This is a genomic window from Rhodococcus jostii RHA1, from assembly GCF_000014565.1.
Taxonomy (GTDB): Bacteria; Actinomycetota; Actinomycetes; order Mycobacteriales; family Mycobacteriaceae; genus Rhodococcus_F; species Rhodococcus_F jostii_A.
Map to the genome: position 1 here is coordinate 6,418,386 of NC_008268.1, position 115,343 is coordinate 6,533,728.

Annotated in this window: 109 protein-coding genes (2 of these 109 cut by a window edge); 60 read left to right on the top strand and 49 right to left on the bottom strand. The window is 68.3% G+C overall.

All coding sequences use genetic code 11. From position 1 onward, the window contains the following. The 6 genes from folP to RHA1_RS29185 form a co-directional block, all read left to right on the top strand. Window positions 1–170, top strand: the 3' end of a protein-coding gene (gene folP / locus RHA1_RS29165) for a dihydropteroate synthase (protein WP_011598037.1). The gene continues 730 nt to the left of window position 1, outside the view; only the last 170 of its 900 coding nucleotides appear in the window; its start codon lies beyond the left edge, outside the window; its stop codon occupies window positions 168–170. Beyond that, on the top strand, window positions 167–1,126 hold the full coding sequence (locus RHA1_RS29170) for a glucosyl-3-phosphoglycerate synthase (RefSeq protein ID WP_011598038.1): 960 nt from the start codon (window positions 167–169) through the stop codon (window positions 1,124–1,126). The genes folP and RHA1_RS29170 overlap by 4 nt, the downstream gene beginning before the upstream one ends. 52 nt (window positions 1,127–1,178) lie before the next feature. Continuing rightward, window positions 1,179–1,490, top strand: coding sequence for a DivIVA domain-containing protein (locus RHA1_RS29175; RefSeq protein ID WP_011598039.1), 312 nt, complete (start codon window positions 1,179–1,181; stop codon window positions 1,488–1,490). Then, complete coding sequence (locus tag RHA1_RS29180; protein ID WP_009479214.1) at window positions 1,487–2,062, top strand: DNA-3-methyladenine glycosylase I; 576 nt, start codon at window positions 1,487–1,489, stop codon at window positions 2,060–2,062. The genes RHA1_RS29175 and RHA1_RS29180 overlap by 4 nt, the downstream gene beginning before the upstream one ends. 150 nt (window positions 2,063–2,212) lie before the next feature. After that, on the top strand, window positions 2,213–2,380 hold the full coding sequence (locus tag RHA1_RS46455; protein ID WP_003936084.1) for a DUF3117 domain-containing protein: 168 nt from the start codon (window positions 2,213–2,215) through the stop codon (window positions 2,378–2,380). Between the two features lie 90 nt (window positions 2,381–2,470). Next, window positions 2,471–3,313 carry a putative RNA methyltransferase gene (locus tag RHA1_RS29185; protein WP_016883308.1) on the top strand — a complete coding sequence of 281 codons (843 nt, stop codon included), beginning with the start codon at window positions 2,471–2,473 and terminating at the stop codon, window positions 3,311–3,313. A gap of 9 nt (window positions 3,314–3,322) precedes the next feature. Here the strand turns inward: RHA1_RS29185 and glgA are convergent, their stop codons facing one another. After that, window positions 3,323–4,492 (bottom strand): glycogen synthase, encoded by a 1,170-nt coding sequence (gene glgA / locus RHA1_RS29190; RefSeq protein WP_009479216.1) that lies wholly within the window; start codon window positions 4,490–4,492, stop codon window positions 3,323–3,325. Window positions 4,493–4,613: 121 nt separating this feature from the next. Between glgA and glgC the strand changes: the two genes are divergently transcribed. Beyond that, on the top strand, window positions 4,614–5,828 hold the full coding sequence (gene glgC, locus RHA1_RS29195) for a glucose-1-phosphate adenylyltransferase (protein WP_005239253.1): 1,215 nt from the start codon (window positions 4,614–4,616) through the stop codon (window positions 5,826–5,828). 28 nt (window positions 5,829–5,856) lie between these two features. Here the strand turns inward: glgC and RHA1_RS29200 are convergent, their stop codons facing one another. Then, the gene (locus tag RHA1_RS29200; RefSeq protein ID WP_005239255.1) at window positions 5,857–6,495 is read right to left on the bottom strand and encodes an O-methyltransferase; all 639 of its coding nucleotides are present in this window, start codon (window positions 6,493–6,495) and stop codon (window positions 5,857–5,859) included. Window positions 6,496–6,779: 284 nt separating this feature from the next. Between RHA1_RS29200 and sigE the strand changes: the two genes are divergently transcribed. From sigE to tatB, 4 genes are all read left to right on the top strand, one after another. Beyond that, window positions 6,780–7,412, top strand: coding sequence for an RNA polymerase sigma factor SigE (gene sigE, locus RHA1_RS29205; RefSeq protein ID WP_011598042.1), 633 nt, complete (start codon window positions 6,780–6,782; stop codon window positions 7,410–7,412). 16 nt (window positions 7,413–7,428) lie between these two features. After that, a complete protein-coding gene (locus tag RHA1_RS29210; RefSeq protein WP_011598043.1) occupies window positions 7,429–7,791 on the top strand; it encodes a DNA-directed RNA polymerase sigma-70 factor in 363 nt (120 codons plus the stop codon). 94 nt (window positions 7,792–7,885) lie between these two features. Next, window positions 7,886–9,409 (top strand): trypsin-like peptidase domain-containing protein, encoded by a 1,524-nt coding sequence (locus tag RHA1_RS29215; RefSeq protein WP_011598044.1) that lies wholly within the window; start codon window positions 7,886–7,888, stop codon window positions 9,407–9,409. Window positions 9,410–9,477: 68 nt separating this feature from the next. Next, window positions 9,478–9,903, top strand: a complete 426-nt coding sequence (tatB, locus tag RHA1_RS29220) for a Sec-independent protein translocase protein TatB (RefSeq protein WP_009479222.1) — start codon at window positions 9,478–9,480, stop codon at window positions 9,901–9,903. Between the two features lie 66 nt (window positions 9,904–9,969). Here the strand turns inward: tatB and RHA1_RS29225 are convergent, their stop codons facing one another. From RHA1_RS29225 to RHA1_RS29245, 5 genes are all read right to left on the bottom strand, one after another. After that, complete coding sequence (locus tag RHA1_RS29225) at window positions 9,970–11,106, bottom strand: Mrp/NBP35 family ATP-binding protein (RefSeq protein WP_009479223.1); 1,137 nt, start codon at window positions 11,104–11,106, stop codon at window positions 9,970–9,972. Between the two features lie 23 nt (window positions 11,107–11,129). Beyond that, the gene (locus RHA1_RS29230; protein WP_011598046.1) at window positions 11,130–12,008 is read right to left on the bottom strand and encodes a lytic transglycosylase domain-containing protein; all 879 of its coding nucleotides are present in this window, start codon (window positions 12,006–12,008) and stop codon (window positions 11,130–11,132) included. A gap of 293 nt (window positions 12,009–12,301) precedes the next feature. Next, on the bottom strand, window positions 12,302–13,465 hold the full coding sequence (locus RHA1_RS29235; protein WP_011598047.1) for a lytic transglycosylase domain-containing protein: 1,164 nt from the start codon (window positions 13,463–13,465) through the stop codon (window positions 12,302–12,304). Between the two features lie 116 nt (window positions 13,466–13,581). Next, a complete protein-coding gene (locus RHA1_RS29240) occupies window positions 13,582–14,103 on the bottom strand; it encodes a DUF1003 domain-containing protein (protein WP_005264640.1) in 522 nt (173 codons plus the stop codon). Beyond that, complete coding sequence (locus RHA1_RS29245) at window positions 14,100–15,371, bottom strand: magnesium transporter MgtE N-terminal domain-containing protein (protein WP_009479226.1); 1,272 nt, start codon at window positions 15,369–15,371, stop codon at window positions 14,100–14,102. The genes RHA1_RS29240 and RHA1_RS29245 overlap by 4 nt, the downstream gene beginning before the upstream one ends. 71 nt (window positions 15,372–15,442) lie before the next feature. Here RHA1_RS29245 and RHA1_RS29250 point away from each other — a divergent pair, with 71 nt between their 5' ends. The 6 genes from RHA1_RS29250 (at window position 15,443) to RHA1_RS29275 (ending at window position 21,569) form a co-directional block, all read left to right on the top strand. Further along, complete coding sequence (locus tag RHA1_RS29250) at window positions 15,443–16,405, top strand: HpcH/HpaI aldolase/citrate lyase family protein (RefSeq protein ID WP_011598048.1); 963 nt, start codon at window positions 15,443–15,445, stop codon at window positions 16,403–16,405. 67 nt (window positions 16,406–16,472) lie between these two features. Continuing rightward, window positions 16,473–16,964: a general stress protein gene (locus RHA1_RS29255; protein ID WP_005239275.1), complete on the top strand. Its 492-nt coding sequence runs from the start codon at window positions 16,473–16,475 to the stop codon at window positions 16,962–16,964. A 250-nt stretch (window positions 16,965–17,214) separates the two neighbouring features. After that, a complete protein-coding gene (locus tag RHA1_RS29260; RefSeq protein WP_192815080.1) occupies window positions 17,215–18,579 on the top strand; it encodes an ABC transporter substrate-binding protein in 1,365 nt (454 codons plus the stop codon). Further along, window positions 18,576–19,523, top strand: a complete 948-nt coding sequence (locus tag RHA1_RS29265; protein ID WP_005573473.1) for a carbohydrate ABC transporter permease — start codon at window positions 18,576–18,578, stop codon at window positions 19,521–19,523. The genes RHA1_RS29260 and RHA1_RS29265 overlap by 4 nt, the downstream gene beginning before the upstream one ends. A gap of 2 nt (window positions 19,524–19,525) precedes the next feature. Then, window positions 19,526–20,362, top strand: a complete 837-nt coding sequence (locus tag RHA1_RS29270) for a carbohydrate ABC transporter permease (RefSeq protein WP_005239292.1) — start codon at window positions 19,526–19,528, stop codon at window positions 20,360–20,362. A gap of 37 nt (window positions 20,363–20,399) precedes the next feature. Beyond that, on the top strand, window positions 20,400–21,569 hold the full coding sequence (locus tag RHA1_RS29275; RefSeq protein WP_009479229.1) for an ABC transporter ATP-binding protein: 1,170 nt from the start codon (window positions 20,400–20,402) through the stop codon (window positions 21,567–21,569). On the opposite strand, the gene RHA1_RS29280 is transcribed toward RHA1_RS29275, so the two are convergent. After that, window positions 21,539–23,074 (bottom strand): MFS transporter, encoded by a 1,536-nt coding sequence (locus tag RHA1_RS29280; RefSeq protein ID WP_011598050.1) that lies wholly within the window; start codon window positions 23,072–23,074, stop codon window positions 21,539–21,541. The two genes, RHA1_RS29275 and RHA1_RS29280, sit on opposite strands and share 31 nt — an antisense overlap. A 75-nt stretch (window positions 23,075–23,149) precedes the next feature. On the opposite strand from RHA1_RS29280, the gene RHA1_RS29285 reads away from it, so the two are divergent. After that, window positions 23,150–24,256, top strand: coding sequence for a winged helix DNA-binding domain-containing protein (locus RHA1_RS29285; RefSeq protein WP_081437480.1), 1,107 nt, complete (start codon window positions 23,150–23,152; stop codon window positions 24,254–24,256). Here RHA1_RS29285 and RHA1_RS29290 read toward each other — a convergent pair. After that, entirely contained in the window at window positions 24,246–25,112 is an 867-nt protein-coding gene (locus RHA1_RS29290; RefSeq protein ID WP_005264657.1) for a hypothetical protein, read from the bottom strand. The genes RHA1_RS29285 and RHA1_RS29290 overlap by 11 nt on opposite strands. Continuing rightward, on the bottom strand, window positions 25,102–25,797 hold the full coding sequence (locus RHA1_RS29295) for a metallophosphoesterase family protein (RefSeq protein ID WP_011598052.1): 696 nt from the start codon (window positions 25,795–25,797) through the stop codon (window positions 25,102–25,104). The genes RHA1_RS29290 and RHA1_RS29295 overlap by 11 nt, the downstream gene beginning before the upstream one ends. A gap of 65 nt (window positions 25,798–25,862) precedes the next feature. Here RHA1_RS29295 and RHA1_RS29300 point away from each other — a divergent pair, with 65 nt between their 5' ends. After that, window positions 25,863–26,450 (top strand): suppressor of fused domain protein, encoded by a 588-nt coding sequence (locus RHA1_RS29300; RefSeq protein ID WP_029539487.1) that lies wholly within the window; start codon window positions 25,863–25,865, stop codon window positions 26,448–26,450. On the opposite strand, the gene corA is transcribed toward RHA1_RS29300, so the two are convergent. Then, the gene (gene corA, locus RHA1_RS29305) at window positions 26,447–27,538 is read right to left on the bottom strand and encodes a magnesium/cobalt transporter CorA (RefSeq protein ID WP_011598053.1); all 1,092 of its coding nucleotides are present in this window, start codon (window positions 27,536–27,538) and stop codon (window positions 26,447–26,449) included. The genes RHA1_RS29300 and corA overlap by 4 nt on opposite strands. 147 nt (window positions 27,539–27,685) lie before the next feature. Here corA and RHA1_RS29310 point away from each other — a divergent pair, with 147 nt between their 5' ends. The 3 genes from RHA1_RS29310 (at window position 27,686) to RHA1_RS29320 (ending at window position 30,466) form a co-directional block, all read left to right on the top strand. Beyond that, window positions 27,686–28,540, top strand: coding sequence for a PHP domain-containing protein (locus tag RHA1_RS29310; RefSeq protein ID WP_009479236.1), 855 nt, complete (start codon window positions 27,686–27,688; stop codon window positions 28,538–28,540). Then, window positions 28,537–28,896, top strand: coding sequence for a hypothetical protein (locus tag RHA1_RS29315; protein WP_011598054.1), 360 nt, complete (start codon window positions 28,537–28,539; stop codon window positions 28,894–28,896). Before RHA1_RS29310 ends, RHA1_RS29315 begins: the two co-directional genes overlap by 4 nt. A gap of 376 nt (window positions 28,897–29,272) precedes the next feature. Then, window positions 29,273–30,466: an NAD(P)-dependent malic enzyme gene (locus tag RHA1_RS29320; protein WP_011598055.1), complete on the top strand. Its 1,194-nt coding sequence runs from the start codon at window positions 29,273–29,275 to the stop codon at window positions 30,464–30,466. An 82-nt stretch (window positions 30,467–30,548) separates the two neighbouring features. Here RHA1_RS29320 and RHA1_RS29325 read toward each other — a convergent pair whose 3' ends face one another. From RHA1_RS29325 to RHA1_RS29340, 4 genes are read right to left on the bottom strand one after another with little or no spacing between them, the layout of a single operon-like run. After that, window positions 30,549–31,241 carry an ABC transporter permease gene (locus tag RHA1_RS29325; RefSeq protein WP_011598056.1) on the bottom strand — a complete coding sequence of 231 codons (693 nt, stop codon included), beginning with the start codon at window positions 31,239–31,241 and terminating at the stop codon, window positions 30,549–30,551. Then, window positions 31,238–31,936, bottom strand: coding sequence for an ABC transporter permease (locus tag RHA1_RS29330; protein WP_005239327.1), 699 nt, complete (start codon window positions 31,934–31,936; stop codon window positions 31,238–31,240). The genes RHA1_RS29325 and RHA1_RS29330 overlap by 4 nt, the downstream gene beginning before the upstream one ends. A 4-nt stretch (window positions 31,937–31,940) precedes the next feature. After that, on the bottom strand, window positions 31,941–33,098 hold the full coding sequence (locus RHA1_RS29335; RefSeq protein ID WP_011598057.1) for an ABC transporter ATP-binding protein: 1,158 nt from the start codon (window positions 33,096–33,098) through the stop codon (window positions 31,941–31,943). Between the two features lie 10 nt (window positions 33,099–33,108). Beyond that, complete coding sequence (locus tag RHA1_RS29340; RefSeq protein WP_011598058.1) at window positions 33,109–34,083, bottom strand: ABC transporter substrate-binding protein; 975 nt, start codon at window positions 34,081–34,083, stop codon at window positions 33,109–33,111. Between the two features lie 143 nt (window positions 34,084–34,226). On the opposite strand from RHA1_RS29340, the gene RHA1_RS29345 reads away from it, so the two are divergent. After that, entirely contained in the window at window positions 34,227–35,168 is a 942-nt protein-coding gene (locus RHA1_RS29345) for an ABC transporter substrate-binding protein (RefSeq protein ID WP_050787413.1), read from the top strand. Here the strand turns inward: RHA1_RS29345 and RHA1_RS29350 are convergent. From RHA1_RS29350 to RHA1_RS29360, 3 genes are read right to left on the bottom strand one after another with little or no spacing between them, the layout of a single operon-like run. Beyond that, window positions 35,127–36,047, bottom strand: coding sequence for an alpha/beta hydrolase (locus tag RHA1_RS29350; RefSeq protein WP_009479242.1), 921 nt, complete (start codon window positions 36,045–36,047; stop codon window positions 35,127–35,129). The genes RHA1_RS29345 and RHA1_RS29350 overlap by 42 nt on opposite strands. Window positions 36,048–36,054: 7 nt before the next feature. Further along, window positions 36,055–36,885, bottom strand: a complete 831-nt coding sequence (locus tag RHA1_RS29355; RefSeq protein ID WP_011598060.1) for an SDR family NAD(P)-dependent oxidoreductase — start codon at window positions 36,883–36,885, stop codon at window positions 36,055–36,057. After that, window positions 36,882–38,483, bottom strand: coding sequence for a flavin-containing monooxygenase (locus tag RHA1_RS29360; protein ID WP_050787414.1), 1,602 nt, complete (start codon window positions 38,481–38,483; stop codon window positions 36,882–36,884). Before RHA1_RS29360 ends, RHA1_RS29355 begins: the two co-directional genes overlap by 4 nt. A gap of 70 nt (window positions 38,484–38,553) precedes the next feature. Between RHA1_RS29360 and RHA1_RS29365 the strand changes: the two genes are divergently transcribed. Both RHA1_RS29365 and RHA1_RS29370 read left to right on the top strand, forming a co-directional pair. Beyond that, entirely contained in the window at window positions 38,554–39,192 is a 639-nt protein-coding gene (locus tag RHA1_RS29365) for a TetR/AcrR family transcriptional regulator (protein ID WP_009479245.1), read from the top strand. Between the two features lie 175 nt (window positions 39,193–39,367). Continuing rightward, window positions 39,368–40,081, top strand: coding sequence for a hypothetical protein (locus RHA1_RS29370; RefSeq protein WP_011598062.1), 714 nt, complete (start codon window positions 39,368–39,370; stop codon window positions 40,079–40,081). Between the two features lie 12 nt (window positions 40,082–40,093). Here RHA1_RS29370 and RHA1_RS29375 read toward each other — a convergent pair whose 3' ends face one another. The 5 genes from RHA1_RS29375 to RHA1_RS29395 all read right to left on the bottom strand — a co-directional run bounded on the left by RHA1_RS29375 (window position 40,094) and on the right by RHA1_RS29395 (window position 50,540). Continuing rightward, the gene (locus RHA1_RS29375) at window positions 40,094–40,810 is read right to left on the bottom strand and encodes an AAA family ATPase (protein WP_011598063.1); all 717 of its coding nucleotides are present in this window, start codon (window positions 40,808–40,810) and stop codon (window positions 40,094–40,096) included. 21 nt (window positions 40,811–40,831) lie between these two features. Further along, entirely contained in the window at window positions 40,832–44,608 is a 3,777-nt protein-coding gene (locus tag RHA1_RS29380; protein WP_011598064.1) for a multifunctional oxoglutarate decarboxylase/oxoglutarate dehydrogenase thiamine pyrophosphate-binding subunit/dihydrolipoyllysine-residue succinyltransferase subunit, read from the bottom strand. 111 nt (window positions 44,609–44,719) lie between these two features. Then, window positions 44,720–48,601, bottom strand: coding sequence for an ABC transporter ATP-binding protein (locus RHA1_RS29385; protein ID WP_081437481.1), 3,882 nt, complete (start codon window positions 48,599–48,601; stop codon window positions 44,720–44,722). Window positions 48,602–48,651: 50 nt separating this feature from the next. After that, entirely contained in the window at window positions 48,652–49,431 is a 780-nt protein-coding gene (locus RHA1_RS29390; RefSeq protein WP_009479251.1) for an ABC transporter permease, read from the bottom strand. Beyond that, on the bottom strand, window positions 49,428–50,540 hold the full coding sequence (locus tag RHA1_RS29395) for an ABC transporter ATP-binding protein (RefSeq protein WP_011598066.1): 1,113 nt from the start codon (window positions 50,538–50,540) through the stop codon (window positions 49,428–49,430). The genes RHA1_RS29390 and RHA1_RS29395 overlap by 4 nt, the downstream gene beginning before the upstream one ends. A 128-nt stretch (window positions 50,541–50,668) precedes the next feature. Between RHA1_RS29395 and gad the strand changes: the two genes are divergently transcribed. Further along, a complete protein-coding gene (gad, locus tag RHA1_RS29400) occupies window positions 50,669–52,051 on the top strand; it encodes a glutamate decarboxylase (RefSeq protein ID WP_011598067.1) in 1,383 nt (460 codons plus the stop codon). Window positions 52,052–52,068: 17 nt separating this feature from the next. On the opposite strand, the gene RHA1_RS29405 is transcribed toward gad, so the two are convergent. Continuing rightward, window positions 52,069–52,755 (bottom strand): hypothetical protein, encoded by a 687-nt coding sequence (locus tag RHA1_RS29405; protein WP_011598068.1) that lies wholly within the window; start codon window positions 52,753–52,755, stop codon window positions 52,069–52,071. Between the two features lie 98 nt (window positions 52,756–52,853). On the opposite strand from RHA1_RS29405, the gene RHA1_RS29410 reads away from it, so the two are divergent. Then, the gene (locus tag RHA1_RS29410; RefSeq protein ID WP_009479255.1) at window positions 52,854–53,708 is read left to right on the top strand and encodes an AraC family transcriptional regulator; all 855 of its coding nucleotides are present in this window, start codon (window positions 52,854–52,856) and stop codon (window positions 53,706–53,708) included. Window positions 53,709–53,712: 4 nt separating this feature from the next. Further along, entirely contained in the window at window positions 53,713–54,108 is a 396-nt protein-coding gene (locus RHA1_RS29415) for a VOC family protein (RefSeq protein ID WP_011598069.1), read from the top strand. Between the two features lie 10 nt (window positions 54,109–54,118). On the opposite strand, the gene RHA1_RS29420 is transcribed toward RHA1_RS29415, so the two are convergent. Next, complete coding sequence (locus RHA1_RS29420; protein ID WP_011598070.1) at window positions 54,119–55,156, bottom strand: glutathione S-transferase family protein; 1,038 nt, start codon at window positions 55,154–55,156, stop codon at window positions 54,119–54,121. A gap of 30 nt (window positions 55,157–55,186) precedes the next feature. Beyond that, window positions 55,187–55,909 (bottom strand): GNAT family N-acetyltransferase, encoded by a 723-nt coding sequence (locus RHA1_RS29425; RefSeq protein WP_009479258.1) that lies wholly within the window; start codon window positions 55,907–55,909, stop codon window positions 55,187–55,189. A gap of 79 nt (window positions 55,910–55,988) precedes the next feature. On the opposite strand from RHA1_RS29425, the gene RHA1_RS29430 reads away from it, so the two are divergent. Together RHA1_RS29430 and RHA1_RS29435 are read left to right on the top strand one after the other, a co-directional pair. Further along, window positions 55,989–56,603 (top strand): PadR family transcriptional regulator, encoded by a 615-nt coding sequence (locus RHA1_RS29430; RefSeq protein WP_009479259.1) that lies wholly within the window; start codon window positions 55,989–55,991, stop codon window positions 56,601–56,603. A gap of 2 nt (window positions 56,604–56,605) precedes the next feature. Continuing rightward, window positions 56,606–58,117 (top strand): MFS transporter, encoded by a 1,512-nt coding sequence (locus RHA1_RS29435; protein WP_009479260.1) that lies wholly within the window; start codon window positions 56,606–56,608, stop codon window positions 58,115–58,117. On the opposite strand, the gene RHA1_RS29440 is transcribed toward RHA1_RS29435, so the two are convergent. Continuing rightward, the gene (locus RHA1_RS29440) at window positions 58,071–59,435 is read right to left on the bottom strand and encodes an FAD-binding oxidoreductase (RefSeq protein ID WP_009479261.1); all 1,365 of its coding nucleotides are present in this window, start codon (window positions 59,433–59,435) and stop codon (window positions 58,071–58,073) included. The genes RHA1_RS29435 and RHA1_RS29440 overlap by 47 nt on opposite strands. A gap of 40 nt (window positions 59,436–59,475) precedes the next feature. Here RHA1_RS29440 and RHA1_RS29445 point away from each other — a divergent pair, with 40 nt between their 5' ends. From RHA1_RS29445 to RHA1_RS29455, 3 genes are all read left to right on the top strand, one after another. Next, window positions 59,476–60,282: an enoyl-CoA hydratase/isomerase family protein gene (locus tag RHA1_RS29445; protein WP_011598075.1), complete on the top strand. Its 807-nt coding sequence runs from the start codon at window positions 59,476–59,478 to the stop codon at window positions 60,280–60,282. A 92-nt stretch (window positions 60,283–60,374) separates the two neighbouring features. After that, a complete protein-coding gene (locus RHA1_RS29450) occupies window positions 60,375–61,571 on the top strand; it encodes a class I adenylate-forming enzyme family protein (protein WP_009479263.1) in 1,197 nt (398 codons plus the stop codon). Between the two features lie 26 nt (window positions 61,572–61,597). Next, on the top strand, window positions 61,598–62,563 hold the full coding sequence (locus tag RHA1_RS29455; RefSeq protein WP_011598076.1) for an adenosine deaminase: 966 nt from the start codon (window positions 61,598–61,600) through the stop codon (window positions 62,561–62,563). A 12-nt stretch (window positions 62,564–62,575) separates the two neighbouring features. On the opposite strand, the gene RHA1_RS29460 is transcribed toward RHA1_RS29455, so the two are convergent. Next, a complete protein-coding gene (locus tag RHA1_RS29460) occupies window positions 62,576–63,940 on the bottom strand; it encodes an amidase family protein (RefSeq protein WP_011598077.1) in 1,365 nt (454 codons plus the stop codon). 10 nt (window positions 63,941–63,950) lie between these two features. Next, complete coding sequence (locus RHA1_RS29465) at window positions 63,951–65,267, bottom strand: D-arabinono-1,4-lactone oxidase (RefSeq protein WP_011598078.1); 1,317 nt, start codon at window positions 65,265–65,267, stop codon at window positions 63,951–63,953. Between the two features lie 101 nt (window positions 65,268–65,368). Here RHA1_RS29465 and RHA1_RS29470 point away from each other — a divergent pair, with 101 nt between their 5' ends. Then, the gene (locus RHA1_RS29470) at window positions 65,369–66,013 is read left to right on the top strand and encodes a TetR/AcrR family transcriptional regulator (RefSeq protein WP_009479267.1); all 645 of its coding nucleotides are present in this window, start codon (window positions 65,369–65,371) and stop codon (window positions 66,011–66,013) included. Between the two features lie 60 nt (window positions 66,014–66,073). Next, entirely contained in the window at window positions 66,074–67,273 is a 1,200-nt protein-coding gene (locus RHA1_RS29475; protein ID WP_011598080.1) for an amino acid deaminase/aldolase, read from the top strand. Here the strand turns inward: RHA1_RS29475 and RHA1_RS29480 are convergent. Continuing rightward, window positions 67,258–70,725: a TM0106 family RecB-like putative nuclease gene (locus RHA1_RS29480; RefSeq protein ID WP_011598081.1), complete on the bottom strand. Its 3,468-nt coding sequence runs from the start codon at window positions 70,723–70,725 to the stop codon at window positions 67,258–67,260. The genes RHA1_RS29475 and RHA1_RS29480 overlap by 16 nt on opposite strands. A 78-nt stretch (window positions 70,726–70,803) precedes the next feature. On the opposite strand from RHA1_RS29480, the gene RHA1_RS29485 reads away from it, so the two are divergent. Beyond that, window positions 70,804–71,427: an alpha/beta hydrolase gene (locus RHA1_RS29485; RefSeq protein WP_050787532.1), complete on the top strand. Its 624-nt coding sequence runs from the start codon at window positions 70,804–70,806 to the stop codon at window positions 71,425–71,427. A gap of 51 nt (window positions 71,428–71,478) precedes the next feature. Here RHA1_RS29485 and RHA1_RS29490 read toward each other — a convergent pair whose 3' ends face one another. The 4 genes from RHA1_RS29490 to RHA1_RS29505 all read right to left on the bottom strand — a co-directional run bounded on the left by RHA1_RS29490 (window position 71,479) and on the right by RHA1_RS29505 (window position 75,696). Beyond that, window positions 71,479–73,266, bottom strand: a complete 1,788-nt coding sequence (locus RHA1_RS29490; protein WP_011598083.1) for an AMP-dependent synthetase/ligase — start codon at window positions 73,264–73,266, stop codon at window positions 71,479–71,481. Window positions 73,267–73,405: 139 nt separating this feature from the next. After that, window positions 73,406–74,110 (bottom strand): DUF8548 family protein, encoded by a 705-nt coding sequence (locus RHA1_RS29495; RefSeq protein WP_011598084.1) that lies wholly within the window; start codon window positions 74,108–74,110, stop codon window positions 73,406–73,408. Between the two features lie 99 nt (window positions 74,111–74,209). Continuing rightward, window positions 74,210–74,839, bottom strand: coding sequence for a phosphoribosyltransferase (locus RHA1_RS29500; protein ID WP_009479273.1), 630 nt, complete (start codon window positions 74,837–74,839; stop codon window positions 74,210–74,212). Between the two features lie 59 nt (window positions 74,840–74,898). Next, on the bottom strand, window positions 74,899–75,696 hold the full coding sequence (locus tag RHA1_RS29505; protein ID WP_011598085.1) for a carbon-nitrogen hydrolase family protein: 798 nt from the start codon (window positions 75,694–75,696) through the stop codon (window positions 74,899–74,901). Between the two features lie 109 nt (window positions 75,697–75,805). Between RHA1_RS29505 and RHA1_RS29510 the strand changes: the two genes are divergently transcribed. Continuing rightward, window positions 75,806–77,566 carry a DEAD/DEAH box helicase gene (locus tag RHA1_RS29510; protein WP_009479275.1) on the top strand — a complete coding sequence of 587 codons (1,761 nt, stop codon included), beginning with the start codon at window positions 75,806–75,808 and terminating at the stop codon, window positions 77,564–77,566. Window positions 77,567–77,602: 36 nt separating this feature from the next. Here RHA1_RS29510 and RHA1_RS29515 read toward each other — a convergent pair whose 3' ends face one another. Both RHA1_RS29515 and RHA1_RS29520 read right to left on the bottom strand, forming a co-directional pair. Further along, window positions 77,603–78,235: a hypothetical protein gene (locus tag RHA1_RS29515; protein WP_011598086.1), complete on the bottom strand. Its 633-nt coding sequence runs from the start codon at window positions 78,233–78,235 to the stop codon at window positions 77,603–77,605. A gap of 87 nt (window positions 78,236–78,322) precedes the next feature. Continuing rightward, the gene (locus RHA1_RS29520) at window positions 78,323–78,874 is read right to left on the bottom strand and encodes a mycothiol transferase (RefSeq protein WP_009479277.1); all 552 of its coding nucleotides are present in this window, start codon (window positions 78,872–78,874) and stop codon (window positions 78,323–78,325) included. 151 nt (window positions 78,875–79,025) lie between these two features. Between RHA1_RS29520 and treS the strand changes: the two genes are divergently transcribed. Both treS and RHA1_RS29530 read left to right on the top strand, forming a co-directional pair. Then, window positions 79,026–80,882, top strand: a complete 1,857-nt coding sequence (treS, locus tag RHA1_RS29525) for a maltose alpha-D-glucosyltransferase (RefSeq protein ID WP_009479279.1) — start codon at window positions 79,026–79,028, stop codon at window positions 80,880–80,882. Further along, entirely contained in the window at window positions 80,879–82,282 is a 1,404-nt protein-coding gene (locus RHA1_RS29530; RefSeq protein ID WP_009479280.1) for a maltokinase N-terminal cap-like domain-containing protein, read from the top strand. The genes treS and RHA1_RS29530 overlap by 4 nt, the downstream gene beginning before the upstream one ends. Here RHA1_RS29530 and RHA1_RS29535 read toward each other — a convergent pair. From RHA1_RS29535 to RHA1_RS29555, 5 genes are all read right to left on the bottom strand, one after another. After that, window positions 82,263–84,161, bottom strand: coding sequence for an ABC transporter ATP-binding protein (locus tag RHA1_RS29535; RefSeq protein ID WP_011598087.1), 1,899 nt, complete (start codon window positions 84,159–84,161; stop codon window positions 82,263–82,265). The two genes, RHA1_RS29530 and RHA1_RS29535, sit on opposite strands and share 20 nt — an antisense overlap. Window positions 84,162–84,262: 101 nt before the next feature. After that, window positions 84,263–84,865, bottom strand: coding sequence for an AMIN-like domain-containing (lipo)protein (locus RHA1_RS29540; protein ID WP_011598088.1), 603 nt, complete (start codon window positions 84,863–84,865; stop codon window positions 84,263–84,265). A 24-nt stretch (window positions 84,866–84,889) separates the two neighbouring features. Continuing rightward, window positions 84,890–85,318 carry a YchJ family protein gene (locus RHA1_RS29545; RefSeq protein WP_011598089.1) on the bottom strand — a complete coding sequence of 143 codons (429 nt, stop codon included), beginning with the start codon at window positions 85,316–85,318 and terminating at the stop codon, window positions 84,890–84,892. Further along, window positions 85,315–86,877 (bottom strand): long-chain-fatty-acid--CoA ligase, encoded by a 1,563-nt coding sequence (locus RHA1_RS29550; RefSeq protein ID WP_011598090.1) that lies wholly within the window; start codon window positions 86,875–86,877, stop codon window positions 85,315–85,317. The genes RHA1_RS29545 and RHA1_RS29550 overlap by 4 nt, the downstream gene beginning before the upstream one ends. Window positions 86,878–86,949: 72 nt before the next feature. Beyond that, window positions 86,950–87,867 carry a DUF3159 domain-containing protein gene (locus RHA1_RS29555; protein ID WP_011598091.1) on the bottom strand — a complete coding sequence of 306 codons (918 nt, stop codon included), beginning with the start codon at window positions 87,865–87,867 and terminating at the stop codon, window positions 86,950–86,952. A 142-nt stretch (window positions 87,868–88,009) separates the two neighbouring features. Between RHA1_RS29555 and RHA1_RS29560 the strand changes: the two genes are divergently transcribed. From RHA1_RS29560 to RHA1_RS29575, 4 genes are all read left to right on the top strand, one after another. After that, on the top strand, window positions 88,010–88,783 hold the full coding sequence (locus tag RHA1_RS29560) for an ABC transporter ATP-binding protein (RefSeq protein WP_005239421.1): 774 nt from the start codon (window positions 88,010–88,012) through the stop codon (window positions 88,781–88,783). A 4-nt stretch (window positions 88,784–88,787) separates the two neighbouring features. Next, window positions 88,788–91,319 (top strand): ABC transporter permease, encoded by a 2,532-nt coding sequence (locus tag RHA1_RS29565; protein WP_011598092.1) that lies wholly within the window; start codon window positions 88,788–88,790, stop codon window positions 91,317–91,319. Between the two features lie 83 nt (window positions 91,320–91,402). After that, window positions 91,403–92,632, top strand: coding sequence for an NAD(P)/FAD-dependent oxidoreductase (locus RHA1_RS29570; protein ID WP_193384940.1), 1,230 nt, complete (start codon window positions 91,403–91,405; stop codon window positions 92,630–92,632). Between the two features lie 32 nt (window positions 92,633–92,664). Beyond that, window positions 92,665–93,438 carry a glutamate racemase gene (locus RHA1_RS29575; RefSeq protein WP_009479290.1) on the top strand — a complete coding sequence of 258 codons (774 nt, stop codon included), beginning with the start codon at window positions 92,665–92,667 and terminating at the stop codon, window positions 93,436–93,438. Here the strand turns inward: RHA1_RS29575 and RHA1_RS29580 are convergent. Beyond that, complete coding sequence (locus RHA1_RS29580; RefSeq protein WP_011598094.1) at window positions 93,426–94,079, bottom strand: TetR/AcrR family transcriptional regulator; 654 nt, start codon at window positions 94,077–94,079, stop codon at window positions 93,426–93,428. The genes RHA1_RS29575 and RHA1_RS29580 overlap by 13 nt on opposite strands. Before the next feature lie 86 nt (window positions 94,080–94,165). Continuing rightward, on the bottom strand, window positions 94,166–94,531 hold the full coding sequence (locus RHA1_RS29585; protein ID WP_029539480.1) for an SPW repeat domain-containing protein: 366 nt from the start codon (window positions 94,529–94,531) through the stop codon (window positions 94,166–94,168). A gap of 174 nt (window positions 94,532–94,705) precedes the next feature. Here RHA1_RS29585 and RHA1_RS29590 point away from each other — a divergent pair, with 174 nt between their 5' ends. Continuing rightward, entirely contained in the window at window positions 94,706–95,434 is a 729-nt protein-coding gene (locus tag RHA1_RS29590) for a DNA alkylation repair protein (protein ID WP_011598096.1), read from the top strand. A 26-nt stretch (window positions 95,435–95,460) separates the two neighbouring features. Continuing rightward, complete coding sequence (locus tag RHA1_RS29595) at window positions 95,461–96,057, top strand: CHAP domain-containing protein (protein WP_011598097.1); 597 nt, start codon at window positions 95,461–95,463, stop codon at window positions 96,055–96,057. A 6-nt stretch (window positions 96,058–96,063) separates the two neighbouring features. On the opposite strand, the gene RHA1_RS29600 is transcribed toward RHA1_RS29595, so the two are convergent. Next, entirely contained in the window at window positions 96,064–97,119 is a 1,056-nt protein-coding gene (locus RHA1_RS29600; protein ID WP_011598098.1) for a ferredoxin--NADP reductase, read from the bottom strand. Between the two features lie 322 nt (window positions 97,120–97,441). Here RHA1_RS29600 and mdo point away from each other — a divergent pair, with 322 nt between their 5' ends. The 8 genes from mdo (at window position 97,442) to RHA1_RS29640 (ending at window position 107,490) form a co-directional block, all read left to right on the top strand. Then, entirely contained in the window at window positions 97,442–98,713 is a 1,272-nt protein-coding gene (mdo, locus tag RHA1_RS29605; protein ID WP_005239439.1) for an NDMA-dependent methanol dehydrogenase, read from the top strand. Window positions 98,714–98,820: 107 nt separating this feature from the next. Further along, window positions 98,821–99,927: a MadB family AAA-type ATPase gene (locus tag RHA1_RS29610; RefSeq protein WP_009479296.1), complete on the top strand. Its 1,107-nt coding sequence runs from the start codon at window positions 98,821–98,823 to the stop codon at window positions 99,925–99,927. 2 nt (window positions 99,928–99,929) lie between these two features. Then, window positions 99,930–101,468, top strand: a complete 1,539-nt coding sequence (gene madC / locus RHA1_RS29615; RefSeq protein ID WP_011598100.1) for a MadC family VWA domain-containing protein — start codon at window positions 99,930–99,932, stop codon at window positions 101,466–101,468. A gap of 139 nt (window positions 101,469–101,607) precedes the next feature. Continuing rightward, window positions 101,608–102,795, top strand: a complete 1,188-nt coding sequence (locus RHA1_RS29620; RefSeq protein ID WP_317569181.1) for an iron-containing alcohol dehydrogenase — start codon at window positions 101,608–101,610, stop codon at window positions 102,793–102,795. 4 nt (window positions 102,796–102,799) lie between these two features. Next, window positions 102,800–104,140: a MadS family sensor histidine kinase gene (locus RHA1_RS29625; RefSeq protein ID WP_011598102.1), complete on the top strand. Its 1,341-nt coding sequence runs from the start codon at window positions 102,800–102,802 to the stop codon at window positions 104,138–104,140. Continuing rightward, window positions 104,137–104,823, top strand: coding sequence for a MadR family response regulator transcription factor (locus tag RHA1_RS29630; protein ID WP_009479300.1), 687 nt, complete (start codon window positions 104,137–104,139; stop codon window positions 104,821–104,823). Before RHA1_RS29625 ends, RHA1_RS29630 begins: the two co-directional genes overlap by 4 nt. A gap of 70 nt (window positions 104,824–104,893) precedes the next feature. Then, on the top strand, window positions 104,894–105,829 hold the full coding sequence (locus RHA1_RS29635; RefSeq protein WP_011598103.1) for an ABC transporter ATP-binding protein: 936 nt from the start codon (window positions 104,894–104,896) through the stop codon (window positions 105,827–105,829). Beyond that, the gene (locus RHA1_RS29640) at window positions 105,826–107,490 is read left to right on the top strand and encodes an ABC transporter permease (protein WP_011598104.1); all 1,665 of its coding nucleotides are present in this window, start codon (window positions 105,826–105,828) and stop codon (window positions 107,488–107,490) included. The genes RHA1_RS29635 and RHA1_RS29640 overlap by 4 nt, the downstream gene beginning before the upstream one ends. Here the strand turns inward: RHA1_RS29640 and RHA1_RS29645 are convergent. Then, a complete protein-coding gene (locus RHA1_RS29645) occupies window positions 107,477–108,049 on the bottom strand; it encodes a putative immunity protein (protein WP_050787416.1) in 573 nt (190 codons plus the stop codon). The genes RHA1_RS29640 and RHA1_RS29645 overlap by 14 nt on opposite strands. A gap of 44 nt (window positions 108,050–108,093) precedes the next feature. Next, window positions 108,094–108,396: a putative quinol monooxygenase gene (locus RHA1_RS29650; RefSeq protein ID WP_011598106.1), complete on the bottom strand. Its 303-nt coding sequence runs from the start codon at window positions 108,394–108,396 to the stop codon at window positions 108,094–108,096. A 42-nt stretch (window positions 108,397–108,438) separates the two neighbouring features. Between RHA1_RS29650 and RHA1_RS50660 the strand changes: the two genes are divergently transcribed. Beyond that, the gene (locus tag RHA1_RS50660; protein ID WP_009479305.1) at window positions 108,439–108,597 is read left to right on the top strand and encodes a hypothetical protein; all 159 of its coding nucleotides are present in this window, start codon (window positions 108,439–108,441) and stop codon (window positions 108,595–108,597) included. A 20-nt stretch (window positions 108,598–108,617) separates the two neighbouring features. Here RHA1_RS50660 and RHA1_RS29655 read toward each other — a convergent pair whose 3' ends face one another. Continuing rightward, complete coding sequence (locus RHA1_RS29655; RefSeq protein WP_011598107.1) at window positions 108,618–109,073, bottom strand: hypothetical protein; 456 nt, start codon at window positions 109,071–109,073, stop codon at window positions 108,618–108,620. Between the two features lie 294 nt (window positions 109,074–109,367). Between RHA1_RS29655 and RHA1_RS29660 the strand changes: the two genes are divergently transcribed. After that, window positions 109,368–110,657 carry an HNH endonuclease gene (locus RHA1_RS29660; protein ID WP_011598108.1) on the top strand — a complete coding sequence of 430 codons (1,290 nt, stop codon included), beginning with the start codon at window positions 109,368–109,370 and terminating at the stop codon, window positions 110,655–110,657. A 5-nt stretch (window positions 110,658–110,662) separates the two neighbouring features. Here RHA1_RS29660 and mftM read toward each other — a convergent pair whose 3' ends face one another. Both mftM and mftR read right to left on the bottom strand, forming a co-directional pair. Next, on the bottom strand, window positions 110,663–111,487 hold the full coding sequence (gene mftM, locus RHA1_RS29665; RefSeq protein WP_011598109.1) for a mycofactocin oligosaccharide methyltransferase MftM: 825 nt from the start codon (window positions 111,485–111,487) through the stop codon (window positions 110,663–110,665). A 38-nt stretch (window positions 111,488–111,525) separates the two neighbouring features. Then, complete coding sequence (gene mftR / locus RHA1_RS29670; protein WP_005239471.1) at window positions 111,526–112,149, bottom strand: mycofactocin system transcriptional regulator MftR; 624 nt, start codon at window positions 112,147–112,149, stop codon at window positions 111,526–111,528. 133 nt (window positions 112,150–112,282) lie between these two features. On the opposite strand from mftR, the gene mftA reads away from it, so the two are divergent. The 5 genes in view from mftA to RHA1_RS29690 are tightly spaced (at most 35 nt apart) and all read left to right on the top strand, a layout consistent with a single transcriptional unit that may run on beyond the window. After that, window positions 112,283–112,378 carry a mycofactocin precursor MftA gene (gene mftA, locus RHA1_RS45350; protein WP_005573048.1) on the top strand — a complete coding sequence of 32 codons (96 nt, stop codon included), beginning with the start codon at window positions 112,283–112,285 and terminating at the stop codon, window positions 112,376–112,378. 2 nt (window positions 112,379–112,380) lie between these two features. After that, window positions 112,381–112,683 (top strand): mycofactocin biosynthesis chaperone MftB, encoded by a 303-nt coding sequence (mftB, locus tag RHA1_RS29675; protein ID WP_081437482.1) that lies wholly within the window; start codon window positions 112,381–112,383, stop codon window positions 112,681–112,683. A gap of 35 nt (window positions 112,684–112,718) precedes the next feature. Beyond that, on the top strand, window positions 112,719–113,936 hold the full coding sequence (mftC, locus tag RHA1_RS29680) for a mycofactocin radical SAM maturase (protein ID WP_007295767.1): 1,218 nt from the start codon (window positions 112,719–112,721) through the stop codon (window positions 113,934–113,936). A 29-nt stretch (window positions 113,937–113,965) separates the two neighbouring features. Beyond that, entirely contained in the window at window positions 113,966–115,147 is a 1,182-nt protein-coding gene (gene mftD / locus RHA1_RS29685) for a pre-mycofactocin synthase MftD (RefSeq protein WP_009479311.1), read from the top strand. 16 nt (window positions 115,148–115,163) lie between these two features. Further along, a protein-coding gene (locus tag RHA1_RS29690) for a mycofactocin system FadH/OYE family oxidoreductase 1 (protein ID WP_011598111.1) crosses the window boundary here: on the top strand, window positions 115,164–115,343 show its 5' end (the start). 1,785 nt of this gene lie beyond the right edge of the window; the window shows 180 of its 1,965 coding nt (coding positions 1–180); it begins with the start codon at window positions 115,164–115,166; its stop codon lies off the right edge, out of view.

Here is a 115,343-nt window from a genome sequence, read left to right on the forward strand (position 1 = left end):
ATCTCGTCGAGCGGTTGGAGGGAACATTGGCAGCGACAGCGATGGCCGCCGCAGGAGGCGCCCGTGTCTTCCGTGTCCACGAAGTTGCCCCCACGCGTCGAGTGGTGGACATGGTGGCCGCGATTCAAGGCCGGCGCGCACCATCCCGCACCGTGCGGGGGCTGGCATGAGTGCCGTGGGGGCCCGGGCGGCCCGGACGATGGTGGCCGAGGAGCGCACCCCACGCAGCTGGGCCGAGGCGAACAGCTGGGACCAGCCGTCGTGGAGCATCGCCGAACTCGAACGGGCGAAGGCAGGGCGCACCGTGTCGGTGGTCCTGCCCGCGCTCAACGAGGAGGAGACCGTCGCCGCGGTGGTGGACACGATCCACCCCCTGCTCGGTGGTCTGGTGGACGAGTTGATCGTGCTCGATTCCGGATCGACGGACCTGACGGCGGAACGCGCACGCGCGGCGGGCGCCACCGTCATCAGCCGGGAGGAAGCGGTGCCCGCGTTCCCGCCCGTGGCGGGCAAGGGCGAGGTGCTGTGGCGTTCCGTCGCCGCGAGCACCGGCGACCTCATCGCCTTCGTCGACTCGGATCTCATCAACCCCGATCCGGCGTTCGTCCCGAAACTGCTGGGACCGCTGCTGACCGCCGACGGCATCCATCTCGTGAAGGGCTACTACCGCCGGCCGCTCCGCCTCAGCGGCACGGAGGACGCCAACGGAGGAGGCCGGGTCACCGAGCTGGTGGCGCGCCCCATGCTGGCCTCGCTCCGGCCGGAACTGACGTGCGTGCTGCAGCCGCTGGGCGGCGAGTACGCGGGCACCCGGGAGTTGCTGTCGGCGGTCCCGTTCGCCCCCGGCTACGGCGTCGAGATCGGTCTGCTGCTCGACACGTACGACCGTCTCGGACTCGGGGCGATCGGCCAGGTCAATCTGGGGGTGCGCAAGCACCGTAACCGCCCGCTGTCCGAACTCGGGGTGATGAGCAGGCAGATCATCGGCACGATGATGCGGCGCTGCGGGGTGCCCGACTCCGGGGCGGGTCTGACCCAGTTCCTGGTGGACGGCGACTCCTTCGTCCCGACGACGACGGACGTCGCGCTCGCCGATCGCCCGCCGATGAACACGGTGTGCCCCTGACCGCGCGCCCCTGAGGAAGGTTGCTGTCGGACGTCCGTGACAGGATCGGGGCATGGTGACAGCCCTGCTCTATCTGCTCGTCATGGCGTTCGTCGGCGCGATGCTGTTCCTCGCCGCCAGTGCGGTGTTCGGCCGTTCCGAGGAACTCGCGCCCCTGCCGCCCGGCACCACACTCACGGCCCTGCCCGCCGAGGGTGTGACGGGTGCCGACGTGGAGGCGCTGCGCTTCCAGCAGACGCTACGGGGGTACAAGGCGAGCGAAGTCGACTGGGCGCTGTCCCGGCTGGGACGTGAAATCGATTCGCTGCGTGAGCAGTTGGCGGCGGTTGAAGCCGCGTCCGAACGCCCGGGTGATCCCTCGTGACAGCCCCCGACGACCGGGTGCGGTGCGCGTGGGCGGTCGACACGGACGGGTCCCGGCTGTACCGCGACTACCACGACCTCGAGTGGGGTCGTCCGCTGCACGGCCGCGACGAGTTGTACGAGAGGCTGTGCCTCGAAGCGTTCCAGTCGGGATTGTCGTGGATCACGATTCTCCGCAAACGCGAGGCCTTCCGGGCCGCGTTCGCCGGGTTCGATCCGGAGGCGGTGGCCCGCTACACCGAACGGGACGTGGCGCGCCTGCTCGCGGACGCGTCGATCGTGCGGAACCGGGCCAAGATCGAGGCGTCGGTGAGCAATGCACGGGCCCTGCTGGAGTTGTCGGACACCGACCTGGACACCCTGCTGTGGTCGTTCGCCCCGCCGCCGCGCCCGAGCCGCCTCGCCACCGTGAACGACGTCCCGGCCGTCACTCCGGAGTCCACCGCGATGGCGAAGGAATTGAAGCGCCGCGGGTTCAAGTTTGTGGGCCCTACCACTGCTTATGCACTCATGCAGGCCACCGGGATGGTGGACGACCACGTGGCCGCCTGCTGGGTTCCGATCACCGCCTGAACTGCCGGTGGACCTGCCTATTTGTGACTCAGGTTCCCGGTACTCGTGTCCATAGGGAAGAATGGATGTCACAAGCCTCGCCGAGTGTTGGCGGGGTGCCAAAATTTGTCGAGGCGCAAGCAGGCAGCGCAGATCTGGAGGGAGCAGAGGATGGCGGCCATGAAGCCCCGGACCGGGGACGGTCCCCTCGAAGCAACCAAAGAGGGACGAGGAATCGTCATGCGGGTTCCGCTCGAGGGTGGTGGACGTCTGGTTGTCGAGCTCACCCCGGAGGAAGCTGCCGCACTCGGTGAAGAGCTCAAGGGCGTCACCAGTTAGTCGAGTGCGGAGAGAACCTCACAGGGCAGGCCCCGTCGCCGTTCTCGGTGCGGGGCCTGTTCCGTGTCCGGAACCGGGAGGCGAACGTTCGTGCTGGCCGATGTGACCGACCTGCTGGCGTGCCCGCAGTGCCGGTCCCGCGTGGAACTCGACGAAGGCACGATCCTGTGCGACCAGGGGCACGCCTTCGATGTGGCGCGGCAGGGCTACGTGAGCCTGATGACCGGGGCCGGCGGCAAGTTCGACGGCGACAGCCCCGAAATGATCGCCGCACGTGCGGACTTCCTCGGCGGCGGCAGCTTCGACCGGCTGATGGATGCCGTCGCCGACGCCGTCGTGGCGGGCACCGGGCCCGGCGACGATCCCCGGATCCTCGAGATCGGCGCGGGCACAGGCCACTACCTGGCGCGCGTCCTCGACGCCGTCCCGACCGGCCGGGGAATCGGCCTCGACGTGTCCAAGTACGCGGCCCGGCGCATCGCCAAGGCCCACCGACGCGCCGGAGCAGTGGTTGCCGACGTGTGGCAACACCTTCCGGTGCGGGACCACGTGCTCAGCCACGTCCTGTGCGTGTTCGCGCCGCGCAACGCCGACGAGGCGCACCGGGTGCTCGCCGACCGCGGGTCCCTGGTGGTCCTCACCCCCACGGAGCGGCACCTGGGGGAACTCGTGGACTTGCTCGGCATGGTCCGGGTGGACGACCGGAAGGTCGAACGTCTCGGGGCCGCGATGTCCGGGCGATTCGAGCGCACCGACCACATGGCCGTGGAGTACCCTATGTCGTTGTCGCACCTCGATGTGGCCCGGCTCGTCGGGATGGGGCCGTCGGCGCGGCACCTCACCCCCGACCGGCTGGCGTCCTCGATCGCGGCGCTGCCGCAGGAATATCCGGTGACGGCGTCGGTGACGGTGTCCACCTACACCCGCCTCTGAGCTCGTCGCTCAGCGCCGGGACAGTGCGTCCTGGTAGACGTCGAGGGTCTGCTGCGCGATGGCCGCCCAGGAGAACTCGGCGATCGCCCGCGCCCGTCCCGCCTTGCCCATCGCCTGGGCGGTGCCGACGTCGGCCGCGATTGTGTTGACCGCCTCGGCCAGCGCCTGTTCGAACGCCTCGGGCTCGTACGAGTTGTAGTGCACCAGACGGCCGGTGACCCCGTCCTCCACCACCTCGGGGATACCGCCGACGTCGGACGCGACGACCGCGGTCTCGCAGGCCATGGCCTCGAGGTTCACGATCCCCAGCGGCTCGTACACGGACGGGCACACGAAGACGGTTGCGGCCGACAGGATCTCCCGCACCTGGTCGGTGGGGAGCATTTCCCGGACCCAGAACACGTTGCCCCGATGCGCCGCGAGCGCGGCGACGGCCTGCTCGGTCTCGGCGGCGATCTCCGGGGTGTCGGGGGCTCCCGCGCACAGCACCAACTGGATCTCGGGCGCGAACTGGTGTGCCGCGGCGATCAGGTGACCGACGCCCTTCTGGCGGGTGATACGGCCGACGAACGCCACCATCGGCTGGTCCGGGTCGACGCCGATCTTCGCGAGGGCGGAGTCTCTCGGACCTGCCGGCCCGGCGTGCCAGACGGACGTGTCGATCCCGTTGCGCACCACGTGGACCCGGTGCGGGTCGACGAACGGATACGCGTCGAGGACGTCGAGTCGCATCCCGGCGCTCACGGCGATCACCGCGTCGGCGTGCTCCACGGCGTTGCGCTCGGACCACGAGGAGATGCGGTAGCCGCCGCCCAGCTGCTCCGCCTTCCACGGCCTCCGCGGCTCGAGGGAGTGGGCGGTGAGGATGTGGGGCACGTCGTACAACGCGGACGCCAGATGGCCCGCCAGGCCGGTGTACCAGGTGTGCGAATGCACGACGTCGGCACCGGTCGCGGCGTCCGCCATGCGCAATTCGGCGGACAGCGTCGCGAGTGCCGGATTGGCTCCGGCCAGCGCGGGATCGGGCGTGTGTACGACCGCTCCGATGCGCGGAGCGCCCATACAGTGCACGTCCACCTCACACAGCTGCTTCAACTGAGCAACCAGTTCGGTGACGTGTACACCCGCACCGCCATAGATCTCCGGTGGGTATTCCTTGGTCATCATCGCCACCCGCACCGGCCTAACGTAACCGTCCGGGCCGCTTCGGGCCACCGCTCTCGGACACATTCAGGTATCGGAGAAACCATGACTCGGCGCTTCGCTGGCGGGGGGAGTGGCCGCCCGATAGGTTGACAGGGTGAGGAGCCAGCCACATGTGCTTGGAATCGTGCTCGCCGGCGGCGAGGGCAAACGTCTCTATCCGCTCACCGCGGATCGGGCGAAGCCCGCTGTGCCTTTCGGAGGCGCCTACCGGTTGATCGATTTCGTGCTCAGCAATTTGGTCAATGCGGGATACCTCCGCCTGTGTGTTCTGACGCAGTACAAGTCGCACTCGTTGGACCGCCACATCTCTCAGACGTGGCGACTGTCCGGGTTCGCGGGTGAATACATCACTCCCGTTCCCGCGCAGCAACGTCTGGGCCCGCGCTGGTACACCGGTAGTGCGGACGCGATCCTGCAGTCGCTGAACCTCGTCTACGACGAGGATCCCGAGTACATCGTGGTGTTCGGTGCCGACCACGTGTACCGGATGGATCCCGAGCAGATGGTGCAGCACCACATCGAGTCGGGTGCCGGGGTGACGGTGGCCGGGATCCGGGTGCCGCGCAGCGAGGCGTTCGCGTTCGGCTGTATCGACAGCGACGAGTCGGGCCGCATCGTCCAGTTCCTCGAGAAGCCGGCGCATCCACCGGGAACCCCGGACGACCCCAACATGACGTTCGCATCGATGGGTAACTACGTGTTCACCACCAAGGTGCTCGTCGACGCCATCCGGGCCGACTCCGAGAACTCCGACTCCGACCACGACATGGGCGGCGACATCATCCCCGCCCTGGTCGAGGCGGGCGAGGCGTCCGTGTACGACTTCAAGGACAACATCGTTCCCGGCGCCACCGACCGCGACCGGGGCTACTGGCGCGACGTGGGAACGCTCGACGCGTTCTACGACGCCCACATGGATCTCGTGTCGGTCCACCCGATCTTCAACCTCTACAACCGTCGGTGGCCGATCCGCGGTGAGACGGAGAACCTGGCGCCGGCCAAGTTCGTGCAGGGCGGCCTCGCGCAGGAGTCCGTGGTCGGGGCCGGGTGCATCCTGTCGGCGGCCACCGTGCGCAACTCCGTACTCAGCTCCAACGTGATGGTCGACAGCGGCGCGACCGTGGAGGGCAGCGTCCTCATGCCCGGTGTGCGCATCGGCAAGGGTGCCGTCGTGCGCCGCGCGATCCTCGACAAGAACGTGGTCGTCGGCGACGGCGAGATCATCGGCGTCGACCTCGAGCGCGACAAGCAACGCTTCGCCGTCAGCAACGGCGGCGTCGTCGCCATCGGCAAGGGCGTCTGGATCTAGCGTGAGGGCCCCGGAACGAACGGGGCTCTCAGAGCTTGGACGCGCAGAGCAGACCGTCGCCGATCGGCAGGAACACACGGATCAGCTGGTCGTCCTCGGCGAGCGCCTTCGCAGCCTCGCGGACGGCGACGGTGGCCGCGTCACGCTGGCTCGGGTCGACGACCCGTCCGCCGTGCAGCGCGTTGTGCAGCACGATCGCGCCGCCCGGACGCAGCAGACGAACCCCTTCGCGGACGTAGTGCGGGTGATCGACCGGTGCGCTGTCGACGAACACCAGGTCGTACGCCCCGTCGGCGAGCCGCGGCAGAACGTCCAGCGCCCGGCCGTTGATCAGCCTCGTCCGGGCCGGTGCGATGTCGTTCGTCCGGAACGACAGCTTGGCGGCCCGCTGGTGCTCGGGTTCACTGTCGATCGTGGTGAGGACGCCGTCCTCGCGCATGCCCCGGAGCAGCCACAAACTGCTCACACCCGCGCCGGTTCCGACCTCGACGACCGTCTTGGCGTCCAGCATGCGGGCAAACAGGGCTAGGGCAGCACCGACCGCGGGAGGTACCGGTCCGGCACCGAGGTCGTCCGCCCGCTCCCTGGCCGCACCGAGGGCCTCGTCTTCACGGACAGCCCCTTCTGCGTGGGTGAGTATCCGTTCGGCATTTGTCTGCACGCACATGAGGCTATCGGGGTCTCGTCATCGCCGCTGCGAGGCGCGCTCGACAACGATGCCGCGACCTGCCCGGCCGCGATTCTCAGGAATACCTCAGCTTGCTCACACCGCACACATATCGCGGTGGGAAAGAGTATGTCCAACGCCAGATCCGAAGACCGCCCGGCGGGGAGATCACGACGACGGAGGAAAAGTCCGAGAAACGGGGAACAAATCCCGGCCCTCGGGAGTTGACGCCAATACCACGTTCAGTGATCTGCGGTCCTGAGTAGGAGGATCCACTTAACTCGATGAGCAACCACACGATGGCTCCAGACGAGAGAAACGCCGACGAGCAGCTGTCGGACGCCGAGCTGACGGGCACCGCTGTGTTCGATGCCACAGGCGAGAAGTCCGCCATGCCGTCCTGGGACGAACTCGTCCGCGAGCACGGCGACCGAGTCTACCGACTGGCCTACCGGCTGTCGGGCGACGCGCAGGACGCCGAGGACCTCACTCAGGACACGTTCATCCGCGTGTTCCGCTCCCTGTCCGACTACCAGCCCGGCACGTTCGAGGGCTGGTTGCACCGCATCACCACCAACCTCTTCCTCGACATGGTCCGCCGTCGTAACCGCATCCGCATGGAGGCGCTCCCGGAGGACTACGATCGTGTCCCGGCCGACGGGCCGAACCCCGAGGAGATCTACCACGACGCCCGCCTGGACGCGGATCTGCAGGCAGCGCTCGATTCGTTGGCCCCGGAGTTTCGCGCCGCGGTCGTGTTGTGTGACATCGAAGGACTGTCCTACGAGGAGATCGGTGCCACACTGGGTGTGAAGCTCGGAACCGTGCGTAGCCGCATCCACCGCGGCAGGCAGGCTCTGCGTGAGCATCTGGCTGTGAACGGAAAGGTTGACTCCGATCAGATCGGCGTCGGGTAGTTACCAGGAGGGACGAATGACGCAGGGGCGTGTACCTCGCCAGTTTGGCTCCACCGAACACCTGGCGAGTGAGGCGATCGCCGCCTACGTCGACGGTGAACTCCGCATGTCCGCTTATCTGCGCGCCGCCCACCACCTGTCGATCTGCGCCGAGTGCGCGTTCGAGGTGGACTCCCAGCAGCAGGCCCGGCGTGCCCTGCGCCGCAGCGGCGACGTCGCCATGCCGTCCGGCCTCCTCGGTCTGCTGAGCCAGATCCCCAGTTGCAACCACGGCGATCCCGCCGACAAGCCCCCGTTCGACTCCCACACCCCGGATTCGCCGCTCACGAGCGCGTACTCGATCACGAGCCGGATCTGGTCCCGGCGCCGGCGCCGTTGAGCGCTCCCGGACCGACGACGGCGGTGTCCGCGCTCAGCGAGGCATCGGTGATACTGGGGCGCGTGATTGACGCACACGAGGGGGACACGACAGCGTGACGGCGGATTACAAGACTCCGGGTTCCGATACGACGGCACCCGACGGTCCCGTGGCGGACGAGTCGGGCACGCTCCGCCCGGCGGACGCCCCACGGCTCGATCCGAGGCCCGTCTACCGGCCGCAGATCGACGCAGCGTCCAGCCGCGCTTTCGGCCGGCCCGGTGGCGTCACCGGTTCCTTCGCCCCGTCGGACGCCCGGAGTGAGAGCGAACCCTCGGTGAAGGTCGGTGCCCCCGACCCCGTACTGGCGGAGGCGTTCGGCCGGCCGGACGGCGAGGTCGACACCATTCAGCGTGATCCCAACGAGAAGCCCGCGACCCCGGCAGTCGAGGCACCGCCCGCCGACCCCTGGCGTGATCCCGACGCGGGCGTCGAACTCGGCTCGCCGGCGTTGCACGCCGAAGAACGTTCCCGACCGCCCGCCCCCGCGCTCAGCGCCCGCGAAGTTCTGTTCGGCGGCAAGGTGGCGCCGAAGGCGCTCGTCGCGCTCGGCGGAATCGCACTCGCGATCGGTCTGGTCGGCGGCCTCCTCGCCGCCGTGATCACCGCCGATCGCAGCTCGCTCACCAGCCAGAGCGTCACCCTCGTCCAGGGCGGCGGCGAGGACGACCTCGGCCAGTCGCCCGTCGCGCAGGTCGCGGACGCCGTGCTGCCCGCCGTCGTGTCCATCCAGGTGGCGGTCGGCGACCAGGGCAGTACCGGTTCGGGTGTCGTCATCGACGGCGACGGCTACATCGTCACCAACAATCACGTCATCTCCGCCGCGGCCACCGCCCCCGACGGCGGCAAGATCCAGGTGATCTTCTCGGACGGAACCAAGGCCGAGGCGCAGATCGTCGGTCGCGACATCAAGACCGACCTGGCCGTGCTCAAGGTGTCCGCCGACAACCTGACGGTCGCGGAACTCGGCAAGTCCGGCGACGTGCAGGTCGGTGAGGACGTCGTCGCCGTCGGATCGCCCCTCGGCCTCAGCAAGACCGTCACCCGCGGAATCGTCAGCGCCCTGCACCGTCCGATGCGACTGTCCGGCGAGGGCTCCGACACGAACGCCGTCATCGACGCCGTCCAGACCGACGCCGCCATCAACCACGGCAACTCGGGCGGCGCGCTCGTCGACGACACCGGCCGGGTCATCGGCATCAACACCGCCATGCTCAGCGAGTCCGGCGGTTCGGTGGGTCTCGGCTTCGCGATTCCCATCGACGACGTCACGACGGTCGCTCAGACCCTCATCCGGGACGGCAAAATGCACCACCCGGACATCGGTGTCAACGCCCGCACCGTCGTCAACGACAACACCAGCGGCGCCCAGGTGGCCAATGTCCGCTCGGACAGCCCGGCCGCGCGGGCCGGGATCGTCGAGAACGATGTGATCGTCAAGGTCGGCGACCGCACGGTCACCAGCGCCGACGAACTGGTCGTTGCCGTCAACCTGCAGAAGATCGGCGAGCCCGTCCGGGTTCAGCTGATCCGCGAGGGCCGGCTCGTCGATGTCGACGTGACCCCGGCCTCCGACTGACTCGAGAGGTTGCTGTGAGATCGCTCCGTCACCTGGGCAACACCCTCACCGCACAGTAGGCTGACCACGTGTTCGGCAACATTGGTTGGGGCGAGTTCATGGTCCTCCTCGTCGCGGCTCTGGTTATCTTGGGACCTGAGCGGCTTCCGGGTGCGGTCAGCTGGGTAACGAAATCACTGAGGCAGGTACGTGAGTATGCGAGCGGCGCCAGCCAGCAGCTCAAGGACGAGCTCGGTCCTGAGTTCGAGGATCTGCGTAAGCCGCTGTCGGACCTCAATCAGCTGCGCGGCATGACACCGCGCGCGGTCATCACCAAGCATCTGCTCGACGGTGACGATTCGATTCTCACCGGCAACTTCGACAAGCCGAGTTCGGTGTCGTTCGACAAGTCGGGGACGAAGGCCGTGAGCGCCGATCCGTCGACGCCCACTCCGCCGCAGAACAAACCGCTCGCGGCGGGCGAGCGCCCCCCGATCGACCTCGACGCAACATAGGCCCTCCGGGCTGGTGCGCCTTTCCGGTTGCTCCGGCAACCAGAAAGGCGCACAGGCGCGTAGCGCCTAGAGGTGGCGGGTGGTGTCGATCCCCAGCGACATTCCGGCGAGTCCGCGCTTGCGGACGGCCAGCTTGTCCGCGATGTCGCGGAGTGCCGTCGCGGCCGGCGAATCCGGGTGGCCGAGGACGATGGGAACGCCGCCGTCGCCGCCTTCACGGACCGCCTGCTCGAGCGGGATCTGTCCCAGCAGCGGCACCTTCGCGCCCACAGCCTTCGTGAGACGGTCGGCGACGGCCTGTCCGCCGCCGGATCCGAAGATGTCCATCCGGCTGCCGTCGGGCATGTCCATCCAGGACATGTTCTCGACGACTCCGACGATGCGCTGACGGGTCTGCAGTGCGATGGCGCCCGCGCGCTCGGCCACCTCGGCTGCCGCCTGTTGCGGGGTGGTGACGACGAGGATCTCCGCACCGGGGATCAGCTGCGCGACGGAGATGGCGACGTCGCCGGTGCCGGGCGGCAGATCGAGCAGCAGTACGTCGAGGTCGCCCCAGAAGACGTCGGCGAGGAACTGCTGCAGCGCGCGGTGCAGCATCGGTCCACGCCACACGACCGGGGTGTTGCCCTGGGTGAACTGGGCGATGGAGATCATCTTCACGTCGTGCGCGACGGGCGGCATGATCATGCGTTCCACCTGCGTGGGCTTGGCGTCGGTGCCGAGCATGCGGGGAACGGAGTGTCCGTAGATGTCGGCGTCGAGAACTCCCACCGACAGTCCGCGGGCGGCGAGTGCGGCGGCCAGGTTGACGGTGACACTGGACTTGCCGACGCCGCCCTTACCGGACGCGACCGCGTAGACGCGGGTCAGGGAACCCGGCTGGGCGAACGGGATGACGGGCTCGGCCGAGTCTCCGCGCAGTGACTTGCGGAGTTCGGTGCGCTGCTCGTCGCTCATCACGTCGAGTTCGACGCGGATCGCACCGACACCGGGGACGTCCGCCACGGCCTTCGTGACACGGTCGCTGATCTCGGTCCGCATCGGGCAGCCTGCGGTGGTCAGGTAGATCGCGATGTCGACGCTGTCGTCGGACGCGATGTCGACGCTCTTGACCATCCCGAGTTCGGTGATCGGTTTCCGGATCTCGGGATCCTGGACGCGCGCCAGGGCGCTACGTACAGCGGACTCGCTCAGGACTGGCATGACTCAATGGTAAGGATGTGCGCTCAGTGGATGCGCGGCAGGTCCGCGGCCGCCGGGATGATTCCGCTGGAGTAGCCGGCGGACCAGGCGAGCACGTTGGCCACGTAGGCGGCGGAGTTGTTGTAGCGGTGCACGGCCTTGGCGGCCTGAATCGGATCCTTGACGTTCAATCCGCCGTCGCACAGGTACTTTCCGGTGGTCAGCGCGGAGTCGAAGAGGTTCTGCGGATCGGCGACGCCGTCGCCGTTGCCGTCGCCCGCGTAGCGATTCCACGTCTCGGGGAGGAACTGGGTCGGCCCGACTGCGCGGTCGTAGTTCGCGTCGCCGTCCAGCTTGCCGCCGTCGGTGTCGCGGATCACGGCGTTGCCGCCGAGGGTGCCGTCGAGGACGGGGCCGAGGACGGGCTTGAGCATGTTGCCCTTGTCGTCCGCCTTGCCGTCGTAGGCGTGGGTGGACTCGACGCGGCCGATTCCGGCGATGAGCGTCCAGTACATGCCGCACCCCGGCTGTTCGACGGCGAGCATGCGCTCGGCGTTCTGGTACGCCGCGACGCTGATGGCCGGGATGCCGAGCGCGCCCTGGGCGATGCTCGCCGGGAGGGGCGGGGTGGCCTGGACGGGTGCGAGCGCCGGAGCAGCGGGCGCCGCTTCGGCGGCCGGTGCGGCCTCGGCGGCGGTCTCGGCCACGGGGGTGACGGCTTCCGCGGCCTCCGGTGCGGTGTCGGTCGCCTCCTGGGCGAGGTCGGCGACCTCCGACGAGGAGCTCGTGGAAAGAAAAGGAACCTTGGGTGCGGCGCCGGCCGTGTTGGCTGCGGTGATCAGTCCGATGGGGACGAGTCCGGTAAGCGCGATGACCGAATTGCGGCGGATATGGGAGTCCGTCTTCTTGTTGTGCCGACCCACTCGATTGCCTCCTGCGACCCCCGTCTCGGGGTGTTCCGTTCAATTGACCGGATCGAGGCTACCTGATTCGATACGTTTCCGTTATCCAACCGTGATCAAACGGGCTTGTATCGCACGGTTCCGTTACTCCCAAGGCACGTGAGCGAGGGTAACCAACACGGCAAGGTCACGCCAGGACGCGGAGGTGCCGGGGGTGTCGGACGGATCGGGCCGGTCGCAGCGTCAGGACCCGGACACCGGAACGCCTCCGCCGCGCGCCCTGCAAGCAGAGCGCGCGGCGGAGGCGGGGGTGACTACCGGGGAACGGCGTCGGCCGGAGGGGCGCCCGGGGCGGGCTCGACCGGGCCGGGCGTGACGGATGCCGGGGCGCCGGGGTCGGCGGGTGGGCAGAAGATCAGACAGGGCAGTTGCGGCAGCGGCGGGAGTCCGGGAATCGGCGGGGCCGGAGCGGGCGTCGCGGGGGTGGCCGCGCCGTCGGTGGACGGCTGCGGGGTGGTCGCGAGATCGCGTGGAAGGTCCGATTCGGCCGCGGCGGCGTCGGCGAGACGTCCGGGCGACGGCGACGCCGATTCCGACAGCTGGCTCGGCGTCGGAGTTCCCCCGTTCCTGTAGGCGTTCGACCAGGTGATGACGTTGGCGGCGTACGCGGCAGAGTTGTTGTACCGCAGGACCGCGCGGGTTTCCTGGAGCGGATCGCGGAGGTCGAGACCGCCCGAGCAGAGGTACCGGGCGGCCGCCAGCGTCGCGTCGAACACGTTGTTGGGATCGGCCACACCGTCCGCGTTGCCGTCGGACGCGTACTTGGCCCACGTGGACGGAATGAACTGCATCGGTCCGACGGCACGATCGTGCCCGGGGTCGCCGTCCGTGGCGCCGCGGTCGGTGTCCCGGATGACCTCGTTGCCGGCCAGCCTGCCGTCGAGAACGGGACCCAGGATCGGGGTGATCGTGGTGCCGACCGAGTCGGTCCGGCCGCCGCCGGCGTGACCCGATTCGATGCGGCCGATACCGGCCAGCAGATGCCACGGCAGACCGCACTTCGGGGACTCCGCCATCATCTCGAGTTCCGCGGATCGGTACGCGTTGAGCACGATCTCCGGGATGCCCAGAGCGCTCAGGATCACCGGCGCGGCGATGAGCCCGGTGCCGGACGGCGACGCCGGGGATGTGGGATTTGTCACCGCGGGCAGCGGGGCGGGCGGCGGGGGAGCGGCCCTCTGCGACCGCGCGACCCGCGGTGTGGGTGCCAGGATTCCCGACGGCGGGAAGTACGCGGCCTGAGGGGTGGTTCCCGGCGTGATCGACGCTGCCGTGAGTGTCGTCGCTCCCGTCGTGGAACCGAAGGCCGAAGTGCCCACGGACGCGCCACTCACAGCAGAACCGCCGGTCGAGGACCCGAGGGTGGCAACTGCGCCCACTGTCAGGGCAGCGACCGTCAACAGTCCACGTATCCGCACTCGATCACCCCCTGCGGTGCTCTTCGCTTTCGCACACCGCATACATCCGAGAAGATGTGACTGACGTTACATATACGTGATCGAGCCTGCCGGAGTTTGCGGGGATTCGCCGACCCTCATTTGCGCCGGGTTCGGGTGTCTTCCTCGTCGCCCAGCAGCGACTTGATCTCGTCGAGCTCGCGCCGCAGGTAGTCGCGGGTGGCGACCTCGCCGATCGCGATGCGCAGCGCGGCCAGTTCCCGGGCGAGGAACTCGGTGTCCGCCTTCGTCTGCTCGGCGCGCGAGCGGTCCTCCTCGAGGGAGACGCGGTCGCGGTTCTCCTGGCGGTTCTGCGCCAGCAGGATCAGCGGCGCCGCGTACGCGGCCTGGGTGGAGAACGCCAGGTTGAGCAGGATGAACGGGTACGGGTCCCACTGCAATCGGACGGCGAAGACGTTGATGATGATCCAGACGATCACCACCACCGTCTGGATCATCAGGTATCGGCCCGTGCCGAGGAACCGGGCAAAGTTCTCGCTGGCCCGCCCGACGGCCTCCACGTCGTACGTGACCCGGAAGCGGCGGGTACCCCGCGGGGTGTCGAGGCGCTGCCGGTCGGACAGGCTCCGGGCGGCCGCGCTGGCTGACTTCTCGCTCATCCGTCGATCTCCTCTTCACGCCAGTCCTCGGGGAGGAGGTGGTCCAGGACATCGTCGACGGTGACCGCTCCGATCAGGTGGTCCTCGGCGTCGACCACCGGCCCGCACACCAGGTTGTAGGTTGCGAAGTAGCGGGTCACCGACGTCAGGGAATCCTCGGGTGCCAGCCGCGGCATGTCGGTGTCGAGCAGTCCACCGACCAGGCTCGCGGGGGGTTCCCGCAGTAACTTCTGCAGGTGCACGCAGCCGAGGTAGCGGCCTGTCGGCGTCGCGGTCGGCGGGCGGACGACGAACACCATGCTCGAGAGAGCGGGGGTGACATCCGAGATCCGGGCACGGGCCAGCGCCTCGGCGACCGTCGTCGACGCGGTGAGGACCACCGGCTCCGGAGTCATCAGACCACCCGCGGTGTCGGGGGAGTGCTCGAGCAGCCGTCGGACCGGCTCGGAGTCCTGCGGGTCCATCAGCTGCAGCAGGGATTCGGCCTCGGTCTCGGGAAGTTCACCGAGGAGGTCGGCGGCGTCGTCGGGGTCCATGGCCTCGAGGACGTCCGCGGCGCGCTCGACCTCGAGATGCATGAGCAGGTCCGTCTGGTCGTCGGAGGGCAGTTCCTGGACGACGTCGGCGAGGCGTTCGTCGTCGAGTGCGAGTGCGAGTTCGTGGCGGCGTTTCTCCGGCAGGAGCCGCATCGCGTTCGCGACGTCGGCCGCGCGCATGCCCTCGAACTGCGTGAGCAGCGCCGAGACACCCTGGCCGGGCATCGCCAGGTCGGTCTGTGTGAGGCCTTGGACGTGCTGCCACTCGACGACGTGCATGGCGGCGCGGCGACCGAGTCGGCCGCGGTGCCCGCGCACCGCGACTTTCGACACCACCCAGTCCCGGGTGCGGGTCTGCTCGATGCCCAGATCGACGACGATGATGTCGGCGTCCCGCAGCTCCTCGAGTTCCGGGTCGTCCACGCGCACGTGGGAATCCGCCACCTGGGCGAGGGCGAGTACCTCGCCGGGCCGCTGCTGGAATCGGCGCAGACTGACGTTGCCGGTGGTGAGTGTCACGGAGCTCGGTTCGATGGCGGTGACCCGGAGCATCGGGACGAAGATGCGTTTGCGCGTGAACAATTCGATGACCAGTCCGAGGACGCGCGGCTGCTGCCGGCCGACGCGCGCGGTGATCACCACGTCCCGGACGCGGCCGATCGACTCCCCATCGGGGCCGAGCACCACCAGGCCGGCCAGCCTGGCTGCAAAAACCTTGTTCGCAGCTGCCATGATTGCCAGGCTAGATCCTTGTACAGAAATACAGGGAATCGAACACCTGCGAAAGTGGAGGATCGTCCGTCATGAGTTCCGTCTACAGGCCACGGCGGTCGGTGCTCGCCGTTCCGGGCAGCAGCCGCAAGATGATCGACAAGGCGAAGGGGCTGCCCGCGGACGAGATCTTCCTCGACCTCGAGGACGCGGTGGCACCGCTCGCCAAGCAGGAAGCGCGCGGCACCATCGCCGAGGCGCTCGCCGAGGACGGGTGGGGCGACCAGATCAAGGTGGTGCGGGTCAACGACTGGACCACCGAATGGACGTACGCCGACGTCGTCGAGGTCGTGGGACGCGCGGGCGCCCACCTCGATGCGATCCTGCTGCCGAAAGTGCCGGACGCCAGTCATGTTCAGGCCCTCGACCTGCTGCTGACCCAGATAGAGAAGGCCAACGGGCTCGAGGTGGGCCGGATCGGTATCGAGCCGCAGATCGAGAATGCGATCGGGCTCACCAACATCGACGCCATCGCGACGGCCAGTCCCCGCGTGCAGACCCTGGTGTTCGGTCCCGCCGACTTCATGGCGAGCATCAACATGCGCACGCTGGTCGTCGGGGAGCAACCGGACGGCTACGACCGTGGCGACGCCTACCACCACATCCTGATGACCATCCTGATGGCCGCCCGCGCGCACGGGGTGCAGGCCATCGACGGTCCCTATCTCCAGATCCGCGACGTGGAGGCGTTCCGCCGGTCGGCGCAGCGCACGGCCGCGCTCGGCTTCGACGGCAAGTGGGTGCTGCATCCCACCCAGATCGAGGCGGCGAACGATGTGTTCAGCCCCCGTCAGGACGATTACGACCGGGCCGAACTGATACTGGACGCCTACGAGTTCCACACCTCCGCGGCCGGCGGCGGTCGCGGTGCCGTCATGCTCGGCGACGAGATGATCGACGAGGCGAGTCGCAAGATGGCGCTGGTGATCTCCGCCAAGGGCCGCGCCGCGGGTATGAAACGGACCACCGAGTTCGTGCGACCTGACGGGAAATAGCCTCAGCAGGCAGAATGGTTCTCACAGGACCGATCCTGAGAGAACCACACGAGGAGACCAGCTGACGATGACGAATCCACTCGGACAGTCCAATGGGGCGCGGCGTGGGGCTCTGCCGGAACCCCCCACGGGCTGGCCCATCGGTTCGTATCCCACCTACGCGGAGGCACAGCGCGCCGTCGACTACCTCTCCGATCAGGAATTCTCGGTGGAGGACGTCACCATCGTGGGTGTCAACCTCATGCAGGTCGAGCGGGTGCTGGGCCGTCTCACCTGGGCGAAAGTAATTGGCGGGGGCATTGTTTCGGGGGCATGGCTCGGCGTGTTCTTCGGGTTGCTGCTGGGCATCGTCACGGGCGGTTTCCTGGCGCCGCTCGTCGTCGGCATCGTCGGCGGCATCATCTTCGGGCTGATCTCCACGACGATCCCGTACGCAGCGACGCGGGGGACCCGGGACTTCGCGTCGACCATGCAGCTGGTCGCCGGGCGGTACGACGTGCTGTGCGAGCCGAAGTCGGCGGAGAAGGCCCGGGACATGCTGGCCAAACTGGCGCTCTGATCGGCGCTCCCACCGCGACCTGTGGGTTGCGGTCGGGTCACGGATTGCGTCCCATTCGCGACGTTCGCGGCGATTTCACCCAGTTCGCCGACAATGTCGGATAGGTTTACGGCGCAATGCGTGGGCTCCGGCCCACGCCGAAACCGTGACCTGTCGGTGGAGTGCACGTTCCGGCAGGAACAAATGTGCGGGCCCGCGTGCCCAGCCGTACCGCGACTGGATCCGTGAGGGGCCGCTCGAGGAGGCGGCTGTGCTGCATCGCACCAAGCCCGGACGCTCGCTGAAGTGGGGACTGATCGGTGCCGCCACCGTCCTCACCGTTCCCCTGCTGGCTGCGTGCGGGTCGTCCGAAGAGGGCATCGTCCTCAGCTTCTACACGGCTGCCGACGGCGCCGAACAATACGCGGAGGCCGCGGCCAACTGCACGGCCGCGGCCGGCGGCCGGTACACCGTGGAGCAGCGCACGCTGCCGAAGGGCGCAGACGATCAGCGGCTCCAGCTGGCCCGCCGGCTCACCGGAAACGACACGTCACTCGACATCATGACGCTCGACGTGGTGTGGACCGCCGAGTTCGCCGAGGCCGGCTGGGCGGTGCCGCTCCCGCCCGCCATCGCGGCGGAGGTCAGCGAGGGCACGCTCGAAGGCCCCCTCGAATCCGCGAAGTGGCAGGACCAGCTGTATGCCGCGCCGCTGAACACCAACACCCAGTTGCTCTGGTACCGCAAGGACCTCATGCCGGACGGGCAGCCCCCGCAGACGTGGGACCAGATGATCGACATCGCGGAGGGCCTCGCCGCGGAGGGCAGGCCCAGTTGGATCGGGGTGCAGGGCAAGCAGTACGAGGGCCTGATGGTGTGGTTCAACACCCTGCTCGCGAGCGCGGGCGGGTCCGTCGTCGCCGAGGACGGGACCACCGTGACGGTCGCGGACGGCGACGCCGCGCTGAAGGCGCTCGAGGTCATGAAGCGGGTGGCCACCGCAGAGGGTGCCGACCCGTCGGTTTCCCAGGGCGACGAGGCGTCGTCCCGGCTGGGGATGGAGAGCGGAAAGGCTGCGTTCGAGGTCAATTGGCCGTTCGTGCTGCCGGGCATGATCGAGAACGCAGAGAAGGGGGACCTGCCGTTCATCGACGAGAAGGGCAACCCGACGTCCGTGGACACGGGCAACACGGTGCTCACCGTCGACGGTCAGCAGAACTTCCTCCCGGCGCCGTACCCGTCGGTGATCCCCGGGCGACCGGCCGAGGTGACGATCGGCGGATTCAACATCGCGGTCGCGAAGACCAGCCAGCACCCGGACCTGGCGTTCGAGGCGGTGTCGTGCTTGCGGAACGAGGAGAACCAGCGCAACAACGCCGTCAACGGTGGTGTGCCGCCGACGTTGGCGAGCCTGTACGACGACCCGGCGTTCCAGGAGGCGTACCCGGCGTGGCGCGAGGTGCGGGAGAGCCTGGAGACGGCATCCGTCCGCCCGGTGTCACCGGCGTACCAGAGCATTTCGACCCTGATCACCGACACGCTGAATCCGGTCGGTGACATCGACCCGCCGCGCACCGTCGACGAACTCGCCGAACAGGTACGCAAGGCGGTCAACTCGGAAGGGCTGATCCCGTGACGACCGAAACCGTGCAGGCGGACCGGGCCGAAGAGCCGAAAGTCGCGTCGAAAAAGCAGATCTCGGAGGGGAAGAAGGCCGAACGCCGACTGGGACTGTGGTTGGTGGCTCCCGCCGCGATCCTCATGGTCGCGGTGACGGCCTACCCCGTCGTCTACGCGGTGTGGCTGAGCCTGCAGCGCTACGACCTCCGATTCCCCGACGACCGCAAATTCGTAGGCCTCGCGAACTACGTGTCGGTGCTGTCGGACGCGTACTGGTGGCAGGCCTTCGCGGTGACGGTGGGCATCACGGTCGTATCGGTGGTGATCGAGTTCGTCCTGGGCCTGATCCTGGCGCTCGTGATGCACCGGACGCTGGTCGGGAAGGGCATCGTGCGGACGGTGGTGCTGATCCCGTACGGCATCGTCACCGTGGCCGCCGCGTACAGCTGGTACTACGCGTGGACGCCGGGGACCGGGTATCTCGCCAACCTGCTGCCCGACGGCAGCGCCCCGCTGACGCAGCAGATTCCGTCGCTGGCGATCATCGTGCTCGCCGAGGTGTGGAAGACGACGCCGTTCATGGCGCTGCTGCTGCTCGCCGGACTGGCCCTCGTCCCCGACGACCTTCTCAAGGCCGCTCAGGTCGACGGCGCCGGGGCGTGGACGCGGCTGGTGCGGATCATCCTGCCGCTGATGAAACCGGCAATTCTGGTGGCGCTGCTGTTCCGCACGCTCGACGCGTTCCGGATCTTCGACAATATCTACGTCCTCACCAAGGGCGCCAACGACACCGGATCACTGTCGATCCTCGGCTACGACAACCTGTTCAAGGCATTCAACCTCGGAATCGGCTCCGCGATCAGCGTCCTCATCTTCCTCTGCGTCGCACTGCTCGCGTTCGTGTTCATCAAGCTGTTCGGCGCCTCGGCTCCCGGGTCCGACACGGAAGGAAACCGATAGCCATGGCCGTCGTCGACACACCTCGCCGCAAGATCAGCTGGTCCGTGGTCAACCTGCTCGTCCTGCTCTACGCACTGGTCCCGGTGCTGTGGATCGCCAGCCTGTCGTTCAAGCCCGCGGGAACGATCAAGGACGGCAAGTTCATTCCGCAGAAGTGGACACTCGACAACTACCGCGGGATCTTTCAGACCAACGCGTTCACCAGTGCGCTGATCAACTCCATCGGCATCGGGCTCATCTCCACGGTAATCGCCGTCGTCATCGGCACCATGGCCGCCTACGCTATTGCCCGGCTGGACTTCCCGGGCAAGAAGCTGCTGGTCGGCGTGGCCCTGCTGATCGCGATGTTCCCGCAGATCTCCCTCGTGAGCCCGTTGTTCGACATCGAGCGCAGGCTCGGGCTGTTCGACACCTGGGCGGGTCTGATCCTCCCGTACATCACGTTCGCGCTGCCACTGGCCATCTACACGTTGTCCGCCTTCTTCAAGGAGATCCCCTGGGAGCTCGAGAAGGCGGCCAAGATGGACGGCGCCACACCGGCTCAGGCGTTCCGGAAGGTCGTGGCCCCGCTGGCGGCGCCGGGCATCGTCACCGCCGCGATCCTGGTCTTCATCTTCTGCTGGAACGACCTGCTGTTCGCGATCTCGCTGACCTCGACGGAACGGTCCATCACCGCACCGGCCGCGATCGCGAACTTTACCGGCGCCTCCCAGTTCGAGGAGCCGACGGGCTCGATCGCCGCAGCCGCGATGGTGATCACGATCCCGATCATCATCTTCGTGCTGTTCTTCCAACGACGCATCGTGGCCGGTCTGACCTCCGGCGCAGTGAAGGGCTGAGACCTGCTTGCAGGGTCGAAACTATGAAGGAGTTTCTGTGGCCGAAATCGTGCTCGACAAGGTGACGAAGCTGTACCCGGACGGCGCCAAGGCGGTGAGCGACGTCGACATCACGATCGCCGACGGCGAATTCATCATTCTGGTCGGACCGTCCGGGTGCGGAAAGTCGACCACTCTCAACATGATCGCCGGCCTGGAGGACATCTCGTCCGGTGAACTGCGCATCGCGGGGGAGCGGGTCAACGAGAAGGCGCCGAAGGACCGCGACATCGCGATGGTGTTCCAGTCGTACGCGCTGTACCCGCACATGACGGTGCGGCAGAACATCGCGTTCCCGCTCACGCTGGCGAAGATGTCGAAGTCGGACATCGCGGCGAAGGTGGACGACGCCGCCAAGGTCCTCGACCTCACCCAGCACCTCGATCGCAAACCGGCCAATCTGTCGGGCGGACAGCGGCAGCGGGTCGCGATGGGACGGGCGATCGTCCGCAACCCCAAGGCGTTCCTGATGGACGAGCCGCTGTCGAACCTCGACGCCAAGCTCCGCGTCCAGATGCGCACCGAGATCGCCCGGCTGCAACAGCGACTCGGCACCACCACGGTGTACGTCACACACGATCAGACCGAGGCGATGACCCTCGGCGATCGGGTGGTGGTGCTGCGGGGCGGTGTGGTTCAGCAGATCGGGGCGCCGCAGGATCTGTACGACCACGCGAACAACCTGTTCGTTGCGGGTTTCATCGGCTCGCCGTCGATGAACTTCTTCCCGGGGCAGCTCACCGCCGACGGGGTGTCGACGCCGCTCGGCGAATTCACGCTGCCCGCGGAGACGCGCGACAAGATCGGGTCGTCGAACACGGCGAAGGACGTCGTGGTCGGGATCCGGCCCGAGCACTTCGAGGACGTGGCGCTCGTCGACGAGGGGCAGAGGGCGGCCGGTGCCACGTTCACGGCCAACGTCGAGGTGCTCGAGTCGATGGGTTCGGACAAGTACGCCTATTTCACGGCGGAGGGGCCGCAGGTGACCTCGCGGGAACTCGAGGAACTCGCTGCCGACTCGGGTACCGCGGTCGCGGGTGGTGGGCAGCTGGTCGCCCGGTTGTCGACCGAATCGTCCGCGGCGCACGGCAGGCCGGTGGAACTGTGGTTCGACCGGTCGAAGATCGCCCTGTTCGATCAGGATTCGGGAGCGAACCTCACCCGCTGAGCGGGGCGCTCACCCGAACCGCGGGTGTTCGCTCCGCCGAGGCCGCCGACAGTGCCCCACTCGGCCGCGAGGGCGGTCGCGTGGACCTCGTCCTCCTCCTCGTCGGACGGGGTGCGGGTGGTGCGCGTGATGCCGAAGAACGGCAGCAGCCCGGCGAGGGCGGCCGCGGTCGCGCCGACGACGAACGCGATCACGTACGCCGATTCGGTCGGGACGTCCGTTCCGTCGATGGTGATGCCGGCGAGTAGGGTCGCGAGCAGCGCACTGGCGACGGAACTGCCCACGGACCGGGCGATGGAGTTGATGCTGTTCGCGACGCCGGTCTCGTCCTGCCGGACCTCGGCCACGAGCAGCGACGGCAGCGACGCGTACGCGAGGCTGATGTACGTGTTGACCAGCAGTATGGCCGCGATGACCTCCCACGTGCGGTCGTGGGCGAAGACGAACACGACGAACCCGCTGACGCCGACGACGCTCGCGGCGATGAGGACGGCCCGGGAACCGAAGCGGTGGATCAGTTTTCCGCTCAGGATCGAGGCGAGGACACCGCTGATCGCGCCCGGCAGCAGGTATACGGTGCTGGCCTCGAGGACGGTGGCCCCGAAGCCGTATCCGGCCACCGCGCGCGGGGTCTGGACGAAGTACGAGCTGCCCAGGAACATCACGAACATCGACATGCCGACCACGAGCGCGGACAGGTGGGTGACGAGGACGGGCGGGTTGGTCAGCAGCCGGGGCGCGACGAGTGGGTCGGTGATCCTGCGTTCGTAGAGGAACCAGCCGATCAGGACCAGGATTCCGGCGATTCCGCTGACGATGGTGACGGGTGACGTCCAGCCCCAGGTGCCGCCCTCGGCGAGCGGCAGCAGGACGAGGACGAGGCCGGCGGCGAGACCGGCCGCGCCGATCCAGTCGATGGAACCCGTTCCGGTGCGCGGGCGGCGGGGGATGGCGATCCACGCGAGGACGAGTCCGGCGGCGGTGATGGCCGAGGACAGCCAGAAGATGCGGTGGAAGTCGGCGCCGTCGGAGACCAGCACACCGGTGAGGACGATGCCGAAACATCCGCCGAATCCGAGGGTGCCGGAGAAGATCCCCATCGCCCCGGTCAGCTTCTCGGCGGGAAGTTCGTCGCGCAGGACCGCGATGCCGATGGGGAACAGCGCGAACGACACGCCCTGGAGCACGCGGGCGAAGATCAGCACTCCCACCGACGTCGACAACGCACCGATCAGGGAGCCGAGCAGCACGACCACGAGCACCCCGAGCAGGACGGGCCGTTTGCCGCGGAGGTCGGCCAGGCGGCCGAGGACGGGTGTCGCGGTGGCGGCTGCGAGGAGGTTCGCGGTGAGGAGCCAGCCGACGGCGGTGGGGCCGACCTCGAGTTGCGCGCCGATGGTCCCGACGATCGGCACCACCAATGTCTGCAGAACGGCGACAATCATCACGACGAAGCACATGACGGGCAGGAGAGCCCTGGCTGCGGTTGTCGATCCGGCGGCCATGGGGTCCTCCTGTAGGGGTCGGTGAACGGGCGTAATCAAATACGGTACTGGGGCTAACTAACGAAGGGGTTCACGGTGGGGTCTGAACGCATGTCGAATCGAGCGCTGGGCCGGGCGACACTGGCCCGGCAATCGCTGCTGAGCCGCTCGGACACGTCCGCTCTCGACATGATCGAGCACCTCTGCGGGCTGCAGGCCCAGGCTCCGGCCCCGCCGTACTTCGCGTTGTGGGCGCGGCTGAGCCGATTCCGGGCCGAGTCGCTGTCGGACCTCATCGAGAACCGCGCGGTGGTGCGGATCGTCGCGATGCGCGGCACGGTCTTCGCCCTGTCGGCCTCGGACGCGCTCTCGTTCCGTCCGCTCACTCAACCGCTGCTCGACCGCGACCTGCACACCAACACGCAGCACCGGTCCGGTCTCGACGGGATCGACCTCGGCGCCCTCGCCGCCGCGGGACGCGAACTGGTGCGCGACGAACCCCGCACGCAATCCCAGATGCGGCCCCTGCTCGAGGAGCGATTCCCCGGCCGTGACGGGGCCGCGCTCGCCCACGGGGTGCGGGGACTGGTCCCGATGGTCCAGGTTCCACCGCGGGGGCTCTGGGGCAGGTCCGGGCAACCGGCGCTGTCGACGCTGGAGTCTTGGGTGGGTCGTCCACTGTCCGCCGCACCGTCCATCGACACGATGCTGTTGCGCTACCTCGCCGCGTTCGGCCCGGCGAGCGCGCGGGACGCCCAGGCCTGGTCGGGACTGACCCGGCTCGGGGAGGTATTCGACCGGCTGCGGCCGGAACTCCGGGTGTTCCAGGGCGAAGCGGGACCGGAACTCTTCGACCTTCCCGACGCACCCCGGCCGGACCCGGGCACCCCCGCCCCCGTCCGCATCCTCGCGCCGTTCGACAACGTGCTGCTCTCGCACGCGGACCGCGGACGCCTCCTCGACGACGACGTGCGGAAGAAGGTCTTCACCCAGAACGGCATCATCAAACCTGCCGTCCTGGTGAACGGCATGGTCGTGGCGTTCACCGCGACGGTGGTCGAGAAAGGCCGTGCGGTACTCGACGTGGAGCCGTTGGCGGCCATCGCGAAAGCGCACCGCACCGCGACCGAGGCGGAGGGCAGGCGTCTGCTGAAGTTCGCGCACCCCGAGGCGCTCGAGCGCGTCGTGCGGTTCACGGGCTAGCCGGTTTGTGCCTGCGCGGTGCGAGGTGGCTGAGCTCGGCGATGATCTCGTCGTTCCAGACATGCTGGCGCACAAGGCGGTACCGCTCGCGCGCCACCCACAGGTAGGCCTCGGCGTCGGTGTGGTCGGGAAGCATCTCCGCGGCCCGCAGCATCCGGACCACCGGCAGGAACTCCTCACCGAACCAGCGCCGGGCCACGGTCTCACGGCTGAGGAATTCGCCCACCTCCTGCATGAGCCGGAAACCCCAGGCCTCGACGCTCTGGCTGATCTCGGCGTACTCCCAGGGATCGGTGACGACCACTGCCGCCCGCTGGGGCCCGCTCAACGGAACCCGGGTGAGGAACAGGCGGCGGTGGTCCTTGATGACCAGGTCTCCGCGCTGCGCGATCCCGTCGGGGGAGATCTTGGTCTGGATTTCGGTGACGTAAGCGTCGATCGTGCTCCAGTGCATCGCGTACGCGATGGAGACGCGGTGGTGGCCGTCGCTGACGAAGTGCATGGACCCGATCCGATACACCTGGATCGGCGGCACCGACTCGCCCCGGCGCTGCGCGGCCGCCAGTCTTTGCCAGCGCTCGCGCACCCGGGTGGACGTGGGCCGGAAGAACCGGTCGAAGTCGCGGGTCCGGTCGACGCTCCCGACGATGGAGTTGACCGGGATCACCTGCAGTCCGAGCGACCGTTCCCCGACCCGGCCGACGGCCGCGACCACCTCGTCGAACGGCAGGATCTCGTTGACGTCGTCCGGTTCGCGGCGCAGCCAGCTGACCAGCCGCGACAACTCGGCGCGACGACGCTGGCGGGTGAAATCGTTCTCCGCATCGGCGGCGGGGAATCCGGTGTCACGTGCCATGCCGGCGCCTGACGATGGTGGGGTCGGCGCCCGGGGCCAGCTCCATCAGGGTGAATCCCACGGTGTTGATCACCGTCGTCGGGCCGAGTGTGCGGTCCTCGGCCGCCCGGCCGTACGGGTGGACGTGCCCGTGGATCATGACGCGGGCCTGCAACCTGCCCGCGAGGGTCTCGAAGCATTCGAAACCCCGGTGCGGTGGATCCTCCTGGTCGCCCACTCCGCGCGGCGGGCTGTGCGTGAGCAGTACGTCGACGCCGGACACACCCGAGCGGCGCGCGTGCCACGCACTCGTCAGCGCCAGGTTGCGCGCCCGCCGCCGCTGCTGTCGCTCGGTCCACTGATTAGGGCCGTCGTTGTAGCGGATCGATCCACCCAGACCGGCGATGCGCAGGCCCGCGATGCGCACGATCCGGCCGTCCGCGTTGACCGCGCCGCAGGGTCCCGGCCACGCCGAGGGTAGACCCGCCCGCATCCACCCGACCCGTCCCGCGGAGTAGCCGGACAGGTCGGCGTCGTGGTTGCCCGGCACGAAGACGCACGGCGCGTCGAGCGCGTCGATCAGATATTCCAGGTAGTCGAACGGGAGATCGCCCGCACCGAGGATCAGGTCGACATCCATGGCACGCACCTGCGAACTCCACAGCGACTCGATCGTCTCGTCGGACACTGCGAGTACCGAGACCATGCTCCGACGCTACCGGCTCGCGAGGCCGGAGGACGGGTGAGCGGCTTCGGTGGTTTGATTGCGGGGTGACTGACAGCGTTGTGGCCTCCGTTCGCGCGCACCTGCTGGGGCAGATCGGGGGCCCGGAGCCGACTGCGGCATCGGTGACGTTCCTGGGCGTCGAGCCGCTGGACGTGCTGCGGTTCGCGCCCGATGACGCGGGACTGGTGCGCTACGTGACCCTGGGGTGCTCCCGGCACCCGATGGGCGACCCCGGCGAACTGGTGGCCGACCCGCTCCGTGGCCCCCGCGCCGAACTGATCCTCACCCTGCGCGGCGGGGCCGGGGTGGCATCGGGAGTGGCGCGGACCCTCGCGGTCCTGGCGGCGGCGCCGTCGGTGGAAGGGGTGGTTCTCGTCGAGGACGCGCTGCTCGACCTGGGTGAGCCGCTGTGGAAGGACGCACCGTTCACCGCCGTGCTACTCGGTGAATCGACCGTCCCGGACCTCCCGCTGCCCGAGCCCGCGGAGGCCGTCCGGTTCCTCGCTGTCGTGCCGCTCACCGGCACCGAAGCGGCGTGGGTCCGGCTGCGCGGCGCCGGCGCACTGCGCGACGCCTGGACGGAGGCGGGCATCGACGTCCGCGATCCGAACCGCGGTGCCGCGTCCCTCTAGAGCCAGTGGTTCCGGCGGAACGTGACGAACAGGGCCACCGTCACCGACGCGATCACGAACACCACGCCGTGATAGCCGTACTGCCAATGCAATTCGGGCATGTTGTCGAAGTTCATGCCGTAGATGCCCGCGATCATCGTCGGCACGGCCGCGATGGCCACCCACGCCGAGATCTTGCGCATGTCGGTGTTCTGCTGCACGGCGATCTTGGCGAGGGCGGCGTCGACGAGTGAGCTGAGGACCTCGTCGTATTCGGCGATCCGCTCGGCGACGGTGGTGTGGTGGTCGAGGACGTCGCGGAAGTAGCGGCGGATCTCCTTCGGCACCGGATTGCCCGGTGCCCGCGTCAGCCGCAGCAGCGGATTGGACAGCGGGTTCACCGATTTGCGGAGTTCGACGATCTCGCGCTTGAGGAGGTAGATGTGTTCGACCGCCACGCTGCTGCGCGGGCTGAACACCGCCTCCTCCATGCCGTCGACGTCCTCTTCGATGGCCTGGGTGACTTCGAGGTAGGTGTCCACCACGTGGTCCGCGACCGCGTGCAGCACCGCGTACGGGCCCAGGGCGAGCCGCTCCTGGTTCGCCTCCAGCGCATGCCGGACGTTCGCGAGCGGGGAATGGTCACCGTGCCGGACGGTGATGACGAAGTCGGCGCCCACGAACACCATGATCTCGCCGGTCTCCACGATCTCGCTGGCCGTCGCCACCGATTCGTGAGGCACATAGTTGACCGTCCGCAGCACCAGGAACAACACGTCGTCGTAGCGTTCCAGCTTCGGCCGCTGGTGGGCGTGGACGGCGTCCTCGACCATCAACTCGTGCAGCCCGAACGTCTCGGCCACGCTCTCCATCTGCCCCTCGTCGGGGGCGAGCAACCCGACCCACACGAACCCTCGGCCCCGCTTGCGGACCTCGGCCATCGCGGCCTGGTGCGTGTACTTTCCGGGGAGCCTCGTGCCGTCGACGTACACGCCGCAGTCCACGATGGCGCGCGCGGTCGGGATGCGGATCCTGGGGCCCGGGTCCTTGCCTCCGCTGCGCTGATCCTTGTCGCTGCCACGCTTGGGGAGCGAGGGCACAGACGGCACGGGGCCCTCCCTTTCACCGTCGAGTCGGAAACGCTGCTGGTGAATCGTACGTCAGCACCCGCTCCGGACCGGCGGCGTCGCCCGACACGCCAGGCTTCCGGGCCGCACGCTCGGACCCCGTGCCGCGACACCTGACAGACTGGTCTGGTGCTCATCGATCTCCACACCCATTCGACGGCCTCCGACGGAACCGACAGCCCGGCGGACCTGGTGCGTGCCGCGGGGGCAGCAGGACTCGACATCGTGGCGATCACCGATCACGACACGACCGCGGGGTGGGCCGAAGCGGTCGCGGCGTTGCCTGCGGGGCTGGCGCTCGTGCGGGGCATGGAGATGTCCTGCGAGGGGCGAGGTGAGGACGGACGTCCGGTTGCGGTGCATCTCCTCGCCTACCTGTTCGATCCCGCGCACGCGGCGTTCGCACGCGAGCGGGAACGGTTGCGGACCGAGCGGATCGTGCGGATCCGCGCCATGGCGGAGTTGATGATGGAGGACGGTCTGCCCATCGACGCCGACGAGGTGCTCGCGGAAGCGGGACCCGCGGCGGGACGCCCGCACCTGGCGAGGGCCCTGATGCGCGCCGGAGTGGTCGGCAGCGTCGGTGAGGCGTTCGTGGATCTGCTGGCCCCCCGCGGCCGGTACTTCGTCGACAAGTCCGATACGCCCCTCGACGACGCCGTGCAACTGGTGGCGGAGGCCGGGGGAGTGAGCATCCTCGCCCACGGACGGGCCCGCACGAGGGGGCGGCTGCTGTCGCTCGATCATGTCCGCGACCTGGCGGGAGCGGGTTTGCACGGGCTCGAGGTGCACCACCCCGACCACTCGTCGGATGACGCTCGGGTACTGCAGGAACTGGCCGACGAGCTCGGTCTGGTCGTCACCGGCTCCTCCGACTACCACGGCACGAACAAGGCCATCCGGCTCGGCGAGTTCACGACGGACGCCGACGAATTCGACACCCTCGTCTCGAAAGCATCCGGCGTACAGGTGGTCTCGGCATGAACACGCACGAGTTCGAGCGGTACGACCCCTACGGTCCCACCCTCCCGAGGACGGTGACGGCCACCGAACCGCGTCGCAGCCCTCTCGTCGTCCGCGCGCTGCGCGCCCTTAGCGGTGCCGTCGCCGCCGGGGTGGTGATCCTCTGCCTCGTCGTGATCGGCTCCGCCTACGTGGGCGGCGGCCGGGGCTTCCCCGGCCCGGGGACGATCTCCATCACCGCGCACGTGGTCGCGTCCGTGTTCGTGATCGTGGCGCAGCGGATTGCGGACCGCCGCGACGGTCTCGTCGCCGTGGTCGCATCCGTCGCCGTCCTCGCGGCGGCGGCGCTTCTGCTGGCTACCCAGTGGTGGGGTTGACGGACGCTCGGCGCGTTATGTGAAACCGGCTCTCACAGTGACCCATCGGTAACTTATTCTCACAGGTAGAGGCCAGAAAACGTGAGACATCTGACTGTCGGGGCAATTTGATTGTGCATCGATATTCGTGCCAGACTTAGCACCACTCCGACGTCGGCGCCACCGCCCTTCGGCGGGGGTTTATGGCAGTGTTGCCAGGGCTCACCCGCCCGTGCCATGACGCTTCGGACGTTCTGCGGCCATCGTGATCGCGCACCCCGGAAGCTTCACCCTCAGTTGTCGTTCGTGGAGTAACTGTGAGGATCAGCGCCGATCCTCACGGTTACTTCTCAGTAACCCGGCCCCGAGTGAGCCTGGACTTAGCAGGAGTGTCATCGTGTCCATCGTGTCCGAACCCACCACACCGCAGAAGGTCGAGCTGACCGACGAGGAGATCTTCGCCGGCCACATCGGGGGAAAGCTCTCGGTTGAGACCACGACCGCCCTCGATACGCAGCGCGCCCTGTCCATCGCCTACACGCCCGGCGTCGCGCAGGTCTCCCGCGCCATCGCCGCCGACGAAACCCTCGCCGACCGCTACACCTGGACCAGCCGCCTGGTGGTCGTCGTCTCCGACGGCTCCGCGGTACTCGGCCTCGGCGACATCGGCCCCCGCGCCTCCCTTCCCGTGATGGAGGGCAAGTCCGCCCTGTTCAAGAACTTCGCGGGCCTGAACTCGATCCCGCTGGTCCTCGACACCAAGGACCCCGACGAGATCGTCGAAACCCTGATCCGGCTGCGCCCGAGCTTCGGTGCGGTCAACTTGGAGGACATCTCCGCGCCGCGCTGCTTCGAGATCGAAAAGCGGGTCATCGAGGCCCTGGACTGCCCGGTCATGCACGACGACCAGCACGGCACCGCCATCGTCGTCCTGGCCGCCCTCAAGGGTGCGGTCAAGGTCCAGGACCGCGACATCCACCAGCTGCGGGTGGTCATCTCCGGTGCCGGCGCCGCCGGTGTGGCCTGCGCGAACATCCTGCTCGCCGCCGGGATCGCCGATGTGACGGTGCTCGACTCGAAGGGCATCGTCTCCAAGGATCGGCAGGACCTGAACGAGGTCAAGGTGGATCTGGCCGCACGCACCAACCCGGCCGGCCGCCGCGGCGGCATCGTCGAAGCCCTCGACGGGGCGGATGTGTTCCTCGGGGTGTCCGCCGGCACGGTGCCGGAGGAGCTGATCGCGACGATGGCGGAGGGTTCGATCGTGTTCGCGTTGTCGAACCCGGACCCGGAGATCCACCCGGACGTCGCCCGTAAGCATGCGGCGATCGTGGCGACCGGACGCTCGGATTTCCCGAATCAGATCAACAATGTGCTGGCCTTCCCCGGTGTGTTCCGTGGTGCGCTCGATGCCGGTGCCCGCCGGATCACCGAAGGTATGAAGCTCGCCGCCGCCGAGGCAATCCTCTCGGTCGTCGGTGACGAGTTGGCTGTAGACAAGATCGTTCCCAGCCCGCTCGATCCTCGCGTCGCCCCCGCTGTCGCGGAGGCAGTCGCCGCCGCTGCCCGTGCAGAAGGCGTCACCGGCTAGCGAGAATCCGTCGAGCACCCCGATCCAGAACCCGCACCCACGGTTCCGGTGTCGGGGTGTTTGCCGTTGGGTGACGTGTTCGCTACGACGCGCGTTCGGCGCTCGGGTTGCGGCGCAGGCGGCCGGTTCCGGGAACGGACGCCCACACCGCCAGCGCGAGCAGGCCGTCCACGACCAGTGCGAGGATCGTCACGAGCAGCGCACCGACGAGCACCCTGTCGTACTGGCGCAGGGCCAATCCGTCGAAGATGTAGCGGCCCAGGCCGCCGAGGTTGACGTACGCAGCAACCGTTGCGGTCGCGATGATCTGCAGGGTGGCGTTGCGCAGCCCGCCGAGCATGAGCGGCAGCGCATTCGGGGCCTCGACACGTGTGAGGACCTGCCACTCGGTCATTCCCATCGCGCGGGCGGCGTCCACGACCGTCCGGTCGACGTTCGCGACACCCGCGTAGGTGCCCGCGAGTACCGGCGGGATTCCGAGGATCACCAGGGCGAGGATCGGCGGGATGAGACCCAGTCCGAGCAGCAGCACCAGGAACGTCAGCAGACCCAGTGTCGGCAGCGACCGGAGCGCGTTGACGAGACCGACCACGACCACGTCCCCCTTGCGCAGATGCCCGATGATCAGTCCGATCGGCACCGCGACCACGGCGGACAGTGCGACCGCCAGGAAGCTGTACCAGAGGTGTTCGAGGATGCGGGCGCCGATTCCGGTGCTGCCCGACCAGTTTCCCGGATCGACGATGTACTCCCATGCGCCGCCGAAGATGTTCACGAAGCCTCCCCTGCGGCCGGGGCCGCCGACTGTCCCGCGACCAGCGGCGTGCGCCGGACCTTCTGCTGCCGGGTCCACGGTGTCAGTGCCCGGCCGACCAGGAACAGCAGCAGGTCGAACGCGAGGGCCAGAACGACGATCGCGATGATCCCGGCGAGAATCTGGTCCGGATAGTCTCGCTGGTAGCCCTGGGTGAACAGCGTGCCGAGACCGCCGATCCCGATCAGCGAACCCACCGACACCAGTGAGATGTTGGTCACCGCCACCACTCGCACGTTCGCGACGAGAACGGGTAGCGCGAGGGGCAATTCGACGGTCAGGGCCCGGCGGAGCCGGGTGAAACCCATCGCGGTGGCGGAGTCGACGACGTCGGCGGGAACGGAGTCGAGGGCCTCGGGCACGGCGCGGATGAGCAGGGCAGTGGAGTAGATCGTCAGCGCGATCACCACATTGAGCGGGTCCAGGATCTGCAGTCCGACGACGGAGGGGATCGTCACGAACAACGCCAGCGACGGGATCGTGAACGCGATACCCGCGACGATCAGCGTGATCTTCCGCAGCCAGGACGCACCCCGGATCGCGGTCCCGACCGGGACCGCGATGAGTAACCCGATCAGCAGCGGAACCAGTGCGAGATAGAGATGGGTCTTCGTCAGGTCGACGACGACCGAGAAATTGTCGATGAGCCATCGCATGGGATCACGGCCCGTCCGGGGTTGCCGGTTGGGCAGTGAAGTAGTGCTCACCCCTCGCGCGATCCTCGGCTGCCCGCTGCTCGGCCAGCTTCGCGATCACCTCGGAGCCGAGGATACCGCCGGTGACCGCGCCGTCGGCGTCGACGGCCACTCCGATGCCCGACGGTGAGGAGATGGCCGCGTCCAGGGCCTGCCGCAGGTCGGCACCGGGGGAGAAGAGTGACCCGCCCGCCGCCGTGCACTCGGAGACGGGCCGTCCGGCCCGCGCCCCCTCGACGCCGGTGACATCGATCCACCCCCGCGGAACGCCCGCGTCCGTGACGACCAGGACCCATTCACCCTGTTCGAGCCGGAGCCCGGACAACTCCTTCTCGGTCGCCGTCCGGATGGTGTGCAGCGGAACCTGATCTGCCGTCCGGAACGACAGTCCGCGGTACCCGCGGTCGCGTCCCACGAACGAGGCGACGAAATCGGTGGCCGGCGCGGACAGCACCGTGTCGGGCGCGTCGTACTGCTGCAACCGGCCACCCGGCCCGAAGACGGCCACTCGGTCGCCGAGTTTGACGGCCTCGTCGATGTCGTGGGTGACGAACACGATCGTCTTGCGCATCTCGGCCTGCAGGCGCTGCATCTCGGCCTGCAGGTCTTCGCGGACAACGGGATCGACCGCGCTGAACGGCTCGTCCATCAGCAGGATCGGCGGGTCGGCGGCCAGCGCCCGCGCGACCCCGACGCGTTGCTGCTGCCCGCCGGACAGTTGCCCGGGATAGCGGGACGCCAGCGCCGGGTCGAGTCCGACGCGTTCGAGCACCGCCAACGCGGCCTTGCGGGCGTTGCGTCGTGAGTCGCCGCGCAGCACCGGCACGGTCGCGACGTTGTCGACCACCGTGCGGTGCGGCAGCAGTCCCGCGCTCTGGATGACGTAGCCGATGCCGAGTCGGAGCTTCACCGCGTCGGTCTGGGCGATGTCGCGGCCGTCGACCGTGATCGTTCCCGCGGTCGGGGTGATCATCCGGTTGATCATCCGCATCGACGTGGTCTTGCCGCAGCCGGACGGCCCGACGAAGACGGTGAACGATTCGGCTTCGATCTCCAGGTCGAGGTTGTCGACCGCCGTCGTGCCGTCCGGGTACTGCTTGGTGACTCCCGAGAATGTGATCACGGCAGGCTCCTCACGAGACCGGCTTGTCGAGCCCCTGGTCCGTCACCCACTGCTTGGCGGCCGCGGCCGGCTCGGTTTTCGCGTCACCCGACACGGAATCATTGAGCGCGACAAGCTCTTCGGTGGTCAGCTTCGCCGACAGTGCGTCGAGCGCCCGGGTCAGCTTGTCGGAGGACTTGGGGGCGCGCACCACCGGCACGACGTTCTGCGCCGCGAAGTTGTTCTGCGGATCCGCGAGCACCACGAAACCGTTCTGCGCGATCGCCGGGGACGTCGTGAAGATGTCGGCGGCCGTGATCTGTCCCGATGCGAGGGCGTCCACCGTGGCGGGACCGCCGCCGTCGGCGATCGGGACGAAGTTGTCGGCCGTGATGTCGAGGCCGTACTTGGCCTTCAGGCCGGGGAGGCCACCGGGACGTTCCTGGAATTCGGCCGGCGCACCGAACTTCACCTCGTTCGAGTGCGCCGCGAGATCCGCGATGGAGGTGAGATTCCAGCGCTGCGCCGTCTCCTTCGTGACGACGACGGCGTCCTTGTCCTCGGCCGGGGCCGGTGTGGTGATCGTCAGTTCCGAGCCCAGCGCGGTAGGCAGCGCGGCGTCCACGTCGGCAGCGCTCGTGGCGTTCGAATCCGGGTCGAGGTACTGCAGCAGGTTGCCCGTGTAATCGGGGATGACGTCGATCGACCCGTCCTTCAGCGCGGGAATGTAGGCCTCACGGCTGCCGATGTTGAACTTCGTCGTCACGTCGAACCCGTTGGCGCGGAGCACCTCGGTGTAGATGTTCGCGACCGTCTCCGATTCGGGGAAGTTCGCGGATCCCACGATGATCGTGTTGGGGTCGTCACCCGATCCCTCGCCGCCGGCGGACAGGGGGTCGGATCCGCCGCCACCGCATGCCGCGAGCGACACGACGGCGACCGTCGCGAGAGCGATGCTGCCAACGGAGCGGCGGGTGAAGCCCGACAGAATTCGTGAGGTGCGCATGAGCGTCCTTCCCGTTGTCACCGGCGCCGGGCCTGCCGACGGGAACCGGTGGACGCGTGTCCGCGCCATCGGTTGGCCAGTGTAACGATAGGGGCAGACAGAGCACGGTTTTCGACCAGCTCGAGGTAAACGAAAGGCGCGACGTGGCACATACACGCACAGACGGATCGGCCGGGCGCCCAGCGGCGTGGTCCCGGGCACTGATCGCCGCGTCCGCGCTGCTACTGGTCGCGGGGGCGGCGTCGGGATGCGCAGGCGGTGACACGACCCTCGACGGTTCCGCGGCGCAGGGGCCGGGCGAGATCGTGGTGGGTGCGGGTGACGGAGCGGAGAGCCGGATCCTGGCCGAAATCTACGCGGGTGCCCTGCGTTCGACCGGGGCGCCGGTCACCACCGACGGGGGACTCGGTGACCGGACCGCGTACCTCGGACAGCTCGATGCCGGAAACGTCACGCTGGTGCCGGAGTTCACGGGCCGGTTGCTGCGCTACTACGACCCCGAATCGACGGAGACGGAACAGGACGATGTGTTCGAGGCGTTGAGCAAGGCTCTGCCGCAGGGGCTTTCGATCTCCGACTACGCGGCCGCCGAGGACAGGTCGGCGCTGGCCGTGACCTCGCAGACGTCGGGGCAGCTGGATCTCACCACCCTGGACGAACTCGCTCCCTCGTGCAGCAGAAGCACGGCCGTGCTCGCCCCGGCGTTCGAGGCCGACGCGCTTCCCGACCTCACCGGCTGCACGTTCGCGCAGACCCGGACAGTGGCCGACGACGCGGCCGCCGTCGGCGAACTCGCCGCCCCGGCATCGACGGACGGAGCCGTGCGGGTGGCCGGGGTGACCACCGCGTCACCGGACGTCTCGGACGCAGATCTGGTGCTGCTGGCGGACGACGAGCACGTGTTCACCGCACAGAACGTGGTGCCGCTGTTCCGGATCGGAACTCTCACCGAAGCCCAGCTGAAGGCACTGAACGTCGTGGCGGGTGAGTTGACGACCGCGGACCTGGCCGACATGATCGGCCAGGTCCGCGGTGGTGCCGATTCAGCCGACGTGGCGCGGGTGTGGCTCGACGCTCATCTGTGAATCCAGGAACGCCCCGAGTTCGGCGACCGCATCCGCGGCCTCGCGGACCAGGGACGCCTGCAGGTGGGCGACGTGCCACAGCCGGGCGTACTCGGTGAGTGTGACGTCCACGTCCGACTCGTTCAGCTTGTCGACGAACTCCATGATCTGCGGGTAGAGCACCTCGTCCACCCCGACGTGGATCAGCGTCGGCGGCAGTCCCGCCAGATTTCCGTGCAGCGGTGCGTAACCCGGATCGTGCGCGTCCCCGTTGCCCAGGTACTTCTCGGCGGCGTCGAACGACCACGCCGTGTTGAGTACGAGATCCCGGTCGCGGGACGTGTCGCGCCTGCCGGGATCGACCCACGGAGCGATCAGCGCCAACGCGGCCGGAGTCACACCGTGCCGGTCGATCAGGCGGCGCGCCGTGGCGACCGCGAGGCCACCGCCCGCCGAATCGCCGGCGATGGCGAGTTGCTCTGTCTCGTAACCGTGTTCGGTGTTCAGCTCCATGTACGCCGCGACCGCGTCCTCGAGCCCGGCCGGGAACGGATGCTCCGGGGCCAGCCGGTAGTCGAGGGTGTAGACGACGCTGCCGGATTCCCTGGCGATGTGAGCGGCCAGCGAACGGTGCGTGGCGAGCGAACCGATCGTGTACGCCCCGCCGTGCAGATAGAGCACCGCGGTCCGGCGTTCGGTGGGTCCCAACGTGATTCGCTCCGCCGGCCGCCCGGCCAGCGAGGTCGGGCGGACGACGGCACCTGCGGGCACCCGCTGCAATGGAGCGCCGAGGTCGAGGAGCGCCCGCTGCACGGTGTACGGAAGCCGGGCATTGAGGCTGAGCCGGTAGAACGGCCGGAGGGCCGTCGCGACGACCGGCAGCGGCAGGTGGAAGCTCATCGGTACCTCAGTTCGACTTCGGGAGGACTCGTCCGGCGACGAGGGCGACCACACGCTGGTAGCTGGGTCCGACGAGCCGCACCCAGGCGTCGAGGAACTTGGCGTCGGCACCGATCAGGACGCGCGGCTTGCTCTTGCGGACACCGTTCACGATGGTCTCGGCAGCCGCCTCCGGCGTGGTGCGTGCAAGCTTCTGGTCGAAGAACTTCGCGAACGTGTCGAGGTCCTCACCCGGTCCCGCGGTGGCGTTGCGGGCAATGGCCGTCTTGATGCCACCGGGGTGCACACACGTCACCTTGACGGGGTGCTTGGCGATCAGCATCTCCTGGCGCAGGGACTCGGTGAAACCGCGCACCGCGAACTTCGCCGAGTTGTACGCGCTCTGACCCGGCATGGACAGTAGACCGAAGAGGCTCGAGACGTTCACGACGTGGCCGTCGCCCGACGCGATGAGATGCGGCAGGAAGGCCTTGGTGCCGTTGACGACTCCCCAGAAGTCCACGTCCATGATCCTCTCGATGTCCTTGAACTCGGACTTCTCGAACTCACCGTGGTAGGCGATGCCGGCGTTGTTGTACACCTGGTTGATCTTGCCGAAGTGCGCCCGCACGTCGTCGGCGTACGCGAGCACCGCCTCGCGCTGGGTGACGTCCAGGTGATCGGCCTTGACCTCGGCTCCCAGCGCCTCGGCCTGGCGTGCCGTCTCGGCGAGCCCGACCGTGTCCATGTCCGAGATCGCCAGCCTGGCACCCCGGCCCGCCAGGTTGAGGGCGAGTGCCCTGCCGATACCGGAACCGGCTCCGGTGATCACGACTACCTTGCCTGCGAACTCGCTCACTGTGCTGTCACCTTGTCGTCGTCGAGGTCGATCTGTGCCGGGATGGCGGCGGGGCCGGGGGTCTTGCCGTTCACGTGCACGGGTGCAGGTAGATCGGCGGTGGCCACGCTGTCGTACGCGGTGAGGTCGAAGCGCTTCGTCTCGTTCCGGAACTGGAACGTGAAGCCCGGCCACAGCGTGGTGTTGTTGCCGTGCTTGTCGAGGTACCAACTCGCGCACCCACCGTTGTTCCAGACGCTGTGCGACAGCTTCTCCTGGAGTTCGGCGTTGTAGCGGTCCTGGGCGTCCTGGCGGACCTCGATCTTGCCGATGTCGTACTTGTCGAGCGTCTGCAGGGCGTCGACGAGGTAGTTGAGCTGCGACTCGATCATGAAGACCATCGAGGTGTGGCCCAGACCCGTGTTCGGGCCCACCAGGAAGAACATGTTGGGGAAGTTCGCGATCGCGGCGCCCTTGTAGCCCTGCTGTCCGCCTTCGTCGAAGACGTCGGCGAGCGAGCGGCCGTCCTTGCCGAAGATGCCCTCGAACGTGGGGGAGTCGGTGACGTGGAAGCCGGTGGCGACGACGATGGCATCGACCTCGCGGACGGTGCCGTCCTTCGAGACCACCGAGTCGGCCGTGACCTCGGCGATGCCGTCGGTCACCAGGTCGACGTTGTCCTGCGCGAGGGTGGGGTAGTAGTTGTTCGAGATCAGCATCCGCTTGCAGCCGATCTGGAAGTTCGGCGTGACCTTCTTGCGTAGAGCCTTGTCCTTGATCTGGCGGCGCAGGTGGCGCTCGGCCGCGAACTGCAGCGGCTTCATGAAGACGGGGGCCTTCGCGAGTCCGACGACCTGGCTCTCGCGCATCCAGTAGATGCCGGTGCGGCACAGCTTCTGGAAGCCGGGGAGATACTTGAACGCGGTGTGCTCGAGCTTCGTGTACTCGCGGTCCGCCCGGGGCAGGATCCACGGCGCCGTGCGCTGGTACACGTCGAGGTGCGACACCTTCTTGCCGATGGCGGGCACGATCTGGATGGCCGAGGCGCCTGTGCCGATGACGGCGACGCGCTTGCCCGTCAGGTCGGCGTCGTGGTTCCAGCGGGCGGAGTGAAAGATCTCGCCCTCGAAGCCTTCGATGCCCTTGATGTCGGGGAGGGACGGCTCGCACAGTGCGCCGACCGCGGAGACGAGGACCTTGGCGACGAAGTTCCCCTTCGTGGTGGTGACCTCCCAGCGGGTGGTCGACTCGTTCCAGTGGGCGGACTGCACGTCACACCCGAAGAGGTGCTTGTTGCGCACCTTGTACTTGTCGGCCACCGACTGGATGTACTTCTGGATCTCGGGCTGCGTCGAGAACGACCGGGTCCACTCCGGGTTCAGCGCGAACGAGTAGGAGTACAGATGCGAGGGAACGTCGCACGCCGCGCCCGGGTACGTGTTGTCTCGCCAGGTACCGCCGACGTCGGACCCGCGTTCGAGCACGAGAAAATCGGTCTTGCCTGCCTGGGTCAGCTTGATCGCCGCGCCGAGGCCGGCGAACCCGCTGCCGATGATCAGCGTGTCGATGTGCCGGACACCTGCGGGTGGGGCGGAAGTATCTGTGACGGGGAGACTCATGTAAGAAACCATAGGGCGCTATTGAGGGGCAGTCAATAGCCTATTGACCTTCATTCAGTAGTCTTGTCTCATGGACGTCGTGAAGCGGACCCGTCTCAGCCCCGAACAACGGCGCGCGCAACTGATCGACCTCGGCGCGAAGATGCTGGCGCAGCGCCCGCTCGAGCAGATCTCCGTCGAGGACATCGCCGACCAGGCGGGCGTCTCCCGCGGACTGCTGTTCCACTACTTCGCGTCCAAGCACGACTTCCACCTCGAGATCGTGCGGCACACCAGCAGCGAGATGCTCGCCCGCACCGCCCCCGCCCCCTACATCGGGGATGCGCGGGATCCGATGCAGATCCTGCGCTCGGTCCTCGCGTCGTACGTCGACTACGTCAGCGAGAACCGTGGTACGTACGTGTCGCTCCTGCGGGGGACGGCGAGTGGCGACCCCGACATGCGCGCCGTCTTCGAGGAGACCCGGGCCGTGATGTCCGCACGGACCCTCGAACAACTGCCCGCGATCGGTGTCGAGCCCACCCGGGCGGTCGAACTCGCCGTCCGCGGCTGGATCGCCTACGTCGAGGAAGTCACCATCACCTGGCTGCGCGACCCACACCTGACCCGCGACGAACTGATCGAACTCAACGTCCAGGCCCTCCCCGCGCTCGCCATCGCCGCCGCACCCGAGATCGCCGCCGCGTTGATGTCGGCCACCACCACCTGACACCCCTAGTGCTCGGGGTACACCCGTAGTACCCGCGGGTTACACCGATTTCGTTCCCCGGCGTGACGTGACGACGCATGCGATGTTCCCAGCGTTCTCGTCATGACCACCCTCGATCTCCGCTCCCGCATCGTCGCGTCCCGCCAGGTGCCGCTGGCGGTGATGGTCGCGGGCCATGGCGACGGTGTTCGCCGTGACCGGCATCATCGACGTCGGATTCATCGCGTTGCAGGCCGCGCGCGGAACGTTCAGCCACTTCAACATGTCCGACGACGCCGTCAACAGGATCGGCCAATACGTGTTCATGACCGGTGTCCCCGGCCTGTTCGTCGCGAACCTCGTGATCGCCCTGATCCTGCTGTTCCAGCGGGTTGGGGATCGTGCCCTCACCCGCGCCATCCATGCGGGCATGTTCCTGGCGGTGGCCGGCATGGCACTCGGGTACCTCATGGGACTTCAGGGCCGGCAGACCACGACCGACGCGAGCGGCCGCGTCGTCGAACTCGCCGCACGGCACAGCGTCGGCGTCACCGACGAGAATCCAGGACTGCCGGTGACCAACTGGAGCACGTCCGGCGGCGACCTCCGCATCCCGCACTTCGTCGGACTGCACGGCCTGCAGGTGATGCTGATCGGCGCCCTCGTCCTGAGCGTCCTCTCGTCGCGGATTCCGTGGCTCCGCAGCGAGAAAACCCGAGCGTCCCTGACGGCCGTGCTGGCGTTCGCCGACGCCGGGCCACTCGCCGTGCTCACGTGGCAGGCGTTCCGCCGTCAGCCGCTGATCCACCCCGACGCGCTCACCCTCACCGCCCTCGGCGGACTCCTCGCCGCCACCGCCACCGCCCTCGCGGTCCAGGTCGTGAGGTCGCGGGCGGAGGTGGGGCGGTAGTGGTCGGCCGGCCTAGAGATGCCGCAGGAAGCGGTCGGGTCCGTCGAGGAACGACCGCCAGTTGCGGACGAGGTCGAGCTGATTCCACTCGGGGTAGTCGATGCCCTCGTCGGTGAGTTCCCAGATCTCGGCGCCGGGCGCGGCGGCGAGCAGGGGAGAGTGCGTCGCCATGATCACCTGCGAACCCTCCTCGGCGAGATCCGCGATGACCCCGAGCAGCGCCAGGCAGGACTGGAACGACAGCGCGGCCTCCGGCTCGTCCAGAATCCACAGGCCCACCCCGATCGGACGGTCGGCGACGTACCGCAGGAACGACTGACCGTGCGAGAGCTGGTTGAACGACGGATCGTCCTCGCGGGGACGTGACTCGTCGGCCGCACCGAACAGCGAATGCATCGACTCGGCACGCAGGAAACACCCGCCGTACGGCTGCGGCCGGGCGCCGACACACGTGAGGTGAGTGCCGAGGTCCGCGTCCTCGGGGCTGGAACCCGCCGACCACAACCGGTCCTGCGCCCCGTGGAACCCACCCTGCCAGGCCGCAGCGATCGACTCGACCAGCGTCGACTTCCCGACACCGTTCTCACCCACGATCACCGTGACCGGCCGCTCGAATGCCAGACCGTTGTCGCACAGTTCCGCCACCGCGGGCAGGTCCAGATACCACGAAGCCGGGTCGAATCCGCTCCGTGGAGTGAACTCGACCCGGCTCAGTGGCAGATCAGTCAATCAAACGCTCAGCTGAACGCTTCAGCCGAAGGCTTCATCGATGATCTCCTGCTGTTCCACAGCGTGCACCTTGCTCGAACCCGAGGACGGTGCCGACATCGAACGACGCGAGATGCGCTTGATCCCGGACAGCTTGTCGGGCAGCAACTCGGGCAGAGCGAGACCGAAGAACGGCCACGCACCCTGGTTGGCCGGCTCCTCCTGAACCCACCGGAACTCGGTGGCGTTCGGGTAGCGGTCCAGCGTCTCGCGGAGACGACGACTCGGAACCGGGTACAGCTGCTCGATGCGGACGATCGCGATGTCCTCGCGGTTGTCCTTCTGCTTCTTCGCCAGCAGCTCCCAGTACAGCTTGCCGCTGACGAGGAGGACACGACGCACCTTGTCGCGTTCGGCGTCGCCCGTCTCGTACGTGGGCTCCTCGAACACCGAGCGGAACTTGCCGGTGGTGAAGTCCTCGACGTCGGAGACCGCGGCCTTGTTCCGCAGCATCGACTTCGGTGTGAAGACGACCAGCGGGCGGCGGATTCCGTCGAGCGAATGACGACGCAGCAGGTGGAAGTAGCTGGCCGGGGTGGACGGCACGGCCACGGTCATCGAACCCTCGGCGCACAACTGCAGGAAGCGCTCGATACGACCGGACGTGTGGTCGGGACCCTGACCTTCGTGGCCGTGCGGCAGGAGCAGCACGACGTCGGACAGCTGACCCCACTTGGCCTCACCGGACGAGATGAACTCGTCGATGATCGACTGCGCGCCGTTGACGAAGTCACCGAACTGCGCCTCCCACAGCACGAGCGCGTCCGGGTTGCCCACGGAGTAGCCGTACTCGAAGCCGACGGCGGCGAACTCACTGAGTGCGGAGTCGTAGACCAGGAACTTGCCAGGGTTCTCGCTGCCCAGGTTCTGCAGCGGGGTGTACTCGGCGCCCGTCTTGCGGTCGATGAGGACCGAGTGACGCTGCGTGAACGTGCCGCGCTTGGAATCCTGGCCGGACAGGCGAACCATCTTGCCCTGGTCGACCAGCGAACCGAATGCGAGCAGCTCGGCGAACGCCCAGTCGATCTTGCCCTCGCGAGACATTTCGCGGCGCTTCTCGATGACCGGCTTGACGCGCGGGTGCACCGTGAAGCCCTCGGGCACGTTGACGAACGCGTCGCCGATCCGCTCGAGCACCGACTCGTCGACGGACGTCTTCAACTTCGTGGGCAGCACCTGGTCGAGTTCGACCGACTCACTGGGCTCCGGCGTGTACTTCTCGAGTTCGCGAACCTCGTTGAACACCCGTTCCAGCTGGCCCTGGTAGTCGCGGAGTGCGTCTTCGGCTTCCTTCAGCGAGATGTCGCCGCGGCCGATCAGGGATTCGGTGTAGCTCTTACGCACGCTGCGCTTGGTGTCGATCACGTCGTACATCGCCGGCTGCGTCATCGACGGGTCGTCGCCCTCGTTGTGACCGCGACGGCGGTAGCAGATCATGTCGATGACGACGTCCTTCTGGAACTTCTCCCGGAAGTCGACAGCGAGCTGGGCGACCCAGACACAGGCCTCGGGGTCGTCGCCGTTCACGTGGAAGATCGGCGCGCCGATCATCTTCGCGACATCGGTGCAGTACTCGGACGAACGCGAGTACTCCGGGGCGGTGGTGAAACCGACCTGGTTGTTGACCACGATGTGCACGGTGCCACCGGTGCGGTACCCGCGCAGCAGTGCCAGGTTCAGCGTCTCGGCCACGACACCCTGACCGGCGAACGCGGCGTCGCCGTGCAGCATGAGCGGCAGGACGGTGAAGCCGTCCTCGCCCTTGTCGAGGATGTCCTGCTTCGCGCGGACCAGGCCCTCGAGGACCGGGTCGACCGCCTCGAGGTGCGACGGGTTGGCCGTCAGCGACACGGTGATGTCGTTGTCGCCGAACATCTGGATGTACGTGCCCTCGGCGCCGAGGTGGTACTTCACGTCGCCGGAGCCGTGGGCGGCCGCCGGGTTCATGTTGCCCTCGAACTCCGTGAAGATCTTCGAGTACGGCTTACCGACTATGTTCGCGAGAACGTTGAGGCGACCGCGGTGCGGCATGCCGATGACCACCTCGTCGAGCTGGTGCTCGGCGGCCTGGTCGATGACGGCGTCCATCATCGGGATGACGGACTCGGCGCCCTCGAGGGAGAAGCGCTTCTGCCCGACGTACTTGGTCTGCAGGAACGTCTCGAACGCCTCGGCGGCGTTGAGCTTGCTCAGGATGTACTTCTGCTGAGCGACCGTGGGCTTGACGTGGTGCGCCTCGACCCGGTCCTGCAGCCACTGCTGCTGCTCCGGCTCCAGGATGTGCGTGTACTCGACACCGACGTGGCGGCAGTACGCGTCGCGCAGCACGCTGAGCACGTCGCGCAGCTTCATCTTCTCCTGGCCGTGGAAGCCGCCGACCTTGAACTCGCGGTCGAGATCCCACAGGGTCAGGTCGTGCGTGCGGACGTCCAGGTCCGGGTGGCTGCGGAACTTGTCCTTGACAAACTGCAGCGGATCCGTGTCGGCCATCAGGTGGCCACGGTTGCGGTACGCGGCGATCAGCTCGAGAACGCGGGTGTTCTTGTCGACGGCGCCTTCGGGCACGTCCTTGCGCCAGCGGACCGGCTCGTACGGGATGTGCAGCGCGTGGAAGATCTCGTCGTAGAACTCGTCGCTGATCAGCAGGTTGTGGATGGTCCGGAGGAAGTCGCCGGACTCGGCACCCTGGATGATGCGGTGGTCGTACGTCGAGGTCAGCGTCATGAGCTTGCCGACGCCGATCTCGGCGAGACGCTCGTCGCTCGCGCCCTGGAACTCGGCCGGGTACTCCATTGCGCCGGCACCGATGATGGCGCCCTGGCCGTTCATCAGACGCGGCACGGAGTGCACGGTGCCGATGCCGCCGGGGTTGGTCAGCGAGATCGTGACACCCGAGAAGTCCTCGGCGGTGAGCTTGCCGTCACGCGCGCGCCGGACGATGTCCTCGTAGGCGCTGTAGAACTGCGTGAAGTTGTGGGTGTCGGTGTTCTTGATCGCGGCGACGACGAGGGACCGGCTGCCGTCCTTGCCCGGCAGGTCGATGGCCAGACCGAGGTTGGTATGTGCGGGGGTGACCGCGTTGGGCTTGCCGTCGATCTCGGCGAAGTGCCGGTTCATGTTCGGGAACGCCTTGACCGCCTGCACGATCGCGTAACCCAGCAGGTGCGTGAACGAGATCTTGCCGCCGCGGGTACGGGCGAGGTGGTTGTTGATGACGATCCGGTTGTCGAACATCAGCTTCGCAGGGATGGCGCGAACGCTGGTGGCGGTCGGAATGGCCAGCGAGGCCGACATGTTCTTGGCGACGGCAGCAGCTGCGCCGCGGAGAACCTTCGACTCTTCTACTGCAGGAGCTGGAGCGGACGCCTTCGCGTCCGTCGCCGCGGTCTCCTTCGCGGGTGCGGCCTTCTTGGGGGCCTCGGTCTTCGGGGCAGCAGCCTTCGGAGCTGCACCGTTGGGTGCAGCCTTGGGCGCGGCGCCGTTGGCCGTCTTGGTCTGAGGCTTGGGTGCGGTCTCGGACTCGGGAACCGGGGGAGTCGCCGCCTTGGCGGAGGGAGCGGCAGCAGGTGCGGCGGTGGTGGTGCCGTTAGTGCCGTGTCCGTTGGCTGCGCCTGCCTTGGCGGCGGCGTCGGGAGAGTAATCCGTCAGGAATTCGTGCCAACTCGCGTCCACGGACGACGGATCGTCCTGGAAACGCTGGTACATCTCGTCAACCAACCACTGGTTCTGTCCGAACTGGGATGTAGAGCTGCTGCTCACGGCAGGTGTTCGCCTCGTTTCTATTTCGGTACCCGATCAGAGCGCCTATATACATGAGACTAGCCCTCGCGTGTGACGTGTAGATCGCCAGGCCTGCACGTGTGAGCTGTCTCACGGCCAACCGATGGGGTCACCATCGATGACGGTTCTCGCCCCGCGATTATTCCCCGACCCGGTCTCCGCCGCATCCCACAGTCCCGAATAGTGGCCACCGGCATAGCGCAGATTGGCGTGCGATCCGGTCTCGACGACGCGCCCCTTGTCGATGACGAGGATCACATCTGCCCGGGCCGCGGTGGCCAGCCGGTGGGCCACCACCACCGACGTCCGGGTGCGGGTCACACGGCTGCTCGCCTCGAGAACTACCTGCTCGGTGGCCGGATCGAGTGTCGCGGTCGCTTCGTCGAGCAGCAGCAGATCGGGGTCGACCAGCTCGGCCCGGGCCAGCGCGATCAGCTGACGCTGGCCCGCCGACAATCCCTGCCCGCGCTCGCCGATGGGGTGATGCATCCCACCCCGCAGTCCGGCGATCGTGCCCAGCGCTCCGACCGCGCGGGCAGCGTCCTCGATCTCCTCGCGGCTCGCATCCGGGCGGCCGTACGCGATGTTGGTGGCGACGGTCCCGGTGAACAGGTGCGCCTCCTGGGGGACGACGCCGAGGCGTCCGCGGTACGCGCCGAGCGGGTACCGGCGGAGATCCACGTCGTCGACGAGCACCGCGCCGGACGTCGGGTCGTAGAAGCGGGCGAGCAGTTTCACGATGGTCGACTTGCCCGCACCGGTCCGGCCGACCAGGGCGACGGTGGTGCCGGCGGGGATGTGCAGGTCGATGTCGGTCAGGGCGTCGCTGTCGGCGCCCTGATAGCGGAACCCGACGTCGCGCAGGCACAGCTCGCCGCGCAGGTGCCCGTCGATCGGCTGGAGGTTTTCCCGCGACGTAGCCCGCTCGATGGAACTGGGAGTGCGGAGCAGGTCCCCGATCCGGAGCAGACCGACACTGGCCTGCTGGTACCCGTCGAACACCTGCGACAGCTGCTGGATGGGCCCGAACAGCAGCCCGAGGTACAGCACGAAGGCGACGAGTGTCCCGGTCGTCGTGTCCCCTGCCGCGACCTGGCGCGCGCCGACGAACACCACGGCGGCCAGAGCGAGGTCGGAGAGGAACGCGATGAACGGGAAGTACAGCGAGATCGCCCGCTGTGACCGCATCCGGCTGCGCCGGTAGCTGTCGGCCCGCTCGGCGAACCTCCGGGCGGCGAACCCTTCGCGGCGGTACGCCTGGGCCGCGCGGAGCCCGGCGATGTTCTCCTGGAAGTCGGCGTTGACGAGCGAGATCCGCTCACGCGAGACCGTGTACGCCACCGAGGAGATCCGCCGGAAGATCAGCGTCGCGACGACGAGCGGCGGGATGACGGCGAGCGCCACCAGCGCGAGCGTGACGTCGGTGGCGACCAGGGCGACGGAGATACCGAGGACGGTCAGGACACTCACCACGGCGGTGGACATCCCGGTCTGGATGAACGACGACAGCGCGTCGACGTCGGTGGTCATCCGGGTCATGATGCGGCCGGACAGTTCGCGCTCGTAGTAGTCGAGTCCGAGCCGCTGCAGGTGGGCGTAACTGCGCACCCGCAGCCCGAACAGCACGCGTTCACCCGCCCGGGCGGTGAGGACCGTCATCAGCGCGACGACGAGCCAGCCGGCGACGACGAGGGCGACGCCGACCCCGGCCGCCGTCCAGAGGGTTGCGGAGTCCTGCGGGACGACACCCCGGTCGATCGCGAACCGGACGATCGACGGGAACGCGATCCCTGCGAGCGAGTCGAGCGCGAGGCAGACGACGACGGCGACGAGCAGGGCTCGGACCGGGCGCAGGATCCGCGTCAGCCGGAAGTCGGGCTCGGGCAGGCGCAGGTCCCGGGTGTCGATGCCCGGGCTCTCGACGGCGGGCGGAAGCGCGTTCACGGCCTCCCGAAGTTCCGGGGTCGCGGCCACGTTGCCCAGCGCTCCCGCCATCGGTCCGCCGGCGGTGCGGCCGCCGCCCGGGCCCGCACCGGACGCCGGGGTGCGGCCGGACGAGGCGGACGAGCCGGGCACGTCCCACTCCTCGACGTCCTCCGGCCACAACTCGGACTCGGACGGCATGCGCTGATACGGCATCGGCTCGCTCGGTGCGGGGACGCTGACGTCGATGGGGCCCGCGGTGTCGGGGGAGGCGAACAGTGCGCGGAAGAGCGGGCACCGTTCGTCGAGCTCGGCCACCGTGCCGGAATCGATGATCCGTCCGCCGTCGAGCACGGCGACGCGGTCGGCCAGCGACAGGGTCGAGCGGCGATGCGCCAGGATCAGCGCCGTCCGCCCGCGATTCGCCCGGAGCGCCGCGAAGATCGACGCCTCGGTGGTGGCGTCGACGGCGGAGGTCGCGTCGTCGAGGATCAGCACCCTCGGGTCGGTGAGGAGTGCGCGTGCCAGCGCGATCCGCTGCCGCTGCCCGCCGGAGAGGGTGAGACCGCGTTCGCCGACCACGGTGTCGTACCCGTCCGGCAACGCGGAGACGAACTCGTCGGCGGCGGCCATGTCGGCGGCGGCGCGGATCTCCTCGGCGCTGGCGTCGGGCTTGCCGAGGGCGATGTTGGCCGCGATGGTGTCGGAGAAGAGGAACGGCTCGTCGAACACGAGGCCGACGGCTTCGCGCAACTGCTCGGCGCTCAGCTGCGAGACGTCGAACGACTCGCCCGCCGACGTGAGGGACACGGAACCCGCGGATGGTGCGTAGAAGCGGGGGAGCAGCAGCGACAGGGCGGTCTTGCCGGAGCCGGCCATGCCGACCACCGCGACCGTCTCGCCGGGCGCGATGCGCAGGTCGAGTCCGCGGAGAATGTGCCGGTCCGGTTCGAATCCGAACGTGACCGCCCGCAGGTCCACACCCAGCGGTCCGCCGGGCAGTGCGGTGGGATGCGGCGGGTCCGCGACCTCCGGTTCGGCGTCGATCACCTCGTACACGCGCTCGACGGCGGCCCGGGACAGCTGGGCCATGATCACGACCGACGACAGCGTGCGGGTGACGGCGGTCATCGTGGCGACGTACGTGGCGAAGGCGAGGAACGTGCCGATCGTGATGGAACCGTGCAGGGCGAGGTAGCCGCCGACCGCGATGACGCCGACGAGACCGAGCTGGGGCAGTGCCGCCATGGTCGGCGCGAAGCGCGCATTGATCCGGGCGGCTCGCAGGCGTTCGGCGTACAGCGTCCGGCTGTGGTCTTCGAGTTGGTCGACGGCCCGGCGCTCCTGGCCGAACCCCTTGACGACGCGGACACCGGTGACGGTCTCCTCGACGTGCTGCGCGAGGTCGGCTGCCCGTTGCTGCGCCGACCAGGTTGCCGCGAACAGTTTCGGGCGCATCGCGTAGACGACGAGGCACACGGCGGGGACGATCACCAGCGCGACGACGGTCAGCAGCGGTGACAGCCAGGCCATGATGCCGAGCGCGAGGACGAACTGGAGCAGCGCGCCCGCCGACAACGGGACCATGGCGAGCAGGCCCTGCACCAGCTGGAGGTCGGTGATGGACCGCGAGACCACCTGTCCGGTGCGGATCTGATCCTGCCCCCGCCCGTCGAGGCGTTGCAGCGCGCCCAGCAGGCCGAGCCGCAGGTCGTGCTGGACGTCGAGTGACAGCTTGCCTGCGAGCATCCGGCGGCCGTACTGGCAGCCGAAGCGGACGCACGCGAGCAGTGCGATGAGCAGGGCGGCGATGCCGATCACCTGAGTGGCGCTACCCGAGCCCGCGGCATCGACCGCGTACTTGGTGAGGAGGGGGAACGAGATATCGATCCCGGCGGCGACGACCGTCACGGACAGGGCACCGAGTGCGACGCGGCGGTGCGCCCAGCACTCACCGCTCAGCCGTCGAATCCAACCCGGCCGTGCCTGATCCTGCTCCAGCGTCTGCTCCCGTTCGATCACCGAACCGGACGCACTCTCACTTGCCACTGGATCCACGTTAGCGCCGGGTACCGACAGGGGCGGCACCCGGCGCGGCGTCAGGTGATGTCGCGCTGCCGGGTGAGCGCCCAGCCGCCGCCGACGAAAACCGCGGTCCACACGAGCAGGGCGAGGGGAGCGGTGGGCCAGAGCGTCAGCCAGTCGATCTCGTTGCCCGCGGCCGCGTTCGCGACCGTCCCGAGGGTGGCGGACACGGGGAGGACACTTCCGACGGAGCCGATGCCGATCCCGCTGAGGATCGACCGGAGGATCATCTCGCCGAGGGTGTACCAGACCACGAGGGCGATGCAGCTTCCGACGGACGAGCCGGTGAGCATCGACACGCCGCCGCCGATGAGAGCCCACAGTGCCCCGCAGATCAGGGCCGCCCCGAGCATGGCGAACAGGGATCCGCGCAGTTCGAAGGTGTCCCCGCCGAACGTCAGCAGCAGGGCGACGCTGACCACCTCCACCACGAGGCAGTAGAAGAAGCCGAAGGCCGCGGTGACGGCGAGCTTGGTGCCGATCACCCCGTCCCGGCCGCGGGCGGTGAGGAACGTGGTGGTGAGCGTCTTGTACCGGAATTCCGTGCCCACGTTCACCGCCCCGAAGACCGCGGCGAACAGGACGACGAGGGCGACCGCGACCGCCAGCCCGAACAGGGTGGCGGCGAGGTTGGCCTCGCTCGGATCGGCTTCGAACGCGTCGGTGAACGCGCGCATCACCGGCAGGGTGATCGCGCTCGAGAACATCCCGACGATCAGTGGTGCCAGACCGAGCATCCACCAGAACCGCAGTGTGGTGACCTTGCGGAATTCCGCGGTGAGCAGCGCTGTCATCGCGGACCTCCGGACGTCGGACCGTGCTGGGGGTGTGCGGGTGGCGGACCGTAGCCCGGTGGTGGGGCGTACCCGGGTGGCGGACCGTAGCCCGGCTGCGGGGCGTACCCGGAAGGTGCGTACCCGGGCTGGGGAGCGTACGTCGGCGGCGGGCCGTAGCCCGAGGGCGCCGCGGCGCTCGCTCCGGCCACGTACTGACCAGCGGTCATCGACAGGAAGAGTTGCTCGAGGTCGATGTGGTCGCCGACGGCGCCGAAGATCGTCACCCCGGCGTCCGCGGCCACGGACTCGACGAGTTCGAGGGACGCGCCGACGACGGCGAGGCGTCCGTCCGCGAGCGAGCGGGCATCGACGATGCCCCTGGCGGCGAGGGCGGTGGCCAGGGCGGGCGGGCTCGAGGACGCGACCAGCAGCCGGCTCTGCTGCGACTTGCGCAGCTCCTCCATGCGTCCCTGGTAGACGAGGGAGCCGCGGCTGACGATGACGAGATTGTCGACGGTCTGTTCCACTTCGCGGAGGATGTGGCTCGAGATCAGCACCGTCCTGCCGGACGCGGCGAAGCCCTTGAGGAACTCGCGCAGCCAGACGATGCCCTCGGGGTCGAGTCCGTTGGCCGGTTCGTCGAGGATCAGGATGCGCGGATCACCCAGCAGCGCCGTCGCCAGCGACAGCCGCTGCCGCATGCCGAGAGAGAAGCCGCCCGCCTTGCGCCCGGCGACGTCCTCGAGCCCGACGAGCGCGAGCACCTGCAGTGCGCGTGCGTCCGGTACCCCGATCGCGGACGCGTACACCTTCAGGTGGTCGAGCGCCGTCCGGTTGGGGTGCAGGCTCTGCGAGTCCAGGACGGCGCCGACCGTGCGCGCGGGGTCGACGAGGAGTCGAATCGGGACACCGGCGACCGTGGAGCTGCCGGACGTCGGCTTCACGAGCCCGAGGATCATCCGCAGTGTCGTGGTCTTGCCGGACCCGTTGGGCCCGAGAAATCCGGTGATCGATCCCTGCGGCACGGTGAAACTGAGGTCCGTGACGGCGTCGACGTTCTTGAAGCGTTTCGACAGCCCCCGCACCTCGATCGGCGCCGTGAAACTTCCCGGGATTGCTGTGGTCAACCCGTCCTCCCCTGCCACAATCGAATGGAACTGTTTCGACCCTACTGGGCTGCCGTGCCGAGATTCACCAACTGTCGTACAGGGCGTCTGCGACGGCGCATGCTGACACCAATCGATTGGGGACGCACATGAGCAAGCACCACCATCACCATCGCGACGTCATTTCTCCCGCCTACACGGGGCGCCTCTCGATCGATCCGTTTCCGGCGCTGCGGCTGCCGGACGAGGAAACCGATCCCGAGGCCGCGTACCGGTTCATCCACGACGAGTTGATGCTCGACGGCAGTTCGCGGCTGAACCTGGCCACGTTCGTCACCACGTGGATGGATCCCGAGGCCGACAAGCTGATGGCCGAGACGTTCGACAAGAACATGATCGACAAGGACGAGTACCCGGCGACCGCGGCGATCGAGTCCCGGTGCGTGTCGATGGTGGCCGATCTGTTCCACGCTCCCGACCTGTCGACCACCGACCCGGCCAGCGCCACCGGCGTCTCGACGATCGGTTCGAGCGAGGCGGTCATGCTCGGTGGTCTCGCGCTCAAGTGGTTGTGGCGGGCGAAGCGGGAGGCGGCCGGGAAGGACACTGCGCGACCGAATCTGGTGCTCGGCAGCAACGTCCAGGTGGTGTGGGAGAAGTTCTGCCGGTACTTCGACGTCGAACCGAAGTACCTGCCGATGGAGAAGGGCCGCTACGTCATCACGCCGGAGCAGGTTCGGGACGCGGTCGACGAGAACACGATCGGAGCGGTCGTGATCGTGGGCACGACTTATACGGGGGAACTCGAGCCGGTGGCCGCGATCGCGGACGCTCTCGACGAACTTGCCGCGTCCGGCGGCCCCGACGTCCCGATCCACGTGGACGCGGCCAGCGGTGGCTTCGTCGTCCCCTTCCTGCAACCGGAGTTGTTGTGGGACTTCCGGGTTCCGCGCGTGGCCTCGATCAACGTCAGCGGCCACAAATACGGGCTGACGTATCCGGGGATCGGGTTCGTGGTGTGGCGCGACAAGGAACACCTTCCAGAGGGGCTGGTGTTCCGGGTCAACTACCTGGGCGGCGACATGCCGACGTTCACCCTGAACTTCTCGCGGCCCGGCAATCAGGTGGTGGGGCAGTACTACAACTTCCTGCGACTGGGCCGGGCCGGCTACCGGTCGATCATGCAGACGTTGCGCGACACCGCAGTTCGCGTGGGCAAACGCATCGCCGAGATCGAAGGCTTCACCCTGATCACGGACGGCACCGACATTCCGGTGGTGGCGTTCGAACTCGTCGGCGACCCCGGCTTCACGGTCTTCGACGTGTCACACGAGTTGCGGGCGCGGGGATGGCAGGTGCCCGCCTACACGATGCCCGCCGACGCGGAGGACGTGGCGGTCCTGCGCATCGTCGTGCGCGAGGGCTTCAGCGCCGATCTCGGATCCCTCGTCGCCGAGGCGATCGAGGAAGTGTGCGCCGAACTCCGCGAGAAGGGCGGCGGGCGTTCGACGGAACAGCACTTCGCCCACTAGCTGCTTCGCCTACCGGCTCACGCTTCGATCGCGTGGAGTTCGTCCGGCCAGCGGGCCGGGGCGGGCCCGAACGCTTCACGCGCGTTCTTGACGACGCCCTTGCCGATGGCCCGGTTGCCCGCGCCACCGATGGCCGCGCCGATGCCTGCGGGCACGAGTTTGCCGAGGACCAGCGCGCTGCGGCGCGCGGCGTACTTGGTGATGAACTTGCGCACCAGCCTGCTGTTCATCCCCTTCATGGTGGGGCCGGGTATGCGGCTGGTGATGGCGCTCGCCCAGTTCTTCGCCGTCACGCCCGTCGCCTTCTGGACGATTTCCATGCCCGATTCGCCGAGCGCCACCGACAGGACGAGTGCGCGCCGCTGCTGGTGGTCGGCGGCGGAGATGCCGTGCACCGACGCGACCGCGAGTGTGAGCAGCGCCGCCGCTTCCAGGAAGAACGCCGATTCGGCGCCCACCGCCGCGATGGACGCGATGGTGCCGACCCCGGGAATCGCGGCGGTGGCACCGACTGCGCTGCCGCTGCCCGTCACGGCCAGCAGGAACATCTTCTCCATCCGCTCGACGATCTGCGCGGGCGACTCACCGGGGTGCGAGCGCCGGACCCATTCGACGTACTTCGCCACCGCGGGAGCCTGGAGACGGCTCCCGTTGTCGAGGACCGAGACCAGTACCTTCTCCACCGGTCCACCATTGCCAGCCATCGGGGCTCCCGTCTCGCCTGTGCTTCGAGTGTGCTGGCACCGACTGTAGGTGAGTTGACGCTGTGGCCGGTGTCGGCACCGTTGCCTAGGCTGGTTTCGTGAGCGTCGCCGACAGCGATACCGCGGTGTCGTCCGGGGCCTTCCGGCGCCCGGCGGAACCGTTGCGCGCTCTGGTCACGGGATACGACGGTTATCGGCTGGCTGGTTTCGAGCCCGGCATCCACCTCGGTCTGCCGTCGCCCTGCCTCACGGTGATCGTGACAATCGACGAGCCCCTCGACATCGCCGCCCAGGCGACACCCGAGCAGGCGCCCGGTCGTTTCGACACTCTGGCCAGCGGCATCGCCACGGCCCCGGTGACCATCCGGCACGACGGCAACCAGCACGGCGTCCAGCTGGCCCTCAGTCCTCTCGGTGCCCGCGCTCTGCTGGGGGTCCCCACGGCCGCCCTCGGCGCCTGGGTCGTCGGCCTCGAGGACCTGCTCGGTCCCGACGCGGGGGAACTGACCGAACGGCTGTCGCTCGAACCCGGCTGGGACGAGCGGTTCGCGATCCTCGACGAGGTCCTGACCCGCCGCGCGGCGCCGGCGGAGATCGACCCGCACCTCACCCGCGCCTGGCAGCTGCTCGTCGCCGGCGACGGCGCCCGGGTCGGTGACGTCGCGCACGACGTCGGCTGGAGCAGAAGGCATCTCGTGAACAAGTTCGTCGCCGAATACGGCGTGACACCCAAGGACGTGGTGCGGTTGTCCCGTTTCCACCGCTCCCACCGGATGCTCAAGGGTGCCGCCGGGGCGACACTCGCCGACGTGTCCGCGGTGTGCGGGTATTACGACCAGGCCCACATGGCGCGGGACTGGCGCGACCTCGCGGGCGTCGCACCGTCGCGGTGGCGTGAGATCGACCCGTTCTCATTCGTCCAAGACCCCTACCACGACGACGGCGCAGAGTGATGACATGACTACTTCGACGCACACCACATATGTGTGGCCCACCCTCGTCTACCGCGACGCGCGGTCCGCGATCCGCTTCCTCGTCGACGCCTTCGGGTTCGCCGAGAACGCGGTGTACGGCGAGGGCGACCGGGTCGATCACGCCGAACTCGGCTGGCCCAAGGGCGGCGGGATCATGCTCGGTTCGCCCAGTGAGGACTCGGTCATCAGCGACCTGCCGCCGGGGACGGGCTCGGTGTACCTCGTCGTCGACGACCCCGACGCGCTCCACGAGCGCGCCGTGGCCGCCGGCGCCACGATCGTTCGCGGACTGCGGGACGAGGACTACGGATCGCGCGGCTTCACCTGCCGCGACCCCGAGGGCGTGTTCTGGAGTTTCGGCACCTACACCGGCGGGTGATCCCGCCCGATCACGCCCCGTGCCCGGCCGGGACCTCCTCGCCGGGCTTCGGCGGAGGTGGCGGCGTGCCGTCCCCGAACGGCCTGCCGCCGAGTTGTTCACGCCCGTGTGGCTCGAGCCAGCCGGACAGGTCTGGCCCCTTCGGCACGATCCGGGTGGGATTGATGTCGGTGTGCACGATGTAGTAGTGCTGCTTGATCTGGGTGAAGTCGATGGTGTCGCCGAACCCGGGTGTCTGGAAGAGATCGCGGGCATAACTCCACAGCACCGGCATCTCGTCGAGTTTGTTCCGATTGCACTTGAAGTGGCCGTGATAGACCGCGTCGAACCGGGCCAGGGTGGTGAACAGGCGCACGTCGGCCTCGGTGATCGTGTCGCCGACGAGGAACCTGTGGTCGGTCAGACGGTCTTCGAGCCAGTCGAGGCGGGCGAACAGGCGGTCGTACGCGGATTCGTACGCCTCCTGGGATCCGGCGAATCCGCACCGGTACACCCCGTTGTTGACGTCGCGGAACACGAGATCGGCGACCTCGTCGATCTCGTCGCGCAGCGGCTCGGGGTAGAGGTCGGGCGCGCCCTCGCGGTGGTACCGCTTCCATTCCGAGGACAGATCCAGGGTGATCTGCGGGTAGTCGTTGGTGACCACCTGCCCGGTGGGGACGTCGACGATCGCGGGCACGGTGATGCCGCGGGGGTAGTCCGGGAAACGCGCGAAGTACGCGTCCTGCAGGCGCGGGATCTTCAGCACGGGGTCGAGCCCGTCCGGATCCAGATCGAAAGTCCAGCTGCGCTTGTCGTGGGTGGGGCCGCACAGTCCCATCGACAACGCGTCCTCGAGTCCGAGTAGTCGCCGGACGATGATCGCGCGGTTGGCCCACGGGCACGCCCGAGCGGCGACGAGGCGGTAGCGGCCCGGTTCGACCGGATAGCCGTCGCGGCCGTCGGCCGTGATGCGGGTGGGGATGTAGTGGGTGTCGCGCGTGAACTCGGCGCCGGATTCGACGTAGGCGCCTTCCGTGCTGTGCGGTTCTGCCGTTCGTTCTGTCATGGTCGACTCGTCCCCGTCTGTCGATGTCTCTCAGAGCGTACTTCGGGAGATCGTGACCGCGGCATACGTTCCCAGTTCCCGGTACCCGGCGCGGGCGGCGAGCGCGCGCGAGGCCAGATTGTCGCGGGGTGAACGGCATTGAGCGATCAGGCCGCTGTCGAGCGCGTCGTCGGTGGCGATCCCGGCGACCGTGGCGCCCAGTCCCCGGCGCCGGAACTCCGGCACCGTCAGCACACCGACATCGGCGAGGAACCCCTGGAACTCGGCGTACCCGGCGGAACTGACCGGTTGCTGCGCGTCGTCGAGAATCGTGAACCATCGGTTGCGGTCACCCAAGCGGGCCTCGGTGACGTCGTCCGGGGGACATGCCTCCTCGACCTGCCGGACGTGGTCGTGTTCGTGGGAGACGAGCGGTGGCCGCCCGGTCGCCGGATCCTGGTAGTCGGTGCCGAACGCGAGCGCCACGGGACCGGCGCACCGTCCGGACCGATCCTGGGTGAGGGCGAGCAGGGTCGCGGATTCGGTCAGCTCCTCCGACGTGTGCCCGTCGGCACGCTCGATCGCCCACCGCGGTCCGACGAGCGCGGACGTCTCGCCCAGGCGCAGGAAGCGGATCGTGTCCGTGTCGTCGTCCACCCGGACGGCGCGGTCGTCGGCGCCCGGCCGGGTGGACAGAGCGTCGTCGGGCAGTCCCAGTTCGCGTGACCAGGCGAGTCGAATGATGTCGAGGTGATGGGGGTCCACGGGACCCACGGTAACCGCTTGTTCCCTATCCGCCCGGACGGTATATTCCACGTGGAGTATTTGACTTGGAGTAGTGGAGGCGGTGACTGTGGCACTCACGCCGCTCGGTGTCACCATCCTCGGTCTGCTGTGTGAGCGCACGATGCATCCGTACGAGATGTACCAACTCGCCGCCACCCGGCGTGGACGCGTCGTGAAGATCCGGCCGGGTTCGCTGTATCACACCGTGAGCAGGCTCGAAGGTGAAGGGCTGGTGCGCACCACCGGCACCGACCGGGCGGGAAATCGGCCCGAACGCACCATGTACGAGGTCACCGAGGCGGGCCGGGAAGCGCTCGTCCACCGGGTCAGCGACATGCTCGCCACCCCGGTGCACGAGTACCCGCAGTTCCCTCTGGCACTGGCGGAGGCGCACAACGTCGCCGCCCCCACCGTGGTGGAACTGCTCCGGGAACGGCTCGATCACCTCACCCGCGAGATCGACGAACTCGAGACCGCCGCCGCGCTCGCCTGTTCCACCGAGACCCCCAGGATCTTCCTCCTCGGCAACGAATTTCTCGTTACCGTCGCCCGCGCGGAGCACGAATGGCTCAGCGCCCTGGTGGCCGACATCGACTCCGGAGCCCTCCCGTGGCTTTCGCCGGAACTTCTCGAACGACTGACACACTCACGCCGGATCCCATCCGGTTCAGCAAAGGATTGATGATGGACACCGAGCGCACCGCACCACCCACGTCGCCACCCGAGCATCGAAATCCGTGGCCGGCCCTGTGGGCCCTCGTCATCGGCTTCTTCATGATCCTCGTCGACAGCACCATCGTCGCGGTGGCCAACCCGGCGATCATGAACGACCTGCACACCGACATCAACAAGGTCGTCTGGGTCACCAGCGCGTATCTGCTGGCGTATGCGGTGCCGCTGTTGGTCACCGGTCGACTCGGTGATCGGTTCGGTCCGAAGAACATCTACCTGATCGGGCTCGTCCTGTTCACCGGTGCGTCGCTGTGGTGCGGCCTGTCCGGCACCATCACGATGCTCATCGTCGCCCGGGTCTTCCAGGGACTGGGCGCCGCACTGATGACGCCGCAGACGATGGCCGTCATCACCCGCACGTTCCCGCCGGACCGTCGCGGCACCGCGATGGGTCTGTGGGGCGCTGTCGCCGGTGTCGCCACCCTGGTGGGACCGCTCGCGGGCGGCGTGCTCGTGGACAACCTCGGCTGGGAGTGGATCTTCATCGTCAACGTCCCCGTCGGTGTGGTCGCGTTCGTGCTGGCCTGGCGGTTGGTGCCTTCGCTCGAGACCCACGAGCACAAGTTCGACATCCCCGGTGTCGTCCTCAGCGCGCTCGGCATGTTCTTCCTCGTGTTCGGAATCCAGGAAGGCAGCTCCTACGACTGGTCGGCGACCGTGCTGGCGTCGATCGGCGCCGGCCTCGTCCTTCTCGGCGTCTTCGTCTGGTACCAGTCCTGGAACAAGAACGAGCCGCTCCTGCCCCTGGGCCTGTTCAAGGACCGCAACTTCTCGCTCGCCAACGTGGCGATCACCTCGATGGGCTTCGCGATCACCGCGATGGTCCTGCCGCTGATGTTCTACACGCAGGCGGTGCGGGGTCTGTCGCCCACACGGTCGGCCCTGCTGCTCGTGCCCATGGCCGTCCTCACCGGCGTGTTCGCCCCGTTCATCGGCAAGCTCGTGGACCGCACCCATCCGCGGTACATCGCGGGCGCCGGATTCCTGCTGTTCTCGATCGCGCTCGCCTGGCTGTCCATGGTCATGTCACCCGACGTGGCGATCTGGGAACTGCTGCTGCCCATCGGACTGATCGGCCTCGCCAACGCGTGTATCTGGTCGCCGCTCGCCGCCACGGCCACGCACAACCTTCCACCCCATCAGGCGGGCGCCGGAGCAGGCGTCTACAACACCACCCGCCAGGTCGGCGCCGTCCTCGGCAGCGCCGCGATCGGCGCACTCATCACGGCCCGCCTGTCCGCTCAGGGGCTGAACGCCGATAGCCAGGAGGCCGGTGTGGGGGAGATGCCGGAATTCGTGAAGGAACCGTTCGCCACGGCGATGTCGCAGTCGATCTGGCTGCCCGCGGCCGTCCTGCTGATCGGTTTCCTCGCCTCGGTGTGCTTCGCGCGACCGTTGCGCGAGAAGAAGCCCGGAGTCAGTGCGGGCGACGCAGCCAGTCGGGAAACATCACTGCAGGGTTGAGGTAGTCCGCGGGATCGAACGCCTGCTTGATCGTCCACATCGCGGTGATGTCCTCGCGGCTGAGGGCGAGGTCCAGGTAGTTGCGCTTGTGTGCGCCGACGCCGTGCTCGGAGGCGATGTTGCCGCCGTGATCGCGGATCAGTTCCGTGACCGGCCGGTACAGCACGGACTCGTCGGGGCAGCGCAGCACGTTGAGGTGGACGTTGCCGTCGGCGACGTGCCCGAAGAGCACCGGGATCGCGTCGGGTGCCCGGCTCGTCACCATTGCGACCGCGTCGGCGACGAATGCGGCGAGGGTGTCCAGTGGGAGGGCGGCGTCGAACTTCAGCGGGGGTCCGAACAGTCCGACCACTTCCGCGAACGCTTCCCGCGCCGACCACACTCGGGCGCGGCCTGCGGAATCTATCCCGACGGCGGGTTCGTCGTCGGGATCGCACTGCTCCAGCGCCGCGGCCAGGTCGTCGGTGAGGTCGCGCCGGCCGGCCAGTTCGACGAGGAGATACCACGGCAGACCCGTGGGAACGGCGAAACTCAGCCGCGAGGAGGCCAATTCGAGCCCGCGTCCGTCGAGCATTTCCACGGCGTCCACCCCGTCGAGCCGCCGCACGACGTGAGCGGCGTCGATCAAGCCGGGTAGTTGCGCGAAGCCGGCGAGGGCGGTCACACGGAACTCCGGGACGGGGTGGAGTGCGAGATCGACGGTCGTGACCACACCGAGAGTGCCCTCGCTGCCGACCCACAGCGCGGGCAGGTCGTATCCGCAGTTCTCGGCGCCCACCCGCATGCTGCGCCGCACGATCGCCCCGTCGGGGAGCACGACCTCCAGGCCCAGCACCTGTGCGGACATGTGGCCGTACCGCACGGTGTGCAGCCCACCGGCATTCGTCGACACCATGCCGCCGATCGTCGCGGTATCGCGGGACGCGATGTCGACGCCGAACAGCAGTCCGGCGTCGGACGCGGCGTGCCGGAGTGTCGAGAGGGTGACCCCGGCGCCGACGGTGACGCGCAGGTTCTCGCGGTCGACGGCGCCGACCGCGGTCAGCCGTTCCGTCGACAGCAGCACGTCATCGTGCTCGGGAACCGTGCCCGCTTCGAGGCCGGTGCGGCCACCCTGCACGGTGACCTTCACCCCGGCCCGGCGGCAGATGCCCAGCACGGCCGAGACTTCCGCGGCATCCGCGGGCCGGACGAGTGCGCTCGCGCGCCCGCTGTAGCGTCCCGTGTGGTCGGTGGCGCGGGCGGCGAGCACGTCCGCGTCCACGGTCACGAACCGTTCTCCGACGGCGTCGGCCAGCGCCGCGCGCAGCGAGTCCACACCCCGATCGTAGGCGGAACGCGTGTGGCAGTCTGGCGGCATGACTGAGCCTGCCGCCGCCGCGCATCCCACCCGACTCGAGCGTGTCCGTACCGACGCCGGCGCCGAGATCGCGATCCTGACGTTCGCCCACGGCGCACTGAACCTCTTCGATCAGGCGATGTTCGACGCCGTGCAGGCCGACGTCGCGGCGCTCGCCGAGAATCCGCCGCGCGCGGTGCTGCTGCGTGCCGAGGGCAAGGTGGTCTCCGCGGGGGTGGACGTCCACGTGTTCGAGGGGCTCACCGCGGAACAGGGCGCGGACCTGTGGCAGGAGTTGTTCGCCGAGATCTGCCATCCGCTCGAGGCGCTGCCGTGCCCCGTCGTGTACTCGGCGCACGGATTGACGCTGACTGCGGCCTTCGAGATCGCGCTCGCCTGCGACATCATCCTCGCCGCACCGAAGGCGAAGTTCGGACTGGTCGAGACGGTGGTGGGGCTGACCCCGTCGATGGGCGGTCCGCAGCGGCTGGCCGAGCGGGCAGGGTCCGGCCGCGCCCGGGAACTGGTGATGACCGGCGACCTGTACGACGCCGCGACACTGCGCGACTGGGGTGTGGTCAACGCCGTCCACGAGGACGTCGACACCGAGGCCCGCGCCCTCGTCGCACGCCTGGCGGACGGGCCGACGCGCGCACACGACGCCACGAAGCAGATCATCTCCGCGTGGCGGTCGGGTGGAGTCGCGCACGCCGACTCGATCACGCCCGACGTGTCGGGTGCGCTGTTCGAGACCGACGACCTTCAGGGTGCGGTGCGCAGCTTCCTCGACGTCGGACCGGGCAAGGCGACGTACCGCGGACGGTAGGCGTCGGCGATCCGCTCCCCGCAACTGTGACGGGCGTCATATAGTCGTGGCAACGTCCCGGTCGCGTAGCAGTGTCGTCAGCGGAGGTACAGATGCCGTCGTCCCTCGTCGAGTACCCGAGTAGTGGTCCCTTCTTCCACGACGACCGGGTGGTCCGTGGCCGCGACGGCCTGCTCCGATACGGCGGGCTCAACCCGTCGCTCACCGAGTTGCTCGACATCTCCGTGCACCGCTACGCGGGCCGGATCGCCGTCGAGGAGGACGGTGGCCGGTCGCTCACGTTCTCGCAACTGTGGACGTCCGCGGCGCGGGTGGCCGGCGGGCTGAAGTCGAAGGGGGTCGAGATCGGCGACCGCGTCGCCGTCCGGCAGCCCGTGGGGGTTCGCTGGGTGGAGGCGTTCCTCGGCGTGTTGCTCGCCGGCGGCGTGCCGGTCGGGGTGAGCCCGGCACTCGACGACGCGCAGACCGGTGAGGTGCTCGCCGACAGCGAGTCGGTGCTGATCCTCGACGGCGAACTGCCGGAGGGTATCTCGTTCATCGACGACGGCGCGAGCCCCGACGAGCTGGTGCTGCTGTCGTACACGCCCGGCCCGTCGGACTCGCCGAAGGGTGTGGAGCTGAGCAACGAGAACGTCCTCTCGACCATCGAATCCGTGCTCCACGCGCGCGGGTTCAGCTCCGAGGGGCTGCGGAATCTCCTGGTCGAACCCGAACTGCACACCGTCGGATCGCTCGTCGAACTGCTCTCGACGCTGGTGGTGGGCGGAACGGTCCTGTTGACCGGGAGTACCGACGCCGCGTCGTGGCGCGGCACCGGCGCCGACGTGCTCACCGCGGCGCCCGCCGTCCTCCTGCGGGCCGTGGAGAACTCGCGGGTGACGAGTTTCGGCCGGCGCGCGGTGCGCTGGATCGACTACAGCGGCTCCGGTCTGTCCCTGGAGCAGTCGCAACTGCTCCGCCGGACGTTCCCCGCGGCCAGGCACTTCCTCGGGTGGGGAATGACCGAGACGTGTGGGGCCGGGCTGGCGCTGCCCGACGAGTGCGCTCTGACACACGCGGGCAGTGTGGGTGTCGCGTTCGGCGGGATGGAGGTGGCCCTCCTCGGACCGGACGCCGGCCGCGGTGTCGGCGAATTGCTGTGCCGCGGTCCGGGAGTCAGCCGCGGCTACTGGAACCGGCCCGAGGTCACCGCGCAGACCTTCACGGGTGGCTGGTTTCACACCGGCGACACCGCGAATATCGACGGCGACGGCTTCGTCCGTATCGTCGACCGCGACACCGCTGCCTAGGTGGTGCGAAAGGCAGGTATCCACCCGTGAGCTCTCCCGTCGCCGAGCTGCACATGCACATCGAGGGGTCCCTCGAACCCGAGCTGATCTTCGCGCTGGCCGAACGGAATTCCGTGCAGCTGCCCTACGCGGACCTCGACGATCTCCGGTCGCGGTACGAGTTCACCGATCTGCAGTCGTTCCTCGACCTGTACTTCGCCAACATGCAAGTGCTGCGGACGGCGCAGGACTTCGCGGACCTCACCCGCGCCTATTTCGCGCGGGCGTCGGCGGGCGGCGTCGCGCACGTGGAGTTCTTCTTCAACCCGCAGGCCCACGTCAATCGTGGTGTGCCGCTGCACGAGGTGCTCGACGGAATCATGGATGCGGTGGGCACCAGTGAGCGGGAGTTCGGCCTCAGCAGCGCCGCGATCGCCGCGATCCTGCGGGACCGTCCCGTGCACGAGGCGGAGGAAGTGTTCTCGGAGATCATCCGGTTGCAGACGCCGATCGTCGGGCTCGGGCTGGACTCGGCCGAGGTGGGCAACCCGCCGTCGCTGTTCGAGGACGTCTTCGCCCGCGCCCGGTCGGAGGGGCTGCACGTGGTCGCCCACGCAGGCGAGGAAGGCCCGCCGGAGTACATCTGGCAGGCGCTCGACCTCCTCGGCGCCGAGCGCATCGACCACGGGGTGCGGGCGCTCGAGGACCCGGCGCTCGTGGCGCGTCTGGTGGACGAGGAAGTGCCGCTGACCGTGTGCCCGCTGTCGAACGTGCGACTGTGCGTCGTCGACTCGCTGTCCGAGCACCCGTTGCGGACCATGCTGGAGGCGGGTCTGCTCGTCACCGTGAACTCCGACGACCCCGCGTACTTCGGCGGGTACGTCGACGACAACTTCGCCCAGCTGCGGGATCAGCTCGACCTCACCGATGCCGAGCGGGAAACCCTGGCGCGCAACTCGATCAAAGCGTCGTTCGCGAGCGACGCGCGCAAGGCGCAACTGCTCCGCGGGTGACGGTCCCCGCCGTCAGTCGATCAGCCCCGAGCCGCCCAGACCGGCGACGACGGCCAGGACGTCCCGGTCGCGGCCGTGCGGGCCGACCAGGCAGAGGCCGACGGGAACTCCGTCGTCGGTGCGCAACGGCACGGTCGCGTTGGGCAGCCCGGAGATGGTCGCGAGGCACGTGAGCATGCCGGTGGCGCGCATCGTGTTCCGGAACCGGTCACCGCTGGGGTAGCTCGTCCGCTCGGGGGGCGTGGAGGAGGTCGCCGGCAGCAGGAGCAGGCTGTCGCCCACGTACGCGGTGATCGTCTGCGACGCCTCGCCGAGCTTGATCAGCTTCCGGCCGTACGTGGATTCCCAGATGCGGCTCGCGTCGGCGAAATTGCGGCCGGGTTCGTCGCCGAGCGACGTCATCGCCCCGCTCACCCAGTCGCCGTGCAGCCGCCACGCCTCGTAGCCCTGCACGGCGACGACGGCGTCGTACCAGTCGGGAAGCCGGCCGATGTCCGTGTCGGTCCACGTCAGCCGGGGGAGGGAACTCTTCTCCCACGCGGTGAGGGCGCGCCGCACCGCGCCGAGCGCCCCCGCCTCGGCGACGGCGTTGATGCCGTCCGAGGTGAGCGCGCTGCGGAACGGGGTCTCCGCCGTGAGCGGGAGAAGCGCGCCGGAGACCGCGACGAGGGTGTCGAGGTCGCCGCAGACCCACGCCGGGGTGTCGAACGTGGGGGACAGCGGAAACAGCCCGTCGGTGGAGACGGCGCCCCGGGACGGTGCGAAGCCGTACAGGCCCTGATACGAGGCGGGGATGCGGACGGAACCGGTGGTGTCGATACCCAATCCGATGTCGGCCGAACCCTGCGCGACCGCACTCGCGGCGCCCGACGTCGCACCACCGGGCAGGCGGTCCTCGGCGCGGGGGTTGGGCGGCGTGCCGAATTGCTGGTTGATGCCGGAATGCCCGTAACCGAGGTCGTCGGTCTGCGCCAGGCCGACGACGCGGGCGCCCTGACCGAGGAGGCGCGCCACCACTGCGGCGGTACCCGTCTCGACTGGAGCCTCGGCGAGCCGCCGTCCGCTGCCCGCACCGATCTGCTGTCCCGCAACGGCGTACAGGTCGGTGACCGCGAGTCGCATGCCGGCGAGGGGCCCGTCGCCGGTCGGCGCGACCAGCGGATCGCCCTGCACGCGCCACGTCGCCTTGTCGACCGGTGCGAACTCGGACACCGCGCCGCCGTCCGGAACGGACAAGCCGTCGGGAAGCGGCGGAACCTGCGGGTCGTGCAGGCGTTCCCCGCACGCGCCGAGCATCACGGCGCCGATCGCCGCTGCCCCGGACGCACCCGCGACGCGCAGGAAGTCGCGACGGTCGAAAGATCGACTGGGGGCCACCTAGCTCACGTTAGCGACCCAGGACCTGCTGCAGGTACGCGTTGCCGAACATTCGCCCGGGGTCGTACTTGTCGCGCACGGCGAGGAACTCGTCGAAGTTCGGATACGCGGGCCGCAAGTCGTCGGCGGTGCGGCCGTGCATCTTGCCCCAGTGCGGTCGCCCGTCCACTTCCCGGGCGATGGCCTCGACCGCGGCGAAGTACGGCTCGTGATCTCGGCGATGGTACTGGTGAACGGCGATGTACGCCGTGTCCCGGCCGTTCGCCGTCGACAGCCAGACGTCGTCGCCCGCGGCGAACCGGACCTCGACGGGGAACGCGACCGTGAAACCGGACTCCTCCACCCACGCATCGATCGCCGCGAGAGTGTCGGGGAGGGCCTCGGTGGGAACCGCGTATTCCATCTCCCGGAACTTGACCCGGCGTTCCGACGCGAAGACGCGGTAGCTGCGGTCGGTGAATTCGCGCGCGCTCAGCATGCGCGACGACAGCCGATTGATCTTCGGGATCGTCGTCGGGGCAAGGCCCGCGACCCTGTTGATGCCCTCGAACAAGACATTCGCGAGCAGTTCGTCTTCGACGTAGGCGCGGACCGGGTGTAGGGGAGAAACCGGGGTGTCGCCGGGTAGCCGGGTGTTGCGTTTCGTCAGGACGCGGCGGGTGTGGGGAAACCAGTAGAACTCGAAGTGGTCGATCGTGGTGCGGTCGTGGTCGAGCCGGTCGAGGATGGCGTCCAACGACTCGGGCTTCTCGACGGCGTGCATCACGTAGTTCGGCACGCATTGGATCGTGACCTTCGAGATGATGCCCACGGCGCCGAGCCCGAGGCGTGCCGCCTCGAACAGTTCGGGGTTCTCGGTGGGGGAGCAGTCGGCCACCGAGCCGTCCGCCAGCACCACCTGCAGGGCGCGGACCTGAGTGGCGAGACCTCCGAAACGCGCGCCGGTGCCGTGGGTTCCGGTGGACAGCGCACCCGCGATGGACTGCACGTCGATATCACCCAGGTTGATCATCGCCAGGCCACGGTGCCAGAGTTGCTCGCTCAGGTCGTGCAGCCGCGTGCCGGCGAGGACGGTGACGAGGGCCCCCGCCGGTTCGTCGAGGGTGACGGATTCGATCCCGGTGAGGGCGTCGAGGCTGACGAGGATCCCGTCGGTGACGGCGACCCCGGTGAAGGAGTGACCCGACCCGACGGCCTTGACTCGCTGTCCGTGCTCCGCGGCACCGGAGACGAGCGCGCTGAGTTCCTCCACCGAGCGCGGAGTCGCGAAGCGCAGCGGGTTCGCCGTCTCGGTGCCCGCCCAGTTGCGCCATGTGTCCTGTGCCATTCGCCCATCATGAACCTGGACGCTCGTCCAGGCAAATGGCGGGTTGGTCGGGCGTCCGTGTTGGTCGCGGGCGAGGCCCCCGCAGGTTCTACGATCAGAGGATGCTGAACAGGCTTCCTGCGGATGAACGTCGTGCCCAACTCGTCGAGTCGGCGCTGGCCATCGCGGAGCAGCGCGGCGTCGCGTCGGTCACGGTGCGTGCCGTGGCGGAGGAGGCGGGCGTCTCGCTCGGTGTGGTGCACTACTGCTTCGAGAGCAAGGAGGAGCTCCTCGCGGCGATGGGCGAGAGCCTGGTTCTTCAGCTCAGCGCGTCGATGCGACTGGCGTTCGGTCAGGTGCGGCACGCGCCGGACCTGCGCGGGATCGACGGTCTGCGCGAACTCCTCCACATCGGGATCAGCGGAATGTGGCCGATCATCGAGGCCACCCCGGACCGTCAGTTGCTGACATACGAGATCACCGCGCAGGCGCTGCGGCACCGCGCGTCCGGGAGCGAGCGGGCCGGCGATATCGCCGGTCAGCAGTACCGGACCATGGATGAGGAGGCGATCGAGTTCCTCGTCGAGTGTGCCCGCATCGCGGAAGTCGGCTGGGCCACCCCGGTCGAGGCGATCGCGCGGTTCGGGCTGGCGATCCTGGACGGGCTCGTGCTGCGGTGGCTGGTGGACCGCGACAGCGAGGCGATGATCGCGGCGCTGGACGACATGGTGCACGTGATCGCGTCGAAGGCGGTCGAGCGGGCCTGAGCGGGTCCGATTCGATCTGGACAATCGTCCAACTCGGTGGTTGACTGGCGTCGCAGACCGATGGAAAAGATTGGACGAACTGTGACGCCCACGCTCGACCGTCTCATCGCCTCGACCACCGAGGTCGACCCGCCGCTGGCCGCGCTCGACCTGACCACCCTGCGCGCGAACGCCGCCGACCTGGTGCTGCGCGCGGGCGGCACCCCCGTCCGCGTCGCCAGCAAGTCCGTTCGCTGCCGCGCGGTACTCCAGGTCGCGCTGGGGGAGAAGCTCACCGGGGCCGGCGGGTTCCGCGGGATCATGGCGTATTCATTGCGCGAGGCGATCTGGCTCGCCCGCCGCGGCGCGGACGACATCCTCATGGGCTACCCGACGGTCGACCGCGGGGCCCTCGCCGAACTCGCGGCCGACCCCGAACTGCTGAACCGGATCACGTTGATGGTCGACAGCGACGACCACCTCGACTTCGTTCTCGCCGCGGCCGGCACCTCCTCCCTCCGGGCCCGGCTGTGCATCGACGTGGACGCCTCGCTGCGGCTCGGTCCCCTCCACATCGGGGTCCGCCGTTCCCCGCTCCGCGAACCGTCCACCGTCGCCGCCTTCGCGAAGCGGGCCGCGGGGCGGGGGTTCGCCGTCGTCGGCGTCATGTTCTACGAGGCACAGATCGCGGGTCTGCCCGATTCCAGTCCACCGATCGGCTGGATGAAGCGGGCGTCCGCGAACGAACTCGCGACCCGTCGCGATGCCGTGGTGAACGCCGTGCAGTCGGAGGTCGGGGTGCTCGAGATCGTCAACAGCGGGGGCACCGGCTCCCTCGAGGTGAGCTCCGCGGACCCGGTCGTGACGGAGGTGACGGCCGGTTCCGGCCTGTACGTCCCGACGCTCTTCGACAGGTACCGCGCGTTCCGTCCGCACCCGTCGCTGTACTTCGCCCTCTCGGCGGTCCGGCGGCCGACTCCCGGCATCGCGACGCTGTTCGGCGGCGGCTACATCGCCTCCGGTCCCGCCGGGGGCAGTCGGGTGCCCAGGCCGGTGTGGCCGCCGCGGCTGAAGCTACTGCGCAACGAGGGCGCAGGCGAGGTCCAGAGCCCGGTGACCGGAAAGGCTGCCGCGGATCTCGGCATCGGCGACCGGGTGTGGTTCCGGCACGCGAAGGCTGGCGAGCTGTGCGAGCGGTTCACCGAGGTGCACCTCGTCGAGTCGGACGGCTCCCGCACCGTGGTGCCCACCTACCGCGGCGAAGGTCAGTGCTTCGGCTGACCGGTGAGCCGCATGAAGGCACCCAGCTCGGTCAGACCTTCCGGGGTGCTCGGCATGTACTGCGTCAACGATTCCGACCGGACGATGATCGCCGCCCACTTGCCGCGGGACACCGCCACGTTCATCCGGTTCCGCGACAGCAGGAACGACATGCCGCGCGGCACGTCCTCGATCGCCGACGCAGTCATCGACACGATGGCGACGGCCGCCTCCCGGCCCTGGAACTTGTCGACCGTGCCCACCTCGACCTTGTCGAGACCGACCGCGGCCAGACTGCGTTCGATCAACCCGACCTGCGCGTTGTACGGCGCCACCACCAGGATGTCGGACTCGTCGAGTGGGCGGGTGCCCTCGAACTCGCTGGGGTCGGTCCAGCCGGAACCGAGCAGCTTCGTGATCCGGTTGACCACCTCCCGCGATTCCTCCGGGGATTGGGTGGCGTTGCCCTGGTGGTCGACGAAGACGGTGTGCACACCCGCCCCCATGCCGTCGAGTCGCCGTGCGGCACTGGCCGATTCCTGCGAACGCAGCTTGCCGTCGTAGGACAGCGTCGATACGGGTGCGCACAGTTCCGGGTGCATCCGCCACGTGCGCTCGAGGAAATAACCCCGGCTCGCGGGCAGCGCCCCGTGCCCCTCGGCGAGCCACCCGAGGGCCGACGCGTCCACCGGTTCCGGGTGGGTGCCCTGGCTGACCTGCGGAAGTTGCTGGGGGTCGCCGAGAAGCAGGAGGTTGCGGGCCGCCCCGCCCACCGCGATGGTGTTGGCGAGAGCGAACTGCCCGGCCTCGTCGATGACCAGCAGATCGAGGCTGCCGGGCGGAACGCGGTCGGTGTTCGCGAAATCCCAGGCGGTCCCGCCGATCACGCAACCCGTCTCCTCGGCCTGGTCGATGAAACCCGGGTAGTCGTTGGAGCTGATGTCGGTCCACGTCGCGGCGCGATGCCGCCCGTCCTTTTTCGCGACGAGTTCGGCGGGGAGCCCGGCTTTCACGACGCCGCCGAGCATGTTCTCGATCACCGAATGCGACTGCGCGACCACGCCGATCCGCCAGTGGTGCTGCTCGACGAGCGCCTTGATCACCCGGGCCCCGGTGTACGTCTTGCCGGTGCCGGGAGGTCCCTGCACTGCGACGTACGAGTCTTCGAGGTCGAGTAGTGCCGCGGTGATCGCGCCCGCGTAGTCCGTGCCGTCGACGGGCGGGAGCGGGTTCCCGCTCCGGGTGCGCGGGTCGGACCGCCGCAGAATGTCCACCGACGCGCACAACGGGAGCTCCGGCAGCGGTGCGCACACGTCGTCCGCGGCCACCGCGATGGACGATTCGATGCGGTCGGTCGTGATCGGGGGACCGGGGGTGATCGCCGTCGGAAGTTGCCCGTACTCCTCGCCGTTCAGGAGTTCCTCGACGATCACGACGTCGCGGCGCCGGCCGTCCTTCCCGACGTCGAGCACGTTGACCGTGCACGTTCCCCGCTGCTGCGGATTGTCGCCCGCGACCGCCTCGGGTGCGGGAGTGTCGTAGAGCGCGTACATCGTGGTCTTTGGCCCCACCGTGCTCCCGGTCCCGAAACGGCCGGTGAGCTGCAGGCGCCGGCGCAGCTTGCGTTGCCGCGGGCTGCTCTTGTGCCAGTTCTCCTCGACGACCGCGGACGACACCACCAGAACGTCCCGGATGTCGGACAGTTCGTCGTGCGGCACGACCAGCCGGTCGAAGTGCGCCCACCAGAACGGTTTCCGCTCGCGGCGGTGGTAGCCGACCGCCGCCGCCATGAGTGCGGCCGCCTGCTGATCGTGCCCGCGGTGCTCGCTCGGTCCGTGCCCGGCGAACTCGCGCAACGCCGCCTCCGCGGGGGTGCAGTCCTCGGTCACCGGGGTGGGCCCGTCGCCGGGCGGCCGGAGAGCCACGCCGTGCGTCTCCGCCTGCCCGATCAACCAGTCGCGCAGCCGCAGCGTGGAATCGCAGTCGTACTCGTTGTAGTCGGCGATGCCCTGCAGCAGCGCGCGTGCCTCGTCCTCGCGGCCGTTGTCGCGGTGATCGCAGTAGTCGGCGTACGCGACCACCGACGCGGCGGCGTTGGTGACGTCGCCGTCGCGCGGCTGCTCCGGCATGTACAGCGGTTCGAGTTTCTTGATGCTGTAGGACCGTTCGCCGATGCGCAGGCACCCGCGCACCACCGGATACAAATCGACGAGGACGTTGTCGCGCAGCAGGGTGTCGACGGTCTCCTCGCCGACGCCGTGCCGTCCCGCCAGTCGCAGCAGCGCCGATTTCTCGTACGCGGCGTAGTGGTAGATGTGCATGTTCGGGTACTGCTGACGACGCGCGGTGACGTAGTCGAGGAAGTCGACGAGTGCCTGCCGCTCCTCGGCGCGGTCGTGTGCCCAGAACGGCCGGAACACGGCGGCGTCGGCGGGACCCTCGACTACACCGAAGAGGTATTCGAGACCCCAGTCCGTGGATCCGTTCTCGGCCCAGAGCGGGTCTCCTTCGAAGTCGAAGAAGATGTCGCCGTCGTCCGGTTCGGGCAGCCCGCCCAGAGCCTGCGGGGCGTACACCTGGAACTCGGGGGTGCCCGATGACTCCTGCCGCAACTGCAGGGCCGCCTGCGCGCGAAGCGATTCCAGGGTGCGCTCGGGGAGGCCCTCGACGCTGCCCGCATGCGCGGCGAGGGCATCGAGGGTGCCGATCCCGGCCGCGATCAGCCGGCTCCGCTGCGTCGTGCGCATTCCGGCCACCAGCAGGAGGTCGCGGTGCTGCTCCACCTCCGGGGTGCACGTGTCGCACCGGCCGCACGCCGTGTACCGGGGGTCGCCCCACTCCGCGAGCGACTGCTCGTCGCGGTGCTCGTCGAGAATTCGTTCGAGCGAGGACCGTCGCGCGGAGTACACGGGAACGATGTCGCCGAGCGAGTGCGCCGAGTCGCTGTCGTCGCCGAGCAGCAGGTGGACGTCCGGGGACGTCGGGATCCCGTTGTCGGCCAGCGCTTCCGCGTACGCGGCGAGCTGCAGCAGGGCCGACACCTTCGCGTGCCGTGACAGTTTGGTGTCGTACACGGCATACGTGTCGCCGTCGCGGACGAGGAAATCGCAGAAACCCAGGAAGCGGCCGTCGAAGAACGTCCCCTGGTACACGACGTCGGCGCCGCCGCGGATCGCCTCCACGGTGGCCAGGTTCGCGTCGAACAGGCCCACCGCGGTGTATTCGGGACGGTCCATCGTGACCACCCCGTCGCCGTACTCGGCGCGGAACTGCTCGAGCCGGCGATGTTCGTGCGCATCGCCGAGGCTGGACGTCCGTCGCAGCATCGGATCGTCGTCGACGGACGGGGCGGCGGAACCGGCGCCGGCGAGCCCGAGTGTGGCGTCCAACCGGCGCAACAACGCGAACTCGCAGGTGGCGGCCGCGGAGAGGTCGCTGGCGCTGTAGACGATGGTGTCGTCGAGGAGGAACACAGCTACGTCCCCAGTTCTGCCGGTGAGTTCACCCGGCCGATTGTGCCATCGGGGTGCGACAGGCCCAGAATGGCAGCCATGCCTTTCTTCGACGGCCACTCCGGACGAGTCCACTACCGGCACTGGAGCGCGGTGGGAGGACCCGTCGCCCAGTTGGTGTTTCTCCACGGCATGGGGCAGCACACGGGTCACTACCACCGGTTCGCGCGCGGACTGACGCCTGCCGGAATCGGGGTGTGGGGAATCGACCAGGCCGGTCACGGATTGTCCGAAGGCGACCATCCGGGATCGGTGGCGGACCTGGCGGAGGACGCCGCGCTTCTCACCGGCCTCGCCGGCAGGCACGCGCCGGATGTTCCGCTCGTGCTCATGGGTCATTCGCTCGGTGCCGCGGTCTCGATGGAACTTCTCGCGTCCGGTGACTCCGGTTTCCGGGGCGCGATTCTGTGCGGGACACCGAAGACCGCCGCCGTGCAGCAGACGGCGGACGCGCTCGGGTCACTCGGGATTCCGCTGCTCGCGGTTCACGGCGTCGACGACCGCATCGCACCGATCGACCCCGTCCGGGACTGGGCGGCGGGGATCGGACGCCTCGAGTTCCGGGAGTTCGACGACGCCGGACACGACCTGCTTCACGAGAAGGTCCACGCCACCGTGACCGCGGTGGTCCGCGACTTCGTCCTCGGCGCTGCGCACCCGTGAGTGCCCGAGGAGTCTCTGCACTCCTCGAACACTCACGGGCGGCGGAGCCGCCTACGCGTAGATGGCCTCGATGGCCGCGCCGTGCTCCTTGTGGATGACGTTCCGCTTCAGCTTCAGCGTGGGCGTGAGCTCACCGGTCTCCTGCGTGAAGTCGACCTCGAGGATGCGGTACTTCTTGATCCGCTCCGGGTTGGACACCTTCTTGTTGCCCTCGGCCACGGCCTCGTCGATCTCGGCGACCAGGTCGGGGTTCTTCACCAGTTCGGACACCGGGGTGTCGGCGGCCAGCCCGTGGCGTTCCTTCCAGCCCGGGAGGGTTTCGGAGTCGAGGGTGATGAGCGCGCCGATGAACGGCTTGCCGTCGCCGACGACGAGGCACTGGCTGATCAGCGGGTGCGCGCGGAGTGCGTCCTCGAGGACCGCGGGCGCGACGTTCTTGCCGCCCGCGGTGACGATGATTTCCTTCTTGCGACCGGTGATCGAGATGTAGCCCTCTTCGTCGATCGAGCCGAGGTCGCCGGTGTGGAACCAGCCGTCCCGGATCGATTCCGCGGTGGCCTGCTCGTTGTGCCAGTACCCGCCGAACACGACGGGACCCTTCAGGAGCAGTTCGCCGTCCTCGCCGATCTTCGCGGCGTGACCGTCGATCGGCTTGCCGACGGTGCCGACCTTCTGCGCACGGGTGGTGTTCACGGAGATGGCGGCGCTCGTCTCGGTGAGACCGTAACCCTCGTACACCGGGACGCCGATGCCGCGGAAGAAGTGACCGAGGCGTGCACCGAGCGCGGCGCCACCGGAGACGGCGCGGTCGCACTCACCGCCGAGTGCGGTGCGCAGCTTCGAGTAGACGAGCTTGTCGAACAGGGCGTGCTTGAGCTTGAGACCGAGCCCGGCGCCGCCGTTGTCCTGCGCCTCGCTGTACGCGATGGCGGTGGCGGACGCCTTCTCGAAGATGCTGCCCTTGCCGCCGTCGTATGCCTTCTGCTTGGCGGAGTTGTAGACCTTCTCGAACACGCGCGGCACCGACAGGATGAAGTGCGGCTTGAACGCGGCGAATTGGTCGAGCAGCGTGGTGAGGTCGGCGGTGTGCGCGACCGTGACCTTGGCGTCGAACGCGCCGAAGGAGATGGCGCGGGCGAAGACGTGCGCGAGGGGCAGGAACATCAGGGTGCGCCTGCCGGCGTACATCGCGTCGCTGAGCGCCAGCTTCACGGCCGCGGACTCCGCGTAGAAGTTGGAGTGGGTCAACTGCACGCCCTTGGGACGGCCCGTGGTGCCCGACGTGTAGATGAGGGTCGCGGGCGAGGACGCGCGCACCTGGTGACGACGCTCGTGCAGCTGCTCGTCGGTGACGCCTTCGCCACGCTTCGACAGTTCGTCGATCGCCCCGCCTTCGATCTGCAGGACCTCCTTCAGGTCCGGCGCGGCGTCGGTGACGACCTTCAGCGCGTCGGCCTGCTTGGCGTTCTCGACGACCAGCAGCGATGTGCCGGAGTCTTCGAGGATCCACTTCGCCTGATCGGGTGCGGACGTTTCGTAGATGGCGACGGTGCACCCGCCTGCCGTCCAGATCGCGTAGTCGATGACGACCCACTCGTACCGGGTCGCCGACAGGATCGCGACGCGGTCGCCGAGTTCGACGCCGGAAGCGATGAGGCCCTTCGCGACGGCGGAGACCTGCTCCGCGAACTCGGCGGCGGTGACGTCTACCCACCCACCGTTGCCGGGGCGCTTGAACGGAACGAACTTCGGGTCTTCCTCGGCATGACGGAAGACCGTGTCCGCCATGGAGGCGTCCTCCGGAATTGAGAACGACTGCGGTACCGAGAATTCACGCACTATGACCCCTCCACTGAAACGACATGACGGATGTGCATTCGATCACATTTGTCCCAGTTTCGCACCAGGGTCGATGTCCGTTATGTGTATTTCTGTTCTGACCAGCGGAGATAAGTGTAACTCGGCGTAAACTGATAACTCAGGCAGCCTCTTCGAGACGCCGCGAGTTCGCCGACAGCCAGCGCCGGATCGCATAGTTCAACTGATCCGGATCGACACCGAGTTCGGTCGCCGTCGCCTCGAGGATCTCCTCGGCTGGGCCGTCGTCGGTGGCTTCCGAAATTCCGAGCGCGCCGCTGATGAACACGTCCGCCACCCGATTCGGCCGGACCCCGGGGATCCCGGCGAGCATCAGGAAGTGCGCCCACGTGACGTCGCTGCTCTCCCCGCACACCTCGGTCCACGCGTCGTGGATCTGCTCCAGGGCGGCTTCGTCCCGGGCGGCCTCGAGAAGGTCGTCGATGCTGTTGATCCGGAGCTGGTGTAGCCGCTCCGCCGCCTGCTGGATGTGACGCGCCTCGATCGGCACACCGGTCGCGGAGTACCGCCGTTTGTACGAGCCGACCTTGCCCGCCCACTGATCCGAGCTGCCCGCCTCCTCGAACGTGCGGAGAAGGTCGCGGGCGCCGTCGGTGAGCGGCTGATCGGGGTGCGCCCGCCGGTACGCCAGATAGCGGTCGACGACGGCGACCTCGCTGTGCCCGGCGCTCGACTGCACCGATTCGATGATGCAGAGGGCCAGGCTGTGCCGGTAGGCATCGGAGGTGACCCAGCCGGACGGGTCGCCCAATCGGTCGCGGCAAGCGGTGACGACGGTTTCGACGGTATCGGCAGAGACGGTCACGAGATCCTCCAAAGGCAGTCTGTTCTGTGCTCTGTCCGGTGTATCGACAGGGCCTCCGGGAACGTTGCACTGGAGCTGAAGATTCCTCGAGAACCACCGTCAGTGGTGGGCCAGCAGGTCTGTGACCTCGGTGTCCGAGAGTTGATGGAAATCGTCGTACGCGTTGCCGACGCCGCCGAGATCGGCCGGGACGTATGGGCAGACCACCTCGTCGGCGGTCACACGCAGACGGCCGACGGCCTCGGGCGCCGCCACCGGGACCGCGACGATCACGCGTGCCGCGCCCAGTTTCTTCACCGACTGGCAGGCCACCGCCGCGGTCGCGCCCGTGGCCATGCCGTCGTCGACGAGGACAGCTGTGCGGCCCTTGAGTGACGCTCGCGGCTTCCCGCCGCGGAGCACCCGAGCCCGCCGTTCGAGTTCGCGGCGCTCCTTCGCCTCGACCATGGCGAGTGCGGTCTTGCTGATCCGGGCGATGCGGAGGACGTCGTCGTTGATCACCCGGGATTCGCCCTCGCCGATGGCACCCATGGCGAGTTCCGGCTGCCACGGGACACCCAGTTTGCGGACGAGCACGACGTCGAGAGGGGCCGACAGGGCGGCAGCGACTTCGAACGCGACGGGGACGCCGCCGCGCGGCAGACCGAGCACCACCAGATCGGTGCCGCGCAGGTGCTCCAGTGCGGCGGCCAGTCTGCGACCGGCGTCGGCGCGACTGGTATACAACATCGAACGCTCCGTGATCGGGGAGAACTGTTCGTCTCCGACGCTACTCCCGATCGCGCCGTTCAGATCTCGCTGACGGTGAATCGGCGCAGGGCGAGGGCGGGGTTCTTCTCCCGCACCTCGGTGATCCGCTCCGCGCTGACCGCCGCGACCGCGGTGCCCACCCGCTCGCCGAGCGACGCGAGAGTCACGCCCATCGGATCGACGATCATGCTGTTCCCGGCCCCGGTGCGCGCGCTCTGGTCGGCGGCGGCCACATACACGGTGTTCTCGATGGCGCGCGCCCGCACGAGCGTGGACCAGTGGTCCTCCTTCAACGGTCCGGGCACCCACTGCGCGGGCAGCAGCAGCACGTCGGCGCCCGCGTCGACGATGCGGCGGGTGACCTCGGGGAACCGGAGGTCGTAGCAGGTCTGCATGCCGAACGTGAGGCCGTCGACGGCGAAGGTCTGCGGGGCGTCGATCTCCCCGGCGCGGATGACGTCGGATTCCTTGTAGCCGAACGCGTCGTACAGGTGGAGTTTGCGGTAGGTGGCGACGATGTCGCCGCCCGGTCCGAGGGCGACGATGGTGTTGGAGATGTGATCGTCTCCGGGCAAATGTTCGTTGACCCCTGCCACCAGGTGGACGTCGAGTTCCTTCGCGGTCGCGGCCAGCCCGCTGACGAACTCGCCGTCCAGGCCCTCGGCCGACTCGACGATCCGCTCGTCCGTCCGCGGCGCCGTGAACATCGCGTACTCGGGCGCCACCACCACCTTCGCGCCGCGGCCCGCGGCCTCGGCGGCGAGCGTGCGGAGGGTGCGCAGGTTCTCCTGCTTGTCCTGACCGGGAGCGAACTGAATGACAGCGACATCGACCATGCCGTCCACGCTAGGCGACGACCCCGCGGCAGGTGTCTCCCGTCCCGGTCGCCGCGTATTTCCACGGCGTGGCGATGCACTGTGGACTCGTGCACTAAACTGCTGGTCAATGAGTGATATCGAGCGTGACCCCGAACCCCCCACTTTTGCCGACCTCGACATCGATGATCGGGTCTTGAAGGCACTGTCCGATGTGGGCTACGAGTCGCCCTCGCCGATCCAGGCAGCCACCATTCCGCCCCTCCTCGCCGGCAACGACGTCGTCGGCCTGGCGCAGACCGGCACCGGCAAGACCGCTGCGTTCGCGGTTCCGATCCTCTCGAAGATCGACCTGACGCAGAAGTCGCCGCAGGCGTTGGTCCTCGCGCCGACGAGGGAGCTGGCCCTGCAGGTCGCGGAGGCGTTCGGCAAGTACTCCGCCCATATCCCGGGCCTGCACGTCCTGCCCATCTACGGCGGTCAGAGCTACGGCGTCCAGCTGTCCGGACTGCGGCGCGGCGCGCACGTGGTCGTGGGCACGCCCGGTCGCGTGATCGACCACCTGGAGAAGGGCACGCTCGACCTGTCCAAGCTCTCCTACCTCGTCCTGGACGAGGCCGACGAGATGCTGAAGATGGGTTTCCAGGAGGACGTCGAGCGCATCCTCGCCGACACCCCGGAGTACAAGCAGGTGGCGCTGTTCTCGGCCACGATGCCGGGGGCCATCCGCAAGATCTCGAAGCAGTACATGCACGACCCCGTCGAGATCACGATGAAGTCGAAGACGTCGACCGCGTCCAACATCTCGCAGCGGTACGTCCAGGTGGCGCACCAGCGCAAGCTCGACGCCCTGACGCGTGTCCTCGAGGTCGAGGACTTCGAGGCGATGATCATCTTCGTGCGCACCAAGCAGGCCACCGAGGACCTCGCCGAAAAGTTGCGGTCTCGTGGTTTCTCCGCGTCGGCCATCAACGGCGACATCGTGCAGGCGCAGCGTGAGCGGACCATCGGCCAGCTCAAGAGCGGCGCCCTCGACATCCTCGTGGCCACCGACGTGGCTGCGCGTGGCCTGGATGTCGACCGCATCTCCCACGTCGTCAACTACGACATCCCGCACGACACGGAGTCGTACGTCCACCGGATCGGCCGTACCGGTCGCGCCGGCCGCGCGGGCGAGGCGTTGCTGTTCGTGGCACCGCGCGAGCGGCACCTGCTCAAGGCCATCGAGAAGGCGACCCGTCAGCCGCTGGCCGAGATGCAGCTGCCCAGCGTCGACGACGTCAATGCGCAGCGTGTGTCCAAGTTCGGCGACTCGATCACCGAGAGCCTCACGTCCGACAATCTGGCGTTGTTCCGCAAGATGATCGAGGACTACGAGCAGGAGCACGACGTGCCGCTCGCCGACATCGCCGCCGCGCTCGCGGTGCAGTCGCGCGACGGTGAGGCGTTCCTCATGGCACCCGAACCGCCGCCGGCGCCTCGCCGTGAGCGCGAGCCTCGTGAACGCCCGGCACGCCGGTTCGACGAGGGCCCCCCGACGCGGTCGCGTGGACCGGAGGGCCAGGAGCTCGCGACGTACCGGATCGCGGTCGGCAAGCGGCACCGTGTGGTGCCGGGTGCGATCGTCGGTGCCATCGCGAACGAGGGTGGGCTGCGGCGCAGCGATTTCGGGCACATCAGCATCCGCCCCGACCACAGCCTGGTGGAGTTGCCCGCCGACCTGTCCAGCGAGACCCTCGAAGCCCTGCGTCGTACCCGGATCTCCGGAGTGCTGATTCAGCTGCAACCCGATTCGGGTCCGCCGTCGGGCCGACCGCGTGGTGGCCGCGACGATCGGGCAGGCGGAAAGTTCCAGCGCGACCGGGACAGCAGGAAAAAGCCGCGCGAGTAGTTCTCACGCGGCCCTCCCGAAGAGGATCCCCGGCGGTTACGCCGGGGGAGCGGGAGCCGGGGCGGGCTGTGCCGCTTCGGCAGGCAGCGGGCCCTCCTCGGGAACGAAGAACGAACCGACGGTCGGCAGCACGTAGCAGGTCGCGTTGGTGTAGCCGACGGTGCCGAAGATCGATGCCACGACGGTGCCGGCCCCCGTCGCCACGACCTTGTTCAGCGCCGGGTAGCCGCCCTCGGTGACGCCGTCGAGGGGCAGGATTCCGCTGGCGCCGGTGTTGGTGTTGATCCACGCGACGTTGAGTCCCGAGGACTTCACGACACCGGGGTACGCGGAGAGGGCCTGGAAGCTGATCTCGTTCGCCTTCACCTCGGCGGTGGGCCCGGTGGTGCCCGACGCCAGCGTCAGCGTGACCGGTGCGACGGTGCCGCAACCCACGGTCGGTGCGGTGTAGAGGAACGGGGTGTACGCGCCCGCGACGTCACGCAGCACCGTGGACGTGGCCAGCGCCTCGACCGCGGCCTTCGCCTCGGGCTTGTCGGCCTGGGTGCGCAGTTCGGCGAGGCCGGGGACGTCGGGGGTGGCCGGTTCGGCCGCTGCCGCGCCCGACAGGCCGAAAGTCGCCGCGATACCGACCGTTGCCGCCGCGATCGTGCGTCGCATCACGCTCATACCGTCCACCTGAACTCCTCGTTGTCTCGTCCGGGCGGCTCTGCAGCGCCGCCCGAGCGGAGAATTTACCCGAGAGAGCGGAAACAGTCAGGACCAGCTGCCGCCGCCGGCCAGCGTATCGGCGCGCGCGCCGTCGAGGGATTGCCGGATGATGTCGGCGTGACCGGCGTGCCGGGCGAGTTCCTCGATCTGGTGCAGCAGCATGTACCGGACCGTGAAGACGACCCCCGGCGCCATCCACTGCGCCACGTCGGCGGGCAGGTCGACGTCGCGATCCAGATCGGTTTCGGCGGCGACCGCGGCCTCGGTGGCGCGCTGTGCGTCGTCGAAGCGGGCGAGGAGGGTGTCGACGGTCTCGTCCTCAGTGACGTTCCATGCGGCCATCCACGCTGCCACCGGGTCGTCGCCGACATCGCGCGGAGCCCCGGTGATGCGGGAGGTCATCGCCTCTTCGCCGTCGATCACGTGCTTGAGGAGGGACGCCAGGCTCAGCTCGCTGGCGCTGGGCACACTGCGGGCCTGCTCCTCCGTCAGCCCGGACATCGCGTTGCGGAAGGCGGTGCGCTGGTTGTCCAGCATGAGGAGAAGGAGTCCGCGCTCGTCGGAGATGGGGTTCTGGGTGCTGGGTGTCTCGGTCATGAGTTCAGTGTGGCGCGAATAGCGGACACCTACTGTCCTGGATCGACACTCTGCGCGCGTCCCCAGCGGTTCGGGCAGGACCGACCTACGATCGAGGCACTGTCCGGGGAACGCCCCTGTTCCTGTGATCGAGTCGCGAACCGAGGTGCTTATGGCCCTGGAAGATTCGTCGTCGGCCTTCGCCGACCCGTCCCGGGAGGGCGCGGCCTCACCGGAGCACGACCTCGAAGGCCACCTCATCGAGGCCCGGTCCGAGGACTTCTTCCACGCCAGAGAACTGCAAGTGGACAACGAGTGGTTCAAGACCGCGGTGTTCTACGAGGTGCTGGTCCGCGCGTTCTTCGATTCCTCCGGCGACGGAACGGGCGATCTCCAGGGGCTGACGTCCAAACTCGACTACCTGTCCTGGCTCGGGGTCGACTGCCTGTGGCTGCCGCCGTTCTACGATTCGCCGCTACGCGACGGCGGTTACGACATCCGCGACTTCCGCGCCGTGCTCCCGGAGTTCGGGACGGTCGAGGATTTCGTCCAGCTCTTCGATCAGGCGCACCGCCGCGGGATCAGAGTCATCACGGACCTGGTCATGAACCACACGTCCGACACGCACGCGTGGTTCCAGGAGTCGCGCACCGACCCCGATGGCCCGTACGGCGACTTCTACGTGTGGTCGGACCGTGACGAAGGGTATCCGGACGCGCGCATCATCTTCGTTGACACCGAGACGTCTAATTGGACGTGGGATCCGGTGCGCAAGCAGTACTACTGGCATCGGTTCTTCTCCCATCAGCCGGACCTGAACTACGACAATCCCGACGTCCAGGACGCGATGATCGACGTGCTGCGATTCTGGCTGGACCTCGGAATCGATGGCTTCCGGCTGGACGCCGTGCCCTACCTGTTCGAGCGGGAGGGCACCAACTGCGAGAACCTGCCCGAGACGCATGCGTTTCTCAAGAAATGCAGGGCCGTCATGGACGCCGAGTACCCGGGGCGGGCGCTTCTCGCCGAAGCCAACCAGTGGCCGTCGGACGTCGTGGAGTACTTCGGGGAGCCGGACGTGGGCGATGAGTGCCACATGGCGTTCCACTTCCCGTTGATGCCCCGCATCTTCATGGCCGTGCGCCGGCAGAACCGGTTTCCGATCTCCGAGATCCTCGCGCAGACCCCGCCGATTCCGAGTTCGTGCCAATGGGGAATCTTCCTCCGGAACCACGACGAGCTGACCCTCGAAATGGTGTCGGACGAGGAGCGTGACTACATGTATTCCGAGTACGCGCAGGATCCGCGGATGAAGGCGAACATCGGCATCCGGCGACGTCTCGCGCCGTTGCTCGAGAACGACCGCAACCAGCTCGAGCTGTTCACCGCGCTGCTGCTGAGTCTGCCGGGTTCGCCCGTTCTCTACTACGGGGACGAGATCGGCATGGGCGACAACATCTGGCTCGGCGATCGGGACTCGGTGCGGACTCCCATGCAGTGGACGCCCGACCGCAACGCCGGATTCTCCCGTGCCGACCCAGCCCGGATGTACTTGCCGGTCATCATGGATCCCACGTACGGCTACCAGTCGGTGAACGTCGAGGCGCAGATGAACTCGACCAACTCGTTGCTGCACTGGACCCGGCGCCTGATCCAGGTTCGCAAACAGCATCCGGCGTTCGGAACGGCGTCGTTCACCGAACTCGGCAGTGCGAACCCGGCCGTCCTGTCGTATGTGCGGGAGACGCCGCCGAGCCAGGACCGCCCGTACAGCGACGTCATCCTGTGCGTCAACAACCTGTCCAGGTTCCCGCAGGCGGTGATCCTGGACCTCACCCAGTTCGCCGGCCGAATCCCCGTGGAGCTCACCGGTTCCGTTCCCTTCCCCTCGATCGGGGACGGCGGGTACATGATCACACTCCCCGGTCACGGATTCTTCTGGTTTGCGCTGCAACCGGATCCGAAGTCCGACGGCGCGGTGAGCGGACACCCGGTCAGCAGCGAAGCGGAACAGGCGGTGCAGCAGTGAACGAACCCACCAGTGAACGCATTCCCGACGAGACCCTCGAGCGGCAACTCGTCCGGTGGTTGCCGGACCGGCGGTGGTTCGCCGCGAAGGGCACCACCATCGCGGCGGTGCGGATCCTGCTGCGCCACGAACTGACGACGGCGTTCGGGTTCTCCGCCGAGCATCTCCTGGTGTCGGTGGAGTTCGAGGCAGGACCGCCGCAGGTGTACCAGATACCTCTGGGTTTTCGCAGTCATCTGCCGGAGGACCTCGAGCCGTGGGCGCTGCCGGACGGCGACGGGAACATCATGATCGCGTACGACGGCCTGCACGATGCCGAGATCATCACCTTGTACGCCGACCTGCTGTCGGAGGCCGAGGGATCGGGGCCGGTGCAGTTGAAGACGGTGCCGGGCACGGTGATCGAACCGGGGCTCCGCGGGCGGACACTGGGTGCGGAGCAGTCGAACACGTCGGTGGTGCTGGGGGAGAAGCTCCTGATGAAGATCTTCCGGCTGGTCACGCCGGGCGTGAACCCGGACGTAGAACTCCACCTCGCGCTCGCCGAAGCGGGCAGTGAATACGTGGCGACGCTGCGGGCGTGGATGGAGACGGACGTGGCCGGGATTCTGACCACCCTCGCGATGGTCCAGGATTTCGAGGCCAACTCGGCGGACGGGTGGAGCATGGCGCTCGGCAGCGTCCGCGACCTCCTGATCGAAGCGGATCTCCACGCCGCGGAGTTGGGGACGGACTTCGCCGGTGAGTCCTATCGGATGGGCGCTGCGGTCGCCGAGGTGCACGCCACCCTGGCGCGTGCGCTCGGTGCGGAGGAACGACAGGTGGCGTCGACGACCGTGGAGGCGATGACGCGCAGGCTGGACGCCGCCACCTCGATCGTTCCCGAACTGGGGGAGGTGGCGGCGGCGGTGCGGGGCAAGTTCGCCGAGGCGGAAGCTCTGGGCGCCACCACCGTCCAGCGGATTCACGGCGACCTCCACCTCGGTCAGGTGCTGCGGACACCGGAGCGGTGGCTGCTCATCGACTTCGAGGGGGAGCCCGCCAAGACGCTCGACGAGCGCCGGGAACGGGATAGCCCGTTGCGGGATGTGGCGGGAATGCTGCGGTCCTTCGACTACGCCGCTCACCACCTACTGGCAGATTCGGTGCCGATGGGAGCGATGGGGGCGGCGTCGCAGCGGGACTTCCGCGCGAGGGAGTGGGCGCAGCGCAACGCCGACGCCTTCTGTGAGGGCTACGCCTCCGTGTCGGGCACCGACCCACGCGAGGCGGCGGCGTTGCTCCGAGCCTACGAACTCGACAAGGCGGTGTACGAGACCGTGTACGAGGCGAGGAACCGCCCCAATTGGATCGGCCTGCCCCTCTCCGCCATTCGCAGACTCACCTCAGCACCTCGGTGAGCGTCGGGGACGACACCGTGCCCGTGTCGAACTGAGTGCGGTACAGCTCCTCGTATCGGCCGCCCGCGGCGAGCAGCTCGGAGTGGGTGCCGCGTTCGACGATGCGCCCGGCCTCGACCACGAGGATCAGATCGGCCGCGCGGACGGTCGACAACCGGTGCGCGATCACCACCGCGGTCCGCCCGGCGAGGGCCTCGCCCAAGGCCTCCTGGACGGCGGCCTCGGACGTGGAGTCGAGGTGCGCCGTCGCCTCGTCGAGGATGACCACCCGCGGATGTGCGAGTAGCAGGCGCGCGATGGTCAGCCGCTGGCGTTCGCCCCCCGACAGCCGGTAGCCGCGTTCGCCGACCACCGTGTCGAGGCCGTCGGGCAGGGCCGCGACGAGGTCGGTGAGCCGCGCCCGTTCCAGCACCTCCGCGAGTTCGGCCGGCGTGGCACACGGCCGGGCGAGCAAGAGGTTGGCCCGCACGGTGTCGTGGAAGAGGTGCCCGTCCTGAGTCACCATGCCGACGGTGGCCCGCACGGAGTCGGCGGTCAGGTCGCGCACGTCCACCCCGCCGAGTTTCACCGAGCCCGCGTCCGCGTCGTAGAGCCGGGGAACCAGTTGGGCGATGGTGGACTTGCCGGCTCCGGACGATCCCACCAGGGCGACCATCTGCCCGGGTTCGGCACGGAACGACAGCCGGTGCAGCACGTCGACGCCGCCGCGGGTGTCGAGGGTCGCGACCTCCTCGAGCGATGCCAGCGACACCTTGTCGGCCGAGGGATACGCGAATTCCACGGAGTCGAACTCGACGGATACCGGGCCGTCGGGCACCGCGACCGCGTCGGGCTTCTCGGCGATCAGCGGCTTCAGGTCGAGGACCTCGAAGACGCGCTCGAAGCTCACCAGCGCGCTCATCACATCCATCCGTGCGCTGGCCAGCGCGGTGAGGGGTGAGTACAACCGGGTCAGCAGCATCGCCATCGCGACGACTGCTCCCGCGTCGAGTTGTCCGCGCAGTGCGTAGAACCCGCCCAGCCCGTAGACGAGCGCCAGCGCGAGAGCGGACACGAGAGTGAGCGCGGTGACGAACACCGACTGCAGCATCGCGGTGCGGACACCGATGTTCCGCACCCGCCTGGCCCGGACCGCGAACTCGGCGGACTCCTCCGACGGGCGGCCGAACAGCTTCACGAGTGTGGCACCCGGCGCCGAGAACCGCTCCGTCATCTGAGTGCTCATCACCGAATTGTGGTTGGCCGCCTCACGATTGAGTTGAGCCAGCCGCGCGCCCATCCTGCGGGCGGGCAGGACGAAGATCGGCAACAGCAGCAGTGCGCACAGCGTGATCTGCCAGGAGATCCCGATCATCACGATGAGCGTGATGCCGAGCGTGACGAGGTTGGACACCACGCCCGACAGCGTGTCGCTGAACGCGCGTTGCGCACCGATCACGTCGTTGTTGAGGCGGCTGACCAGCGCGCCGGTGCGAGTGCGGGTGAAGAAGGCGATCGGCATCCGCTGCACGTGGTCGAACACGGCGGTCCGCAGGTCGAGGATCAGGTTCTCGCCGATGCTCGCGGACAGCCACCGCGTCCACAGGGCGAGGGCGGATTCGAGTACGGCGATGACCGCGATGAGTGCCGCGAGGCGTACGACGACGGACACCGCGTCGCCGCCGACGATGGCGTTGACGACCCGGCCCGCGAGCACCGGGGTGGCCACCGCCAGCGCGGCCGTGACGACGCTGAGCAGCAGGTACCACCCGAGGCTGCGGCGGTGTGGCAGGGCGAACCGGGCTATCCGCCGCAACGTCGTGCGGGAGAAGGGTCGACGATCCTCTTGGGCGTGCATCGCGTTGTACATCGCGTTCCACGCCGTGACTTCCATGCTCATGCCAGCGGCCTCCTGTCGCTATCCCCCCACGGTAGAGCCGGGGTATGACACGACGGTAGAACCTCAACGTTACTCGAGGTCAAGCGGCGAGCGCGGAAGCGCTACTTCGCGACGTCCACGACCACCCGCGTCGGGTCGGACAGAGTCGACACCGTGAAGGGGCGGCCCGGTTGCGTCACGCCGATGAACGACTGCGTGACGCCTTCGAACACGAGCGCGCCGTTGACCTCCGTCACCGTGCCGCCGGGAACACCGGGGACCGGGTTGGGGCCCGAGTATCCCTCCACATCACTGTCGAACGGGTACGCCGAGCCGTCGATCTGCACCTGCAGGATGCCGTTGCCCGACACCGGAATCGTCCTGCCGCTGCCGTCCTGCACCGCCTCGTCCACATACGCGACCCGCCAGCCCGGTGTGCCCTTGCCGCCGAGTTCGTACACCACGCGGTCGAATCCGTCGTGCTCGCCGACGCGGACGTCGGTGACCGTGAGCTTCGCGGACTCGGACGCCGCGGACGATTTCGGCGACGCGTCGGTCGGGATCGGCGCCGACTCGGATTCGAGGGCGCTGCTGGTGGTGGCGGCCGCGGCCGGTGACGTCGCCGCCACACTGCTGGGGGAGTTCGACTCCGAGCATCCGGTGAGCGTCAGGGCCAGGGCGCAGGCGGCGAACGCGGCGAAGGGACCGATCCGGTGGTTGATCATGATCCGATCGTAAGCCGGGGCCGATCAGAGAAGGGGGAGACCCTGGCGTGGCGTCGCGATCGCGTCCAGGTACAGCCAATTGCCGTCCTCACGGACGAATCGGCTGTTCTCGTGCAGCGATTCGCGGTGGCCGTCCAGTACGTAGTGCGCGCGGAACTCGACGGTTCCGGTGGTGTCGAGCAGTCCGCCGCCGCTCGTGGCCAGGATGTCGAGGCGGGTCCAGCGCTGCTCCGGATCGAGGTCCAGGGTCCCGGGCCGGGTGCTCGGATGCCATGTCGCGAGCAGGTAGTCGGCATCCAGGACGGCGAACGCGCTGAACCGTGATCGCATGAGACGCTCGGCGGTGGGCGCCGTCGCCTCGCCGCGGTGATACCTCCCGCAGCACTCGTCGTACGGTTCACCGAGCAGGCAGGGGCATCGAACGGTCACGATCCCAGTATGGACGGCGGTCACACGAGCTTGTGCGTGCGGTCCTTCCAGTACGGCGCGCGCAGTTCCCGCTTGAGGATCTTGCCGGTGGGGTTGCGGGGGAGCAGGTCGACGACGTCGACCGTCGTCGGGCACTTGAACTTCGCCAGACGCTGGCGGGTGTAATGGATCAGCTCGTCCGGTTCGATGGTCGTCCCGGTCACCGGTACGACGACGGCCTTGACCGTCTCACCCCAGTGGTCGTCGGGCACGCCGATCACCGCCACCTCCGCCACCGCCGGGTGTTCGACGAGCACCCGTTCGATCTCGGGCGAGTACACGTTCTCACCGCCGGTGATGATCATGTCCTTCAGGCGGTCCTCGATGAACACGAAACCGTCGGCGTCCGCCCGTCCCATGTCGCCGCTGCGCAACCACCCGTCGGCGGTGATGGCCTCCGCCGTCGCCTCGGGCTTGCCGAGATAGCCGGGTGTGCGTTGTTCGGAACGCCACCACAGTTCCCCCGTCTCGCCGGGAGCGACGTCCTCGGTGGTGGCCGGGTCCACGATGCGCATCTCCACCCCGGGAATGGGCTGTCCCGCCGACGCCATCCTCTCCTCCTGTGCCGCGTCGCGATGCACCTCGGGCAGCAGAGCGGTGACGACACCCGCGCACTCGGTCATTCCGTAGACCTGGACGAACTCCGCCTCGGGCCAGGCGGCGAGCGCGCTGCGCAGCAACGGCAGCGGCATCGGCGCCGCGCCGTACGTGATGCGGTGCAGCGCACCGAACGCGGCCACGGCCTGCTCGCCGGCGGCGAGCACTCCGGCTATCACCGGCGGCACCAGGAACGCGATGTTCGCACCCGCAGCGAGCGCGCCGAACAGGGACGGGGCGTCGGCCTCCCGGGTGAAGTGGCACCGGGCGCCGGCGTGCACGCCCATGATGGCGTAGCAACTTCCGCCGACGTGGAACAGCGGCATGGCGACGAGGAGGCAGTCGTCGTGCCGCGCGGGCAGGATCTCGAGCACCGCGGTGCTGTGGGCGATCAGGTTGCGGTGGGTCAGCTGAACGCCCTTCGGCCTGCCGGTGGTTCCCGAGCTGTACAGGATCAGCGCGGTGGCATCCGCTCCCACCTCCGGCCTCGACGACAGCACCGGCGCCTCGGCAAGCCACGGCTCGAACTCGTCGTGCTCCCCGCCGACGGTGATGATCTGCTCGATACCGGTCAACCGGTCGCGCAGTGCCATGACCTGTTGGAGGAACTCGTTGCCCACGAACAGGATCCGCGCCCCGGAATCGTTGATCACGTAGTCGAGTTCCTCACCGGCCATCCGCCAGTTGGGAACCGCGGCGGCCGCGCCGAGGAGCGACGCGGCGTAGGTGACCTCGAGGCAGGACAGATGGTTCTTGTCGACGAACGCGACCGTGTCGCCGGCCCCGATTCCGCCCTCCGCCAAGGCTCCCGCGATGTGCAGGATCCGGTCGTGCCACCCGGACCACGTGTATTCGGTGCCCTGGAACTGCACGGCGACGTCGTCCGGTCGGACCTGCGCCCAGTGCGCGAGTCGGTCGAAGATGATCTCGTTGTCGGCGTCCGACATGCGCCCACCTCTCGTCTGTGACGTCAGTCACATCAGGCTAGTAGCCGGTGATTCGATCAGTGACGTTTTGCCTCACGCGGCCGAACTGCTTCGGCTCTGTGCGTCCGCGCGTCGCAGCGCGGCGGTGCCGAGGGCGCCGACCACGATCAGGGTGATGCCCAGCCAGTCGGGGTCGTTGTCCGTGACGAGCATCGCGATACCCACGCCGACCACGAACGGCGGCAGGAAGTCGAACAGTTTGACGAGGGGTGGTGCCACTTCTTCCGGTTCCCCTGGCTCCCGCGGCGCCTGCGCGCTCGCCACGTCCGGATAGCACTCGGTGAAGGACAGCGCGAACAGCAACGCCCCGATCGGGATGATCCAGCCCGTCCAGAAATTGTCCGGCTGGTCGAGGACCAGGTCGCCGTACAGTCCAGCCGCCGCCGACACCGTGAAGGACAGTGCCCACACCAGCGTGATGAGCTGGTTGACCTTGAGGAACAGCGGCGAGGTCCAATACTCCTCGGGTGTGGTCTCTTTCGCGTACGGCAGGGTGAACGGATTGCGCAGTAGCAGCGACCCGAACGCGAAGGCGACCAGCGCCAGGCTCGACATCTCGCCCGACCACTTCTCCAGCCAGGTGATCAGGTCGTCGGACGCGAACAGTCCGATCGCGGCGAGGCACCCGAAGTAGAGGATGTCGAACACTTCGAGAGGTTTGAGGGTTCCGCCGCGGCGGTGGCTGAGGAACAGGAACAGAATCGACAACCCGAGAGCGGTGGCGACCGATTCCTCGAACCGCCCGGGGCCGGACAGCAGCGACATCACGATCCACGGCGCCAGGCCGGCGAACGGTGATTGCAGGAAAGCGTCGAGGAACCGCGATCCGGCCCGGGGTTTGGGGGATTCGATGGCCATGAGGCTCTCCTTCGCACCGGCGATACCGGAATTCTCCCAGGTCGGTACTTCCGTTGTGGGCGTTTCCGCGGGGGTCTCCGTGTCGGAGATCACGGCCGCGGCGACCGAAGATCAGGGTGGTCCCTGATGGCGGGCCGCAGCGGGTGTCGACAAGATGGAGGAGTGCGCCGCGCGTGCACCGTCCCGGCCCGTCACCACGGGGCCGGACCGCACAAGAGAAATACGAAAGGCGATCATGAGCACGCATGCCCCCGCTGTCGCTGCCCGTGCTGTCGAGCTGTCCAAGACGTACGGCACCGGCGACACCCAGGTCCACGCGCTCAGCGCGGTATCCGCGGAGTTCGCCCGTGGTGAGTTCACCGCGATCATGGGACCGTCCGGTTCCGGTAAGTCGACGCTGATGCACTGCCTGGCCGGTCTCGATGCAGCCAGTTCGGGTTCCGTCCTCATCGGCGACACCGAGTTGACGACCCTGACGGACAAGCAGATGACGCAGCTGCGACGTGACCGGATCGGCTTCGTGTTCCAGGCGTTCAACCTGGTGCCGACGCTGACGGCACTGGAGAACATCACCCTTCCGCTGGACATCGCGGGCCGCAAGCCGGACGCCGCATGGCTCGAGAACGTGCTCACCAAGCTCGGACTGCAGGACCGTCTCGAGCACCGCCCCGGCGAGTTGTCCGGCGGTCAGCAACAGCGCGTCGCGTGCGCGCGCGCCCTGGCCGGGCAGCCGGAGATCATCTTCGGTGACGAGCCCACCGGCAACCTCGACTCCAAGTCCTCGGGTGAGGTGCTGTCGATCCTGCGGGCCGCGGTGGACGAGTTCCATCAGACCGTCGTCATCGTCACGCACGATCCCCGCGCGGCGGCCTACGCCGACCGGGTGGTCTTCCTCGCCGACGGCAAGATCGTCGACGAACTGCGTGACCCGACGGCCGATTCGGTCCTCGACACCATGAAGCGACTCGACGAGCCCGCTCACGCCCTCGCGTCCGACGCGGCGGTCTGACCGCATGGCGTCCACATCCAGCGCCCCGATGCGCAAGGTGTCGCTGCGCAACCTGGCGGCACACAAGGTCCGGCTGGCACTGACGGTGCTGTCCGTGGTGCTCGGCACCGCGTTCGTCGCCGGCTCCTTCGTCTTCACCGACACACTCCAGAAGACGTTCGACTCGATCTTCGAGAACACCGCGCAAGGGGTCGACGTGCGGGTGTCGAGCGAGGAGCGCAACTCCAGCGGAGTGCCCCTCGCCGACCTCGACACCATCACCGCGCTGGACGGAGTGCGCGCGGTGGCACCTGCCGTCAGCGGGCAAATCGTCCTCATTGATTCCGACGGTGCCGCCGTCCAGACGGGTGGTGCGCCGAGCATCGGCGAGTCCTATCTGCCGCCGGGCCGGGCGCTCGGTGAACCCGACGAGTACGTTCAGGGCGGCCCGCCCGCTCAGGTCGGCCAGATGGCCGTCAACGCCAGTGCCGCAGAACGCGCGCAACTGGCGGTCGGCGACACCGCCAAGGTTCTCGTGCCCGCTCGCGGCATGGTCGACGTCACCGTCTCCGGCATCTACGACACCGGCAACGAGACCGGTGGATTCATCGGCGCGACGTTCGTCGACTCGCAGGCCCGCGAACTGTTCACCGACGGCAAGCACGTCGAGTACATCGACGTCGCCGGAACGGGTGTGTCCCAGACCGAACTGCGCGACGAGATCGCCGCGGCCCTTCCCGACGCGAAGGTCCAGACCGGCGACGAGGTGCGCGAGGAGACCAAGGCGCAGGTGACGGAGGCGCTGAGCTTCATCAACTACTTCCTCCTCGCATTCGGTGCGATCGCTCTGCTCGTCGGCACGTTCATCATCTACAACACGTTCTCGATGATCGTGGCCCAGCGCCTGCGCGAACTGGCGCTGCTCCGCGCGATCGGTGCCAGCCGCAAGCAGGTGGGCCGTTCCGTGGTCTTCGAGGCCCTCGTGGTCGGCGTGATCGGCAGCGCGATCGGGATCGCCGCCGGCGTCGGCCTGGCCTACGGTCTGCGCGGACTGCTGAACGCGTTCGACGTCGGTCTGCCCGAAGGTCCCCTGCAAGTGGGGCCGCGCACGATTCTCATCGCCCTCGTGGTCGGGGTGCTCGTGACAACCGTCAGCGCGTACGCACCCGCCCGGCGCGCGTCCAAGGTCCCGCCGGTCGCGGCGATGCGGGAGGAATTCGCGTCCACCGGCGACTCACTGCACGTGCGCACCATCGCCGGTGCAGTCCTCGGTGTCCTCGGCGTCGTGGGACTCGTCATCGGTTCGCGGGGCACGGGTGGTGGCGCGGCCGCCGTCGTCGGTGCCGGCGCGCTCGGTCTGATCCTCGCCGTGCTGTTCGCCGCCCCGGCGTTGTCCCGCCCGATCGTCGGAGCTCTCGGCGCGGTGCTGGCCAAGCCGTTCGGTCCGGTCGGGCGCCTGGCCCGCACCAACGCCGTGCGGAATCCGCGCCGCACGGCGGCCACCGCCTTCGCGCTGACGCTGGGTCTGATGCTCGTGTCCGTCATCGGCGTGTTCGGCGCGTCCGCGAAGGCCAGCGTCAACCAGCTCGTCGACTCGGGGGTGTCCGCCGACTACGTGCTCACCGGCCCCAACCAGATCGGTGTGCCCAGCGGCGCGGCGAGAGCCGTGCGGAACCTCGACGACGTCCAGAGCGCCGCCGCCCTGCATCCGGTGTCCGTGAAGGTCGACGACGAGCAGGAGCAGGGCGCGTCGCTGGACGGCCCGCTCGAGGGCGTCCTCGACTACGAGCTCGTCGAGGGTGGCGCCGATCTGACGGGCAACCACCTCGTCGTGTCCCAGACGACGGCCGCGCAGAAGGGCTGGACGCTGGGGACGACCGTCCCGATGACGAGCGCCGACGGGAAGGTCGTCGACGCCGAGGTGACAGGCGTCTTCGAAGACAACCAGCTGGTCGGCGACTGGCTCGTCTCGGACGACGTGTACCGCCAGGTGATGCCGGCCGCGACCATTCCCGATCTGGCTGTCCTCATCGACGGGAAACCGGGTGCGGATCTGACGCAGCTGCGAGCCGACCTCGAATCCGCGACCAAGCAGTTCGTCGTGGTTCAGGTGCAGGACCGGGAACAGTTCAAGGGAACACAGGGGCAGCAGATCGACACTCTCCTCGCCATCCTGTACGGACTGCTCGCACTCGCCGTCGTGATCGCGATCCTCGGCATCATCAACACGCTCGCGCTGTCGGTGGTCGAGCGCAGGCGGGAGATCGGCATGCTCCGCGCGGTCGGAATGCAGCGGTCGCAGATGCGTCGCACGATCTACCTGGAGTCGATGCTCATCGCGGTGTTCGGTGCGGCCGTCGGCGTGCTGCTCGGCATCGCATTCGGGTGGGGTTTCGTGAGCACCCTGAAGGACCAGGGTCTCGACCAGGTGACGGTGCCGTGGGGGCAGGTGATCGCGATGCTCCTCGGATCCGGTGTGGTCGGTGTGCTCGCAGCGCTGTGGCCGGCGAGCCGCGCCGCCCGCACCCGGCCCCTCGAGGCCATCGCCGACCTCTGACCCGTGAGTACTTATTAACCGCGGGCGGTTAATAAGTACTCACGGGCGCGGAGCGCGTTTGATATGACTTGTACACACACGCGATGGTGATCATGCCCGTCGCAGGGGCAGATTGGGCGGGTACGGGGACAGTGCAGAGAATTGTGATCGTCGGAGCGGGCCTGGCAGGTCTGCGCACCGCCGAGGAGCTCCGGCGGGCCGGATACGAGGGTGACCTGGTGCTTCTCGGCGGTGAACCGCACCTTCCGTACGACCGTCCGCCGCTGTCGAAGGAAGTGATGCGCGGGGAGAAGAGCGACACCACGCTCAAGCCGCGTGAGTTCTTCGACGAGAAGAACATCCAGTTGCGTCTGGGCGTCGAGGCGGTCGCGGTGGGCAGCGGATCCCGCATCCTGAGACTCGCCGACGGTACCGAACTCGGCTACGACGAACTGGTGATCGCCACCGGCCTCGTGCCGCGGCGGATACCCGGTCTCCCGGACCTCGCGGGCGTCCACGTTCTCCGTTCCATCGACGAGAGTCTGGCGTTGCGCGCGGACCTCGCGGAGGGCAAGCGCGCACTGATCGTCGGGGCGGGGTTCATCGGCTGCGAGCTGGCGGCGAGCATGCGGGCGGGTGGTCTCGACGTGGTGCTGGTGGAGCCGCAGCCGACGCCGCTCGCGTCCGTGCTCGGCGAGAAGATCGGCGGACTCGTCGCCCGGCTGCACACCGGCGAGGGGGTCGATCTGCGGGCCGGTGTCGGGCTCACGTCGCTGGTGGGCACCGACCGGGTCACCGGAGCCGTCCTCGGCGACGGAACCGAGGTGGACGTCGACGTCGTGGCGATCGGAGTCGGCTCGGTGCCGGTCACCGCGTGGCTCGACGGCTCCGGCGTCGAACTGGACAACGGTGTGGTGTGCGACGGCGTCGGACGCACGGCGGTCCCGCACGTGTGGGCGGTCGGCGACGTGGCCGCGTGGCAGCTGCGGGTGGGCGGTCGAAAACGCGTCGAACACTGGAGCAATGCCGGTGAGCAGGCCAAGATCCTCGCCGGGGCGTTGACCGGGGCCGGCGACGAGAACGCCGCCGCTCAGGTCCCGTACTTCTGGAGCGACCAGTACGACATCAAGATCCAGGCCCTGGGCACGGTGGCGGCCACCGACGAGGTGCACGTGATCAAGGACGACGGCCGCAAGTTCCTCGCCTACTACGAGCGGGACGGCATCCTGGCCGGTGTCGTCGGCGGTGGAATGGCGGGCGGCGTCATGAAGATGCGGGGCAAGATCGCGGCGGGAACGCCGATCGGCGAGGTCCTCGAGGCCGCGTCGGCGTAGGCGGCCGGGCGGGGGCGCGATAGATTCTCCGAGTGATTGTTGCGCTCATCGACTCGGGTCTCGGCATGCTGCCGACGTCGGCGTGGCTGCGCAAGTTGCGACCCGACCTGGATCTGATCCTCGCTCTGGATCCGGACGGGGCTCCGTGGGGTCCCAAACCGGAACAGTGGGTGATCGACCGCGTTCTCGCGACCGCGCAGCGCTGCCTCGACCGCGGAGCCGAGGTGATCGTGCTGCCGTGCAACACGGCGAGTGTCACCGCACTCGACCACGTCCGGGAGTTCGTCGGACCGGCAGTTCCGGTCGTCGGCACGGTTCCTGCGATCAAACCGGCGGCTGCCGCGTGTGAGTCGGTGGCCGTCTGGGCGACCGCGGCGACGACGGCGAGCCGGTATCAGGCGGATCTGATCGAGAAGTTCGGGAACGGCAGTTCCGTCGTGGGTGTCGCGTGCCACGGCCTCGCCGAGGCGATCGACCGCGGCGAGCGGGACGCGGCCACCGCTGCCATCGCCTCGGCCGTGGAGCGCACACCCGACGATGTGGGCGGGGTGGTGCTGGGCTGCACCCACTATCCGTTGATGGCCGACGAGATCGCGGCGCAGCTCCCCGCCGGGGTTCGGCTGTTCGACAGCGCCGAGGCGGTGGCGACGCAGACCCTCCGCCGCATCGATGCGTTGAACCGTCCGAGCGCGGGGGAGGGCACCGTCGAGGTCTTCCTCAGCGGGAGGCCCGGGCGTCTGCCCGCGAGCGCCGAGGCGTTCCCCGCCGGTCAGCTGTTGTCGGCGGGGCGTTCTCAGCCGAGCTGAACCATCCCGGCCGCCACGACGCGTGCGACGTTGTCGAGTTCCTCGCCGTGCCGTCGCGGCAGGTCGTCGAGGTCGTGGAGGCGGTCGCTGCCGGCCACGGAGAACATCGCGGCCACCCACGCCGTCGCGCAGGCCCGGAGCGTTCCGGGTTGCACGGGGTAGGGCGAACTGGCCTGCAGGAGACGCTCGGTGATGTCGCTGAGGTAGTCGCGGAACCGTCGCAGGTGCGCACGGACGTCCGGGTGGGTCTCGGCCTCGCGCCAGATGATCACGCGCATCACCGACGAGTGGTGGTCGCGCAGATTCAGCGCGTTGTCGAGGTTGACGAGGCTGGCGGCGGGGTCACCCGGAGTCACCAGGGGGCCCACGTCGCCGAAGGGTTCGGTCGGCAGTCTTTCGGACAGCAGCGCCAGAAGGATGTCGGTCTTGGAGGGGAAGTAGTAGAACACCAGTCCTTTCGGGACGTGCGCGGCAGAGGCGATCGATGCGGTGGACGTGGCATCGAATCCGTGTACGGCGAAGAGGGATTCGGCAGCGTCGAGAATCAGTTCCCGGGCGTCGCCGTCGATCTTCGCGCTGCGCCGCCGCCGGCCTTTCCGCGGTTGGGGGCCACCGGGCTTACCGAGATGGGGTGTTGGCATGGGCCTTTCCGGACGTGAACGGCGAGGCACAGGCCGTAAGCCTGTGCCCCGCCCCAATCGATGTTCTCGGTGCTGTGGTTCACGGATCAGTGATGAGTCGCCAGCCCTCCGTGTCCGTGCATCCGGGAACTCATCATCGGCAATCCGGTGACAGCCACGACGACTGCCAGGACACCGACGACCCATGCGGTCCACGACGCGCCTGTGAATGCGTCGAAGTTCATCACCCACGGGGAGAGGAACAACAGCACTCCGAAGACGGCCATCGCGTACTCGGCCACAGTCATCTCCGGGCGGCTCATATGGACGAGACCGGAGAGGGCCACGAGTACACCGAGCACGATGAGTGACCACATCGCGGCGTTGTTGGTGTCGAGCCACAACGGCGAGAGCGCCGCGAAAACTCCGATCACGATCGCCACCACATCTTGCATACGACTCCACGATCTCATGTCCAGCCTCCTCGAAAATGGATTGTGTCCACCTCGAGTACACGCCTGATTGACCGACCGATCAATACCTGGCTCGTTGCAGTCGGATAACGCGAACTGCAGGTCAGAGTATGTTTCGTGATCTTCGACCGCACTGTCACGGCGACTGTCGGTCACCTGTGGGACAGTGCGTTCGTGACTTCCACCGCGGACGACGTGAAGCGCGCACTCGACGAGTTGTCGGACGCGGCCGACGCCGTCAATCTGGCACGGTTCTTCAAGACCGGTCCGGGGGAATACGGAGAGGGCGACGTCTTCATCGGCGTGCGGGTTCCCGGGACGCGCAGCGTGGTCCGTGCTCACGCCGATCTGGACCTTCCGGAGGTGACGGTGCTTCTCGACAGCCCGGTGCATGAGCATCGACTGGCGGGGCTGCTGGTGCTCGCGACGCAGTTCGACCGGGCGGCGAAGGCCGGCGACGACGCCCTGCGCGAGAAGATCGCGTCCTTCTACCTCGACCTGGTGCTGCGGGGACGGGTGAACAACTGGGATCTGGTGGATTCGTCCGCCGACCGGATCCTGGGCGCGTGGCTGTACGACCGGCCGCGGGACCCGGTGTTCGCGCTGGCCGCGGACGACGACCTCTGGCGGCGCCGCGTGGCGCTGCTCAGTACGTTCGGTTTCATCCGCCGGGGTGACGCTTCCACGACAATCGAGGTCGCGGAGTCCGTCCTGGGTGATCGCCGCGACCTCACGCAGAAGGCGACGGGCTGGATGCTGCGCGAGGTCGGTAAGCGGGTCGACCGCGACCTGCTCACCGGGTTCCTCGACCGGCACGCTGCGGCGATGGGTCGCACCGCGCTGACGTACGCGTGTGAGCATCTGACCGCCGAGGAGCGCGCGGGCTACCGCGCGATGAGGTGACCGGATACCCGCTACATTCGGGTGGCATGACTGCTCCCGCGCCCACTCGCCGCCGCCGACGTGCCGGGCTGATCGTCGCCGCCGTCGTTGCGGTGCTGGTCGTCGTGGCGGGAGGCGTGTTGTGGCTGGCGCCGGACCGCTACCTGCCCTGGGACACCGCGGAATTCCCGGCCGTCGACACGACCGCGTTGTCGCCGCAGCAGGCACGGATCGTCGGGCTGCTCGAGGCCGAACACGACAGGCAGCGGCCGGGCACGTTCTACTCCGAAGGGGTCGAAGAGCCCTGGTGTGCGGACTTCGTCAGCTGGATCATGCGGGAAGCCGGCCGGCCACTGTCGAATCCGAATTCCGGGCACTGGCGGATTCCCGGGGTCTACACGTTGCAGGAGTACTACGAGTCGCAGTCGCGGTTCGAAGAGGTCGGTGGCGGATACCGCCCGACCGTCGGGGACGTGGTGCTCTACGACAACAGCAGCTGGGTCGGCCAGCACACCAATGTCGTCGTCGCCGTCGACGGGGACACCGCTACGACGGTCGGCGGCAACGAGTTCGGCCGTATCCGCGTCCACACCGTGGACTGGTCGAGCGACTCCGCCGTCGTCGGCTTCGGCCGGCTCGGGTGAGCGGCGTCAGAATTCGATCTTGAGGTAATCGGTGACCGGACGGGCTTGGCAACCCAGGATGTAGCCGCTCTCGATGTCCTCGGGGTCGAGGATTTCGCTGTTCTCCATCTCGACCTTGCCCTCGAGCACGGTGCACGCACAGGATCCGCACTCGCCCTCCTGGCAGGAGTAGGGGACGTCGATTCCCTTGGCCAGCATGATGTCGACGAGGGTCTGCTTGCGGGGCCAGCTGAGGTTGTGGATCGCGCCGTCGAGTTCCACTTCCACGGTGGCGGCGTCGGCGGCCTCGTCCTCGGTGACCTCCACGACGTCGGCGTCACGGAACGGGTCGCCGGCCAGCGAGTTGAACACTTCGGCGTGCACCTGGCTGCGGGGCATCCCGGCGTCGGCGAGGGCCTTGTGGATGGTGTCCATGAACGGCGCCGGTCCGCACATGAACGCTTCGTGCCCGAGGTAGGGCGCGACGGCGGAGGCGAGCTGATCGACGCCGGGCAGTCCCTGAACCGTCTCGAGCCAGTGGATGGACACGAGCCGTGACGGGTACCGGCTCGCGAGTGTGCGGAGTTCCTCGGCGAAGATGACCGACTTCTCGTCGCGGTTGGCGTAGAAGAGCACGACCTTGCCGGACCCCTCGGTGAGGGCGGACTTGAGGATCGAGATCACCGGGGTGATGCCGCTGCCTGCCGCGAACAGCAGGAAGTCGTGGTCCAGCGACTTGGGGGTGAACACTCCCGACGGGGGGAGGACCTCGATGGTGTCGCCGACGGCGACGTTGTCGCAGAGCCAGTTGGACCCGTAGCCCTCGGCGGTCCGCTTGACGGTCACCTTGGGCGCGTCGTCGGTGAACGGTGAGCTGGCCAGCGAGTAGCACCGGGCGACCGATCCCGTGCGGTCGCTGGGGATGCGCAGGGTGAGGAACTGGCCCGGTTTGTAGGCGAACTTGTCGGCGAGGTCTGCAGGGACGTCGAAGACCAGTGACAGGGAGTCGGGGGTTTCCTCGACCACGCCCGACACGGTGAGCACCACCGATCGTGAGCTGTGTGGCACCTCGACAGTCGTCATCGTGTGTGCAGTCCTTCCGTACTCCGCAGCGCCGAAACGCTCGCTTGCCTGCTCCAAATATAGAACAGGTTCTAGTTTTTGCCTAGCGGGTGGACTCCGCATGAAGGGGACAGCCTATCGAGTGCCGCCCTCTCCGGCTCGGCCCGGCCGTACCTGCCCGTTCGGGCAGTTTGTGCGCCGCGGTCGGACGGTTCGGCCCCGCAGGCCTGTAACCGGGGCCCGAACTAGGTCACAGTGGGTTCCAGGTGAGACGCCGATCACATCGAGTGCGTCCCCTTCCACAACGCTTCAGATCCGACATCGACTAATCGAGGAGACGGCCATGGCCATCGAGCTCAACCAGATCTGGGACTTCCCCATCAAGGAATTCCACCCGTTCCCGCGGGCACTGATGGGAGTGGGCGCCCACGACATCATCGGCGTCGAGGCGAAGAACCTCGGATTCAAGAGGACCCTGCTCATGACCACGGGCCTGCGCGGCTCGGGCATCATCGAGGAACTGGTCGGCAAGATCGAGTACCAGGGCGTCGAGGTCGTGCTCTACGACAAGGTCGAGTCCAATCCCAAGGACTACAACGTCATGGAGGCGGCAGCGCTCTACCAGAAGGAGAAGTGCGACTCGATCATCTCCGTCGGCGGCGGCTCGAGCCACGACGCCGCCAAGGGCGCCCGTGTGGTGGTCGCGCACGACGGCCGCAACATCAACGAGTTCGAGGGATTCGCGAAGTCCACCAACAAGGAGAACCCGCCCCACATCGCCGTATCCACCACGGCCGGTACGGGTTCGGAGACGTCATGGGCGTACGTCATCACCGACACGTCGGACATGAACAACCCGCACAAGTGGGTGGGATTCGACGAGGCGACCATCGTGACCCTCGCGATCGACGACCCGCTGCTGTACTACACCTGCCCCCAGCACTTCACGGCGTACTGCGGATTCGACGTCCTCGCGCACGGCAGTGAGCCGTACGTGTCGCGTCTCGACTTCGCGCCGTCGCTCGGCAATGCGTTGTATTCGGTGGAACTCGTCGCGAAGAACCTGCGCGAGGCCGTGTTCGAGCCGCGCAACCTGAAGGCCCGCGAGGGAATGATGAACGCGCAGTACATCGCCGGCCAGGCATTCAACTCCGGCGGTCTCGGCATCGTGCACTCCATCTCGCACGCGGTCAGCGCGTTCTTCGACAGCCACCACGGTCTGAACAACGCGATCGCCCTGCCCCGCGTCTGGGAGTACAACCTGCCGTCGCGGTACGAGCGCTACGCCCAGCTGGCCGGGGCGCTGGGGGTCGACACCCGCAACCTCACCACGGTGCAGGCCGCGGACGCTGCGGTCGAGGCGGCCATCCGCCTGGCGAAGGACGTCGGCATTCCGGACAACTTCGGTCAGGTGCGCACCGACTCGTACGACAAGAACCAGATGAACACCAAGAAGTACGAGGGTCGCGGTGACACCATCCGGGGCGACGAGAAGACCGTGCGGGCCATCTCCGAGCACATCCAGGGCGACTGGTGCACGCCGGGCAACCCGCGCGAGGTGACGGTCGAGTCGATGCTCCCCGTGGTCGATCACGCGATCAACAGCGCGTACTGACCGCCTCACCGAAACTCGCGTCCGGGGCGGGAGCCACACCCCAGCCCGGCCCCGCCCCGGATGCGTTCCCACCACCACACCGCTGACGAAGGACGGACGCCCCGATCATGACTGCACCGCACACAGCCCCCGAACCGGAGGACATCCGCTTCGCCGACGGCGCGGAACTGAAGGAGGCGTTGCGCGAGGTCGACTACATCGCCGACGACGAGTTCGCGGTGGTCGTCCACCTGGCGACCGCCCTCGAACGTCCGCTGCTGCTGGAGGGGCCGGCCGGCGTCGGCAAGACGGAGCTGGCGAAGTCGCTGGCCGAGGCGTCGGGGCGCAAGCTCGTGCGGCTGCAGTGCTACGAAGGTCTCGACGACAACCGGGCCCTGTACGAGTGGGACTACGCGAAACAGCTTCTGCACGTGCAGATGTTGCGCGACCGCATCGGCGAGAAGATGGCCGCGTTCGACGACGTCGCCGAGGCGTCGCAGTTCCTGGCCGCGCAGGATTTCGGGTTGTATTCGGAGAAGTTCCTGTCGGTCCGTCCTCTGCTCGAGGCGATCCTGTCACCGGAACCGGTGGTGCTGCTCGTCGACGAGGTGGACCGCACCGAGGAGTCGATGGAGGCGCTGCTCCTCGAAGTTCTCGCGGAGGGGCAGGTCACCATCCCAGAAGTGGGGACGTTCACCGCGCGGTCGGCGCCGTGGGTGATCCTGACGTCCAACGACACTCGCGAACTGTCACCCGCACTCAAGCGTCGGTGCCTGCACTACCACCTCGGCTACCCGACACCACAGCGTGAGCGGGACATCGTGACGGCCAAGGCCCCCGAGGTCGAGGAGGCCGTCGCGGCGGACGTGGTGGATCTGGCTCGCACGTTGCGGCAGTTGCCGCTCCGCAAGAGTCCGTCCATCGCGGAGGTCATCGACGCGGCCCGTGCGGCGGTGGTCCTGAAGTCGACCGGAGTGGCCGTGAGTTCGCAGGCCGCGGTCCGCGACATCCTGCTCACCGCCCTGCTCAAATACACCAGCGACGTCGAACTGGTCCGCACCCGGCTCTCCGGCGAACGGCCGTTCCCGGCGGACGACGGCGAGACCGCTCCGGCCGGGCCGGTGGAGCGGGTGACGGTCGCATCGCGGCCGGCCAACACCACCACCGCGGTGTTCCGCGGGCACGGCGGTCGCGACCGCGGCGGCATCGGCGCGGGTCGGCAGGGCAGGCGCTGACGATGCTCCACCCGCAGCCCGACCCTTCCCGGTCCCTTCCCGCGCAACTCCTCGACGTGCTCGCGGCGTCCTTCGGAAAGGTGTTGCGCCGCTACGGTGTCGCCGCGTCCCCGGCCGAGGTCATCGAGGTTCGCCGGGTGTTCGGCCTGATCGGCGGCCGGGACCTGCCCATGCTGAGGGCGTCGCTGCGTGCGGTGTGCGCGAAGTACACGTACGAGCAAGCGGGTTTCGACCGCGCCTTCGACGTGTTCTTCGCATCGGTCGCCGACGCGGCACCCGACGACGTGCGTGCACCGTCCCGGACCGAGTTCGCGGAGGGCCTGCCCACCGCGCTGGAGGTCGCGGACAACGCGGAGACGGTGCGATACGCCGAATACAACGAGCGCGCCGCAGAGGTGGGCGACCACTTCGACACCCCCGAGGCGCAGAAGGGGTTCAACCCCCACAAGGACGACGACGATGTCAGCATGACGTCGAGCGACGCGGATCTGTCCGTCGATTCGGAAGCCGAATCCGGACGACGCGGTGTCACCTACACGGTGGAGGTCGAGCGGGCGGCGAGCACCGCCGTCGGGGACCTGGCGTCGGCGACGAGCGGTGCCGTCGTCGGATCGTTGTCCTGGGACGATCCGGAGTCGATCCTCGCGTGGCTCGACGCCTACGACCCGAGCACGGTCTACGCCGATTCCGATGGGGCCGAACCACTCACCGCGGCCCAGTTGAACCGGCTGGCGGAGGCGGTCGAGGCCTTCGTCGGCGCGCTGGCGGACGCCCGGGACCTGACCGGCGGACCCGAAAAAGGACCGGAGACCACGAGCGGCGCGGTGGCGGCCACGACCCGCGCCGAAGTGAATCAGGCGTGCTACGAGGTGCTTCGGCGGATGCGCGGGCCGTCGCGCCCCCGGCCGCGCGAACTCGCGCGGGGCAGGCTCGACATGCGACGGACCGTGCGCGCGAGCCTGCGGACCGAGGGCATACCGTTCCACCTCATGGTGAAGGCGCCCCGCCCGGACCGGGTGCGGGTGCTGATCCTCGCGGACGTGTCGCTGTCGGTACGACCCGTCACCGCCTTCACACTCCGGCTGGCGCAGGCCATGCATCGCCGGGCGAGCCGCTGCCAGGTCCTGGCGTTCGTGGACCGGCCCGTCGACGTCACGGACACCCTCCTCGCCGGGACCGACGACGACGCGCTCGCGTCGGTGCTCGCCGACCCGCGCATCGACCTGGAGGCGAGCAGCGACTACGGCCGGGTGTTCGCCGACGTGCTGACCGAGTTCGGCACCGACGTGAACTCCCGCACCTCTGTGGTCGTCGTCGGCGACGGGCGGTGCAACGGCCTGCCGCCGGGTGTCGACGAATTCGCCGAACTGCGTCGCAAGGTCCACCGACTGGCCTGGATCACGCCGGAACCCGAGCGGTACTGGAACCAGGCGTCGTGCGCGATGCCGGACTACGCGGACATCTGCGACCGTGTCGTCGTCGCGCGGGATGCCGCCCAGCTGATGTCCCGCGCCGCCGAGCTGGGGCACGCGTTGCGGTGAGAACCCCGCTACCTACCCGATCGGGCAGGTACCGCACCTGTCCTTCGGCGGGTGTGGGGGCTCGTCCCGGACCGTAGGGTCTAGGTCAGAGTCTTGTAATCTGGATCACATGCACGCAGGTGTCGGGAGGAGTGTCGACTTGTCCGTGTCCTATCCGTCCACCCGCACCACCGCCCCGGGCAGGCTGGTGAAATTCCACGCACCCGAGATCGTGTTCGGTATCGGGTCCATGGTCGAGGCCGCGCATGCCGTACTCCGCCTCGGCGGATCGAGGCCGATGCTCGTCACCGATCCCGGTCTGATCGACGCCGGCTGGGCCGCCGAACTCCAGGATCAGCTGCGCGAACAGGGCCTCACCCCCGTCGTGTGGAGCGCGTTGACGCCCAACCCCAAGGACCACGAGATCGCGGCCGGGCACGACGCGTATCGCGAGGGCGAGTGCGATGTCCTCGTCGCGCTGGGCGGCGGCTCCGTCATCGACGCGACGAAGGGCATCGCGGTGCTCGCCGCGAACGGGGGAAACATCCTCGACTACGAGGGAGTCGACCAGGCCACCAGTCCGATCCCGCCGCTGGTGATGGTGCCGTCCACGTCGGGAACGGGCGCCGACGTGTCGCAGTTCTGCATCGTCACGGACACGAGGCGGGGCACCAAGATCACCATCATCGGCCGCGCGCTCGTGCCGGACGTGACCGTGATCGACCCCCGGCTGCTGACCACCATGCCGGACTGGCTCAACGCCGCGACGGGCCTGGACGCGCTCACTCACGGCATCGAGGCGTTCGTGTCGCTGGCCCACAACCCGCTCACCGACCACCATGCGCTCCGCGCGGTCGGACTGGTCACCGACACCCTCGTCCGCACCATCGAGGAGCCGATGGAGATGGAGTCGCGTGCCGTCATGGCGCAGGCGAGTCTCGAAGCCGGGCTTGCGTTCACCAATGCGATCCTCGGTGCCGCGCACGCGATGAGCCATCAGGTCGGGGGACTGCTCGACCTGCCGCACGGTGTCATCAACGGCATCCTTCTCCCGCACGTCATCCGATTCAACGCCACCGACGACGCCACCCCGTTCGTCGCCATCGCCGCGGCGCTCGGTCTCGAGGAGCGTCGCGGAACACCCGAGGAGGCCGCTCTCGCGGTCGCGGACCGGGTGGAACGCCTCGCCCGCGAGGTCGGAGTGCCGAAAGGTCTGGGGCAGCTGGGAGTTCGCGAAGCCGACCTGACACGCCTGGCCGAGTTCGCCCTCCGCGACGCCTGCATGTCCACCAACCCGCGCACGGCCACCCAGGAGCAGATGGTGGCGCTGTTCCGGACTGCGCTGTGAGCCCGTGAACGCCCCGGATCTGTCGACGCTCACCGGACTGCGGTCCGGCAAGCCGACGTTCTACCCCCAATATCGTGGCGCCGCAGAACGTCTCGAACGTGTCGTCCACGCGCTGGAACTCATCTCACGGGCCCTCGTCCGTACGGTGGAGGGCCCCGAGACCCTCATCTGCGCGGTCGCCGAGGCGGCCCGGGCGCACCTGGACGCGCGATGGGTCGCGTTCGCCCTCGCCGACGGCATGCTGCCCGACGCCGGCCCGCGCCGGCTGGTCCTGGGGCCGGACGCGACGCCGTTCCTCGTCGACGACGTCGAGGGCCCACCGCTGCCGGACGAGGTCGTGATGTGTCTGGCCGACATCCGGTCCGCGCGCACCGGGGGCGCTCCCGTCATCGACGCGCACCACGCCTTCGTGCCGATCGTCCTCGAGGGTGGCGTCGTGGGAGCCTTCGCGGCCTGGACGGCCGAGCACCGCACTCTCGACACCACCGACGGCGCGGTCCTCAGCATCCTCGCGAGTCAGACCGCCGTGGCACTGCAGAATTCGGCGCTCTACCAGCGGGGACAGCTGCTGCTCGAGCGGGCCGAGCACGCGTACTCGGAGGCGCGCCGCACCGCCTCCGATCTCGCGGTGCGCAACGCCGAACTCGAATCCACCCAGCGTCAACTCGGGGCGGCGCACCGGCACCAGGTGCTCGACGAGGAACGGCACCGGATCGCCCGCGAACTCCACGACAGTGTCACGCAGGCGGTGCTGTCGGCGGGCATGCAGATCGAGGTGTGCCGCAGCGGTGTCCCGGACGACGAACGCAGTGAGAGGCTCGATCTTGCCAAGGAATTGACGCGCCGCGCCGTGGAGCAGTTGCGCTCGGCCATCTACGCGCTCAACCACTCCGGGGGATCCGACCGGACGTCCCTGCCCGAAATGCTCGAGCAACTCGGGGTCGTGCACATGCCCGACGAACTCGCGGTCACCGTCCGCGTCGGCGGCACACCCGCCGAGCTGTCCAGCGACCGGGAACACGCGCTGCTGAGGATCGCCGGCGAGGCACTGTTCAACGCGGCCGTCCACGCCCACGCGACGCGCGCCGTCCTGCGACTCACGTATTCGGCCGATTCGGTGCTGCTCTCCGTCGCCGACGACGGAGACGGAGATCCCAAGCGGATGCGACTGATGCTGCGGATGGCGGCGAACAACGACCTCGACGGGCACCACCGCGGGTTGGCGAACATGCAGGCCCGGGCAGCCGAATTGGGCGGCACCCTCGAAGTGGCGCGGGCCAGGATCGGCGGAGTCCGGGTGGCTGCCCGGATCCCGTTACATTCCGACAGTGAGGTGGACCGATGACCATACGAACCGCGGTGCGTGACCAGGCCGGGTCCGCTCGCCCCACCTCGGTGGTGAAGCTCGTGCTCGTCGACGACCACGCGATTCTCCGTCAGGGTCTGCGATCGGTCCTCGAACGGGAGCCGGATCTCGAGGTCGTCGGGGAGGCGTCGTCCATGCAGGAGGCGCTGGCCGTCGTCGGTGACGTCGCGCCGGACGTCGTGCTGATGGACCTGAAGCTGTCGGCGGCCTCCGACTACGAGGGGCTGGCACTGTGCGCCCAGCTGTCCGCTGCGGACGGCACGATGGGACTGCTCGTGCTCACGACGTTCCTCGACGAGCAACTCGTAGTCCGCGCCATCCACGCCGGCGCCCGCGGATACGTGGTCAAGGATGTCGACACCACCGAACTGGTCCGCGCCATCCGCGCCGTATCCCGCGGCGAGAGCGCATTCGATTCACGCAGCGCGTCGGCGGTGATCCGCTCGCTCAACGGGCAGACGACGCCGCGGGACGGGCTCACCGAACGTGAACTCGAGGTCCTGCAGCTCCTCGCCAAGGGTCTGTCGAATGCGAAAATCGGCGAGCGGCTGTTCATCTCGGCTACGACGGTGAAATTTCACGTCAGCAACATCATGCGTAAACTCGACGTCGGCCGCCGTGCGGAGGCCGTGTACGAGGCGGGCAAACTCGGTCTGATCTGATCCGGCCCCGTCGCGGCGGGGGCAGCGGAACCCGTCGTGACCACTCGCGAACCGGCGTAGCGTCCCCATCATGGCTGCGATCTCGGTGGAGAATCTCGTCAAGACGTTCGGGCCGAACCGCGCACTCGACGGTCTCGACCTCGAGGTGGGGACGGGGGAGGTGCACGGATTCCTCGGCCCCAACGGGTCCGGCAAGTCGACAACCATCCGGGTCCTGCTCGGCCTGCTGCGCGCGGACTCGGGCAGTGCGCACCTCCTGGGCGGCGACCCGTGGCGCGACTCCGTGTCGTTGCACCGGCGGCTCGCCTACGTTCCCGGTGACGTGAACCTGTGGCCCAACCTCAGCGGCGGGGAGGCGATCGACCTCCTCGCGGGGTTGCGCGGCGGGCTGGACGAGCCGCGGCGCGCGGAACTCCTCGAGCGATTCGAACTCGATCCGACGAAGAAGGCGCGCACGTACTCGAAGGGCAATCGGCAGAAGGTCGCACTGGTGGCCGCGTTCGCGTCGGACGTCGAACTGTACGTGCTCGACGAACCCACGTCCGGGCTGGATCCGTTGATGGAGTCGGTGTTCCAGGACTGCGTCGAGGAAATGTCCGACGCGGGGAAGACGGTCCTGCTGTCGAGTCACATCCTCGCGGAGGTCGAGGCGTTATGCGATCGGGTGAGCATCATCCGCGAGGGCCGGACCGTGGAGACCGGCACCCTCGCGGAACTGCGTCACCTCACGCGCACGTCGATCACCGCCGAGACGCAGCGGCCGGTGACCGGGCTCGACGCCGTCGACGGGGTGTACGACGTGCGAGTCGACGGCCTGCACACCCGGTGCGAGGTGGACACCAGCGCGATCGACGGGGTGCTGCGACACCTGCTGACGTTCGGCATCACGTCGCTGACGTCGACGCCACCGACGCTGGAAGAGTTGTTCCTCCGGCACTACGGGGACGAACTGGCCCGAGAGGGAGAGAACCATCGGCGGGCCGAGTCCGGGACGCGGACGCCGTGAACACGGTGACGGCGCCGTCGACGGCGGGCCGCGGCCAGTATGCGGGAACCACCCGGCTCGTGCGGCTCGCCCTGCGCCGCGACCGCATCCAGTTGCCGGTGTGGCTGCTCGCTCTCGCAGCGCTGCAGGCATTCTCGGCTTCGAGCGTGCTCGGCCTGTATCCCACGGAGCCCGACCTTCGCAGTTTCGCTATGGCCACTGCGGCGTCGCCGGTCGCGCTGGCCACCAACGGTCTCGTGTCGGGGTACAGTGCCGGCGCCGTGCTCGCCTGTCAGATCGTCATGCCACTGTCGCTGGCCGCCGGCCTGATGACCACACTGCTGGTCGTGCGGCACACCCGCCAGAACGAGGAGACCGGCCGCGCCGAACTCGTCGAGGCCGCCGTGGTGGGCCGGAAGGCACTGCTCACCGCAGCCCTGGTGGTCGCGGTCGGCGCGAACCTTGCTCTCGGACTGCTCAACGTCGTCGTGCTGGTGGCGGCGGGTCTGCCGCTGGACGGGTCGGTGGCGCTCGGCGCGGCCGTCGCCGGTGCCGGTATCGCGTTCGCGGCGATCGCCGCGGTGACGGCGCAGGTGACGGACAGTGCCCGCACCGCCAACGGACTGGCCGGGGCCGCCCTGGGCGTGGCATTCCTGTTGCGTGCGGTGGGGGACATGACGGGAACCGTGACGGACAACGGCACGCGGGTGGTGAGCGGCTGGCCGACGTGGGTGTCGCCGATCGGCTGGGCCGAGCAGGTCCGTCCGTACGACGACAACGCCTGGTGGGTGCTGGTGCTCCCCGTCGTGTTCGCACTCGCGGTCGGCTCGGTCGGCTTCGCCCTCACAGAACACCGCGATGTCGGCTCGGGGCTCGTCCCGACTCGCCCGGGCCCCGCCCGCGCGTCCCGTTCGTTGCCGACGGCGGTCGGATCGGCGTGGCGGATACAACGGACAATCCTGTTCTGGTGGGCATTCGGAATCGCCGTCCTCGCCGTGGTGTACGGCGCGATCGCAGAGCAGATCGACGACTTCCTCGGCGAGGGCGAGCAGGTGGCCGACATGATGGAACAGCTCGGCGGCGGCACGACGAACATGGTCGACGCCTACTTCGCCGCCATCTTCGGCATGATGGCGATCGCGGTCGCAGGCTACGCCGTCCAGGCATTGCTGCGGATGCGCGGAGAGGAGTCGGCGGGGCGACTCGAACCCGTTCTCGCGACAGCGGTCTCGCGTCCGCGGTGGATGCTGGCGCACGTCGGCCTGGTCACCGTCGGCATCGTCGTCCTGCAGACGCTGACCGGGGCGGCGACCGGGCTCGCGTACGGTCTGGTGACCGAGGACGCGCCGGGGAAGGTCGTGCACCTCACGGGGGCCGCCCTCGTCTTCGTACCGGCGATCGGGGTGGTCGCTGCATTGGTGGTGCTGGTGTTCGGCGGCGTCCCGGCCTGGTCGGCCGGGCTCTCCTGGGGTGTGCTCGCTGTCTGCCTGATCTTCGGTTTCCTCGGACCACTGCTCGGGCTGCCTCAGGCGGTTCGCGATCTGTCGCCGTTCACGCACGTCCCGCCCGTTCCCGCCGCGGACGTGACGGCCACTCCGCTGATTTCGCTCGCGGTGATCGCCGTCGGCGTGGGTGCCGTCGGAGTGGTGCTGTTCCGTCGGCGCGACCTCACGAACTCGTAGCGGAACCGGGAGGCTGGGCCGGCGGTCGGCGGCGAAGGTCGGTGTCCAGCATGCGGATCAACTCACCGACCCGTCCACCGCCTCCCGGTGCCGCGGGGAAGCGTTCGAGCACATCGACGACGACCGGTGTCGCACGAAGCACCGCTTGCACGACGTGCCCGGCACCGACGGTCCGATCGTCACCGGCGACGAGTTCGGCGGCTCTGGCCGCGTGAGCGCCTGCTCCGAGAACATGTTTGACCTGGGTGGCCTTGGCCAACGGATGCAGATAGGCGGCGCCTGCCGCAGACATCGCTGCCCACGCTGCCTCGCGCGCAGCCACAGTGTAGGTGCCCTTGGCTGCCGCGAGCGCGGCCCACGCTGTGTCGCGCAGAGACTTGCCGCGTTCAGCACCCCGCGCGAATTCCCACGCAGCCGTGATCGCGTCTCGGGGCCGCGAGTCGTGCGGCTGATCGGCCTCGAATATCTCGAGGACCACCTCGGCACACTCCACGGCGAATGCGGTGACCTCACGAAGTTCCTGCGTGCTCAGAACGATCTCGTTCGCTTCCCCTGCCATCGTTCCATTTTCGACCATCGGGGCCGGTGTGCCGTACCGCGCGTTCACGCTGTGTCTTCCCCGAACAGGGTCCGCACGTCGGCGACGTCGTACTCGGCTACCGACGCCGACAGCATGTCCGCGCCTTGCTCGTCGCTCGGGCCGCTGCCGCGGAAAGTGTCGACCACCGCTTGCGACTCCCAGCGCTCGAAGACGTTGATGCGACCGGGGTCGATCAGGTCGGCGGAGATGGCGAAGTCGAGGCAACCCGCGGAGCCGCGTGCCTGTTCGACGACGCTCACGCAGCCTGCGATATAGGACTCGCGCTGCTGCGGTTCGACGGTGATGTGTCCTGCGACGATGACCATGGTTCGCCTCTCTTCCTGGCGTCCTCGTGTCGAGCCGGTCGGGTGTACTTCGGGCCGGGACGCGTCTTCGCCACAGCACCTCTCATCGCGAGCACTCCCGACCAGTCGTTCACCCTCGCCCGTTCCGACACCATCGCATCCATGCTCGACGACCACGCCGACATACTCCGCGAGCAGATCCTCGCCGACCGCATTCCGTAATCGCTGACGGTCCGTGTGCCCTACTGGGGGCGGATCGGATTGCAGCCGACGCTGACATAGGTGACGATCCCCTCCTGCAGCCCGCACGTTGTGAAGGCGCCCGTCGGGACGCCGACCTCCCACCACGGGGCGCCGATCCCGCCGACGCACGATCCGGTCGACGGTGTCCCCGTCGGCACCCACAGGCCATCGCGGCGATAGCCCTGAATCCACGGAATGTGCGAGACACCCCCGGGTCCCGGAATCGCTCGTGGCGTCAGGCCGAAGCACTCGACGGTGCCGATGTGGACCGCAGTCATGCCATCGGGCACGCCCTGCGCCGTGCAGTGCGAGGTGCCCGATGTGGGCGTGGTGCCGGTGTGACAGTCGGCCGAGGGTTCGGCCTGTGTGGGTGCGGCGGCAACCGCGACCACCGCGGCGGCAAGGGCGGACGACGCGGCCGCTCCGGCGAGGAACCTGCGGATCCTTTGGGTCATCGGATACTCCTTCGGGTCCGGCGGCCCCGCTTCTGACGATCGGGTCCGTATGGTGCTTCTGTCGCTGCGGCATCGGATTTCGTTAGCCGTGCGGTGGTGCCGTCGAGGTCGCGGACGGTCGCGACGCTCGAGTTGGCGACGATTACTCCGGGGCTGCGTGACCAACACCGGCTCCAGCGTCGGGGAGCGGGTCTCGCGCCTGCGCGACGGGTCTGTCGGAGCTTCCTATTGCTGTGGTCGTGTTCGGGGGCTAGAATCGAACAAAGTTTCGAATGACCTTGGGGGAGGTTGGTTGTGGGGGGATTGGTGGCGCCGGATCTGGAGGAGTTGCGTGTATTCGCGGCGCGGCTGCGAAGTGTCGAGGCGGGTGTGGACACTGGGTTGGGGATCGAGTGGCTCGATGCGATCGAGGCATTGAAGTCGGTCGGGTGCGCGGTGCAGGCGGTGATCACCGACGACGTCGCCACGCAGATACGTGCGGACCGCAGAGCTCGAGGTTTGCCGCGGGTGGAGTGGGACCGCGGCATTGCCTCGCAGATTGCGTTGGCGCGCAGGGAATCCCCGAACCGTGGTGGTCGGCATCTCGGGTTCGCTCGGGCGTTGGTGCACGAGATGCCGCACACCCTGGCGATGTTGCGGTCGGGCCGGTTGAACGAATGGCGAGCCACCCTGTTGGTGCGCGAAACGGCGTGCCTGTCGGCTGCGGATCGGGGTATCGTGGACCGCCGGTTATGTTCGGACCCGGCCACTCTCGACGGCGTCGGCGACCGGCGTCTGATCGCGCGGGCGAAAGCGTTGGCGGTGGAACTCGATGCCGCGGCGGTTGTGGCCCGGCATCGTAAGGCGGTGTCGGAGCGTCGGGTGACGTCACGGCCGGCGCCGGATTCGATGGCGTATCTCAGCGTGTTGATGCCGGTGGAGCAGGCGGTGTGTTTGCAGGCCACGTTGGGTCGGGATGCGGACAGTCTCATCGCGACCGGGAACAGCGGTGGCCGTACCCGCAATCAGCTGATGGTGGACTTGCTGTTCGACCGCGGCACCGGGCAGGCGGTGGCGTCGGGTGTTCCCGTGGCGGTGAATCTGGTGCTCTCGGACGAGACTCTGCTGGCCGGTGGTCACGAGGCCGCGCAGTTGCAGGGGTTCGGGCCGGTGCCGGCGGGGATTGCCCGGCAGTTGGTGGCCGACGCCGTCGACAGTGACACCGAGACGTCGTTGCGGCGGGTGTATGCGTGCCCGCAGTCGGGGGTGTTGACCGCGATGGAATCGCAGTCGCGCACGTTCCCGAAAAGCCTCGCCACACTGATCGATCTGCGGGACCGAACGTGCCGCACCCCGTGGTGTGACGCCCCGATCCGGCATCACGACCACATCCGCTCACACCGAGAATCCGGTGCCACGACGGCGGACAACGGGACCGGCCTCTGCGAGGCCTGCAATTATGCGAAGGAGGGCGACGGATGGTCCGCCCGCCCCGTACGCAATCCCGGCGGCACCCACCTCATCGACCTCGGCACCCCGACCGGGCACCACTACCGATCAACCGCGCCGCCGCTCCCGACCCCGGCGCATCTGTGGGCGTCGTGAGGTGGTCAGCAGTCGATCACGAGCCAGCCGCCGTGGTGCTCGAACACCTCGAACGGGCGTCCCGTCGATTCACCGAGCTTCGTGAGCGACGGGGTGTCGAACGTGCGGATGTGTCCGTGGCAGGCCGTTGCCTCGTCCTCGTAGGGGACGGCGACGACAACCCGCTCGCGGGCAACGCGGAGGGCTTCGGATATCACTGCGGCCCCGATGTTTTCGTCGACGTGTTCGAGGAGGTGGATTGCGGTGACGGTGTCGGCGCTGTTGTCGGGAACCGGCACGTGCGCGGCGTCGCACACGAGGGTGCGCAGATCGAGGCCGAGTTCCGGTGTCACGGCGTCGAGGAGGGTCATGGTGCCGGGCAGGATGTCGGTTGCCGTGACGGACCGCCCGGCGCGGGCGAGTCGGAGCGGAAGGAATCCGAAGCACGACCCGAGGTCGAGGACCGAACCGCGGACCAGTTGTTCCGCCTTCTCGTGGATCGGTGCGAAGTCGGCGGTGCCGTCCAGCAGTTCGTTCAGGGAGTTGCGGTAGTAGACGGTCCACGCTTCGAGCGCACCGTCGACGGTGGAGCGAACCAGTCCGACCATGGTCGATTCGAATTCGTCCTGGCCGAAGTCGGCGTCCTCGATGGACGCGGTGACCGAGGCGACGAGTCGTTCGCTCAGATCTTCGGGTGTCAGGGCGTGCGTCACCCGCAGCTGGTCGCCGTCACGGGTGAGTGTGAGCGGCCCGGCCGCGACCCGCTCGACCGTGACATGACCATGTGACCACAGCCCGGATTCGCACGGTGCAAGGGAGTCGAAAGGGGGCGTGTCGAGAGTGGAAGTCATTCGAGGCAACCTTGCCGAGAGGTGATGGCGGGAGTGGGTCAGGTTCGGGTGTCGGGCTCGCCGAGGGAACTCAGCCCATCGTAGAGCGATTGCATTCCGCTGGCGAGTAGTTCGTTCAGTTCGAGCGAATCGTCGTCGAGCCACTGCTCGTACGCCGACATCGCAACGCCGAGTAGAAGATAGCCGACTGTCCGGGGAACGTGGTCGGTCGGTGAGGTTCCGAGCCGGCTCGCGACGTACTCGGCGATGACGTTGCGCCACCCTTCGTACATCACCACCGAATACGCCTGCAGGGCGGGGACTCGCAGGATCAGCCCCATGCGTTTGCGGTGGTTGATTTCCTCGCTCGCGGGAAACGCGTTGAACTGTAGGAGTGCTGCGGTGAGTCCGTCGACGATCGGGATGTCGTCGGGTTGCGCTGCGAGTTGGGCGCGCATTTCGGCGAGGTGAGCGTCGAAGTCTCCCCACGGGATCGCGTTCTTGGACGGGAAGTAGCGGAAGAGGGTGCGTCGGGCGATGCCGGACGCTTCGGCGACTTCGTCGACGCTGGTGGCGTCGAACCCCTGTTCCGTGAACAGTTCGATCCCGACGGTGCTGATCCGATCCTGCGTTGTGGACGGGCGTCGCCCTATCCGACTGGATGGTTTTCGACGACTTCTCAATTTTCGTCCCCTCCCGATCTGTCATTCTGCACTCGATGCCATTACAGTGGTGAGGCGAGTCACAGGGACGGTCTCCTATGACGGGGAACATCCCTCCGGCTCGCGCCGTATCACCGAACAGTAGGAGGAAATCATGTCGGATCGCGACAACAACGTGCTGGAAAACGACTTGGTCGAGGAATCCCTGGTGGAAGAGGTCTCGATCGACGGCATGTGCGGCGTGTACTGATCATGTCCGCTCCAGCTTCTCCTTCAGTGGCCGGCAACGCCGGTATCGATCTCGATGTGGGCTGGAAGCTTCATCCGCAGGTGGCGCTGCGTCCCGAACCTTTCGGGGCGCTGCTCTACCACTTCGGGACGCGCAAGCTGTCGTTCCTGAAGAACCGCACGATCGTCGCGGTGGTCGAAGCGCTTCCCTCACACGCCGACGCCCGGTCCGCACTGCGGGCGCAGGGTATCGGGGACGACGCTGCCGCGCAGTATGCGCGAGCGCTCGGCACGTTGGCCGAGTCGCACATGATCGTCCCCGCCTGACCAGCTCTCTCCACCCGTACCAGAGGACACAGCCCATGACCTCCATGCTCGAAAGGCCGTCCGCCCCGGTCGGCCGCCTCGTCGACCAGTTCGAACTCGGTCTCGACGCCCCGATCTGCCTCACCTGGGAGTTGACCTACGCGTGCAACCTGTCGTGTGTGCACTGTCTGTCCTCCTCCGGCCGACGTGACCCGCGGGAGTTGAGCACCGAGCAGTGCAAGTCGATCATCGACGAACTGCAGCGTATGCAGGTTTTCTATGTGAACATCGGCGGCGGTGAGCCGACGGTTCGCTCGGACTTCTGGGAGCTGGTCGACTACGCGACGGCCCACCAGGTGGGGGTGAAGTTCTCCACGAACGGGGTGAAGATCGACAAGAAGGTCGCCGCCCGGCTCGCGGCCAGCGACTACGTCGACGTGCAGATCTCCCTCGACGGTGCGACGGCCGAGGTCAACGACGCCGTCCGTGGTCCGGGTTCGTTCGCGATGGCGGTGCGGGCACTCGAGAATCTGTCCGAGGCGGGTTTCAAGGACGCCAAGATCTCCGTGGTGGTCACCCGGCACAACGTGTCCCAGCTCGACGACTTCAAGGCCCTCGCCGACAAGTACGGCGCCACCCTGCGCATCACCCGGCTGCGACCGTCGGGGCGCGGCGCGGACGTGTGGGACGAACTGCATCCCACGCAGGCGCAGCAGCGCGAGCTGTACAACTGGCTGGTCGCCAACGGCGAGGGTGTGCTCACCGGCGACTCCTTCTTCCACCTGTCCGCGTACGGCGATGCGTTGCCCGGTCTGAACCTGTGCGGCGCCGGACGGGTGGTGTGCCTGATCGACCCGATCGGCGACGTCTACGCCTGCCCGTTCGCGATCCACGAGCAGTTCCTCGCGGGAAACATCGTGGCGGACGGCGGTTTCCAGCAGGTGTGGCAGACGTCGGAGCTGTTCCAGGAGCTGCGGTCCCCACAGACCGGTGGCGCGTGCAGCAAGTGCAACCACTACGACTCCTGCCGCGGCGGATGCATGGCCGCGAAGTTCTTCACCGGGCTGCCGATGGACGGCCCGGACCCCGAATGTGTGATCGGCAACGGCGAACTGGCGTTGGCTGCCGCGGGGGAGATCCCGAAATCCAGTGTCGACCATTCCCGCACCGGCCAGCGCCGGACTCCGCGGGCGCCGGTTCCGTTGACGCTGATGGTGCGTCCGCCGGCAAAGATTTGTGACGAGAACCCGCTTGCGGGCATGGACCAGACGTAAGTCGTCTGCCAGGTACGAGAGGTATTGCCATGGGTAAGAATCCGTTCTTCGAAACAGTGGCGGAGGCTCAGCGTCGCGCGAAGAAGCGCCTGCCGAAGTCGGTGTACGCGGCGCTGATCGCCGGTTCCGAGCGGGGCGTGACGGTCGACGACAACATCGCGGCGTTCGCCGAGTTGGGGTTCGCCCCGCACGTCGTCGGTTTGTCCGACAAGCGTGAGCTGTCGACGACCGTGATGGGTCAGCCGATTTCGCTGCCCGTCGTGATCTCCCCGACCGGTGTGCAGGCGGTGCACCCCGATGGCGAGGTCGCGGTCGCGCGTGCGGCGGCGGCACGGGGAACGGCGATCGGTCTGAGTTCGTTCGCGAGCAAGTCGATCGAGGAGGTCACGGCGGCCAATCCTCAGACGTTCTTCCAGATGTACTGGGTCGGCACCCGGGACGTGTTGATCCAGCGGATGGAACGCGCCCGCGCCGCCGGGGCGACCGGCCTGATCATCACCACCGACTGGTCGTTCTCGTACGGACGCGACTGGGGTAGCCCGGCGATTCCCGAGAAGATGGACCTCAAGGCGATGCTCCAGTTCGCCCCGGAGGGCATCGCCCGTCCGAAGTGGTTGTACGAGTTCGCGAAGACCCGCAAGATCCCGGATCTGACCACCCCGAACCTGGCGCAGCCCGGTCAGGAACCGCCCACGTTCTTCGGCGCCTACGGCGAGTGGATGCAGACGCCGTTGCCGACGTGGGACGACATCGCGTGGCTGCGCGAGCAGTGGGGCGGGCCGTTCATGCTCAAGGGTGTCATGCGGGTCGACGACGCCAAGCGCGCCGTCGACGCCGGCGTCACCGCGATCTCCGTGTCGAATCACGGCGGCAACAACCTCGACGGCACCCCGGCGCCGATCCGCGCGCTGCCCGCCATCGCGGAGGCCGTCGGCGACCAGGTCGAGGTGCTTCTCGACGGTGGTATCCGCCGCGGTAGCGACGTCGTGAAGGCCGTCGCGCTCGGTGCGAGGGCGGTCATGATCGGCCGCGCGTACCTGTGGGGCCTCTCGGCGAACGGTCAGGCCGGCGTCGAGAACGTTCTCGACGTCCTCCGCGGAGGTATCGACTCGGCGCTGCTCGGGCTGGGTCATTCGTCCATCCACGACCTCACGCCGTCCGACGTCGTGATCCCGCCCGGATTCGCCCGTGTGCTCGGCGCCGAATCCTGACCGACGAACGGCGTAGATGTCTGCGCAACTGACGGACCCGATCACCCTGGCCGGACGCCACGCCCCGGCCAGGGTGCTTCTGGGTCCGCACCCCACCAATCTCGGTGCGGGAAGAGCGCTTTCCCCGCGGCACGTCGCGTACTACGAGCGTCGGGCGCGTGGTGGTGCGGGGATCGTCGTCACCGAGGTGGCGTCG

Bases quoted from the DNA above. Each gene is read 5' to 3' on its own strand.
- RHA1_RS29570 (WP_193384940.1), top strand. From the start codon at position 91,403: ATGGTGATCATGCCCGTCGCAGGGGCAGATTGGGCGGGTACGGGGACA.
- RHA1_RS29645 (WP_050787416.1), bottom strand. From the start codon at position 108,049: ATGGCAGGGGAAGCGAACGAGATCGTTCTGAGCACGCAGGAACTTCGT.
- RHA1_RS29595 (WP_011598097.1), top strand. From the start codon at position 95,461: ATGACTGCTCCCGCGCCCACTCGCCGCCGCCGACGTGCCGGGCTGATC.
- RHA1_RS29485 (WP_050787532.1), top strand. From the start codon at position 70,804: ATGCCTTTCTTCGACGGCCACTCCGGACGAGTCCACTACCGGCACTGG.
- RHA1_RS29630 (WP_009479300.1), top strand. From the start codon at position 104,137: ATGACCATACGAACCGCGGTGCGTGACCAGGCCGGGTCCGCTCGCCCC.
- RHA1_RS29500 (WP_009479273.1), bottom strand. From the start codon at position 74,839: ATGTTGTATACCAGTCGCGCCGACGCCGGTCGCAGACTGGCCGCCGCA.
- RHA1_RS29475 (WP_011598080.1), top strand. From the start codon at position 66,074: ATGGAAAAGATTGGACGAACTGTGACGCCCACGCTCGACCGTCTCATC.
- RHA1_RS29405 (WP_011598068.1), bottom strand. From the start codon at position 52,755: ATGGCTGGCAATGGTGGACCGGTGGAGAAGGTACTGGTCTCGGTCCTC.
- RHA1_RS29170 (WP_011598038.1), top strand. From the start codon at position 167: ATGAGTGCCGTGGGGGCCCGGGCGGCCCGGACGATGGTGGCCGAGGAG.
- RHA1_RS29280 (WP_011598050.1), bottom strand. From the start codon at position 23,074: ATGGCCGCCGGATCGACAACCGCAGCCAGGGCTCTCCTGCCCGTCATG.
- RHA1_RS29450 (WP_009479263.1), top strand. From the start codon at position 60,375: ATGCCGTCGTCCCTCGTCGAGTACCCGAGTAGTGGTCCCTTCTTCCAC.
- RHA1_RS29580 (WP_011598094.1), bottom strand. From the start codon at position 94,079: ATGCCAACACCCCATCTCGGTAAGCCCGGTGGCCCCCAACCGCGGAAA.
- RHA1_RS46455 (WP_003936084.1), top strand. From the start codon at position 2,213: ATGGCGGCCATGAAGCCCCGGACCGGGGACGGTCCCCTCGAAGCAACC.
- RHA1_RS29600 (WP_011598098.1), bottom strand. From the start codon at position 97,119: ATGACGACTGTCGAGGTGCCACACAGCTCACGATCGGTGGTGCTCACC.
- RHA1_RS29175 (WP_011598039.1), top strand. From the start codon at position 1,179: ATGGTGACAGCCCTGCTCTATCTGCTCGTCATGGCGTTCGTCGGCGCG.
- RHA1_RS29655 (WP_011598107.1), bottom strand. From the start codon at position 109,073: ATGACCCAAAGGATCCGCAGGTTCCTCGCCGGAGCGGCCGCGTCGTCC.
- RHA1_RS29210 (WP_011598043.1), top strand. From the start codon at position 7,429: ATGACGCAGGGGCGTGTACCTCGCCAGTTTGGCTCCACCGAACACCTG.
- RHA1_RS29540 (WP_011598088.1), bottom strand. From the start codon at position 84,865: ATGATCAACCACCGGATCGGTCCCTTCGCCGCGTTCGCCGCCTGCGCC.
- mftB (WP_081437482.1), top strand. From the start codon at position 112,381: ATGTCCGCTCCAGCTTCTCCTTCAGTGGCCGGCAACGCCGGTATCGAT.
- RHA1_RS29415 (WP_011598069.1), top strand. From the start codon at position 53,713: ATGACTACTTCGACGCACACCACATATGTGTGGCCCACCCTCGTCTAC.
- RHA1_RS29520 (WP_009479277.1), bottom strand. From the start codon at position 78,874: ATGACCGAGACACCCAGCACCCAGAACCCCATCTCCGACGAGCGCGGA.
- RHA1_RS29365 (WP_009479245.1), top strand. From the start codon at position 38,554: ATGGACGTCGTGAAGCGGACCCGTCTCAGCCCCGAACAACGGCGCGCG.
- RHA1_RS29225 (WP_009479223.1), bottom strand. From the start codon at position 11,106: ATGCCAGTCCTGAGCGAGTCCGCTGTACGTAGCGCCCTGGCGCGCGTC.
- RHA1_RS29560 (WP_005239421.1), top strand. From the start codon at position 88,010: ATGAGCACGCATGCCCCCGCTGTCGCTGCCCGTGCTGTCGAGCTGTCC.
- RHA1_RS29255 (WP_005239275.1), top strand. From the start codon at position 16,473: ATGACGAATCCACTCGGACAGTCCAATGGGGCGCGGCGTGGGGCTCTG.
- RHA1_RS29200 (WP_005239255.1), bottom strand. From the start codon at position 6,495: ATGTGCGTGCAGACAAATGCCGAACGGATACTCACCCACGCAGAAGGG.
- RHA1_RS29565 (WP_011598092.1), top strand. From the start codon at position 88,788: ATGGCGTCCACATCCAGCGCCCCGATGCGCAAGGTGTCGCTGCGCAAC.
- treS (WP_009479279.1), top strand. From the start codon at position 79,026: ATGGCCCTGGAAGATTCGTCGTCGGCCTTCGCCGACCCGTCCCGGGAG.
- RHA1_RS29295 (WP_011598052.1), bottom strand. From the start codon at position 25,797: ATGGTCTCGGTACTCGCAGTGTCCGACGAGACGATCGAGTCGCTGTGG.
- RHA1_RS29470 (WP_009479267.1), top strand. From the start codon at position 65,369: ATGCTGAACAGGCTTCCTGCGGATGAACGTCGTGCCCAACTCGTCGAG.
- RHA1_RS29290 (WP_005264657.1), bottom strand. From the start codon at position 25,112: ATGGCACGTGACACCGGATTCCCCGCCGCCGATGCGGAGAACGATTTC.
- gad (WP_011598067.1), top strand. From the start codon at position 50,669: ATGAGCAAGCACCACCATCACCATCGCGACGTCATTTCTCCCGCCTAC.
- RHA1_RS29465 (WP_011598078.1), bottom strand. From the start codon at position 65,267: ATGGCACAGGACACATGGCGCAACTGGGCGGGCACCGAGACGGCGAAC.
- RHA1_RS29505 (WP_011598085.1), bottom strand. From the start codon at position 75,696: ATGGTCGATGTCGCTGTCATTCAGTTCGCTCCCGGTCAGGACAAGCAG.
- RHA1_RS29315 (WP_011598054.1), top strand. From the start codon at position 28,537: ATGAACACGCACGAGTTCGAGCGGTACGACCCCTACGGTCCCACCCTC.
- mftA (WP_005573048.1), top strand. From the start codon at position 112,283: ATGTCGGATCGCGACAACAACGTGCTGGAAAACGACTTGGTCGAGGAA.
- RHA1_RS29340 (WP_011598058.1), bottom strand. From the start codon at position 34,083: ATGCGCACCTCACGAATTCTGTCGGGCTTCACCCGCCGCTCCGTTGGC.
- RHA1_RS29240 (WP_005264640.1), bottom strand. From the start codon at position 14,103: ATGAGCGAGAAGTCAGCCAGCGCGGCCGCCCGGAGCCTGTCCGACCGG.
- RHA1_RS29445 (WP_011598075.1), top strand. From the start codon at position 59,476: ATGACTGAGCCTGCCGCCGCCGCGCATCCCACCCGACTCGAGCGTGTC.
- RHA1_RS29420 (WP_011598070.1), bottom strand. From the start codon at position 55,156: ATGACAGAACGAACGGCAGAACCGCACAGCACGGAAGGCGCCTACGTC.
- RHA1_RS29270 (WP_005239292.1), top strand. From the start codon at position 19,526: ATGGCCGTCGTCGACACACCTCGCCGCAAGATCAGCTGGTCCGTGGTC.
- sigE (WP_011598042.1), top strand. From the start codon at position 6,780: ATGAGCAACCACACGATGGCTCCAGACGAGAGAAACGCCGACGAGCAG.
- RHA1_RS29535 (WP_011598087.1), bottom strand. From the start codon at position 84,161: ATGAGCATGGAAGTCACGGCGTGGAACGCGATGTACAACGCGATGCAC.
- RHA1_RS29360 (WP_050787414.1), bottom strand. From the start codon at position 38,483: ATGAGTCTCCCCGTCACAGATACTTCCGCCCCACCCGCAGGTGTCCGG.
- mdo (WP_005239439.1), top strand. From the start codon at position 97,442: ATGGCCATCGAGCTCAACCAGATCTGGGACTTCCCCATCAAGGAATTC.
- RHA1_RS29390 (WP_009479251.1), bottom strand. From the start codon at position 49,431: ATGACAGCGCTGCTCACCGCGGAATTCCGCAAGGTCACCACACTGCGG.
- RHA1_RS29635 (WP_011598103.1), top strand. From the start codon at position 104,894: ATGGCTGCGATCTCGGTGGAGAATCTCGTCAAGACGTTCGGGCCGAAC.
- RHA1_RS29350 (WP_009479242.1), bottom strand. From the start codon at position 36,047: ATGAGCTTCCACCTGCCGCTGCCGGTCGTCGCGACGGCCCTCCGGCCG.
- RHA1_RS29435 (WP_009479260.1), top strand. From the start codon at position 56,606: ATGGACACCGAGCGCACCGCACCACCCACGTCGCCACCCGAGCATCGA.
- RHA1_RS29370 (WP_011598062.1), top strand. From the start codon at position 39,368: ATGGCGACGGTGTTCGCCGTGACCGGCATCATCGACGTCGGATTCATC.
- RHA1_RS29250 (WP_011598048.1), top strand. From the start codon at position 15,443: ATGAGTTCCGTCTACAGGCCACGGCGGTCGGTGCTCGCCGTTCCGGGC.
- RHA1_RS29610 (WP_009479296.1), top strand. From the start codon at position 98,821: ATGACTGCACCGCACACAGCCCCCGAACCGGAGGACATCCGCTTCGCC.
- RHA1_RS29650 (WP_011598106.1), bottom strand. From the start codon at position 108,396: ATGGTCATCGTCGCAGGACACATCACCGTCGAACCGCAGCAGCGCGAG.
- RHA1_RS29245 (WP_009479226.1), bottom strand. From the start codon at position 15,371: ATGGCAGCTGCGAACAAGGTTTTTGCAGCCAGGCTGGCCGGCCTGGTG.
- mftC (WP_007295767.1), top strand. From the start codon at position 112,719: ATGACCTCCATGCTCGAAAGGCCGTCCGCCCCGGTCGGCCGCCTCGTC.
- RHA1_RS29550 (WP_011598090.1), bottom strand. From the start codon at position 86,877: ATGTCGGACGCCGACAACGAGATCATCTTCGACCGACTCGCGCACTGG.
- mftD (WP_009479311.1), top strand. From the start codon at position 113,966: ATGGGTAAGAATCCGTTCTTCGAAACAGTGGCGGAGGCTCAGCGTCGC.
- RHA1_RS29330 (WP_005239327.1), bottom strand. From the start codon at position 31,936: ATGCGATGGCTCATCGACAATTTCTCGGTCGTCGTCGACCTGACGAAG.
- madC (WP_011598100.1), top strand. From the start codon at position 99,930: ATGCTCCACCCGCAGCCCGACCCTTCCCGGTCCCTTCCCGCGCAACTC.
- RHA1_RS29515 (WP_011598086.1), bottom strand. From the start codon at position 78,235: ATGAGCGTGATGCGACGCACGATCGCGGCGGCAACGGTCGGTATCGCG.
- RHA1_RS29585 (WP_029539480.1), bottom strand. From the start codon at position 94,531: ATGAGATCGTGGAGTCGTATGCAAGATGTGGTGGCGATCGTGATCGGA.
- RHA1_RS29510 (WP_009479275.1), top strand. From the start codon at position 75,806: ATGAGTGATATCGAGCGTGACCCCGAACCCCCCACTTTTGCCGACCTC.
- mftM (WP_011598109.1), bottom strand. From the start codon at position 111,487: ATGACTTCCACTCTCGACACGCCCCCTTTCGACTCCCTTGCACCGTGC.